Origin of the sequence: Streptomyces sp. GDS52, from assembly GCF_052246875.1 — a bacterium.
GTDB lineage: Bacteria > Actinomycetota > Actinomycetes > Streptomycetales > Streptomycetaceae > Streptomyces > Streptomyces cathayae.
Map to the genome: position 1 here is coordinate 4,955,373 of NZ_CM125966.1, position 112,677 is coordinate 5,068,049.

A 112,677-nucleotide genomic window follows, 5' to 3' on the forward strand; every position below is an offset into this window, starting at 1 on the left:
GAGCCTCAACCCCTACTTCGTCGGCGGCTGTGTCCTGGCCGCCCTGCTGGTCCTGCTGTGGATCACCACCCGCTTCAACCGCGACCGCTGAACCCCCCGGCATGAGCCACCGGACCGGCCCCGGGCCGTCCGGGGCCGGCCGGAGGACACACCTGGCCGTCCGGGGCCGGCCGGAGGACACACCTGGCCGTCGGGGCCGCCATGTTGGGCCGGTAGGGTCTGCACGCATGGAAGAGCAGGACATGCCTGTCGGTCCGGCGATGGACGCGGGCGGGGAGTCGACCGAGGCGACCACCGAGGTCACGACCGGGTCCGGGGCCGAAGGCACGGCCGCGCGACCGGCGAGCGGCGCCGAGCACCGTCCGGCGCCGCGCCGGGGCGGCGGCACGGGCGGTGGCAGAGTGCAGCCGGGCAAGCGCCGGCTCGGTGTCATGGGTGGCACCTTCGACCCGATCCACCACGGGCACCTGGTGGCGGCCAGCGAGGTCGCCGCGCGGTTCCACCTCGACGAGGTGGTCTTCGTCCCCACCGGGCAGCCGTGGCAGAAGAGCCACCGGGTGGTCTCCGCGGCGGAGGACCGCTATCTGATGACGGTCGTCGCGACCGTCGAGAACCCGCAGTTCTCGGTGAGCCGTATCGACATCGACCGCGGCGGGCCCACCTACACCGTGGACACCCTGCGCGACCTGCGCGCGCTCAATCCCGACACGGATCTGTTCTTCATCACCGGCGCCGACGCCCTCGCCCAGATCCTCACCTGGCGGGACAGCGAGGAACTGTTCTCCCTGGCACACTTCATCGGCGTCACCAGGCCCGGCCACCATCTGACCGACGCGGGTCTGCCCGAGGGGGGCGTGTCCCTCGTCGAGGTCCCCGCTCTGGCCATTTCCTCGACGGACTGCCGGGTGAGAGTCGGCAAGGGGGATCCCGTCTGGTACCTGGTGCCGGACGGGGTCGTGCGCTACATCGCCAAGCGCGAGCTGTACCGCGGCGAGTGAGCCGAGAGGGGCACCGGTGAACGACCGATACGAGGCGGGACACGGCGACGGCGGGGACGACCCGTACGGGCTCGTCGGCTACGACGAGTACGGACAGCCCGTCTACCGCCAGGACCAGGCCCAGCAGGCCCCGCGGCAGCCGTACGACCCGTACGGGCAGCAGGGGAACCAGGACCAGAACCAGTACCAGCAGCACCAGGGCCAGTACGGGGACGGCCAGGGGCAGCAGGGCTACGGCTACGACCCGTACGCCACGGGCGGCCCGCAGCAGCCCCAGCCGCCGTACGACCCCTACGGGGCCCAGGACACCCCCGCCCCCGGCACTCCCGGCACCTACGACGCGTACGACCCCTACGGCACCCCGCAGAGCGGCGGGACGGCACCGTCGTACGACCCCTACGGGGACTCCTCCGGGCAGACCGCGTACGGCGGCACCGGCCGACAGCCCCGGACCGCCGAGCAGACCGCGTACATCCCGCACCAGCCCGGCCCTGCCGACGACGAGACCGGTCGGACCGACGGCCGCACCGACGGCCAGACCGGCCCCGCCGACCTCCCCGCCGACTCCGAGGCACCCGAACAGGACTACCGCACCGAGCAGTTCGCCTTCGTCGAGGAACCGGACGGTGACTCCGAGGACGTCATCGACTGGCTGAAGTTCACCGAGAACCGCACCGAGCGCCGCGAGGAGGCCAAGCGCCGCGCACGCAGCCGGATCGTCGCCCTCGTCGTGGTCCTCGCGCTGGTCGCGACCGGCGGCGTCGGCTACCTCTGGTACGCCGGGAAACTGCCCGGCACCGGCTCCGACGCCGACACCGGCACCACGACGGCCGCGGGCGCCCAGAAACGGGACGTCCTCGTCGTCCACCTGCACGACACCAAGGGCGGCGACACCGCCACCGCGCTGCTCGTCGACAACACCACCACCCAGCAGGGCACCACCGTCCTGCTGCCCAACTCCCTGGCCCTCGCCGCCGAGGACGGCACCACCACCACGCTCGCCAAGTCGGTCGAGGACGACGGCTCCGGCGGGACCCGGACCGCGCTCGACACGGTCCTCGGCACCGACATCGAGGGCACCTGGCGGCTGGACACGCCCTATCTGCAGAACCTCGTCGACCTGGTCGGCAACATCGACATCGACACCGACGCCGACGTGCCGGACCCGGGCGCCAAGAAGAAGGGCGAGGCGCCCCTCGTCAAGAAGGGGAAGAGCCAGACCCTCTCCGGCAAGATGGCCGTCGCCTACGCCACCCACCGCGGCTCCGGCGAGGCGCAGGACGCCCAGTTGGCGCGGTTCGGGCAGGTCATGCAGGGGGTGCTGCGGAAGATGACCTCCGACGCGGACGCCGCGACGACCACCGTCCAGACCCTGGGGCAGATCATCGAGCCGCCCCTGACCGACAAGGACCTCGGCTCCTTCCTCGCCCGGCTGGCCGACCTCGCCAAGGGCGGCGACCACGAAACCGCGCTGCTGCCCGTGCAGGAGGACGGCACGCTCACCGCCGAGACGAGCGACAGCGTGGTCAAGGAGGTGCTCGGCGGCACGGTGAAGAGCCCCGACAAGGACGCCGCGGTCAGCGTCTCGGTGCGCGACGCCACCGGTGTGGAGGACAACGCCGAGAAGGCACGCGTGGTGCTCCTCAACGGCGGCTTCACCTTCCTGAAGGCCGGCACGGCCACCGCGGAGGCGACCTCCGAGGTCGTCTACGCCGACGCCGCCGACAAGGAGAACGCCGGGGAGGTCGCCAAGACCCTGGGACTGCCCGCCTCCTCCGTCAGCAAGGGCGAGGTCTCCGGGAACGCCAGGGTCTCGGTGCTCCTCGGCCAGGACTACGAGCCCGGCAGCTGACCGGGTGGGGCCGCCGCCGGCGGCCCCACCGGCCGGGCGTGCCCCGAAACGCGTGGGGCGTGCCCGGCGGTCCGTGAGACCCTTGGAGGCAACCGACCTCCGAGCGAAAGCCTTGTAGTGACCGCAACCGACCGTTCCATCGAGCTCGTCACCGCCGCCGCCCAGGCGGCCGCCGACAAGCTCGCGCACGACATCGTCGCCTACGACGTCAGTGACGTGCTGTCCATCACCGACGCCTTCCTGCTGGCCTCCGCGCCCAACGACCGCCAGGTCAAGTCGATCGTCGACGAGATCGAGGAGCGGCTCAGCAAGGAGCTCGGCGCCAAGCCGGTCCGCCGCGAGGGCGACCGCGAGGCCCGCTGGGTCCTGCTCGACTACGTCGACATCGTCGTCCACGTCCAGCACAGCGAGGAGCGGGTCTTCTACGCCCTGGAGAGGCTGTGGAAGGACTGCCCCGAGCTGGAGCTGCCCGCGGACGCCGTGGCGACCCGCGGCAAGGCCAAGGAGCACGCCCGGCAGATGGAGGCCGCGGAGGCCGCCGCACAGGCCGCGGAGCCGGGTGGTGAGTGGAGGTGAGTGCCTCCGGTGAGGTGTCCGGGTCCGGCCGCCGGGGCCGCCGCATCATCCTGTGGCGCCACGGCCAGACCTCCTGGAACGTGGAGCGCCGCTTCCAGGGCAGCACCGACGTGGAGCTCACCGAGACCGGTGTCGCCCAGGCCCGCCGGGCCGCGCGCCTCCTCGCGAGCCTCGCACCGGACGCGATCATCGCCTCCGACCTGAAGCGGGCCGCGCGCACCGCCGCGGAACTCACCGCGCTCACCGGTCTGGAGCCGGTGTACGACGAGGCCCTGCGGGAGACCTACGCGGGCGTCTGGCAGGGCCTGACGCACGACGAGATCATCGCCAGGTACGGCGACGAGTACACCGCCTGGAAGCGCGGCGAGCCGGTGCGCAGGGGCGGCGGCGAACTGGAGACCGAGGTCGCCGACCGCGCCGCTCCGGTGGTGCTCCGGCACACCGAGAAGCTCCCGGACGACGGCACGCTCGTGGTGGTCAGCCACGGCGGCACGATCCGCACCACCATCGGCCGGCTGCTCGGGCTGGACCCGCGCAACTGGGAGGGCCTCGGCGGGCTCACCAACTGCTGCTGGTCGGTCCTCGGCGAGGGAGCCCGCGGCTGGCGGCTGCTGGAGCACAACGCCGGCACCCTGCCGGAGCCGGTGCTCGGCGACGACGACTGACGGACGACCGACCGGACGACGGACGGCCGACGACTGACGGACGGCCGACGGACGATCGGCCGGGCGCCGGATTTCGCTTTCCGGCAGGTCGCAGGCTAAAGTTCTTCTTGTTCGCCCGCCGAGCGGGAAGAACACCCGGGGCTATAGCTCAGTTGGTAGAGCGCCTGCATGGCATGCAGGAGGTCAGGAGTTCAATTCTCCTTAGCTCCACAGATGGGGTGCCGGATCGAGAGATCCAGTACTTCACCCGACGAAGATCCCGTCCTCCGTACGAGGGCGGGTTTTTTCGTTGTTCCTGGTTGAGCGGTCCGGGGCCGACGGGCGTATACATCCATGAGGCGCCGATCCGTGTCTTGAACGGTACCCGGGCGTCGCTGACCGCACCGGCCCCGCCGTGGCAGAATCAAACGGCCGGAAGGGGGCGCGGCCCGACGGGAGGGAGTTGTGATGCCTGCGAGCATCCTCGGGGAGGTCGACCACCTCCTCGGCGGGGTGTCGACACGACGGACCTCGACCCGTCACCGCTGCCCGTCCCGCGGCTCCGCGCACGTCGCCCGGATCCTTGACGGCCTCGGCGTCCTCGGAAGCCTGGACGCCCTCGGTGACAACGGCGGTGTCTCCTACGTGTGTACGGCCTGCGGCCACAGCTGGAGCTGAGTGATGGGTGCGCACAGGCGAAGGTGTGACTGGTGCGGCAGCGGGACGCCGATCGTCCGGGACATGGAACCGGTCAATCCCGACTACCAGTACTGGTGCGAGGAGTGCGCGCGGGCGCTGATCATAAAGGGCGACCCGATCGAGACGTACCGCGAACTCGAGGGCGAACCGATCTACGGCCGGCTCCTGGAGGAGCACTGCACGCTCAAACGCTTCTATTCGTTCGTGACCGCGTGACAATGCGGACGGAACCGGGCGCAACGGAACCGATTTGGTGTTGGGCCCCGATGACCGTGTAAAGTTGGCGTCGCCGCCGGGGAAACCGGGCGGGAGCAGGACCTGGGGCTATAGCTCAGTTGGTAGAGCGCCTGCATGGCATGCAGGAGGTCAGGAGTTCAATTCTCCTTAGCTCCACAGCAGTAGAGGGCGGACCATCCGAAGGGATGGTCCGCCCTCTGTGCGTTGTGGGGCCGGTGGTCCGTGGGGGCGGTGTGCGGCGGCTCGGGGACGGGGACCGTGCGGGACAACCCCGAGGGGTGCCCCGCACGGATCTGTGTCAGCGGCCCAGTGCGCGCCGGCCGCGCCCCTGGGAGAGGACCGGCAGGTTGCGGGAGGGCGCCTTGGACGACGCCCCCTCCTCGATGCGCAGGGCCAGTGCCGGGCAGCGGCGCACCGCGCGCAGCGCCTTGTCCTCGGCGCGGCGCGGCACCTGGGCCTGCGCGACCGTCGGGAAGCCGTCCGCGCCGAGCTTGAAGACCTCCGGGAGGAGGTCCGCGCACAGTCCGTGGCCCCGGCACAGCGTCCAGTCGACGAAGATCTTCTGGCGGCTGGGTCCGTTCTCCTCGCCGCCGCCGCCCGGGATGCCCGTAGGGGTCTGCCCGCCCTCGAAGAGCGGCAGGACGCCCTCCACGGGCCGTCCGCAGCCATTGCCCATGAGATGGGCGGCGAGGTCGTCGGGGAACGCCTTGATGGTCGACTCCAGGAACATCGCGGAGCCGTCCGGATGCGAACACGCGCCGCGCCGCTTCACGTTCTTGGCGACCTGCTTGACCGCCTCCAGGGCGGCCGGTCCGCCGCCGTTGAGGATGTCCTCCAGGCCGCGCGCGGCGGCCGGCAGGCCCAGGTAGCACGGGCCGCACTGGTTGGCGCTCTCCTCGGCCAGCCACTTCGCCACCATCAGTGACTCGCCCAGCGGGCAGGTGTTCTGACTGATCGGCAGGATCGCCCCCGCGCCGAGGGCGCCGCCCACCGCGTCCAGGGAGTTGCGGGAGACGATCGCCTCGTTGACGGTCGCCGCGTCGATCCACTTGCCGTGGTAGCCGCCGGTCAGCACACCCTGCGGCACCGGTGGCGCACCGGCGAGCTGCAGGACGTAGCGCAGCGGTACGCCCGTCGGGACCTCGACCACCATGGGGCGGGTGACCGCCCCGGACACCGTGAGCATGACGGTGCCGGGCTCGTCGTACAGGCCGGTGTTGCCGTAGCGCTCCGGGCCGATGCGGGCGGCGATGGCGAGCTGGGCGAACGTCTCGGCGTTGGACAGCAGGGTGGGCGCGCCGCCGACGCCGTTCTTCGAGGCGCTGGTCTTGCGGCCCGGAGGGATCGCCGGACCGCCGTCGATGGAGCGGATCAGCGAGGCCGCGGCGCCCGTGACCATCCGCACCGGGTTGCGCTGCACGCGGGCGCGCAGCGCGGACCGGCGCCCGTTGTTGAGGCCGCGTTCGGCCAGCGCGGCCTCCATGGAGCGCTGGGTGGACTCCCGGGTGACCCCCACCACGAGCGTGCGGGCACCCATGGCCTCGGCGCACAGCAGCGCGCCGTCCAGGATGAGGTGCGGGGCACGGTTGATCAGCACCGTGTCCTTGCGGCAGGCCGGTTCGTCCTCGCTGCCGTTGACGACGACGACCGGCCGGACGCCGCGCTTGATCGCCGTTTCGGCGACCGAGCGCAGCTTCTTGTGGAAGGGGAAGCCCGCGCCGCCGCGGCCCCTGAGGTTGATGCGTTCAGCCAGCTGGGCGAGCTGTTCGCCGCCCAGGGGTTCGAGCGGCCCGTGCACCTTGAGGTGCATGGGGAGATCGAGCCGGTCGACAAGGTCGAAGCCCGACGTGAGCTGGGGAAGTCCGACGACGCGGACTTCGGGTACGTCGGGCAGAGCCTCGTTCACTTGAAGCCTCCGGAAGGCGTGTTCCAAGGTTCGCCCGATCCCGGTGCGTCGAAGTCGTACGACGCACCGGGAGATGGATCAGTGGCGGGACCGCTGTTGTACGTGTCACTCGGGTTGTACGTGCCGTAGAGGGGGTTCGACTCACCGGTGTCGCGCACATCACTCGCGCCGTAGCCCGGTGCGGTCGAATTGTCGTAGATCGGGATGCCGTATCCGGTGTCCTGGAGCGGGTCGTAGGCCGACGGCGGGGCCTCGCCGACCGGTGGCGGGGAGGGGACGGGCCAGGTGCCCGAGGTGCTGGAGGGGCCGTCCACGCGCGGGACGGCCTGCGTGGGCTGCATGTCCAGGGGCAGCTCCATGCGGGCGGTCTGGTCGGCGTAGAGGGGCTGCTGCGGCTGGGCCGGGGCGGACGGGGGCGAGACCGCGCGGTAGGCGGCCGCGAAACCGTTCGCGGGCTCCGGGGCCGGGGTGACGCGTTCGGCGGTCTCGTAGCGCGGCCGGGCCGGCTCGGGGCGCTCGGAACGGGACCGGGAGGCCCGTCTGCCGCCGTCCTGGTAGCCGGGGAGCCCGGAGGACGACGCCTCGGCCGACCGGGAGCGGCTCTCCTCCAGGGAGCTGCGGCCCGACTGGTCGGTGATGCCGAGCAGGCCGGTGACCCCGTCGGCGACCTTGCGCTTGACCGAGGCCGGGGAGACGCGCAGCACCAGGACGGCCATGACGCCGAGCACGGACAGGCCGTACAGGATCAGGAAGATCGGCTTGGCCGCTCGACCCGCGTAGAGCCCGTGCACCAGCGCGGCGCACCAGGCCGGGTAGGCCAGCATGTGCATGGCGCGCCAGCGTGCCGCGACGGGGGCGGGTGAGGCGAAGCGGTTGCGCAGGACGCCGGTGATGGCCACGAAGATCATCAGCATGCCGGCCAGCGTGCCCAGGCCGATCAGGAAGCTCCGGCCGGCGACCGCCTCGTCGTCCGTGAGGGCCAGCCCGAAGGGCAGGACCGCGGCGATCCAGGTGGTGTGGTCCAGGACCAGCTTGATGACTATGTGCACCAGCAGGAAGACGACCGACCCGACCGCCGTGGTGCGGTGCACGGCCTGCGACAGGATGCGCTCGCGCGGGCCGAGCAGTACCCGGTCCTGGGCGACGAGTCCCCAGATCACCGAGCAGCTCAGGCAGACGAGGGACAGGACGCCCGCGCCGAAGTTGAGGAACTCGAGGAACCAGTCGTCCGCCGTGCTGTCGTCCGGCCTCACGCCCTACCTCCCCACATCACGACGGAAAGCACGACGGCGAGCGGGTACGACCGACCGGCAGCCGACCGGCCCTGAATGGGCGGTGGGCTGCTGTCTGGACGAAGGTTCATGGGGGAACTCCGAACGTTCGGGAGAAGCGGTCCCGGGCCGCACTCTAAACCTCCTGCGTACCGGGGAGTACAGGTTTGAGTTATTGCGCTGTTATCAAAGGACGATCAGGCCGGAAGGATGCCCCATAGGGGGCGGTACGCGAAGTAATCTTTGACCGAAATTCAGGAATGTCGGTGGGGTGGAGGGCCTCGCTGCGGGTCCGTCACCGGTCCTCGGCGGCCCCGTGGGCCCGAAAGGCGCGTCGCGGCGCGCCGCGGGCCTGCGGTACCCTGACGCCATGCGTGCCGTACGCCTTCTGCTTAGCGAGCCGCGCTGATCAGTCCCGACCACGGTCGTACCAGGTGGTCGGAATCGGCGCGGCGTCCCCTCCTGTGCGAGGGGATTTTTCATTTCCGGAGGCCTGAGGGCCCGGAAGCCCAAGGGCCTGAAGGCCTGAAATGCCGCAGCCGAAGGCGCAGACGATCGATGGAGCTTTGAGGATCATGAGCGAGACGAACCCCGCGGCCACCGCCCCTGTGTCGGCGGAGGCCGCGCCGCACCGCTACACGGCCGCTCTGGCGGCCGAGATCGAGGCACGCTGGCAGGACTTCTGGGACGCCGAGGGCACCTACGACGCGCCCAACCCGAGCGGTGACCTGGCGGACGACCCGGAGCTGGTCGCCCGGCCCAAGAAGTTCATCATGGACATGTTCCCCTACCCCTCCGGTGCGGGACTGCACGTCGGCCACCCCCTGGGCTACATCGCCACCGACGTCTCCGCCCGGTTCCAGCGCATGACCGGCCACAACGTCCTGCACACCCTGGGCTTCGACGCCTTCGGGCTGCCCGCCGAGCAGTACGCCGTGCAGACCGGCACGCACCCGCGGGTGTCCACCGAGGCCAACATCGAGAACATGAAGGCCCAGCTGCGCCGGCTGGGCCTGGGCCACGACCGGCGCCGGTCGTTCGCCACGATCGACCCGGAGTACTACAAGTGGACCCAGTGGATCTTCCTGCAGATCTTCAACTCCTGGTACGACGACAAGGCCGACCGGGCCCGCCCGATCACCGAGCTGATCGCCGAGTTCGAGTCCGGTGAGCGCCCCGTACCGGGCCACGCGCGCGCGTGGAGCGAACTGAGCGAGGCCGAGCGCGCCGACGTCCTGGGCGGGTTCCGGCTGGCCTACGCCTCCGACGCGCCGGTCAACTGGTGCCCCGGCCTGGGCACCGTACTGGCCAACGAGGAGGTCACCGCCGAGGGCCGCTCCGAGCGCGGCAACTTCCCGGTCTTCAAGGCGAAGCTGCGCCAGTGGAACATGCGCATCACCGCCTACGCCGAGCGGCTGCTGGCGGACCTGGACGCCCTGGACTGGCCCGAGGCCATCAAACTGCAGCAGCGTAACTGGATCGGCCGCTCCGAGGGCGCCCGCGTCGACTTCCCCATCGACGGCGAGAACATCACCGTCTTCACCACCCGACCCGACACCCTGTTCGGCGCCACCTACATGGTGCTGGCCCCCGAGCACCCGCTGGTCGAGAAGTTCACCCCGGCCACCTGGCCCGAGGGCACCCACGACGTCTGGACCGGCGGCCACGCCACCCCGGCCGAGGCCGTCGCCGCCTACCGCGCGCAGGCCGCCTCCAAGTCCGACGTGGAGCGGCAGGCCGAGGCCAAGGACAAGACCGGCGTCTTCACCGGCTCCTACGCGACCAACCCGGTCAACGGCGAGCAGGTGCCCGTCTTCATCGCCGACTACGTCCTGATGGGCTACGGCACCGGCGCGATCATGGCCGTCCCCGCCGGTGACCAGCGCGACTTCGAGTTCGCGCGCGCCTTCGAACTGCCGATCCACTGCATCGTCGAGCCGACGGACGGTCGCGGCACGGACACCGCCACCTGGGAGGACGCCTTCGCGTCGTACGACGCGAAGATCATCAACTCGTCCAACGACGAGGTGAGCCTGGACGGTCTGGGCGTCGTCGAGGCCAAGGCGCGCATCACCGAGTGGCTGGAGCGCCGGGGCATCGGCGAGGGCACCGTCAACTTCCGGCTGCGCGACTGGCTGTTCAGCCGCCAGCGCTACTGGGGCGAGCCCTTCCCGATCGTCTACGACGAGGACGGCACCGCCCACGCGCTGCCCGAGTCGATGCTGCCGCTGGAACTGCCCGAGGTCGAGGACTACTCCCCGCGCACCTTCGACCCCGACGACGCCGACAGCCGGCCCGAGACGCCGCTGTCGCGCAACGAGGACTGGGTCCACGTCACCCTGGACCTGGGCGACGGCCGCGGTCCGCGCCGGTACCGGCGCGAGACCAACACCATGCCCAACTGGGCCGGTTCCTGCTGGTACGAGCTGCGCTACCTGGACCCGCACAACAGCGAGAAGCTGGTCGACCCGGAGATCGAGCAGTACTGGATGGGCCCGCGCGAGGGCATGCCGCACGGCGGTGTCGACCTGTACGTCGGCGGTGCCGAGCACGCCGTCCTGCACCTGCTGTACGCGCGTTTCTGGTCCAAGGTGCTGCACGACCTGGGCCACGTCTCGTCGGCGGAGCCGTTCCACAAGCTGTACAACCAGGGCATGATCCAGGCCTACGTCTACCGCGACAGCCGCGGCATCGCGGTACCGGCCGCCGAGGTGGAGGAGCACGAGGGCGCCTACTACTACCAGGGCGAGAAGGTCTCCCGGCTGCTGGGCAAGATGGGCAAGTCCCTGAAGAACGCGGTCACTCCGGACGAGATCTGCGCCGAGTACGGGGCCGACACCCTGCGCCTGTACGAGATGGCGATGGGCCCGCTGGACGTGTCGCGGCCGTGGGACACCCGTGCGGTGGTCGGTCAGTTCCGGCTGCTGCAGCGGCTGTGGCGCAACATCGTCGACGAGAACACCGGCGAGGTCACCGTCGTCGACACCGAGCCCGGTGAGGAGAGCCTGCGCGCCCTGCACAAGGCGATCGACGGGGTGCGCCAGGACCTGGAGGGCATGCGCTTCAACACCGCCATCGCCAAGGTCACCGAGCTGAACAACCACCTGACCAAGCAGGGGGGTGCGGTGCCGCGTCCGGTCGCCGAGTCCCTGGTGCTGCTGGTGGCGCCGCTGGCCCCGCACATCGCGGAGGAGCTGTGGCGCGCGCTGGGCCACACCGACTCGGTCGTCCACCGGGACTTCCCGGTCGCCGACCCGGCGTACGTGGTCGACGAGGCCGTCACCTGCGTGGTCCAGGTCAAGGGCAAGGTCAAGGCCCGCCTGGAGGTGTCGCCGTCGATCTCCGAGGAGGAGCTGGAGAAGGTGGCGCTGGCCGACGAGAGGGTCGTCGCGGCGCTGGGCGGGGCCGGGATCCGCAAGGTGATCGTGCGGGCACCGAAGCTGGTGAACATCGTTCCGGCGTGACGCTGTGACGCGGTGACGCTGTGACGCCTTAGAGTTGCGGGCCGGCCCGCTACGGGTCGGCCGGGCTGCTACCGACCGGTCGGGCTGCGGGGTTGCAAAACGGTGGGCTCGGGGTACTCCCCTACGGGCAGGTTCGGGGTTCTTCCGGAACTCCGGACCTGCCCGTTGCGTTTACCTTTGAAGAGCGGCGCGGTGTGTGCGGCGGCAGGCCCAAGGGCCCGGAGGAGGAGTCTCGTGGAAGCAGTGATCGCAGTGTTGGCCCTGCTCTTCGTGCTCTTCGTCGTGCTCGGCGCGTATGCCACCGTGAAGGCCGTCGGAGCCGCCAAGCGCAGTGCGGACCGGCACATCACCCAGGCCCGCCGCACGGTCGAGGACCACACCCTGAAGGTCAAGTCCTTCGCCCAGTCCGGCCCGGCCGGCGAGATCGCCCAACTCCGGCTCACCCTGCGTACGTCCATGCGGGCCACCCAGGACGCGCTGGAGGCCGGCGCCACCGAGGACCAGTCCCTCAAGGAGTCCCTCACCCTCTTCGAGCGGCTCAGCGCGCACGGGCACGAACTGGAGGGCGAACTCAGGCGCCTGGAGTCCGAGCCGGACCGCGGCAGCCTCGGCAGGCGGCTGCCCGAACTGCGCGAGCGTACCCACCGCATCACGCGGTCGGCGGACTCCCTGCGCTGGGCGGCCCGCGACCGCGCCCGCCACTTCGCGGACGACGACCTCGACTCCCTGAGCAGCCAGATCGACATGGAGACCGGAGCCCTGCGGCACTGGACGACCACCGAGCAGCAGTCCGCCCCGGCGTCCGCCTCCGCCGCGTCCCCGCCCCGGCCCGCGGCAACGGCCGAGGACGCCCCGGCAGCCGGACCGGCCCGCCCCGCCATCACCCCGCCCGGACCGCGCCTCACCTACCCCTGGCAGAAGAAGCCCCGTCCGGAGAGCACCACTTGATCCGGTCGTTCCGGTCGCCGTGATCCGGACACGGTCCCGCCCGGCACGCCGGTCCGGGCTGCCGAGGAGGCCGTACGCCAGGTAACCTCCAGCCCATGTCCCGCCATGTCGCCATCATCACCGATTCAACGGCCTACCTTCCGGCCCGGACGATGGAGCGGCACGGCATCACCGCGGTTCCCCTGACCGTGGTCCTGGGGGACCGCGCGCTGGAAGAGGGCACCGAGATCTCCACCCGCTCCCTCGCCGAGGCGCTGCAGAAACGGCGTCCGGTGACGACGTCCCGGCCCGGCCCCGAGGTCTTCGCCGAGACCTACCGCAAGGCCGCCGAGTCCGGCGCCACCGGCATCGTCTCCCTCCACCTCTCCGCCGAACTCTCCGGCACCTACGACGCGGCGGTCGTCGCGGCGCGTGAGGCGCCGGTGCCGGTGCGGGTGGTGGACACCGGCATGATCACCATGGCGCTCGGATTCTGCGCCCTCGCCGCCGCACGGACCGCGGAGGCGGGCGGCACCGCGGACGACGCGGTCACGGCCGCGGAGAAGCGGGCGGCGGGCACCTCCGCGTACTTCTACGTCGACACCCTGGACTATCTGCGCCGCGGCGGACGCATCGGGGCCGCGCAGGCCCTGCTGGGCTCGGCGCTCGCCGTGAAGCCGCTGCTCCAGCTGGCGGGCGGCCGTATCGAACCCCTGGAGAAGGTGCGCACGGCGTCGAGGGCCATCGCCCGCCTGGAGGAGATCGCGGCCGAGCGGGCGGGCGCCGCCGAGGTCGACGTCGCCGTCCACCACCTCGCCGCACCGGACCGCGCGTCGGCCCTCGCGGACCGGCTGCGCACGCGGCTGCCCGGCCTGGCCGACCTGCACGTCAGCGAGGTCGGCGCGGTGATCGGCGCGCACACGGGACCCGGCCTGCTGGGGGTCGTGGTCTCGACCCGGTGAGGGGCTGCTGCCGGGGCGGCGTGTCAGGGTGACGGAGTTGTCCACAACCGGCCGGTAGTCCACCGGAATCAAGCAAGATCATCGCGGATGCGGCGATCTGCCCGATCATTCCCGGCATGGCACTTCGATCACGTTCACACACGGCGACCGCGACCAGCGGGCCGGGCCGTGCACCCGCCTCCGACGGCCGCGCCCGCCACCGCAGGCCGTCCGCCGCCGGGACGGGATCCCGCTCCGGCGCCGGACGGGTGCGGCACGAGCACCGGCACCGGGACCGTGACGCCTCGGCGGAAGAGCTTCGGCGCCGGGCGGAGGCGCTGTTCGGGGAGCGGGGCGGGGGCGTCCAGGACATCAGGGGCGCCAGGGTCGTGCCGCGCTGGGCCGTGAGAGGCGCGGGCCCGGACCCGGCGGACGTGCGGACGCGGGAGGCGTTCCCGCACTCGGCGGCTTCCAGCAGGGTGGACCCGGACCTGGTGGCGGATCCGGACCCGTCGGCTGCGGGGGAGTGGCGGCCGGCCGGCCGGACGGTGCTCGCCCTGCGGGAGCGGCTGCCGCTGTGGGTGCGGACGCGGTGCGGGCTGGAACGGCGGAGCGTGATCGCGCTGTCGGTGCTGCTCATGGTGGTGGTGGGGTTCGCCGTACAGCACTTCTGGGGCGGACGGACCCAGCCGGTGCGGGCACCGGAGGTGGTGGGGGCGGCCGTGCCCCACGACGAGAACCGGCCGACCGCCCCGGCCGGAGCCGGCGAACCCGCCGGCACGGATCCTGCGGGGACGGCGGTCCCCGAGATCGTGGTCGACGTCGGCGGCAAGGTGCGTGACCCGGGCGTCCACCGCCTCCCGGCCGGCTCACGGGTCGCGGACGCGTTGCGGGCGGCGGGCGGAGTACGCCCCGGGACCAAGACCGACGGCCTCAACCGGGCCCGCTTCCTCGTGGACGGCGAGCAGGTGATCGTCGGCGGCCCGGCACCGGCGGCAGGGCCGGGGCCCGTGCCGGGCGGTCCGGCCGGAACGGCGGGAGCCGGACCCACGGCACCGGTGTCCCTCAACACCGCCACGTCGGAGCAGCTCGAGACCCTCCCCGGCGTCGGCCCCGTGCTGGCCCGGCACATCATCGAGCACCGCACCCGGAACGGCGGTTTCCGCTCGGTGGACGAACTACGGGAAGTAAACGGCATCGGCGACCGCCGCTTCGCGGACCTGCGGAACCTCGTGCGGCCATGAGCAGCCGGAGGACGAGGCCCGCCCTCACGGAACCCGCCCTCACAGAACCCGCCCTCACGGAACCCGCCACCCGGCTGCCCGTGCACGCCTCCTCCGGGAAGCGGCTCGGCGCCTCCCACCCGCGCCAGGAGGGACCGGCCGACCTGCGGCTCGTACCGCCCGCGCTGGCGGCCTGGATCACGGCGGCGGTGATGCTGCACGCCCCGCCCGACCGGGTGCTGGGCACCGTGATCGCGTCCCTGGCACTGGCCACCGTCCTCCTCGCCCTGCGAAACCGCAGAGCGGGACCGGGACCTGCGGGACGGGGACGTAGGGGACAGGGACGTACGGGGCAGGGACACGTACGCGTCTCCGGAGTCGCGGTACTGCTCTGCGTCGCCGCTGCCGCCTGCTCGGCGGGGCTGCACGGCGCGGATCTGCGGCGGGGCCCGGTACCGGAGCTGGCGCGGGAGTACGCCGCCGTGACGGCCGAGGTCGAGATCACCTCCGACCCCCGCCTGACCCGGCCCAGGACCGGCACCGGCCGACCGGCCCCGACGACGGTGCTCATCGAGGCCGACGTGCGGCGGGTGGAGCGGGCAGGGCAGGCCGGGGTCGGATCGGCGGTGGCGACCCGGGCCCCGGTGCTGATGATGGTCGACGCGCGTCCGGCCGGGGACGGTACGCCGGAGGGACGCGCACGCCCTGCCGGGAAACGTTCACCGTGGCTCGGACTGCTGCCGTCCACCCGGCTGCGGATCGAGGCCCGGCTCGCGCCCGCGACGGCGGGCGGTGACCGGTTCGCGGCCGTGCTGCGGGTCAAGGGCCGGGACGGACCGGAGACGGTGGGGGAGCCGACGGGGCCACAACGGCTGGCGGGGCGGCTGCGGGCCGGACTGAGGACGGCGACCGACGGGCTGTCGACGGACGCGCGGGCCCTGCTGCCGGGGCTGGTCGTCGGCGACACCGCACGCGTCACCCCGGAACTCGAAGAGGCGTTCAGAGAGACCGACCTCACCCACACGCTGGCCGTCTCCGGTGCCAACTTCACCATCCTCCTCGCCCTGCTCCTCGGCCCGCCGGGCCTGGCGCAGTATGCCGAGCGCCGTGGTCTGGCCGCGCGCCTCGGCATCCCGCTGCGGACGACCGCGCTGCTCGGCGGGGTGATCTCGCTCGGGTTCGTCGTCGTGTGCCGGCCGGATCCGAGTGTGCTGCGGGCCGCGGCCTGCGGGTCCGTCGCCCTGCTCGCGCTCGCCACCGGCCGCCGCAGATCGCTGATCCCGGCGCTGGCGACGGCCGTCCTGCTGCTGGTGCTCTACGACCCGTGGCTGGCCCGCACCTACGGCTTCCTGCTCTCCGTGCTGGCCACCGGCGCCCTGCTCACGCTCGCCCCGCGCTGGAGCACCGGACTGCGACGGCGCGGAGTGCCGCCACGGCTCGCGGAGGCGCTGGCCGCCGCGGGTGCCGCGCAGGCGGTGTGCGCGCCGGTGGTCGTCGTCCTGTCGGCGCGGGTGAGCCTGGTGGCGGTGCCGTGCAACCTCCTCGCCGAGTTCGCGCTCGCACCGGCCACCGTGCTGGGCTTCCTGGCGCTGGCCACCGCCCTGCCGGCGATACCGCTGGCGAAGGCGCTCGCCTGGTGCGCGAGCTGGCCCGCGGAGTGGATCGCGCAGATCGCCCGGACCGGGGCCGCGCTGCCCGGCGCCGGAATCGACTGGCCGGGCGGCTGGGCCGGGGCGGCACTGCTCGGGGCGCTCACCCCGGTCGTGCTGCTGGCCGGCCGGAGGCTGCTGGGGCACCCCTGGTGGTGCGCGGTCTGCGCGCTGCTCCTGGTGCTCCTGGTGGTGCGGCCGCCGCCGCTGACCCGGGTGGTCACGGGCTGGCCGCCGCCGGGCTGGCGGCTGGTGATGTGCGACGTGGGCCAGGGCGACGCGATGGTGCTGGCGGCGGGCGAGGACACCGGGGTGGTCGTGGACGCCGGCCCGGACCCGGCCCTGGTGGACCGCTGCCTGCGCTCCCTCGGCATCACCCGCGTCCCGCTGGTCGTGCTGACCCACTTCCACGCCGACCATGTGGCGGGCCTGCCCGGTGTGCTGCGCGGCCGCTTGGTGGGCGAGATCGCGATCACGGGACTGGAGGAACCTGCCGACCAGGCCCGCTTCGTACGCCGTCTCGCGGCCGACCGGCACCTGCCGATGACGCGTGCCGTCGCCGGGGAGCGGCGGCGCACGGGGGACCTGTCCTGGGAGGTGGTGTGGCCCCCACTGAGCCCCCGGCAGCCCGCAGCGCCCACGGCCCCGCAGTCCTGGACCCCGCAGCCGGAGGGCCCGAACGACGCCAGCGTGGCCATGCTCGTCCGGACAGGGGGCCTGCGCCTGCTCCTGCTCGGCGACCTGGAACCCCCGGCCCAGCGGGCCCTGGCCAGATCACCCGCCGCGGGGCGCCTGGCCGACGTCGACATCCTGAAGGTCGCCCACCACGGCTCGTCCTTCCAGGATCCCGGCCTCCTGCGCCGGGTGGCACCCCGGCTGGCGCTGATCTCCGCGGGCCGCGACAACACGTACGGCCACCCGGCTCCCACCACGCTCGACGCCCTCCGCAACGCCGGTACCGCGGTCCTGCGGACAGACCGCGACGGCGCGATCGCGGTGCTCGGCGACGAGGACGGGAGGGGAGAGCTACGAGTGGCGCGACGCTGAGGGCATGAGGGGAGCCGCGCACGACGACACGGACGAGGAAGCGACCCGAGCCCGGACGCGGGCACACAAGCGGGCACCGACGCCGGTCCGGACGCGACGGCGGTCGACGCCGGACTCTCCGATGTACGCCGTGATGCCGGCCGGGCTGCCGCTGCCCTGAGCGGTGGAGAGGGGGCAGCCTCTTCCAGAGCGCGGCGCGCGGCAGTAAAAGCCTTCATGGGCCGTTCATGTCGGTGTGCTCAGCGATGGCCATCGCGACCCTGGCGAAACAGCGCCGGGGTGAACGCATCTGTCACCGCTCGGGCTGCTTCTGCCACCGGCCCCGGACCGACGACGGCAACGGCAACGGTGATGCCTCGCTGATGTGGCTCACACCAGAAGGGCCTGTGAACGGACCAATCGGGCATGTCCTCGAACAGACCCTCGATGCGATGGCCGATGCCGAGGAAATCCTCGTAGCGGGCGACGCCGGCCTGGCCCAGAACCGGGCCGGGACCGGCCTTGTACTTGCCGCGGTCCTCAACCACCAGGCGCTTGGGCCTTCGCCTGGGCCGGAGCGGCGAAGCCAGGCTGTCCGAGCCGGCCCACCGCCGCCGCGCGGCCGAACTCGCTCACCGCATCGCCGCAGAGGACGGCGCCGCTGCGATGCTCGCCCCCATCGGCTCAGGGGGTGCCGGGCGAGCCCGAGGGATGCTCCGTCGTCGTGCTGCTGTGCCAGGCTGTCCGAGACGCTCTGCCGCGTCCAGCGCTGCCGAAACTCACGAATGATTCGAACGCCGCCGCCCCCGGCCGCTTTCCGAAGTCGTGAGTAAACGCTGCCGAAGTCGTGAACGTGGTCGACTCGCCGAGCTCCTTCGCCGCCTCATCGGCAGCTCCAGTCGCGATCGCCGCTCTCAGAAGCGTCAGGCGCCGTACTCGGTCGGCCTTGCGGCCTTGCCCGCATCCGTATCCCGCGCGCACACCCTGGTGGATGAGGCATCACCGCGATAAACGATGACGACTGCTGAGAGGACGACGGCCAGACCGAGAGCGGTCTGCGGACCGAACGGTTCACCGAACATGAAGGCTCCCCAGCCCGCTGTGACCGGGGCCATGAGGAACATGAGCGTGTTGACCTTGGTGACTCCGGAGCGCCTCAGGATGAGCCAGTACAGCCCGTACCCGCCGAAGGTCGACAAGGCCACGAGCCAGGTGATCGCGACCCAGAACGAGGGCTCAGCAGGTGGTTTCGCGACTCCGGCGCTCACGGCAAGTGCCGTGAAGACGACTGCACTGGTGGCGCAGTGGACGGTCATCGACACCGAGGGTGCGACCCGCGCGCGGGAGCGGCTTTCGAGGAACGTGGCCGCCACCAGCGAGAACATGCCGAGGAAGGGGACGAGATAGGCCCACCGGGCCACACCGGTGCCGGCCGCGGCATCGGCCATGGTGACAAGGGCGACGCCGCTCACCCCCAGGCACAGGCCGAGCCACTGCTTGCGCGTGACGTACTGACGCAGCAACGGTCCGGCGAGTACTCCGGCGACGAGGGGCTGGACGCCGTCGATCAGGGCTGTGGTGCCGCTGGAGACCCCGAGTTGAATCGCGTAGTAGACGGTGAGCAGGTAGCCGCTCTGCGACAGCGCGCCGATCATGGACTGCCGGGCCACATCCCGCACCGTGAGGCCCCGCCACGACGTTCCGGAGGTGGTGGCGATGACGATCAGGACGACGGCCAGCGGCAGGAACCGCCACATCAGGATCGTGACCGCGGACGCACTGCCCGCGCCGAGCTTGGCCCCGATGAACCCGGAACTCCAGCAGAGCACGAAGGCGATCGAGAGCAGGAAGTTCATGTCTCGCCCTCCAGTAAACAGATCGGTATACCCGCCAAGTCACTATACAGATCGGTATGGTGTGGAGGTATGGGTATTGCCGAGAGACCGCGACGGATCACGATGACGCCTGCCGCACGGCGCGTCCTGGAGGCCGCCGCGAGGCTGTTCTACGAGCGCGGCGTCCATGCCGTCGGGGTGGACCTGATCGCCGCCGAGGCCGGGGTGACGAAGAAGACCCTCTACGACCGGTTCGGTTCCAAGGAGCAGGTCGTCGTGGAGTACCTCGCGGATCGTGATGAACGCTGGCGGGGCTTCCTCGCCCGGTATCTCGACGCGGCACAGCCGGGGTCTGCGGCGCGCGTCCTGGCCGTCTTCGACGCCTCACGCGCGTGGGCGAAGAAGAACAGTTCCAAGGGATGCGGCATGGTCAACGCTCACGCCGAGATCAGCGACCCGTCCCACCCGGCCTACCCGATCATCATCGAACAGAAGCAGTGGATGCTCGCCCTGTTCACCGACCTCGTCGGGGACATGGATCAGGTCGGGGCCGACCGTCTGAGCCGGACGCTCATGCTGCTTCACGAAGGAGCGCTCGTCGCCCACGGCCTGAACGTCTTCGCGGACCCCATCAGCCATGCCCGTGAACAGGCGCAAGCTCTTCTTGTCGCCGTGGGGGACTCCGCGGTGAAGCGGTGAGGCGACGCCTGAAGGATCGCTTCCGAGAGCCGGAACGGCGCGATGTTCCGCCCTTCGGCGAGGACTGACGGCCGGGGCCCGGCGCTCGGCGCGGGCGACCGACCCGGGCGCCGGACCGTGACGGACCGGGACGGGTCGGTCGTGGTGCTCGGTGGTGGGGAGGGGAGTTGCGGGTGCGCGAGACTGAGGGCATGAGGGAAGCAGCGCGCGACGACACACACGTGGACACGGACAAGGAAGCGAACGCGGACACGCGAGCGGGCGCCGACACCGGTCCGGACGCGACGGCGGTTGATGCCTATCTGCGGCGACTGGGCGTCGAACGGCCGGCCCGGCCCACCGCCGACGCGCTGCGCGAACTGCACTTGCGCCATCTGCGGGCCGTGCCCTTCGAGAACCTCTCGGTCCACCTCGGCGAGGAGATCGTGCTCGACGGGAAACGGCTGCTGGACAAGGTGGTCAGCGGCCGACGGGGCGGCTTCTGCTACGAACTCAACGGAGCCTTCGGCACTTTGCTCACCGCCCTCGGGTACGAGGTCGTCCTGCTCGCCGCGCGGGTGTACGGCGACGGAGGACGGCTCGGCATCCCGTACGACCATCTCGCCCTGCGGGTACGGACCCCGGACGGAGACGACCTGCTCGCCGATGTCGGGTTCGGGGCGCACTTCCTGTTGCCGCCGGTGTTCGGGGAGCGGGAGGAGCAGAAGGACCCCGGGGGCACGTTCCGGATCGCCGAGGTGGTGCCCGACGCGGCCGGGGTGCGCGGTGGCCGTGACGTCCAGGACATCGCCCCGGTCGCGGACCTGGACGTGCTGCGGGACGGGAAGCGGGTGTACCGGCTGGAGCAGCGCCCGAGGGTGCTCGGCGACTTCGTGGGCGGGGCGTGGTGGCACAGCACCTCGCCGCAGTCGCATTTCACGCGGTCACTCGTCTGCTCACGGGCCACCGAGGACGGAGGGAGGATCACGCTCAGCAGCCGCAAGGTCACAGCGACAGCGGGGGACGGTACGCGTGAGGAGCGGGAGTTGGGGACGGACGAGGAGGTGCTCGCGTTCTACCGGGACCGGTTCGGAATCCGCCTCGCCCAGGTGCCGGCTGTGAGAAATCCCCACCAGGCCAGCTGATCGGGGCCAGTGGGGTTTTTAATGGCTGCCGTGAGCGATGTGAGACATGTGCTGGTGCTGCCCGACCGGGATGCCGCGGAGGAGGTGGCGGAGGCGCTCGGGGAGCGCTTCGGTGTCGACGAGGAGCCGCGGCTCGTCCGGGACGCGCTGGCCGGTGAGGACGACGCCGAGGACGCCCAGTGGCTCGTCGTCCTGCGCGACGAGGGGCAGCGGCTGGACCCCGGAGCACTGGACGAGTTCGCGGCGGAGTGGGAGGGCTGGCGGGAGGAGCCCTGACCCTGCGGCACCGCGGCACCGCGGCGCCGGGAACCGTCGCTGTCGGTGGTGCGTGGGATGCTTGTCGCGATGGCCAGGAAGACAGCTCAAGACGACCCTCTCGTCCCGGTGACGCTCGCCGTGGGCCAGGAGGACCTCCTGCTCGACCGTGCCGTGCGGGAGGTGGTGGATGCCGCGAAGGCCGCCGACGCCGACACGGACGTACGGGACCTCACCCCGGACCAGCTCCAGCCCGGCACCCTCGCCGAGCTGACCAGTCCGTCGCTCTTCGCCGAACGCAAGGTCGTGGTCGTACGCAACGCGCAGGACCTGTCGGCCGACACCGTCAAGGACGTGAAGGCGTATCTCGGGGCGCCCGCCGAGGAGATCACCCTGATCCTGCTGCACGCGGGCGGCGCCAAGGGCAAGGGGCTGCTCGACGCGGCGCGCAAGGCGGGCGCGCGGGAGGTGGCCTGTCCGAAGATGACGAAGCCGGCCGACCGGCTGGCCTTCGTGCGGGGCGAGTTCCGGGCCGTCGGGAGATCGGCCACACCGGAGGCGTGCCAGGTGCTGGTCGACGCCCTCGGCAGTGATCTGCGGGAGCTGGCCTCGGCGGTGTCCCAGCTGGCGGCGGACATCGAGGGGACGATCGACGAGGCGGTCGTCGGCCGGTACTACACCGGGCGGGCCGAGGCGTCGAGCTTCACGGTCGCCGACCGCGCGGTGGAGGGACGGGCGACGGAGGCGCTGGAGGCGCTGCGCTGGTCGCTGGCGACGGGGGTGGCGCCGGTGCTGATCACCAGCGCGCTGGCCCAGGGCGTACGGGGCATCGGGAAGCTGCTGTCGGCGCGCGGCGGCAGACCGGCCGATCTGGCGCGGGAGTTGGGCATGCCGCCGTGGAAGATCGACCGGGTGCGGCAGCAGATGCGGGGCTGGACCCCGGACGGCGTGTCCGTGGCGCTGCGGGCCGTGGCCGAGGCGGACGCCGGGGTCAAGGGCGCCGGGGACGACCCGGAGTACGCCCTGGAGAAGGCGGTCGTCACCATCGCGCGCGCGGCGCGGTCGCGGGGACGGGCGTAGGGCCGCTGCCCACCGGGTGTCCTGCCGGGTGTGTCCCCGGGCGCCCTGCCGGCGTCGGCCCCACCGGCCGCCCGGCCCCCACAGACCGAGGACCCCGCCCGTCACCCGGGGGAAGGGTGGACGGACGGGGTCCTCGGTCGAAGCACGGAGCTCGTACCCGCGTGGCGAACGCAGGCCGCGTACGAGCTCGGGGTGCCGGTCGGGGGCGGAGAGAGAGGGCCCGCCCGGGTCCTTCCGGCGATCAGATCAAAGAGTGGTTCAGCCCTTGACGGACGCGACCTTCAGCGCCAGCGCCGACTTCTTGTTGGCGGCCTGGTTCTTGTGGATGACGCCCTTGGAGACGGCCTTGTCGAGCTGACGCGCGGCGACGCGCTGGTACTCGGCGGCCTTCTCGGCGTCACCCGCGGCGACGGCCTCGCGAGCCTTGCGGATCGCGGTCTTCAGAGAGGACTTGACGGCCTTGTTGCGCAGCCGGGCCTTCTCGTTGGTCTTGTTCCGCTTGATCTGGGACTTGATGTTCGCCACGAATGAGCCTCTACAGGTTCTGGCACGGGGCCGCAGGGGTCCCGCGCCGGTGATTGCTTTCCGACGGTGCCCCGTGCCGGGAGGGCAAGAGACACAGCTCCCCACACTACCAGCGGCCCGATCGGCGGCCCAAACCCGTCCCGCGGCCCACCCGGGGGACGCCGTCCGGAGGAGCTCACCCCGCACCCGTGGGACGATGGAAGCTACGTATCGATCCGACCCGAGACCGCAGACACTGCGGACGCCTCAAGAATCAGGACCCTGCGTGCCCGCGACCCCCAGCCACGTGCCCGAGCCGAGCCGTACCGACCCGGCTCTGATCCGCAACTTCTGCATCATCGCGCACATCGACCACGGCAAGTCCACGCTCGCCGACCGGATGCTCCAGCTGACCGGTGTGGTCGAGCAGCGGCAGATGCGTGCCCAGTACCTCGACCGCATGGACATCGAGCGTGAGCGCGGCATCACGATCAAGTCCCAGGCGGTGAGGTTGCCGTGGGCGCCCACTCACGACAAGGGCAGCACGCACATCCTCAACATGATCGACACGCCGGGGCACGTCGACTTCACCTACGAGGTGTCGCGGTCGCTCGCCGCCTGCGAGGGCACGATCCTGCTGGTGGACGCCGCTCAGGGCATCGAGGCGCAGACCCTCGCCAACCTGTACCTGGCGATGGAGAACGACCTCACGATCATCCCGGTGCTCAACAAGATCGACCTGCCGGCCGCGCAGCCCGAGAAGTTCGCCGAGGAGCTCGCCAACCTGGTCGGCTGCGAGCCCGACGACGTGCTGAAGGTGTCCGCCAAGACCGGGCTCGGCGTCGAGGCGCTGCTCGACCGGGCGGTCGCCGACATCCCCGCCCCGGTCGGCGTCAAGGACGCCCCGGCCCGCGCGATGATCTTCGACTCGGTGTACGACTCGTACCGCGGTGTGGTGACGTACGTCCGGGTCATCGACGGCCAGCTCAACAAGCGTGAGCGCATCCGGATGATGTCCACGGGCGCGACGCACGAGCTGCTGGAGATCGGTACGAACTCGCCGGAGATGCTGTCCTCCGACGGCCTGGGCGTCGGCGAGGTGGGCTACCTCATCACCGGCGTGAAGGACGTCCGCCAGTCCAAGGTCGGTGACACCATCACCAGCCAGCACAAGGGGGCCGAGGAGGCGCTGGGCGGCTACAAGGAGCCCAAGCCCATGGTCTTCTCCGGCCTGTACCCGATGGACGGCTCCGACTACCCCCTGCTGCGCGACGCGCTGGACAAGCTCCAGCTCAACGACGCGGCCCTGGTCTACGAGCCGGAGACGTCCGCGGCCCTCGGGTTCGGCTTCCGCGTGGGCTTCCTGGGCCTGCTGCACCTCGACGTGATCCGTGAGCGCCTCGAGCGCGAGTTCGGGCTCGACCTGATCGCCACCGCGCCCAACGTGGTGTACCGCGTGAACATGGAGGACGGCGCCGAGCACATCGTCACCAACCCGAGCGAGTTCCCCGAGGGGAAGATCGACAAGGTCTTCGAGCCGGTGGTACGGGCCACGATCCTCGCGCCCACCGAGTTCATCGGCGCGATCATGGAGCTGTGCCAGACCCGGCGCGGCACCCTGCTCGGCATGGACTACCTCTCCGAGGACCGGGTCGAGATCCGCTACACGCTGCCGCTCGCGGAGATCGTCTTCGACTTCTTCGACCAGCTGAAGTCCAAGACCCGCGGCTACGCCTCGCTGGACTACGAGCCCACGGGCGAGCAGTCCTCCAGCCTGGTCAAGGTCGACATCCTGCTGCACGGCGACAAGGTGGACGCCTTCTCGGTGATCACCCACAAGGACCAGGCGTACGCGTACGGCGTGCGGCTCGTCGCCAAGCTGCGGGAGCTGATCCCGCGGCAGGGCTTCGAGGTGCCCGTCCAGGCCGCCATCGGCTCCCGGGTGATCGCCCGCGAGACCGTCCGCGCCATCCGCAAGGACGTCCTCGCCAAGTGCTACGGCGGTGACATCTCGCGCAAGCGCAAGCTGCTGGAGAAGCAGAAGGAGGGCAAGAAGCGGATGAAGATGGTGGGTTCCGTGGAGGTCCCGCAGGAGGCCTTCATCGCCGTCCTCTCCAGCGACGAGAGCGCGGGGTCGGGCAAGGGCAAGAAGTAACAAGGAGTAACAAGAAACAACCGGAGTCACCGAGGGTGCCAAGACACCCCGCGAGCCGGACGGAGAGGGGCCCGACGCGCGCAGGCGCGTCGGGCCCCCGCGCATCGGTCGTCACAGTGGATCAAAACAGTGGATCAAAGGGGCCTCTGTGCGAAGTGACAGGCCGTGGCCCCTTACGAAGCCGCCGGTCGGGCTCTACTCTGTCCCTGCCCGACGGTTACTCATGAGTTAAACAAGGTCATGCGAGCGTAACCAGTCGATCACCAGCCGACACCGAGCCGACACCCGAAACGATCACCAGCCGCACACCTGTCACATCTGAGCCAGCCGCACCGTTGCGGGCCCCGGAGGACGTCTTGAGCGACACACTGACTTTGATCGAGAACCGGCCGCCGAGCGTGGCGACCCTCTTCCTGGAGCGTGTCGCCGCCACACCGGACGCCGAGGCGTACCGCTATCCCGTCCCGTCCGCCACCGGCGAGGGCCCCGACGGCTGGAAGTCGCTGACCTGGGCCGAGGCCGCCCAGCGGGTCGACGCCATCGCGGCCGGTCTGATCGAGCTGGGCGTGCAGCCGGAGGAGCGGGTCGCGCTCGCGTCCGCCACCCGGGTCGAGTGGATCCTCGCCGACCTCGGCATCATGTGCGCGGGCGCCGCCACCAGCACGGTCTACCCGCAGACGAACCTCGACGAGTCCGCGTACATCCTGTCGGACTCCGGCAGCCGGGTGCTGATCGCGGAGAACGCCGAGCAGGTGGCCAAGGCGGTCGCGAAGCGCGCCGAGCTGCCGCAGCTCGGCCAGGTCGTGGTCATCGACGCGACCGGCGTCGAGACCGACGACTGGGTGATCAGCCTGGCCGAGCTGGAGCGCCGTGGCGCGGCCCGGCTGGAGAAGGACGCCGGGCTGGTCAAGGAGCGGGTCGCCGCGATCACCAAGGACCAGCTGGCCACCCTCATCTACACCTCCGGCACCACCGGCCGCCCCAAGGGCGTGCGCCTGCCGCACGACAACTGGTCGTACATGGCGAAGGCGATCGCCGCCACCGGCCTGCTCGACGGCGACGACGTGCAGTACCTGTGGCTGCCGCTCGCGCACGTCTTCGGCAAGGTGCTCACCTCCGGCCACATCGAGGTCGGCCACGTCACCGCGGTCGACGGCCGGGTCGACAAGATCATCGAGAATCTGCCGGTGGTGCGGCCGACCTACATGGCGGCCGTGCCCCGCATCTTCGAGAAGGTCTACAACGGGGTCGCCGCCAAGGCACGGGCGGGCGGTGGCGCCAAGTACAAGATCTTCCAGTGGGCCGCCGAGGTCGCCCGCGAGTATGCCAAGGCCACGCAGGACAACTTCCGCCGCACCGGCACCGCCGGCGCCCCCTTCGGCCTCACCGCGAAGCACAGCATCGCCGACAAGCTGGTCTACGCCAAGATCCGCGAGGCATTCGGCGGCAACCTGCGCGCCTGCATCTCCGGTTCGGCGGCCCTGGCCCCGGACATCGGCTACTTCTTCGCCGGCGCCGGCATCCACATCCTGGAGGGCTACGGCCTCACCGAGTCCTCCGCGGCCTCCTTCGTCAACCCGGGCGAGGCCTACCGCACCGGCACCGTCGGCAAGCCGCTGCCCGGCACCGAGGTCCGCATCGCCGACGACGGCGAGATCCTGCTGCGCGGCCCCGGCATCATGGAGGGCTACCACGGGCTCCCCGAGAAGACCGCCGAGGTGCTGGAGTCCGACGGCTGGTTCCACACCGGCGACATCGGCGAGCTGTCGCCCGACGGCTATCTGCGCATCACCGACCGCAAGAAGGACCTCATCAAGACGTCCGGCGGCAAGTACATCGCGCCCGCCGAGGTCGAGGGACAGTTCAAGGCGGTGTGCCCGTACGTCTCCAACATCCTGGTGCACGGCGCCGACCGGAACTACTGCACCGCCCTCATCGCCCTCGACGAGATCGCGATCACGGCCTGGGCGGCCGAGAACGGCCTGGGCGGCAAGCCGTACGCGGACATCGTCGCCGCGCCCGCCACGGTCGAGATGGTCGACGGCTACGTCAAGCAGCTCAACGAGGGCCTGCAGCGCTGGCAGACCATCAAGAAGTTCCGCCTCCTGCCGCGTGACCTCGACATCGAGCACGGAGAGATCACCCCGAGCCTGAAGCTGAAGCGCCCGGTGGTGGAGCGCGAGTACAAGCACCTCATCGACGAGATGTACACGGGCGCCCGGGAGGCGTGACCCGTACGGGGCGACCCGTGGGGCGTGAGCCGCAGCGTATGGCCGTGGGGCGGGGCCTGGACCTGACCGGTCCGGTGCTCCCGCCCCACGGCCGTCCGCCCGCATGTCCGGACTGTTCCGGCCGGCCATCGAGGTGGAGCATGTCGGCTGTCTCCTCTTCCTCGAGCTGGACCACGAGCGCTCGCAGCGGCCGGGCCGGTTCGCCCGGAAGTCCGTTGTCTCCGAAGACACTTGGCCGAAGCTGACGGACCTCAGCGGAGACGCCTCGTACGGCGGAATCACCACTCTCATGCGGAAGCTCGGCGCTCAGGCACCCACCCGTTCCGACCGGCGGATCGCCGACCTGCTCGACTCCGAGGCCACGCACTTCCGCGAGGTCGCGGAGGCTTTGCCGTAGGCAAGAGACGGATGGGGGGGGCTGCTGCGCGCGCAGCCCCCCCACCACCCTGCGCGCTCAGTCCGCCGCTGCGAAGGCCACGAACGCCGCCCAGCCGTCCGCGCGCACGGAGAGGTGCGGCCGGTGAATGTCCTTGGAGTCGCGAACATGGATGCTTTCTGCGGCGAGGGCCATTTCCACGCACTCGCCCCCCTCATTGCCGCTGTAGCTGCTCTTGCGCCAGACGAGCTGTCGGGAGCTTTCAGCACTCATCTTCCGTCTGCATCCTCTCGATCAGGGCCAGAGACTCTCGCGGAGTGAGTGCCTGGGCCCTGATGCTGCCGTAGCGTGCGGCCAGAATACGGACCTCGTCCATGTCCGTGGCCAGACGTGCGACGGCCTGTACTTCCGTGTATCCCACCTGGGGCTTTCCCTTTGGTGACAGCAAGGTGAACGAACCGCCCATACCGGCATGCTCGGACCGGTCCGTGGGCATCACCTGCAACTCGACTGTGCGAAGCCGCCCAAGTTCGAGCAGCCGGGTCAACTGCTCCTTGTGGACCTCGGGCCCCCCGATCGGTCGACGAAGCACCACTTCTTCGATCACGGCAGTCACCATGGGCGGAGGCCAGTCGGTCAGGATGCGCTGGCGGTCCATCCTTGAGGTCACCCGCTGTTCGATGGTCTCCTCCGTCAGCAGAGGCTTCCGCATCTCGTACAGCGCGCGAGTTCGCTGCTCGGTCTGGAACAGCCCTGGTACGTCATGGTTGTTGTAGAAGTTGACCTCGACCGCTTCCCCTTCCAGCCGCGCATAGTCCCGGAACCACGCCGGGTGCCGGACCCGTGCGCGTGCCTTCGCCCGCGCCACGTCCTCCTTCGTCGCTTTCAGCAGCCCTTCGGCACCGAGAAGGTCGTCCGCCGCGTCGAGGAACTCGGGCTGAGGCGTTCTGCGGCCCCGCTCCAGGGACGAGACCAGGTCCTCGCCGTATCCCAGCCGGTCGCCCAACTCCTTCTGGGTCAGGCCGGCGCGTTCCCGGAGCAACTTGACCTGTCTGCCCACAGCCCGGTTCAGATCGATGAGGCCGTCCGCGTCCTCCGGGGGCTCGGGGCGGTTTTCGGTGTTGTTCTGACGGGGTTCCGATGTCATCACGTATCCCCCAACCCGCCTGCCTGCCGCCCGGTTACCGGGACTCTTGCAGAAAGCCCTGGCGTTCACGCCGGGGATGAATGCATCTCAGGACTGCTCTGACGTGCACTTCAGAGCGGACGTTTTTGCTGCTCGATGTACTGGTGGACGATCGCCAACGGTGCTCCGCCGCACGATGCGGAGAAATATGAGGGCGACCACAGGTGCCCATGCATGATGGCGCGGTTGATCCGGCCGGTGAACTCCTGCCGTATCCGGCGAGCGGAGACGCCCTTGAGGCTGTTGACCAGCTTCGAGACGGCGACCTTGGGTGGGTAGTGCACCAGGAGATGGACGTGATCGCGTTCGCCGTTGAACTCCTTCAGCTCCGCTTCGAAGTCCTCACAGACCTTGCGCATGATCTCTTCGCAGCGCGTCAGCATCTCGTCGTCGAACACCCCGTGCCGGTACTTCGTCACAAAGACCAAGTGCACATGCATCGCCGAAACGACGTGTCTGCCACGTCTGTAGTCGTTTGCCTGATCCATGAGACCAATCGTAGTAGGGTCTTGGGTGTGCAGCTCCGCTACAACTACCGGGCCTACCCCAATGCCTCCCAGCGCCGCGCGCTGGCGAGTGCGTTCGGGTGCGCCCGCGTGGTGTGGAACGACTGCCTGCGCGACCGGAAACAAGCGCACGCTGCCGGGCTGCCGTATGTGACGTCGGCCGAGCTGTCCCGGCTTCGCATCACCCAGGCCAAGCGCACCGAGGAACGCGCCTGGCTCGCCGACGTCTCAGCGGTCGTCCTGCAGCAGTCTCTGCGGGACCTGGATGCCGCCTACAGGAACTTCTTCGGCAGCCTCAAGGGCAAGCGGCAGGGCCGGAAGGTCGGCCCTCCCCGCTACAAGTCGAAGAAGGACACCCGGCAGTCGATCCGCCTCAACACCAACGCCTTCTCCCTTCAGGACGACGGCACGGTGTATGTGGCCAAGGTCGGCCATCTCAAGGTCAAGTGGTCCCGCCGGCTTCCGGCCGCACCCACGTCCCTGACCATCACCAAAGACAGCTCCGGCCGGTACTTCCTCAGCTTCGTCGTGGACACCGAGCCGGACATCCTCCCCGAGCTGGAGGCGGAGTCCGGTCTCGACCTCGGCCTGTCCGCCTTCGCGGTCCTGTCCGACGGGACGAAGATCGACAGCCCGCGTTTCCTGCGCCGGGCCGAGAAGAAGCTCAGGCGTCTTCAGCGGGAGCTGTCCCGCAAGCAGAAGGGTTCGAAGAACCGGGCCAAGGCCCGCATCAAGGTCGCACGCCGGCACGCGCGTGTGGCGGACCGGCGCCGGGACTGGCACCACCAGGCATCCACACAGATCATTCGCGACAACCAAGCGGTGTACGTGGAAGACCTCGCGGTGTCCGGTCTCGCACGCACCCGGCTCGCCAAGTCCGTGCACGACGCGGGATGGTCCGCGTTCGTCGGCATGCTGGAATACAAGGCTGCCAAGCACGGGCGTACCTTCGCCAGGGTGGACCGGGCCTTCCCCTCCTCGCAGGTCTGCTCGGCCTGCGGATTCCGGGACGGCCCCAAGCCCCTGCACGTCCGGCAGTGGACGTGCGGCGAGTGCGGCACCGTGCACGACCGCGACCACAACGCAGCCCGCAACGTCCTGGTCGAAGGACGCAGGATCGTCGCCGCCGGACGGGCGGAGACGCTAAACGCCCGTGGAGCGCCGGTCAGACGGGCACACGTGCCCGCACAGCGCGGTGAAGCAGGAAGCCCCCGGAAGGGTCGGACGACCCAGGCCGGAATCCCTGGACTTCAGGCCAGGGAGCACGTCAATCCCGTCAGTACGGACACGCAACCGACAGCGGCGGTACAGGCGCGTGCCGTACCGATGGTTCCTCTGGTCAGCGCACGACCATCCGGACACGCTCTGTCACGTGAAGTATGAAATCCGTGACCGAGGGCCTTTGCCCCGTCGAGTCTCCACGCCCGTGCCTTTCCACCAGCAGTTCAGCTCGACCCGGCGTGGAGCACGGCTTGCCCGCCTTCTCGCGACTCAACAGATGGCGGACCGGGGGTGGGGCAGGGACGGCGAGTACCTGGAGGCCGCCGAACTGGTGGTGGGTGAACTCGCCGCGAACGCGGTGACCCACGGTCGTGTGCCCGGGCGGGACTTCCTGCTCACCATGACGCTCGTCCGGCCCCCGGAGGGCGGCTCCGGCATCCTCCGGATCGAGGTCGCGGACAGCAGGGGAGAGCGGCTGCCTGCCCCGGTGGCGATGCCCTGTCCGGACGGCGAGCACGGACGTGGGCTGCTCCTGGTGAGCGCGCTCGCGGCCCGGTGGGGTGTCGCGCCCCGGTTCCCCTCGGGAAAGACCGTGTGGGCCGAATTGCCGAGTCCGCCGGGATGAGACGGCACGTGAGTGTCACCGCCTCCGTCCGAGTCCACGCGCCCAGGCCTGGCGGCTACGACAGATGATCGTCCTCCGACGTCTCCGCGGCCGCGATCCGCCACGCTGCCGGGCCGCAGGTGGCCGCCTTGCCGAAAAGCGTGAGCAGTCGGCGGGCAAGTGTCACGCGAGAGCTCAAATGAGCGCTATGCGGACAGAAATGGCCGAAGTGCTCACGCTTTTGGGAAGAGGTGTCCCGCCCGGGGCAGGCGTCCACCCCGGCAGCGGCTGCTCCCGCGACCGGGCCGAAGTCGGCGGGTGCCCTTCTGGGACCGGCGGGCCCGGGAGGTCACATCGTGCGCTGCCGAGGCAGTTCGGCTCGCCGTACCGGGCCGGAGGCCAGGGCGATGACCACGCCCAGGCCGGCGAAGGTGCCGCAGCCGACGAACACCGGTGCGGTGCCCCAAGCCCCGACGGCGGCACCGACCAGCGGGTAGCCGAGGGGGGCGAGACCGACCAGGGTGAGCATGACGACGGAGGTGACCCGGCCGAGGTAAGCAGGGTCCGCGGCAGTCTGTATGAGGGTGCTGTCCAGGCTGCCGAAGACGCCCGCGCTCAGTCCGATGACCACCGCCAGCACCACGGCGGTCCAAAGGGAAGGAACCAAGGCGATGGTGGCCGCTCCCGTGCAGGCCACGAGCAGGGTCCCGGCCAGCATCAGGCCGGCGCGGGGCAGCCAGCCGACGACGGCGAGCAACGCGGCGCCGGCCGCCGCTCCCGCGCCGAAACCGCCGCCGATCCAGCCGTAGCCGGAAGGGCCCCAGCCACGCTCGGCGTTGAGGAGCACCATGCCGACGTTGAGAGTGCCGATCAGGCCCAGCTCGCAGACGGCGCCGGTGATGACGAGCGGGCCGATGAGGCGGTGGCGCCGGATGTAGCGCAGGCCGGCGAGAAGGTCCTGCCACGCCGTGCCGGGTTCCGGCTGTTCCTCGCCGGGCTCCGCGAGGGGCCGTATCCGTATCGTCAGCAGGAGCGGCAGGGACAGCGCGAAGAGGATGCCTGCGACGGTGAAGGCGGCCGCCGCGCCCCCGAGTCCCATGGCCAGGCCGCCGATGGGCGGGCCCGCGATCTGACTGAGGCGCATGGACAGAGAGCGCATGCCGGCGACCCGGGCGAGCTGGTCGGCGCTGGTGATCCGCGGCGGGAGGGCCCCGATCGCGGGCACGAACAGCGCGTCCACGGCACCGAAGACGAGTGCCACCGCGACCAGGAGCCACAGGGCCGGTGCGGTCAGCGCGATCGCGGCGGCCACCGAGAGGATGAGGAGACAGCGCAGTGCGTCACTGCCGAGAAGGACGCGGCGCGGGTCGAAACGGTCGGCCAGCACACCTCCGCCCAGCATGAGTAACGCCCGTGGCAGTGCCGCGGCGGCCATGACGAGGCCGACCTCGGTGGGGCCGGCGGCCTTCTGGGCGGACCAGCCGAGGGCGACGAAGTACACGCTGTCGCCGACGAGGGAAACGGTGTACGCGGTGAGCCAACGCAGTACGTTGCCGTCGAGGTGGGCCGGTGGGGTGGCGCGTTCGGGTGGGGCTGTCCCTGCTGTGGTCATGGCAGGCTCCAGGAGTCGGGAACGGCGGGGTCAGGGCCGGAACGGGAAGCCGTAGAGGTGCACGGACACGTGCTCGCGGCCCTCTGTGTCGCCGGCCTCCTGGGCGGCCTTGCCGCGCTCCCGCCAGCGGCGGGTCAGTGCCTGGAGTTCGTCGCTCATCTCGGCGAGCTCGGCGGGGGTCAGGTCGAGCATCCATTCGGAGCTGAACGCGGCGTCCGTCCACGCCTTGCCCCAGGCGGCCGTCTGGTCCAGATACGCGCGGTACTGGGCGGTGCGGGTGTCGAGGATGCCGCGGGTCACCGCGCCCACGGCGGCGGACCCTTCGGGCGTGTCCGCGAAGTCCGAGTTGCGGAAGCCCCAGCCCTCCTCGGACGCCACCTGCCACCACCGCTCACGGCCGTCGGTGCTCCGGCCACTCGCCTCGGTCACGAAGCCGTGCTCGGCGAGCTTGCGCAGGTGGTAACTGACCAGCGACGGCGCCTGGTCGACCTGCTCGGCGAGCTGGGACGCGGTCGCGGTGCCCGCGACGTACAGCAGCCGGTAGAGCTGCATGCGCAGGGGGCTGGTGAACGCCTTCAGCCGGGACAGGTCGGTGATCTGCTCGGGTTCGCGCTTCGGTGACATGCCCTCACCGTAGGTATGAAATTTAATTTGCGCAATATATATTTCTGACCTGCGGCGGCGGGAAGCCCGGCTCCGCATGGGGGCTCGCCGGGGCATGCAACTGCCCCTCCCCGGTGGCGACTTCATGGTCGACCGGCGAACGGCCGGGCCCCCGTTTCCTGCGGATCGGGCAGGCCGCACCCCTGGGGTGATGGGTTTCGCTGAGGCCGGTGGCCGCCCATGGTGTGCTCGGACTGCACTGTCGGCGTGGCCGGTTGGGAGAGATCTGCGATGGAGGTCGTGGCCGACCGTGTCAACGGCCGCCGGGAAGGCGGCTCAACGAGGGCCTGCAGTGCTGCAGGCCCTCAAAGAGTTCCGCATCCTGCCCGCGGCCCGGGAGGGCCGCTTCCCGGCGGTCTGGCAGCGGGACCGGATGACGTGGGTCATCCAACCGCGTTGACAGACTCCATCCGTGACCAAGGTGCCTCGTGCCGTCCAGGTGACGTCGGGGTGGCCTTCACAGGTCTCCTGAGGGTCCGGCTCGTTGGGCTTGCCAGAGGGATCGCAGTGCGGCGGCTGCTCGTTGCACTGCCTCGCGGGGCTCGGGACGCGGTGCGAGGGTCCTTGGGCCGGCCAGGTCCCGACCGCTGAGTGACCGGGCGGGGACGGTGGTCCAGTCGGCTCGGTCCACCACGGCGACGTGTCCGCTCTCGTGCGCCGCTTCGTCCCGCCAGTCGTCCGGTGGTGCCATGAGGACACGCAGCGACCGTTCGTCGAGCCACTCCAGTCCCAGAACCTGACGACCGAACCCGTTCTCGATGAGAGAAGCGACCGCGCCTGTTTTCAGGTGCAGAAGCAGCAGCTCCCCCTCGAAGAAGTAGCCACCGTCGTACTTGCCGGTGCCGATCGCGAGCAGCGGACGCCGGGGGTGGAAGGCCAGCGCGTGGACGGGGAAGCATGAGCGAGTGAGCGCGCGGCGGACGAAGGAACGGCTGTGGTAGACCGCGACCGGCGTAGCTTTGCCGTGTGCATCCGTGCCTGCCACGGCCAGAAGGCCGCGCTGTTCGTCGTGGACAACCAGGGACGGGTCTCCGACTCCGAGGAAGGCCCAGCCGTCGGGAGGATGTTCGTTGGAGGCTGCCATGCCGTGATCTTCTCAACTGCCCGGCTCCACGCGGTAGCTGCCTGGAGCGGGATCATGAGGAGGTGACGAAGCAGATCAAGAGGGCAGCTCCGGTGGAGCGAACTGCCAGTGAACCGGAAATCTCCGCCTACCAGCGGGCACTGCGAGACCGCTTGCTCGCCGCCTCTGTCGTTCCCGCGCCCGCGCCCTGGCGGCCAGTCTTCGAGTACGCATACGGAGCCCCTGTCGGTGGACTGCTCGGCATCGGCTTCGCGTCGCATCCCGGCAGCGGCCATGACCTGGTCATGGTCGTCTCGCACGACGGTCACGGTCTCTTCGACGCCGTCACCGGCGAGAAGGTCACCTGGGACCGCGACCCCGGCCCCGAGGGCAGCACCCCCGACGCGGCTGTCGACCTGACTTGCCCCGGACTGGGACCGATCGCCGGCAGCCGCGTACACATCGCAGGGCTCTTCGGCGGGGGGTGCCCCTATGGGTTTCGTCAAGGGAATTGGGCTGCGTTTCGGTGAGTGGCGAGGCAGTATGGCGTGATGCCTGACCTGCTGTGGGGTGACGTCAAGAGCTTCTTTGCTCCCGAGTTGATGGGGTCGCTGCCGGACGTCCTCGTCCCGGATACTTCGGTGGAGGACTGGCAGGCGGTGCTTGATCTCGTTCGGTCGCAGGGGTGGTCGTGCGAGTACTCCGAGGACGGTGCTGTGGTCCGGCTGCCGAGAGCTGCGGAGATGCTGGCCCGCGGCGAGGGTGCCGACGTGTTGCTGAGGGTCTGGCCGGTTCCCGGATTCCTGGTGATCTTTCGTCCGTATGAGGCTGACTCGATCGACTTCGACGTTGATCTGCGGGAGTTGCAGGGTCAGCACGGCGTGGATGTGCTGTGCCGTCTGCTGCGGGCAATCGGGCGTCGGCTCGGCCAGCCGGTGTTGCTGAGCCCGGAGTCTGATCCGCTTCACCCGGTTCTCGGCTTCGGCGTCGAGGCCGACCGTGTGGTGCTGCTGGGTGGCCCGCAGGTCATGTGACCGCCGCTGGCTGCGGCTCGTAGAAGGTGCCGTCGCGGAGCATGGCGAATGGGTCCCCGAGCGCGATGTGTGCCTGCGGCCGCTCGCCCACCGCTCGCTGCAGCTCGGGCTCACCGGTGAGGCGGCACACCGCTACGCGGACGAGTGGACGGTCTCCGTCACCGGTACCACCGATCTCGCGCGCGAGATCCACGGGCAGGCGCGGGACGGTGACCTGGAGGCCGCCCGGCGGCTTCTTCCCCGCGAGCTCCCCTGTCCCGTTCCCGAGGGGCTCCTGGATCACCTGCGCCCATGAGGGTCGGGACGTGCGGGCGTCAACTCGGCAGGTGCCGGCGCCGCTCACACTTTTCGGTGTTGCGCGGAACTGATCGGTTTTCGGCCGGTTGTCGGCTGTGGGCTTAGCACTGTTCTTGCTCCAGAGGGTCCACTTCGGTAACTCGTTGCTTATGGGCGGGGTCGGTCTGTCACCCTGGCGGCATTGATCGAGGTGTATTCGTACGAACTGCCCGGGGAGCTGCCCATGAGGGCCATTCCGACGCAACGGGAGACCCCGCGTGCCGTCTCGGAGGCGCCCGCGCGGGCGTGCGCGCGGGCGGACGCGGCGCTGTCCGGCGGCTCCCTCGCGCCGGGCACCGCGCGGGCCCTGGTGCGGTCGGCGCTCGCCGACTGGACGGAGCGCGCCCTGCCCGGTGCCGAGCACCTCACCACCCGCGCCGGCGACGACGCCACGCTGATCGCCAGCGAACTGGTCACCAACGCCGTCGTGCACGCCGGCACCGAGGTACGGCTGACCTGCCGCCTCGAGGAGGAGAGCGGTGCCCTCGTCGTCGAGGTCACCGACCGCCACCCCTCCCGCGCCCCGCACGGCGGCGAACCGGAGGCACCGCCCTACGAGAGCCCCGAGCACGGGCGCGGCCTGCGCCTGGTCGCCGCGCTCTCCGAGGCCTGGGGGATCACCTACCGCCCCGGCACCAAAACCGTCTGGGCCCGGATCCCCGTGGGAGGGGGCTTCGCGGCGGACGGCGCGGACGGCGCGGACGGCGCGGAGGAGAGCGCGGAGAACACGGAGGGTGCGCAGAGCGCGGAGGGCATGGGCGTCCCGTTCGACGCGTACGTGTGGGAGGCGGAGCCGGAGCCCGGCGGTGAGGGGTGGCGCGTGCCCCGGCCGTACCGGCGGGACGGGGCCTGGCTGGGGCGCGGGGCGCTGTCCTTCCTCGCCGAGGCGTCCGATCTGCTCGCCGGGCAGCTGGACGAGGACCTGGTCGCCGCGCTCACCGGGCAGCTGATCGTGCCGCGGCTGGCGGACTGGTGCGCGGTGTGGCTCGAGGACGAGGCCACCGGCCACGGCGGCTGGAGCGACGGGGCACGGGCCGACGGACCCCGCCTCGCCCGTGTCTGGCACGCCGACGAGAGCCGCGTGGAGGAACTGAGCCGGGTACTGGAGCAGGAGCCACCGCCTCCCTCCGATCCACTGAGCACCGGACCGGTCGGCTATCCCTGGCCGGAGAAGGCGCTCCACCTGACCGGGGGCCACGACGAGGGCACCGGCACCGCCCTCGCCTACCGGCTCGTCGCCGGTGGCCGGCCGCTGGGGACGCTGGTGATCGGGCGGGCCGGGATCGGGCGGTTCCCGGACGAGGTCACCGGACTGGTGGAGGACCTCGGGCGGCGCGTGGCGCTCGCCATCGGCGCCGCCCGGCAGTACGCCCGCCAGGCCACCATCAGCGCCGTGCTCCAGCGCGGACTGCTGCCCGGCGCCGTCGCCGAGATCCCCGGCGTGCGCTCCGCCCTCGTCTACGAGCCCCACGACAAGGGCGGACCGAGCGGCGACTTCTACGACCTGTTCCCGGCCGGGCCGGGCCGCTGGTGCTTCGCCATCGGCGACGTCCAGGGCAAGGGCCCCGAGGCGGCCGTCGTCATCGGTCTGGCCCGCCCCTGGCTGCGGCTGCTCGCCCGCGAGGGCTACCACGTCGCCGACGTCCTGGACCGCCTCAACCAACTGCTCCTCGACGACGCCACGGAAGCCGCCGACGCCGCCGCCCGCGCGCTCGTCGCCGCCGGCGCCCGCCCGACCGCCCCCGGGGACGGCCCCCAGACCCGCTTCCTCTCCCTGCTCTACGGCGAACTCACCCTCGTCGAGGGCGGCGCCCGTGTCACCCTCGCCTCCGCCGGACACCCCCTGCCGCTGCTGCTCGCCCCCGACGGGACGGTCCGTACCGTGGCCCGGTCGCAGACCCTGCTCGGGGTCGTCGAGGACGCCACCTACACCAGCGACTCCTTCGAGCTGCGCTCCGGCGACACCCTGCTCTGCGTCACCGACGGCGTCACCGAGCGGCGCCGCGGCTCCCGCCAGTTCGACGACGGCGACGGACTCGCCACCGCACTGGCCGACTGCGCGGGACTGGACGCCGACCGGATAGCGGAACGTATCAGCAGGCTGGTCCACGAGTTCGGGGAGCGGCCACCGGCGGACGATCTCGCCCTGCTGGTGCTCCAGGCGGACTGACCGGCCCACGGGCCGGATGCGGGACAATGGAGCACATGCCTTCCGCACTCCCCGACGGCGAGCCCGTCCCCGCCGACGGCGCGCTGCCCGCGTCCGCGCTCGCCGGGGCCGCAGCACGCCCCCTCGGGTTCTACCTGCACGTTCCGTACTGCGCGACCCGCTGCGGCTACTGCGACTTCAACACCTACACCGCCACCGAACTGCGCGGCAGCGGCGGAGTGCTCGCCTCCCGCGACAACTACGCCGAGACCCTGATCGACGAGGTCCGCCTGGCCCGCAAGGTGCTCGGCGACGACCCGCGCGAGGTCCGCACGGTGTTCGTCGGCGGCGGCACCCCCACCCTGCTGGCCGCCGACGACCTCGTACGGATGCTGGGCGCGATCCGCGACGAGTTCGGGCTGGCGGCGGACGCCGAGGTCACCACCGAGGCGAACCCGGAGTCGGTCGACCCGGCCTACCTGGCGACCCTGCGCGCGGGCGGCTTCAACCGGATCTCCTTCGGCATGCAGAGCGCCCGGCAGCACGTGCTGAAGGTCCTCGACCGCACGCACACCCCCGGCCGCCCGGAGGCGTGTGTCGCCGAGGCGCGGGCGGCGGGCTTCGAGCACGTCAACCTCGACCTGATCTACGGCACCCCCGGCGAGTCCGACGACGACTGGCGGGCCTCGCTGGACGCGGCCCTCGGCGCCGGACCCGACCACGTCTCCGCGTACGCGCTCATCGTCGAGGAGGGCACGCAGCTCGCCCGCCGCATCCGGCGCGGTGAGGTGCCGATGACCGACGACGACGTGCACGCGGACCGGTACCTGATCGCCGAGGAGGCGCTGTCGGCGGCCGGCTTCGACTGGTACGAGGTGTCGAACTGGGCCACCTCCGAGGCGGGGCGCTGCCTGCACAACGAGCTGTACTGGCGCGGCGCGGACTGGTGGGGCGCGGGGCCCGGGGCGCACTCGCACGTGGGCGGGGTGCGCTGGTGGAACGTGAAGCACCCCGGCGCGTACGCGGCAGCCCTGGCCGAGGGCCGCTCACCGGGGGCCGGGCGCGAGGTCCTCTCCGAGGAGGATCGGCGGGTGGAGCGGATCCTGCTGGAGCTTCGGCTGGAGGAAGGGGTTCCGCTCGCCCTTCTCCGTGCGGAGGGGCTGGTGGCGGCGCGCCGTGCTCTGACGGACGGGCTGCTGCGGCAGGAGGCGTACGACGGGGGGCGTGCGGCCCTCACCCTGCGGGGGCGGTTGCTGGCGGACGCGGTGGTCCGGGACCTGGTGGACTGAGGGGTGCCGGGAAGGGTTTTTCGCCCCCGCCGCCCCTTCCCTCCCCCAAGCTCTCGGCTTTGCTCGAGCAGGGGGGACCCCCATCGTCCCCTGGGGGCTGCGCCCCCAGACCCCCCTTCGGCCTGAACGGCCTCGTCCTCAAGCGCCGGACGGGCTGAAAATCAGCCCCGTCGGGGCGAAACCAGCCGGGGCGGTCAGGACGGCATCGTCACGAAATCGATCAGTTCCTCGACCCTGCCCAACAACGCCGGCTCCAGGTCCTTGTACGAGTGCACCGCGCCGAGGACGCGCTGCCAGGCTTCCCCCGTGTTGGCCACGCGCCAGCCCAGGGCCCGGCAGACGCCCGTCTTCCAGTCCTGGCCGTGCGGCACCCGGGGCCAGGACCGGATGCCCAGGGAGGACGGTTTCACCGCCTCCCAGACGTCGATGTACGGGTGGCCCACCACCAGGGCGTGCTCGCTGGTGACCGACTCCGCGATGCGCCACTCCTTCGAGCCCGGCACCAGGTGGTCCACCAGGACGCCCAGCCGTGCGTCCGGGCCCGGCGCGAACGCGTCGACGATCGCCGGCAGGTCGTCGACGCCCTCCAGGTACTCCACGACCACGCCCTCGACGCGCAGATCGTCGCCCCACACCTTCTCGACCAGTTCGGCGTCGTGGCGGCCCTCGACGTAGATGCGCCCGGCGCGCGCCACCCGCGCGCGGGCGCCCCGGACGGCCACCGAACCGGATGCCGTCCGGGTCGGACGCGCCGGGCCCGCGGCGGGCCGCACCAGCGTCACCGCGCGGCCCTCCAGCAGGAAGCCGCGCGGCTCCAGGGGGAAGACCCGGTGCTTGCCGAAGCGGTCCTCCAGGGTCACCGTGCCCGCCTCGCAGCGGATCACCGCGCCGCAGAATCCGCTGCCGGGCTCCTCCACCACCAGACCGGGCTCGGCCGGGACCTCGGGGACGGGCCGGGACTTCTTCCACCCGGGGGTCAGGTCAGGAGAGTACGGGCGCATTCTGATGACGATAGGAGAACCGGCTCCCCGTTCGGCCGAAGGGTCAGTCCGACACGCCGAAACGAGCCGCGAGGGCGTCGCGTTGGGCCCGTACGAACGCCGCGTCCACCACCGCTCCGTGACCGGGGACGTACACCGCGTCCTCGCCGCCCAGGGCCAGCAGCCGGTCCAGGGCGGCTGGCCACCGCGACGGGACGGCGTCGGGGCCCGCCTGCGGATCACCGGACTCCTCCACCAGGTCGCCGCAGAAGACCACCTCCGGCTCGCCGGGCACCAGCACCACCAGATCGTGGGCGGTGTGCCCGGGGCCCACGTTGGCGAGGAGCGCCTGCCGTCCGCCGCCCAGGTCGAGCGTCCACTCGCCGGACACCAGGTGCCGGGGACGGACCAGCGTCAGCGCGTCCACGGCCTCCTCCGCCGCCCGCGCGTCCAGCCCCTCGCGCTCCGCGTCCGCGCGCAGTTCCTCGCCTCCCCGCGCCAGCGCCGTGTCCAGGCCCACCGCGCCGAACACCTCCGCGCCCGCGAACACCGCCGCCCCCAGCACATGGTCGAAATGGGGGTGGGTGAGCGCGAGATGCGTCACACGCCCACCGGCGAGCGCCTGCGCCCGTGCCCGCAACCGGGCGCCCTCGCCCAGACTCGAACCGGCGTCCACGAGCAGTGCCGCGCCCGCGCCGACGACGAGCCCCGCCGTGCAGTCCCACACCGGCAGCCGGCACCGGCCCACTCCCGGCGCCAGCCGCTCCCACCCCGACTCTTCCCAAGTCACCGTCATACCGCGACGCTAATAGCCCACGGCTGTCCCGGCGCGACGGCCCGGTACCGGCCTTGCCCGGGGTGTACCCCCCGGCCGTACACTGGGCGGGGAAGTCTGGCACTCGCGTGCGAAGAGTGCCAGGACAGGGAGAAAACGGACCGGGCGGAAGGCTTCTGGAGGTGTGCGCCGTGCTCAGTGAACGCAGGCTCCAGGTGTTGCGCGCCATCGTTCAGGACTACGTCGGAACCGAGGAGCCCGTCGGCTCCAAGGCCCTCACCGAGCGGCACAACCTGGGCGTCTCCCCGGCCACCGTGCGCAACGACATGGCGGCCCTGGAGGACGAGGGGTTCATCGCCCAGCCGCACACCAGCGCCGGGCGCATCCCCACCGACAAGGGCTACCGGCTCTTCGTGGACAAGCTCGCCGGCGTCAAGCCGATGACCGCGCCCGAGCGGCGCGCCATCCAGAACTTCCTCGAGGGCGCCGTCGACCTGCACGACGTGGTGGCCCGCACGGTGCGGCTGCTCGCGCAGCTGACCCGGCAGGTCGCCGTCGTGCAGTACCCGTCGCTGACCCGCTCGACCGTGCGGCACGTGGAGCTGCTCCCGATGGCGCCCGCGCGCGCCATGCTGGTGCTGATCACGGACACCGGGCGGGTCGAGCAGCGCATGATCGACTGCCCGGCGCCGATCGGCGAGGCGACCCTGGGGGATCTGCGGGCGCGGCTCAACAGCCGTGTCGCGGGCCGACGTTTCACCGATGTACCGTCTCTGGTCGAGGATCTCCCCGAGGCTTTCGACCCCGAGGAGCGCGGTACGGTCTCGACCGTGCTCTCCACCCTCCTGGAGACGCTCGTCGAGGACAACGAGGAGCGGCTGATGATCGGCGGTACCGCCAATCTGACCCGCTTCGGACATGACTTTCCCCTTGTGATCCGGCCCGTACTGGAGGCGCTGGAGGAGCAGGTCGTGCTTCTCAAGCTGCTGGGCGAGGCGAAGGAACCGGGCGTGACCGTGCGTATCGGTCATGAGAACGCCCACGAGGGACTCAACTCCACCTCAGTGGTGTCGGTGGGCTACGGTTCGGGCGGCGAGGCTGTTGCCAAGCTCGGCGTGGTCGGTCCGACCCGCATGGATTACCCAGGAACGATGGGAGCGGTACGCGCAGTGGCACGGTACGTCGGACAGATCCTGGCGGAGTCGTAGTGGCCACGGACTACTACGCCGTACTCGGCGTACGCCGCGACGCTTCGCAGGAGGAGATCAAGAAGGCCTTCCGGCGGCTCGCCCGCGAGCTGCATCCGGACGTCAACCCGGATCCGAAGACCCAGGAGCGGTTCAAGGAGATCAACGCCGCCTACGAGGTGCTGTCGGACCCGCAGAAGAAGCAGGTCTACGACCTCGGCGGCGATCCGCTCCAGCAGGCCGGGGCCGGCGGCGCGGGCGGCTTCGGCGCGGGTGGCTTCGGGAACTTCTCCGACATCATGGACGCGTTCTTCGGCACGGCGTCGCAGCGCGGTCCGCGCTCGCGCACCCGCCGCGGCCAGGACGCCATGATCCGGATCGAGGTCGAGCTGGACGAGGCCGCGTTCGGCACGACCAAGGACATCCAGGTCGACACGGCGATCGTGTGCACCACGTGCAGCGGTGAGGGCGCCGCGCCGGGGACCAGCGCGCAGACCTGTGACATGTGCCGCGGCCGCGGTGAGGTCTCGCAGGTCACCCGGTCCTTCCTGGGCCAGGTCATGACCTCGCGCCCCTGCCCGCAGTGCCAGGGCTTCGGCACCGTCGTCCCGAACCCGTGCCCGGAGTGCGCCGGCGACGGACGCGTCCGCTCCCGCCGCACCCTGACCGTGAAGATCCCGGCCGGTGTCGACAACGGCACCCGGATCCAGCTGGCCGGCGAGGGCGAGGTCGGCCCCGGCGGCGGTCCCGCCGGCGACCTGTACGTGGAGATCCACGAGCTGCCGCACAGCACCTTCCAGCGGCGCGGCGACGACCTGCACTGCACGGTCACCCTCCCGATGACGGCGGCCGCTCTCGGCACCAAGGTGCCGCTGGAGACGCTGGACGGCATGGAGGAGGTCGACATCCGGCCCGGCACCCAGTCCGGCCAGTCGATCCCGCTGCACGGCCGGGGCGTCACGCATCTGCGCGGCGGCGGCCGGGGCGACCTCATCGTGCACGTCGAGGTGCAGACCCCGAGCAAGCTCGACCCCGAACAGGAACGCCTGCTGCGCGAACTCGCCAAGCTCCGTGGCGAGGAGCGCCCGCTGGGCCAGTTCCAGCCCGGGCAGCAGGGGCTGTTCTCCCGGTTGAAGGACGCTTTCAACGGGCGCTGACGGACGACACCGACGGGTGGCGCGCGGGGGCCGGAAACGGCTCCCGCGGAGCTCCGGAAGGTGGTCCGCAGGTGCCCCGGGAGCTGCCCCGAAGGTGCCCTGGACACGGCCTGTGCCAAGGGCGAGGGCCGGTTGAGCCCCGATTCGGAGATGTCCGAAGGACGTGGCAACATGCCGTCATGTCCTTGGCGCTCACCGATCTCCTTCCGCACCCCGTCGTGCAGGCACCCATGGCGGGCGGTGTCTCCGTGCCGCAGCTCGCCGCGGCCGTCTCCGAGGCGGGCGGGCTCGGCTTCCTGGCCGCCGGGTACAAGACCGCGGACGGGATGTACCAGGAGATCAAGCAGCTGCGCGGACTGACCGGCCACCCGTTCGGCGTCAACGTCTTCATGCCCCAGCCCGAGACCCCCGACCCGGCCGCCGTGGGCGTCTACGCCCACCAGCTGGCCGGTGAGGCCTCCTGGTACGAGACCGAGCTCGGCGACCCCGACAGCGGCCGCGACGACGGCTACGACGCCAAACTCGCCGTCCTGCTCGACAACCCGGTGCCGGTGGTGTCGTTCCACTTCGGTGTGCCGACCCGCGAGGTCCTGGACTCCCTGCGCCGCGTCGGCACGTTCACCCTGGCCACCGCGACCACCGCCGAGGAGGCGCGGGCCGTGGAGCGGGCGGGCGCCGACGCGGTGATCGCGCAGGGCGTCGAGGCCGGCGGCCACCAGGGCACCCACCGGGACCTCCCGGAGAACGACGGCTCCGGCGTCGGACTGCTGTCCCTGGTCGCCGAGGTGCGGGAGACGGTGGGCATCCCGATCGTCGCCGCCGGCGGCATCATGCGCGGCAGCCAGATCGCCGCGGTGCTCGCGGCCGGCGCCTGGGCGGCCCAGCTCGGCACCGCCTTCGTCGCCACCCACGAGTCCGGCGCGCACGCCCTGCACAAGCAGGCGCTGACCAGCCCCCTGTACGTGCGCACCGAACTGACCCGCGCCTTCTCCGGACGCCCGGCCCGCGGCCTGGTCAACCGGTTCCTGCGTGAACACGGCCCGTACGCGCCCGCCGCCTACCCGGACGTCCACCACCTCGCCGCGCCGCTGCGCAGGGCCGCCGCCAAGGCGGGGGACGCACAGGGTATGGCCCTGTGGGCGGGACAGGGCCACCGGATGGCCCGGGAACTGCCCGCCGGGCAGCTGGTGGAGGTGCTGGTCGCCGAACTCGCCGCCACCCGCGCGGCGTTGTCGGCGGGAGGTGCCGGATGACCGCGCCGGTCTTCGTGGTGGAGGACTTCGGCACGGACGGCTCCGGGCACCATGTGCTCGACGGCCCCGAGGGGCGGCACGCCGTCTCCGTGAAGCGGCTGCGGGCCGGGGAGAGCGTCGTCCTCACCGACGGCGCGGGCCGCAGGGCCGAGGGCGAGGTGACCGGCACCGAGGGCAAGGACCGGCTGATCGTGCGCCTCGGGGACGTCGTCGAGGAGCCCGTGGAGTGGCCCCGGCTCACCGTCGTCCAGGCGCTGCCCAAGGGCGACCGGGGCGAGCTGGCCGTGGAGACGATGACCGAGGTCGGCGTCGACGCGATCGTGCCGTGGTCCGCGGCGCGCTGCGTCACGCAGTGGAAGGGCGAGCGCGGTCTGAAGTCCCTCGCCAAGTGGCGGGCGACGGCCCGGGAGGCCGGCAAGCAGTCCCGTCGGGCGCGCTTCCCCGAGGTCGCGGACGCGGCGACGAGCAAGCAGGTTGTCTCACTTCTCGCCGAAGCCGACTTCGCCGCCGTGCTCCACGAGAGCGGCACCGAGCCCCTGGCGACCGCCGGACTCCCCGCCACCGGCAGCATCGTGCTGGTCGTCGGCCCCGAAGGCGGGGTCTCGCCGGAGGAGCTGGCGCTCTTCGCGCAGGCCGGCGCCACGCCCTACCGACTGGGCCGCAGCGTCCTGCGCACCTCCACCGCGGGCACCGCCGCCGCGGCCGTCCTCCTGGCCCGCACGGGCCGCTGGTCCTGACCCCCCGGACGGCCGTTCGCCGTCAGCCGCGCGGCCGGCCGTCAGCGGTCCGCCGCGCGGGCGGCGGCGACCGCCGGGAACAGGTCCCAGCCGTCCGGCTCCGCGGCCCCGGTGAGCAGCCCGCGCCGGACCGCCTCGTCGACGAAGGCCCGTACGACACCGGGCTCGTGCAGGTCGAGCGCCGCGTGCCCGCCGAGGGCCACAGCCCCGGAGTGCAGGAAACCGTCGGGGACGAAACGGCCCTCGCCGCCCCGGAACACCAGGTGGGTCATGGTCGTCGTCCCCTCCCGGGTCAGTGCGAGCACCTCATGGCAGGGCTCGCCGGTGTGGTGCCGATGACGCACCGACCACAGGGAGACGGCCGTTCCGCCCGGGGCGGTGTCGTCCACGACGAGCCGTCTGGCCGGCGTTCGCTGCGCATCACTCCACGGTAGTGAGGAGTGGCCGTATGCGCCCTACCGTCACGCGTGGGGCGGTGGCAGGCTGCCGGGCATGGGGGCATCGAGGTGGGTCCGGGACGGGACACGGTGGCGGCGGGCGGCGTCGGCCGTCGGGTTGGTCGTGGTCGCCGTGGGCGGGGCCGTGGCGTGCGAGCCGGGTGCGATCGGCACGGCGTCGGTGGCGTACACGACCGACGAGACGGTCACCAGAGAGCTCAACCGGCAGAAGGCCGGGGTGCGGTGGCTCAGCTGCACCGCCTCCTACGGGAACCAGGACGGCGCGTCGTCGCGGCCCGCGAGCGAGGACACCGTGGCCACCGTGGACTGCGACGGGGAGACCGAGGACGGCAAGGAGATCACCGTCACCGGGAAGATCACCCATGCCGTCGACGGCGCCTGTGTGCGCGGGGACATCACCGCGAAAGTGGACGGCAAGCAGTGGTTCCGGGTCGACGGCCTGGGCGACTGCGACGCCACCAGCCCGCCCGCGGTGGGCGAGCCCACGCACCGGGGCCCTCCCCCAAGTTCTCGGCTCCACTCGAACAGGGGGGACCCCCACCCCACCGTCACCGTGACGGTCACCACGACCGTGTGGTGCGAGCAGTACCCGTCCTGTCGCCCCGTCGAGGGCAAGTGATCCAAACCCCTGTCCAGGCCGACCGCGCGTGCATAGGGTGATCGAGTGACACAGTCTGCATCGGTCGCCCCCGCCGCGTATCTCCGGTTCCCGCATCCGCACGGCGAGTTGGTCGCCTTCACCGCCGAGGACGACGTGTGGCTCGCCCCGCTCGACGGCGGCCGGGCCTGGCGGGTGAGTGCCGACAACGTGCCGGTGACGCTCCCCCGTATCTCGCCCGACGGCACCACCGTCGCCTGGACCTCCACCCGGGACGGCGCCCCCGAGGTGCACACCGCGCCCGTCGAGGGCGGCCCCGGCCGGCGTCTGACGTACTGGGGGAGCGGGAAGACCCAGGTGCGCGGCTGGACCCCAGACGGGAAGGTCCTCGCGCTCAGCACCCAGGGCCAGGCCAGTCTGCGCCGCACCTGGGCCCGCGCGATCCCCCTCGACGGCGGACCCGCCACCACCCTGCCGTACGGCCCCGTCGGCGACGTCGCCCACGGGCCGCGCACGGTCCTGCTGTCCGCGACGATGGGCCGCGAGGCCGCCTGGTGGAAGCGGTACCGGGGCGGCACGGCGGGCAAGCTGTGGATCGAGCAGGCCACCGGAGACGGGGACGACGGTGCCGACAACCCGGCCGACGGCTCAGGGGAGTTCGTCCGGCTGCACGGTGACCTCGACGGGAACATCGAGTACCCGCTGTGGGTGGGGATGGGGGTCCCCCCTGTTCGAGCGGAGCCGAGAACTTGGGGGAGGCTTGGGTTCCTCTCCGACCACGAGGGCACCGGTGCCCTGTACTCCTCCCTCGCCGACGGGTCCGACCTGCGCCGGCACACCCCCCTCGGGGGTTTCTACGCCCGGCACGCCGCCACCGACGGCACCCGCGTCGTGTACTCCTGCGCCGGTGAACTGTGGATCCTCGACGACCTGGACGGGGCCGAGCCGCGCCGGCTCGACATCCGGCTGGGCGGGCAGCGCGTCGACCTCCAGCCGTTCCCGGTGAACGCCGCCCGCTGGTTCGGCTCCGCCTCCCCCGACCACACCGCGCGCGGCAGCGCCGTCTGCGTGCGCGGCACCGTCCACTGGGTCACCCACCGCGCCGGCCCCGCCCGCGCGCTCGCCGCCACCCCCGGTGTACGGGCCCGCCGCCCGCACACCTTCCGCGCGGACGGCGAGGAATGGGTGGTGTGGGTGACGGACGCCGAGGGCGAGGACGCCCTGGAGTTCGCCCCCGCCACCGGCCTCGCCCCCGGAGCGAGGCCGCGCCGGATCGCCGCCGGACAGCTCGGCCGCGTCCTGGGCCTGGCCATGGCACCCGACGGCAGCCGCGCCGCGGTCGCCTCGCACGACGGCCGTCTCCTGCTCGTCGAGCGGGAGAGCGGCGAGGTCCGCGAGGTCGACCGCAGCGAGCACGGCGACGTCTCCGGGCTGACCTTCTCGCCCGACTCCGCCTGGCTCGCCTGGTCCCACCCCGGCCCCCGCCCGCTCAGCCAGCTGCGGCTCGCCGACCTCACCGACCTGTCGGTCACCGAGGCGACCCCGCTGCGCTTCCAGGACTACGCGCCCGCGTTCACCCTCGACGGCAAGCACCTCGCCTTCCTGTCGACCCGCTCCTTCGACCCCGTCTACGACGAGCACGTCTTCGACCTCGCCTTCGTCGAGGGCGACCGCCCGCACCTGATCACCCTCGCCGCGACGACGCCGTCCCCGTTCGGCCCGCAGCGGCACGGCCGTCCCTTCGAGACGCCGGACCGGGACGAGACCCCCGACAGCGAGGGCACCCCCACCACCCGGATCGACCTCGAGGGGCTGGCCGACCGGATCGTGCCGTTCCCGGTGGAGGCCGCCCGCTACTCCAACCTGCGCGCCGCCAAGGACGGGGTGCTGTGGCTGCGGCACCCGGTGCGCGGTGTGCTCGGCGCCTCCAGGGCCACCCCCGACGACCCCGACCCCAAGACCGAGCTGGAGCGCTACGACCTCGTCCAGCAGCGCCTCGAGCATCTGGCCGCGGACGCCGACCACTTCGAGGTCAGCGGCGACGGCAAGCGGGTGCTGCTGTGGACCGACGGGCGGCTGAAGGTCGTCCCCAGCGACCGGCGCGCGCCGAACGACGACGACAGCGACGGCAACATCACCGTCGACCTCGACCGGGTGCGCCAGTTCGTCGACCCGGCCGCCGAGTGGCGGCAGATGTTCGACGAGGCCGGCCGCATCATGCGGGACAACTACTGGCGGCCGGACATGAACGGCGTCGACTGGGACGGCGTCCTCGACCGCTACCGGCCCGTCCTCGACCGGCTCGCCACCCACGACGACCTGGTCGACCTCCTCTGGGAGGTGCAGGGCGAACTCGGCACCTCGCACGCCTACGTCACCCCGGGCGGCGGCCACGGCGGCGGTGCCCGGCAGGGCCTGCTCGGCGCGGACATCTCCCGCCACGAGGACGGCAGTTGGCGCGTCGACCGGATCCTGCCCGCGGAGACCTCCGATCCGCAGGGCCGCTCCCCGCTGGCCGCGCCCGGCGTCGCGATCCGCACCGGTGACGCGATCGTCGCCGTGGCCGGACAGCCGGTCGACCCGGTGGCCGGACCGGCGCCGCTGCTGGTCGGCACCGCGGGCAGACCGGTCGAGCTGACCGTCTCCCCGGCCGGCGGCGGGGAGCCGCGGCACGCGGTCGTCGTCCCCGTCGCCGACGAGGAGCCGCTGCGCTACCACGCCTGGGTCGCCGACCGGCGGGCCCACGTCCACGAACGGTCCGGTGGCCGGCTCGGCTACCTCCACGTGCCCGACATGCAGGCCCCCGGCTGGGCCCAGATCCACCGAGACCTGCGGGTCGAGGTGACCCGCGAGGGCCTGATCGTGGACGTCCGGGAGAACCGCGGCGGACACACCTCCCAGCTCGTCGTCGAGAAGCTGGCCCGGCGGATCGTCGGCTGGGGCGTGCCGCGCGGCATGAGTCCGGACAGCTACCCGCAGGACGCGCCGCGCGGCCCCGTGGTCGCCGTCGCCAACGAGTTCTCCGGCTCCGACGGCGACATCGTCAACGCGGCGATCAAGGCGCTCGGTATCGGCCCGGTCGTCGGCACCCGCACCTGGGGCGGCGTCATCGGCATCGACAGCCGCTACCGGCTCGTCGACGGCACCCTGGTCACCCAGCCCAAGTACGCCTTCTGGCTGGAGGGGTACGGCTGGGGCGTGGAGAACCACGGAGTGGACCCGGACGTCGAGGTGGTGCAGCGCCCGCAGGACCACGCGGCGGGGCGGGACGTGCAGCTGGACGAGGCGGTCCGGCTGGCGCTGGCGGCCCTGGCGGAGAACCCCGCGAAGCAGCCGCCGTCCCTTTCCTGACGGCCGGGACGGATACGATGCCCGGGTAGGCGACCCCCCGGGCATCACCCGGGCAGTGACCGGGCAGCAACCGGGCGAGGAGGCACACCCATGGCAGGGGAACCGCAGGACGACTGCCTGTTCTGCAAGATCGTCGCCGGGCAGGTCCCGTCGACGATCGTCCGCGAGACGGAGACGACCGTCGCGTTCCGCGACATAAACCCGCAGGCGCCGACGCACGTCCTGGTCATCCCGAAGGCGCACCACAAGGACGCGGCGGCCCTGGCCGTGGCCGCTCCCGAGGTCGCGGCGGACGTCCTGCGCGAGGCCCAGGCCGTCGCGGACCAGGAGCAGTTGGAGAGCCACCGCGTCGTCTTCAACACCGGCAGCGGCGCCGGACAGACCGTCTGGCACGCGCACGCCCACGTCCTGGGCGGCCGCGGTCTCGAGTGGCCCCCCGGATAGGCGACTCCTTGTCCGTACGCGAACTGGTGGTCCTCGGCACCGCCAGCCAGGTCCCCACCCGCCACCGCAACCACAACGGCTATCTGCTGCGCTGGGACGGTGAGGGCATCCTGTTCGACCCCGGCGAGGGCACCCAGCGCCAGATGCTGCGCGCCGGGGTCGCCGCGCACGACCTGAACCGGATCTGCGTCACCCACTTCCACGGCGACCACTCGCTCGGCCTCGCCGGAGTGATCCAGCGCATCAACCTCGACCGGGTGCCGCACCCGGTCACCGCCCACTACCCGGGCTCCGGGCAGCGCTTCTTCGACCGGCTGCGCTACGCCACCGCCTACCGCGAGACGGTCGGCATCACCGAGGCGCCGGTCGGCGCCGACGGCCCGCTCGCCCGCACCGCCGGGTACACCCTGGAGGCGCGGAAACTGTCGCACCCCGTGGAGTCGTACGGCTACCGGCTGGTCGAACCCGACGGGCGGCGGATGCTGCCCGACCGGCTCGCCGCGCACGGCATCAAGGGCCCGGACGTCGGCCGCCTCCAGCGCGAGGGCACGCTCGACGGGGTCCCGCTGGAGGAGGTGAGCGAGGTGCGGCGCGGCCAGCGGTTCGCGTTCGTCATGGACACCCGGCTCTGCCCGGGGGTGTACGCGCTGGCCGAGGGCTGCGACCTGCTCGTCATCGAGTCCACGTTCCTCGACGAGGACGAGGAACTCGCCGTCGAGCACGGCCATCTGACGGCGGGCCAGGCGGCCCGGGTGGCGCGGGACGCGGGCGTGCGGCACCTGGTGCTCACCCACTTCAGCCAGCGCTACGGCGACCCGGAGGAGTTCGAACGGCAGGCACGGGCCGCCGGGTACGAGGGGGAGCTGACCGTGGCGCGCGATCTGCTGCGGGTGCCGCTTCCGAAGCGTCGCTGAGATCGCCGTACGATATTTCGATGCCCGTACCCAAAGCCGAACTGCACCTTCACATCGAAGGCACCCTCGAGCCCGAGCTCGCCTTCGCCCTCGCCGCGCGCAACGGCGTCGCACTGCCCTACGCCGACACCGACGCCCTGCGCGAGGCGTACCGGTTCGAGGACCTCCAGTCGTTCCTGAACCTGTACTACGAGCTCATGGCGGTGTTGCGCACCGAGCGGGACTTCGAGGACCTCGCCGACGCCTACCTGGCCCGCGCCGCCGCCCAGGGCGTGCGGCACGCGGAGATCTTCTTCGACCCGCAGGCCCATGTGTCCCGGGGCGTCGCTATGGACACGGTGGTCGACGGGCTGTGGCGGGCCCTGGAACGCGGGGAGCGGACGCACGGCGTCTCGACCCGGCTGATCATGTGCTTCCTGCGGGACGAGTCCGCCGAGTCGGCCCTGGCGACCCTGGACGCCGCCAAGCCCCACCTGGACCGGATCACCGGGGTCGGCCTCGACTCGGCCGAGGTCGGACACCCGCCGGCGAAGTTCCGCGAGGTGTACGAGGCGGCCGCCGCGCTCGGACTGCGGCGGGTGGCGCACGCCGGTGAGGAGGGGCCACCGGAGTACATCACCGAGGCGCTGGACGTCCTCGGCGTCGAACGGATCGACCACGGGCTGCGCTGCACGGAGGACCCGGCGCTGGTGGAGCGGCTGGTGCGGGACCGCGTTCCGCTGACCCTGTGCCCGCTGTCCAACGTCCGGCTGCGCACCGTGGACACCCTCGCCGACCACCCGCTGCCCGCGATGCTCGACGCCGGCCTGATGTGCACGGTGAACTCCGACGACCCGGCCTACTTCGGCGGCTACGTCGGGGACACCTTCGACGCGGTGCGCGACACCCTCGGCCTCGGCCCGGAGCGGCTGCGCGAACTGGCCCGCAACTCCTTCCTCGCCGCGTTCCTGGACGACGACGAGGAGCGCCGGGCGCGCTACCTCGCCGAGGTGGAGGCCTACGTCTTCCCGTAGTTCTCGCAGTCCTGGCAGCTCCCGCGGTTCCTGTCCTTCCCATTGACGGGGTCTGTTCGCCTCTCTCACCTCTGTTCCCATGTGTGGATGACGTTCGTACGGTGGGACGGCGCGGGTGGGCCTCGGTGCGGCGACGGGGGCGGCGCCTTGGCCCGTCGGCCCCGCCCGCCACCGGCCTGGACCTCGTAGGAGCTGCCCCGTGACCGTGCCGACCGCCCGCGACCTGACCGTCACCGAGGTACGGCTCACGCCGATCCTGGTCGCCGACCCGCCGCTGTTGAACACCCAGGGGGTGCACCAGCCGTACACGCCCCGGCTGATCGTCGAGATCGTCACGGCGGACGGGACCACCGGCGTGGGGGAGACCTACGGCGACACCAAGTACCTGGAACTCGCCCACCCCTTCGCCGAGCAGCTGAAGGGACGCCAGGTCACGGATGTGAACAGCCTCTTCGTGCTCCTGGACGAGGTCTCCGTGGCGGCCTCCCGGGTGGAGGACGCCGTCGACGTCGGCGGGCTGCGCGGTGTGCAGACCGCCGACAAGCTGCGGCTGTCCATCGCCTCCGCCTTCGAGGTCGCCTGCCTCGACGCCCTCGGCAAGGCGCTCGGACTGCCCGTGCACGCACTGCTCGGCGGCAAGGTCCGCGACGCCGTGGAGTACAGCGCGTACCTCTTCTACCGGTACGCCGAGCACCCCGAGGGCGTCGCCGCCGAGAAGGACGACTGGGGCGCCGCCCTGGACCCGGCCGGCGTCGTCGCGCAGGCCCGTGCCTTCGAGGAGCGGTACGGCTTCACCTCGTTCAAGCTCAAGGGCGGCGTCTTCCCGCCCGAGGAGGAGACCGCCGCCGTCCGCGCCCTCGCCGAGGCCTTCCCCGGCCACCCGCTGCGGCTCGACCCCAACGGGGCCTGGTCCGTCGAGACCTCGGTCCGGGTGGCCGAGGAGGTCGGCGGGCTCCTGGAGTACCTGGAGGACCCGACGCTCGGCACCACCGCCATGGCCGAGGTCGCCGCCCGCACCGGAGTGCCGCTCGCCACCAACATGTGTGTGACGACCTTCCCCGAGATCAAGGAGGCGTTCACCACGGACGCCGTCCAGGTCGTCCTCTCCGACCACCACTACTGGGGCGGGCTGCGCAACACGCTGCACCTCGCCGCCGTCTGCCGCACCTTCGGCGTGGGCGTCTCCATGCACTCCAACACCCACCTCGGCATCAGCCTCGCCGCGATGACCCACGTCGCGGCCACCGTGCCGGACCTGCACCACGCCTGCGACTCCCACTACCTGTGGCAGTCCGAGGACGTGCTCACCGAACGCCTCACCTTCGAGGACGGCACCGTGCGGGTGTCCGACGCCCCCGGCCTCGGCGTCACCCTCGACCACGACCGGCTCGCCGCCCTGCACCGGCGGTGGCTGGCGGACGACGGCGCGCTCCGCGACCGCGACGACGCGGCGGCCATGCGGATCACCGACCCCGCCTGGGTCACCCCGCCGGTGCCCCGCTGGTGAACCGGTGAGACGAAGAACCCCCGGATGTGACGGCCGTGACGGACGGCGGGCTGTCCGTGAGGTGGTGCACACTGGCCGGAACCGCACCAGGCCAGGGAGCGCATCGTGAAGGCGTCCACCACGTCGTCCGAAGAGGGAGCCGACGACAGTGCCCCCCGGGGCGTCATCAGCCACAGCGGCACCCCGGCGGGGGCGCACGGCGTGCCCCACGTCGACCCGCTCGCCGCGCTGCGCACACCCGGCGACCCGCCCTGGGACGTCTACCTCACCGGCACCGTCTTCCTCGACATCATCTTCACCGGGCTCGACTCCGCCCCGGTGCGCGGGACCGAGTCCTGGGCGCGCGGGATGGGGTCGAGCCCCGGCGGCGTCGCCAACATGGCCACCGCCCTCGCCCGCCTCGGCCTGCGCACCTCCCTCGCGGCGGCCTTCGGCGACGACCACTACGGGGAGTACTGCTGGGACGCCCTGGAGCGGGGCGAGGCCATCGACCTCTCCGCGTCGCGCACCGTGCCCGGCTGGCACTCCCCGGTCACCGTCTCCATGGCCTACGAGGGGGAGCGCACCATGGTCACCCACGGCCACGAACCGCCCCCGGAGGAGCCCTCCCACCGGCCGGCCTCCAGCAGCGGCAAGCTGCCCCCGCCCGGCGCGCACCTGTCGCCCCGCCCGCCCCGCGCGCGGGGCGCGGTCGCCTCCCTCGCCCCGGGACGCAGCGAGCGCTGGATCGCCCACGCCGCGCGGCAGGGGACCAGGATCTTCGGCGACGTCGGCTGGGACGACACCGGCCGGTGGGACCTCGCCGCACTGCCCGACCTGCGGCACTGCGAGGCGTTCCTGCCGAACGCCGAGGAAGCCATGCGCTACACCGGCACCGACTGCCCCCGCGCCGCCGCGCACGCCCTCACCGAGCACGTGCCGGTCGCGGTGGTCACCCTCGGCTCGGAGGGGGCGTACGCCGTGGACCGGCGCACCGGGGAGAGCGCCGAGGTGCCCGCCATCGCCGTCGAGGCCCTCGACCCGACCGGCGCGGGGGACGTCTTCGTGGCGGGCTTCGTCACCGGCAGCCTGGCCGGCTGGCCGCTCGCCGACCGCCTCGGCTTCGCCGGCCTGACCGCGGCCCTCTCCGTCCAGGAGTTCGGCGGCTCCCTGTCGGCGCCCGGCTGGTCGGAGATCGCGGCCTGGTGGCGCGAGGTCCAGTCCGTCGAGGGCCAGGACCCGGCCGCCCTGAGCCGGTACGCGTTCCTCGCGGACCTGATCCCCGACGGGCTGGTCCGCCCCTGGCCCCTGCGCAGAGCGGTCCCCACCATCGGCTTCGGCCGGTCCGCCTGACCCCCGCCCACCGGCCGTCACCCGGTCCCCGCCCGTCCGCGACCACCCCGCCGGTAAAAGGCCTACGGGGTTGTCACCGCCGCGTCGTACCCTGGGAGGCGCGAGGCCGCCCTCAGCTGCGCGGCCCTGACGAGGAGGAATCGCAGGCCTTCAGCGCCGGCCCATGACTCAGACACCCACAGCTCAGACCCCCGCGCAGGAGCAGGCGAGAGTCCAGTTCACCGTCCCGGCCAAACACCCCATGGTGACCGTGCTGGGTTCCGGAGACTCCCTGCTGCGCGTGATCGAGAAGGCCTTCCCGGGGGCCGACATCCATGTCCGGGGCAATGAGATCAGCGCGGTCGGCGATGCCGCCGAAGTCGCCCTCGTCTCGCGCGTTTTCGACGAGATGATGCTGGTGCTGCGCACCGGGCAGCCGATGACGGAGGACGCGGTGGAACGCTCGATCGCCATGCTGAAGGCGAGCGAGAACGGGGAGAGCGACGGCCAGGAGACCCCGGCCCAGGTGCTCACACAGAACATCCTGTCCTCGCGCGGCCGCACGATCCGCCCCAAGACGCTCAACCAGAAGCGCTATGTGGACGCGATCGACAAGCACACCGTCGTCTTCGGCATCGGTCCCGCCGGTACCGGCAAGACCTATCTCGCCATGGCCAAGGCGGTGCAGGCCCTGCAGTCCAAGCAGGTCAACCGCATCATCCTGACCCGCCCCGCGGTCGAGGCCGGAGAGCGCCTGGGCTTCCTGCCCGGCACCCTCTACGAGAAGATCGACCCGTACCTGCGCCCGCTCTACGACGCCCTGCACGACATGCTCGACCCCGACTCCATCCCGCGCCTGATGGCGGCGGGCACCATCGAGGTCGCCCCGCTGGCGTACATGCGCGGCCGGACGCTCAACGACGCCTTCATCATCCTGGACGAGGCGCAGAACACCAGCCCCGAGCAGATGAAGATGTTCCTCACCCGGCTCGGATTCGACTCGAAGATCGTCATCACGGGTGACGTCACCCAGGTCGACCTGCCGAGCGGCACCAAGTCCGGTCTGCGGCAGGTGCAGGACATCCTGGAGGGCCTCGAGGACGTCCACTTCTCCCGGCTGTCGTCGCAGGACGTCGTACGCCACCGGCTGGTGGGCCGTATCGTCGACGCGTACGAGCAGTACGACAGCGAGCACGGCACCCAGAACGGCACGCACCAGAGCGGCGGCCGGGACAAGGCCGGGCACAAGGGGAAGTAGACCGAACAGCAGATGTCGATCGACGTCAACAACGAGTCCGGAACCGAGGTCGACGAGCAGGCGATCCTCGACATCGCCCGCTACGCGCTCGCCCGGATGCGCATCCACCCGCTCTCCGAGCTCTCGGTGATCGTCGTGGACTCCGGGGCGATGGAACAGCTCCACATCCAGTGGATGGACCTGCCCGGCCCGACGGACGTGATGTCGTTCCCGATGGACGAGCTGCGGCCGCCGTCCAAGGACGGCGACGAGCCACCGCAGGGCCTGCTCGGCGACATCGTGCTGTGTCCCGAGGTCGCCGCCCGGCAGGGCGCCGAGGCGCCGACGCGGCACACCATGGACGAGGAGCTGCACCTGCTCACCGTCCACGGTGTGCTGCACCTGCTGGGCTACGACCACGAGGAGCCCGACGAGAAGGCCGAGATGTTCGGCCTGCAGGCCGCCATCGTGGACGGCTGGCGCGCGGAGAAGGGCATGACCGGCCCGTCCCCCGCCCCGACCGTGTCATGAGTCCCGGACTCCTCCTCGGCGCGATCGCCCTGATCGTCGTCGCCTGGCTGTTCGCCTGCGCGGAGACGGGCATCGCGCGCGTCTCCGGCTTCCGCGCCGAGGAGGCCGTGCGCTCCGGCCGCCGGGGCAGCGCCGGGCTCGCGAAGCTCGCCGCCGACCCCACCCGCTACCTCAACGTGGCGCTGCTGGTCCGCGTCGGCTGCGAGATGGCCGCCGCCGCGCTGGTCACCTACGCCTGCCTGAGGCAGTTCGACGGCACCGCCGAGGCGCTGCTGATCGCCATCGCGGTCATGGTCCTCGTCTCGTACGTGGCCGTCGGGGTCTCCCCGCGCACCATCGGCCGCCAGCACCCGATGAACACGGCCACGGCGGCGGCGTACGTGCTGCTGCCGCTGGCCAGGATCATGGGACCGATCCCGTCCCTGCTGATCCTCATCGGCAACGCGCTCACCCCCGGCCAGGGCTTCCGGCGCGGTCCCTTCGCCTCCGAGGCGGAACTGCGCGCGCTGGTCGACCTCGCGGAGCAGGAGTCGCTGATCGAGGACGAGGAGCGCCGCATGGTGCACTCGGTCTTCGAGCTGGGGGACACCCTGGTCCGTGAGGTCATGGTCCCGCGGACGGACCTGGTGATGGTCGAGCGCTACAAGACCATCCGCCAGACCCTCACCCTCGCCCTGCGCTCCGGTTTCTCCCGGATGCCGGTGACCGGCGAGAGCGAGGACGACATCGTCGGCATCGTGTACCTGAAGGACCTGGCCCGCAAGACGCACATCAGCCGGGACGCGGAGAGCGAGCTGGTGTCCACGGCGATGCGGCCCGCGTTCTTCGTGCCCGACACCAAGAACGCCGGCGATCTGCTGCGCGAGATGCAGAAGGACCGCAACCACGTCGCCGTCGTCATCGACGAGTACGGCGGCACCGCGGGCATCGTCACCATCGAGGACATCCTCGAGGAGATCGTCGGCGAGATCACCGACGAGTACGACCGGGAGATCGCGCCGGTGGAGGAGCTGGGCGAGGACCGCTACCGGGTCACCGCCCGTCTCGACATCACCGACCTCGGCGAGCTGTACGGCCTGGAGGAGTACGACGACGAGGACGTGGAGACCGTCGGCGGACTGCTCGCCAAGCTGCTCGGCCGGGTGCCGATCGCGGGCGCGTCCGCCGTGGCCGGCCTGCCCGACGAGCGCCGGCTGCGGCTGACGGCGGAGGCGGCGGCAGGCCGCCGCAACAAGATCGTCACCGTGCTGGTGGAGCCGGTGGCGCCGGGAGACCCGGGGGAGCCGGTGGACCCGTCCCGGGTCGATGAGGAGCCGACGCGATGACCCCGGAGGACCTGCGTGGCCTCTGTCTTTCCTTCGACGCCGCCGTGGAGGACTTCCCGTTCAACCCGGAGACCTCGGTCTTCAAGGTGCTGGGCAAGGTCTTCGCGCTGACCGCCCTGGACGCGCGGCCCCTGACGGTCAGCCTCAAGTGCGACCCGGAGGACGCGGTCCGGCTCCGCGCCGAGCACCCCGGCCTGATCGTCCCCGGGTGGCACCTCGACAAGCGCCACTGGAACACGGTGACCGTCGACGGCGAGCTCCCCGACGGGCTGGTCCGGGAGCAGGTCGAGGACTCCTACGACCTGGTCGTCGCCGGCCTGCCGCGCGCGGAGCGGCTCCGCCTCGACCGCCCCTGAGCAGGGCTCCGTATGCTCGGGTCCATGACAGACAGCAGCGCGCTCGACCCCGAGGACCACAAGATCATCACCCTGGCCCGTTCCGCGCGGGCCCGCAACGGTGTGCCCGAGGGGGCCGCCGTGCGGGACGAGAACGGGCGGACCTATGTCGCGGGGACCGTGGCCCTGGACTCCCTGCGGCTGACCGCCCTGCAGACGGCGGTGGCGATGGCGGTGGCGTCCGGGGCGAAGTCGCTGGAGGCGGCGGCCGTGGTGACGACGGAGGAGTCGGTGCCGGCCGCGGACCTCGCGGCGGTACGGGACCTCGGCGGCCCCGGAACCCCGGTGCTGCTGGCCGGCCCGGACGGCACGGTCCGGGAGACACTCGCCGCGGGATGATCTCCGTGGGGCCACCCTGGGGTCATCCCTGAGGTCATCCCCAAGGGCCACCCCAGGGGGGTGATTCAACGGGGGGTGTTACCGGCGGTAAATAGGCCGGATTTCCACCTTGCCGCCGCCTCGTCCCCCGCGCATCAATGGAACCGTTGTCTCCGACGGGCTCTCGGACCCGGCCCGTCGGATCCCTTCGTCTCGTGCAGCGTCACCGCTCCCACCTGCCCGAGCACTTCCCCCCACGGAAAGGGAACCGGACTCCATGAGAGGTACACGAACCGGCACCGGCGCGTTTCTGGCCGCCGCCGTGGCGGCCTGCGGGCTCGCCTTCGCCCCCTCCGCCGCCGCCGTCGCCCCCGGGGCGGCCACGGTCAACGCCGACTGCGGAAGCTGGGGCGGTGGCGACGCCACCCTCACGGCCACCCAGAGCGGCACGTCCGCCACCGTCACCATCAACACCTCCGCGGTCACCGCACCCCTCGCGATCGGCAAGGACTCGCTCGTCTCGCAGCTCACCCTGGTCAAGGCCGGCGGCGGCACCACCGTCTTCAAGGGCACCAAGAACCCGGCCATGGCGACCGGGGCCGCCCTCGAGGTCGGCCCGCTCTCCGGGACCGTCGCGTCCGGCGACAGCCTGGAGGCGTTCGGCGGCACGCTGAAGGTGACCGCGTTCGGCTTCATCACCATCACGTGCACGGCCACCGGACCGCAGTCACCGGGCCCGTTCGTCTTCGACTGACCCCCCGGCCGTCACTCCCCGGTTCCCCCTCCCCACTCCCCAGTCCCACCGGTCCGGGCGCCCCACCGGGTGTCCGGACCGGTGGGGTGTGCGGGCCGGTGCGGGCGGGTGGTACGGCGGGGCCTCGGGGATCAGGGACAATGGGCGGCATGAGTGTTCGTACCCAGTCATCCGAGCAGCCCGCCGAAGCTGTCCACCGGGCCGGCTTCGCCTGCTTCGTGGGCCGCCCCAACGCGGGCAAGTCCACCCTCACGAACGCTCTGGTCGGGCAGAAGGTGGCGATCACCTCCAACCGGCCGCAGACGACCCGGCACACCGTGCGCGGCATCGTCCACCGCCCCGAGGCGCAGCTGATCCTCGTCGACACCCCCGGCCTGCACAAGCCGCGCACACTGCTCGGCGAGCGGCTGAACGACGTGGTCCGCACCACCTGGGCCGAGGTCGACGCGATCGGCTTCTGCATCCCCGCGGACCAGAAGCTCGGCCCCGGCGACCGCTTCATCGCCAAGGAACTGGCCGGGATCAGGAAGACCCCGAAGGTCGCCATCGTCACCAAGACCGACCTGGTGGACAGCAAGACCCTGGCCGAGCAGCTCATCGCCGTCGACCTGCTGGGCAAGGAGCTCGGGATCACCTGGGCGGAGATCGTCCCGGTGTCGGCGACCACGGACCAGCAGGTCGACCTGCTGGCCGACCTCCTCGTCCCGCTGATGCCCGAGGGCCCCGCCCTCTACCCCGAGGGCGACCTGACGGACGAACCCGAGATGGTCATGGTGGCGGAGCTGATCCGCGAGGCCGCCCTGGAGGGCGTCCGCGACGAGCTGCCCCACTCCATCGCCGTGGTCGTGGAGGAGATGCTGCCCCGCGAGGACCGTCCCGCCGACAAGCCCCTCCTCGACATCCATGCCTACCTCTACATCGAGCGCACCAGCCAGAAGGGCATCGTCATCGGCCCCAAGGGCAAGCGGCTCAAGGACGTCGGCATCAAGTCCCGCCAGCAGATCGAGGCCCTCCTCGGCACCCCTGTCTTCCTCGACCTGCACGTCAAGGTGGCGAAGGACTGGCAGCGGGATCCGAAGCAGCTGCGACGACTGGGGTTCTGACGCGGGTGGGTGCTTCGGTGAGTGCCTGAGGGACGTCGGCGGCCGCACGCCGACGCGGCCTCGACCCGCACGTCAAGGTCGCGAAGGACCGGCAGCGAGGTCACCGGCGCTGCTCGCGCAGCATCTCCCGGAACCAGCCGTAGGACGCCTTCGGAGTGCGCTCGAGGGTCTCGAAGTCCACGTGGACCAGGCCGAAGCGGCGGGTGTAGCCCTCCGCCCACTCGAAGTTGTCCAGCAGGGACCACACGAAGTAGCCGCGCACGTCCACGCCCGCCTCCACCGCCCGGTGCAGGGCGCGGACATGGCCGTCGAGGTAGACGATGCGGGCCTGGTCGTCGACGCCCTCGTAGGAGCAGCCGTTCTCGGTGATGAGGACCGGGGGGAGCCGGTCGCCGTAGCGGGCCCGGAAGGCGGTGAGGAGCTCGGTCAGGGCCCCGGGGACCACCGGCCAGCCGAAGTCCGTCACCGGGTACCCCTCGATCTCCCGTACCGAGAAGGGGAGCTCGGCCGGCATGCGGACACCGCCGAACTCGGTCCCGGTGCCCTGCGGGGCGCCCACCCGGGTCGGCGCGTAGTAGTTGACGCCGTACCAGTCGACCGGCTCCCCGATGACCCCCAGGTCCGCCTCGACGTCGCCCGGCATCAGTTCGCCGAGGCCGTCCGGGTAGCGGCCGAGCAGCACGGGGTCGGCGAACAGGCGGTTCAGGAGCATGTCGTAGAAGTCCGCCGCCGCCACGTCCGCCGGGTCCGGGCCGGCCCGCCAGACCGGGCCGTGGGAGTTGGCGATGCCGATGTCGCCGGCACCGGCCGCGCGCAGGGCACGCACCGCCAGCCCGTGTGCGAGGAGTTGGTGATGGGCCACCGGCAGCGCGTCGAGGAGCAGCTTCCGGCCAGGGGCGTGGACGCCCAGCGCATGGCCCAACAGGGTGTGCTCGGCGGGCTCGTTGAGGGTGATCCAGCGCGCCACCCGGTCGCCGAGCCGGTCGGCGACCTCGGACACGTACTGGGCGAAACGCTCCGCGGTGCTCCGCTCCAGCCAGTCCAGGCCGGCCGGCAGGTCCCAGTGGAACAGCGTCGGCACCGGTCGCACCCCCGCCGCGCACAGGTCGTCGACCAGCCGGTCGTAGAAGTCCAGGCCGCCCTTCGCCCGCACTCGCGGCCAGGAGACCGAGAAGCGGTACGCGTCCACCCCCAGTCCGGCCAGCAGCGCCACGTCCTCGCCGTGGCGGTGGACGTGGTCACAGGCCACCGCGGCCGTCGAACCGTCCCGCACCCGCCCCGGCTCGGCGCTGAACTCGTCCCACACGGACGGTTCGCGTTCGTCCACCGCGCCCTCGATCTGGTGCGCCGAGGTCGACACGCCCCACAGGAAGCCGTCCGGGAAGCGGGGGACCGGTTTCGTCGTCGCCATGGCACGGATCATCCGCACCGACCGCCACCCACGTCAACGCCCCTGCGGACAACGGTGGTTACGCGCCCTCCTGGAGCACTCTGCTGATCAGCGTGCGCTGTTCCTCGGTCAGCCGGGGGTCCGCGCAGTACACGGTCCTCCCGTCCACGGTGATCCGATAACTGAAGCCGTCCGGCACCCCGGCCGGCGGTGTGCCCCGGCCCGTGGCCACGGCCCCCTCGGCCAGGGCGTGCCACTCGGGCGCGTCGGCCCGTCCCGAGGTGTCCACCTCGGCCTGCCGCTCGATACCGGCGAATCCGCCGGTGCGTGTCACCTGGATGCGCATGGGTCCGTGTCTAGTACGGAACTACAGCGTCCGCACCCCCACCCGCTCCCAGGCCTTCGACACCGCCCGCAGTTCCTCGCCCTCCCCGAACCGGGCCCGCGCCGCCTCCACCGTCAGCGTCGCGAAGTCCGTGAACTGCGCGTCCTGCGACAGCTCGCCACCGGTCAGCACGTCGTACCAGACCTGCCCCGCCCGCTCCCAGGAGTGCCCGCCGAGGGTGGTGGCGGCGAGGTAGAAGGCGTGGTTGGGGATGCCGGAGTTGATGTGGACGCCGCCGTTGTCGCGGCCGGTGCGGACGTAGTCGTCCATCGTCGAGGGCTGCGGATCCCTGCCGAGGACGTCGTCGTCGTACGCGGTGCCCGGCTCCTTCATGGAGCGCAGCGCCTTGCCGGTGACCCGCGGGGCGAGCAGCCCCGCGCCGATCAGCCAGTCGGCCTCGCCGGCGGTCTGGCCGAGCGTGTACTGCTTGATCAGGGCGCCGAAGACGTCCGAGACCGACTCGTTGAGCGCGCCGGACTGGCCGAAGTAGTCCAGGTTGGCGGTGTACTGGGTGACGCCGTGCGCGAGTTCGTGGCCGATGACGTCGACGGGGAGGGTGAAGTCGAGGAAGATCTCCCCGTCCCCGTCGCCGAAGACCATCTGGTCGCCGTTCCAGAAGGCGTTGTTGTAGTCCCGGTCGTAGTGCACGGTCGCGACCAGCGGCAGCCCGGCGCCGTCGATCGAGTCGCGGGAGAACGCCCTGAGGAAGAGTTCGAAGGTGGCGCCGAGGCCCGCGTAGGCGCGGTTGACGGTGGCGTCCTTGCCCGGCTCCTCGCCCTCCCGGCGGGCCACCGCCCCCGGCAGCTTCGTGCCGTGCCGGGCGTCGTGGACGGTGCGGTGCGGCGTGCCGGACTCGGCCGCGGGGAGCGGGGCGGCGGGGGCGGCGCCGACGACCGTGGTCAGACGGCGCTGGGTGCGCTCGTAGGCGTCGCGCTGGAGGGTGCGGCGGGCGGGTCCGGAGAGTGCGGGGTCCTCGGCCTGCGCGAGCCGGTCGAGGACGTGCGGCGGGACGATGGTGCAGAAGACGGGCTCGAAGCCCCCGTTGGTGGTCATGTCCGGCACTCTTGCACTGTGTGATGCCATTGTCACCATCCGTGACCATGATGGATGAAAAGTGTGGTCGATCCCCGTGGTCGGGCGCTCTGAAGTGGTATACGGCACTTTTTGTCCCGTTTCTCCCTCTGGTCCCGCATACTGATACGGACGCTCGCACGGGCCTGTGTCTCGGTTAAGCTGCGCAGCATCATGCGTTTCGGGCTGCTTCTCCTTAGCTGCCGCGGTGAGGGTCTGCAGTAGGCCGACCCCCTCCCCGCGGAGTTCGGCGCTGCGCCGTCGGCCGTCCCTTCCGGTTTCGTCCCGGAGCACCGCGGACCCTCGAGGAGCCCACGCACCATGGCCAACCGCCAGCAGCCCAGTTCCATGCCGATCCACAAGTACGGCCGCTACGAGCAGGTCGACATCCCCGACCGGACGTGGCCGGACAACCGGATCACCACTGCCCCCCGCTGGCTCTCCACCGACCTGCGCGACGGCAACCAGGCCCTGATCGACCCCATGTCGCCCGCCCGCAAGCGCGCGATGTTCGACCTGCTGGTCACGATGGGCTACAAGGAGATCGAGGTCGGCTTCCCGGCCTCCGGCCAGACCGACTTCGACTTCGTGCGCTCCATCATCGAGGACCCGGACGCCATCCCCGAGGACGTCACGATCTCCGTACTGACCCAGGCCCGTGAGGACCTGATCGAGCGGACGGTCGAGTCCCTGAAGGGCGCCAAGCGCGCCACAGTGCACCTGTACAACGCCACCGCGCCGGTCTTCCGCCGGGTCGTCTTCCGCGGCTCCAGGGACGACATCAAGCAGATCGCCGTCGACGGCACCCGCCTGGTCGTGGAGTACGCGGAGAAACTGCTGGGCCCCGAAACGCACTTCGGCTACCAGTACAGCCCCGAGATCTTCACCGACACCGAGCTGGACTTCGCGCTGGAGGTCTGCGAGGCGGTGATGGACGTCTACCAGCCCGGGCCCGGCCGCGAGATCATCCTCAACCTGCCGGCCACCGTCGAGCGCTCCACTCCCTCCACCCACGCCGACCGCTTCGAGTGGATGGGCCGCCACCTGTCCCGCCGCGAGTACGTCTGCCTCTCCGTCCACCCGCACAACGACCGCGGCACGGCCGTGGCCGCCGCCGAGCTGTCGCTGATGGCCGGCGCCGACCGTGTCGAGGGCTGCCTGTTCGGGCAGGGCGAGCGCACCGGCAACGTCGACCTGGTCACCCTGGGCATGAACCTGTTCTCCCAGGGCGTCGACCCGCAGATCGACTTCTCCGGCATCGACGAGATCCGTCGCACCTGGGAGTACTGCAACCAGATGGAGGTCCACCCGCGCCACCCCTACGTGGGCGACCTGGTCTACACGTCCTTCTCCGGCTCCCACCAGGACGCCATCAAGAAGGGCTTCGACGCCATGGAGGCCGACGCGAAGGCCCAGGGCGTCACCGTCGACGACCTCGAGTGGGCGGTGCCGTACCTGCCCATCGACCCCAAGGACGTCGGCCGCTCCTACGAGGCCGTCATCCGCGTGAACTCGCAGTCCGGCAAGGGCGGTATCGCCTACGTCCTGAAGAACGACCACAAGCTGGACCTGCCGCGCCGCATGCAGATCGAGTTCTCGAAGATCATCCAGGCCAAGACGGACGCCGAGGGCGGCGAGGTCACCCCGGCCGACATCTGGTCGGTCTTCCAGGACGAGTACCTGCCCAACCCGGACAACGCCTGGGGCCGCATCCAGGTCAGGAACGGCCAGTCCACCACCGACCGGGACGGCGTCGACACGCTCACCGTCGAGGCCACCGTCGACGGTGAGCCCACCGTGCTGACCGGCAGCGGCAACGGCCCGATCTCCGCCTTCTTCGAGGCCCTGCAGTCCGTCGGCGTCGACGTACGGCTGCTCGACTACCAGGAGCACACGATGAGCGAGGGCGCCTCCGCGCAGGCCGCCTCCTACATCGAGTGCGCCATCGGCGACAAGGTTCTGTGGGGGATCGGAATCGACGCGAACACCACGCGCGCCTCGCTGAAGGCGGTCGTCTCGGCCGTCAACCGGGCGGCCCGCTGAACAGCCGCTCCGAGAGGTCCGAGGGTCCCGCCCGCCGTTTCCGGCGGGCGGGACCCCGTCGGTTACCGGCCAATCCCCGCGCAGGTCACGGCAGGGTCTCGTCCGAGATGCTGACGAAGACTCTTCGATGTGGCTAACATCACGCAAGCGCGGCGACGAGGCCGGGGCGATGTGGAGGTGCGACGTGCTGCCAGGACGGGGACCCGACGACCGTGCCGCTGCCACCAGACTCTCGCGCCTGCTGGGCACCCGGACCGCGTGGCGGGCCGTCGGCGACGGGGAGTTCTTCTGCCCCGGCTGCGGCGGCGACCGCAACTACCGGCGGCTGACCGGACAGCGCCGCTTCACCCTCCTCGGCGTGCCCGTGGTGCCGCGCGGCACGGCCGGCCCGGTCGTCGAGTGCGCGGCCTGCCTGTGCCACTTCGGCACCGACGTCCTGGACCACCCCACCACCACCCGCTTCTCCGCGATGCTCCGCGACGCCGTGCACACCGTCGCCCTCGCGGTGCTGACCGCGGGCACCTGCTCGCGGGCGTCCCTGGAGACCGCCGTGGCCGCCGTCCGCACGGCCGGCTTCGACGACTGCACCGAGCACCGGCTGGCCGCGCTCGTCGAGGCGCTGGCCGCCGACACCGGCCGCTTCACCGGCGAGCCCTGCACGGCGGGCCTCGCCATAGAGCTCCACGAGGCCCTCGACCCGCTGGCCCCGCACCTCGCCGCCCCGGGCCGCGAGTCGATCCTCCTGGGCGGTGCCCGCATCGCCCTCGCCGACGGCCCCTACACCCCCGCCGAGCGCGACACCCTGGCCACCGTGGGCGCCGCCCTCACCATCTGCTCGGACGACGTGACCCGCCTGCTGACAGCGGCCCGGACACCGTCGTAGGCGACACGAGAGGGTTCCGGGGAGGGGAGCGGGATCCTCTTCCGGCGAAACGCGAAGCCGTTCCGGTGGCCGGTGCAACGACGATTTCCATGGGGCATGCAGTGACGGACCGTGTGGTGGTCATCGGCGCGGGTGTCATCGGACTGACGACGGCCGTGTGCCTGGCGGAGGGCGGCGTCGACGTCCAGGTCGTCAGCGAGCGGAAACCGGGCGAGAGCACCTCGGCCGCGGCCGGGGCCATGTGGGATCCCTACCTGGTGCGCCCCGCAGCCCTGGTGGACCGCTGGAGCCGGGCCACCCTGTCGGCGCTGACCGAGCTGAGCGCCGACCCCGACAGCGGAATCCGGCTGGTGGAAGGCACCCAGGAGTCCCGGACCCCGTGCGAGCCGCCCGGTTGGACACCGCTGGTCGACGCTCGGATGTGCACCCCCGACGAGCTCAGGCCGGGATTCGTCACCGGCTGGCGGTACCGGGCCCCCGTCGTCGACATGCCACGCTATCTCTCCCACCTCGCGCGGCGCCTCACAGCCGCGGGCGGGACGTTCCGCCACCACCGTTACGACACGCTCGACGAGGCCGTGCGGGAACCGGCCAGGGTCGTGGTCAACTGCGCGGGTGCCGGAGCCCGTTCCCTCGTACCGGATCCGTCCGTCGAACCGGTGCGCGGTCAACTGGTCGTGGTCGAGAACCCCGGCGTCCAGGAGTTCTTCTGCGACGACACCCCCGGCGCCGGGCCCCTCACCTACGTCTATCCCCACGCGGACACCGTCGTACTGGGGGGCACGGCGGAACCGGGCCGCTGGGACACGGAGCCGGACGGCGACGCGGCGCGGCTGATCGTCCGGCGCTGCTCACGCGTCGACCCCCGGCTGGCGGACGCCCGAGTGCTCGAGTGCAGGGTGGGGTTGAGGCCGACCCGGCCCGAGATCAGGTTCGCGGAGGAACTCCGCGAAGACACCGTGGTGCTGCACAGTTACGGCCACGGCGGCGGCGGGCTCACCCTGTCCTGGGGGTGCGGCCGTGAGACCGCGCAGAAGGCCCGGCTGGCGCTGGGGCTCACGCCCTGATCTGCCACTGCCCGCGGTGCTGGGCGATACCGGCCTCGGAGCCGTGGCGGGCGAGGTACAGCCACGTACGCAGCATGAGCGTCACGATCACGAGGAGGGCCCACGGCCAGCTGACGGTGCCGGTGGTCACCGCGGCCACCCCGAGGAGCGGAAAGGCGGCGGTCAGCGCCATGAGGGTGACACCGAGTCCGGTGTGCCGGAAGCGATGGGCGATGGAGAACTCGGACCACTCGTAACCGCCGATGGCGACGCTGAGCGTGAACGCCAGGACCAACGTGACCCACCGGTTGTCGCCGACCCCGGCGTAGATGACGGGGAGGGTGATCAGGAACGGCAGCACACCGCCGTACTCGGAGAGGACGTTGCCCCATTTCATGATCCGGCCGAAGGAGTTGGCGCGGATTCTGGCCAGCTCGCCCGAGGCACTCGCGTAGACGATCAGGGACAGCATGGTGCTGAAGGTCGAGCCGATGAGGATCAGCCGTACATCGTCGGGGAAACGGTCAGAGGTGAAGGAGATGCCCAGGAGAAAAGTGATCGCGGCCAGCAGGGCGCCGGAGAAGGAGATCCCCGCCGCGGCCTCTCCCGACTGAAGGGTCGCGGGGTCGTCCTGCTCGAACCGGGTGATCTCGAAGGCGGGGCCCTCGGCCAGGGCGACCACACCTGTCACCGCGTGGTCGGCGGGCTCCAGGGACTCCAGCAGCTGGTCCGTCAGGGAGACCGGCACCAGGTGACGGGCGTCGGGGTCGACGTAGTCGATCCGCACCTTGTGCTGGAACAGGAGGCGGACGCCGTCGTCCTGACCCGTCCTCAGTGTCCGGGCCCCTATGAACCCGCACGCCAGGAGGAAACGGGCCGAACGCAGTTCCTCCGTGCCGACGACGGCCGAAATCGTGGGACGTTCGCCCGGTGATTCCGGAAGTCCGTCCAGGACCTCCCTCAGCAGGCGGGAGCCGATTCCCGTCCGCCGCACATCGGGGCGGACGGCGACGACGTGCAACCGTATGTGGTCCGAGGAGGGTGTCTCCACGGCAACGCACCCCACCGGGACCCCGTCGGCCTCGGCCACCCGTACCCGCCCGTGGGCCAGGACGTGGTGCAGGACCTGGCGGGTGGGTGCGGCCGCCGACGTGGGCTCCGACTCCGTCCAGCCGGTCAGCAGGCAATGCAGTTCCGGTAACTCGGACGAGAGTGCCGCCCTCGTGGACAGCGTCGCCATGTTTCTCCCCCCGGCCCGCCTGGTGCCTCGAACGCCTTCGAGGCGTCAGAGGCATGGTCACGGCACGCACGTGTCGCGCGCAAGCCTTCCACCGGAGTCTGACCCGGCGCACTCCCCGTTACTCCTCGGGGAGTAGCCCGTCCTCCGCGCCACCCTCCGCAGTACCGGCCGGCTCGCTCTCGCGCCGGATGTGCCGGTCCTCTCGCGCCGGGAGTCTGGAGAGCGTTCCGGGCAGACCGAGTGGAGGGAGTTCGTCGCATGGGGGAGACGAGGACATGGGCACGACGGGGGCGCGCCGTGCCCTGGGGGGTGGTCGGGCTGTGGCTGGCCGCGCTCGTGCTGGTCGGGCCGCTGGCCGGGAAGTTCGGCGGCGTGCAGCAGAACCGGGCCGTCGACTATCTGCCCGACAGCGCGGACTCCACCCAGGTCGCCCGCATCCAGGACGAGTTGCCCGGCGGGGAGTCGACCGACCTGGTGATCGTCTACTACCGGGAGGGCGGGCTGACCGCGGCCGACCGGCGGACCGCCGCCGAGCAGATCGCCGAGGTGGCGGACGTCCACGAACTGTCGGGCGAGCCGCGGGGCGTTCCCTCCGAGGACGGCAGCACCCTCATGTACCCGGTCTCCAGCACCGGGCCCGGCCAGGACGAAGAAGCCCGCGCGGCCTTCGTCGACGAGGTGCGCGAGATCGCCGACGGAGGTGACGGCGGCGGTGGCGGGCTGAGTCCGCTCACGGCGAAGACTCATGTCAGCCGGATCATGGGCAAGCTGGCGGCCCGCGACCGGGCCCAACTGGTCATCGTGGCGTACGAGTCGGGCCTGGTGGCACCGGGCACACCATGACCGGCGCCACCGTCGCTCAGAGGGCGTGGGCCAGCCAGCGCTGGATCGTGTTGTTGATGTTGCCGGGCAGGGCGCTGAGCCGGTCGATGGCCTCGCGGTCCTCGGGCCGCGGCGGGATGCCGGCCGCCGTCAGAGCCGCGTGCAGCTCCAGCCGGCGCCGGTCCTGCGGGTCGATGGCGACGTCCAGCCGCTCGCCGGAGCGTGGTGGCGTCAGCTGGTAGTCACCGAAGCCGCTCCCGTCGAGGGCGTAAGGGTCGACGAAGGCACGGTGGTCGGTGCCGAACTCGTAAGCGGAGGCGGTCACGTGGGTCTCCAAAGGATGTCGGTCTACCTCACAGGAGACCGTCTCGGAGCCCACCTCGGTGGTACCCCCGCCGAAATGTCACGCCAACAGAGCCATAGCCAGTTCATCCTCACGTCGGACCAACAGCCCGGTGGGAGAAGGGAGATGAGGTGACGCTCCGTGGCGCGTACGACAGCGGTCGTATTCGCACGACTCGACGGGCCTACCCGCAAACGCATGAATCGAACCCCTCGTGCACAACTGCGCCACATCCTCGCAGGTTGTACCCGCGCGCCTCGTGAGCGACATCGGGAAGGGCGCGGACCATCCAAAGAAACCGTTGCAAAGAAAGTGTTGCAACGGGTTCTTTGGAGCGCTACCGTCGGTGTCATGGACGGTTCCCGGGATCCACAGGACACGCAGCTCCACAATCTCGACGCCCGCTCGCTGCGCGGGCTCGCGCATCCCCTGCGGATGCGGCTGCTGAACGCGCTACGGCGCAGAGGGCCGGCCACCGCGTCGCAACTGGCCGAGAAACTGGGGGAGTCCAGCGGCGCGACCAGCTATCACCTGCGTCAGCTCGCAGCGCACGGCTTCGTCGAGGACGCGCCGGAGCGCGGCAAGGGGCGGGAGCGGTGGTGGCAGGCGGTCCACCGGGGCGTGCTGTTCGACGGAACGCTGCTCGAGGACCGTGACCCCGAGGTGCGCGGCGCCGCCGACCTGTTCCTGCACGAGGTCGCGAACACCCACACCCAGGAACTCGCCACCTGGCTCGGTACCCGCCACGACTGGTCCGAGGAGTGGAGGCGCTCCTCGGACATGAGTGACTGGACGCTGAGCCTCACCCCCGAACGCGCCCGCGAACTCAGGGACCAGATGTACGAGCTCGTGGAGCGCTACCGGACTCTGGCCCCCGACGAGGACACCCCGGACGTCGAGCAGGTGCGTATCCACACGCACCTCATCCCCACCCGCACGGACTGAGAGGCCGCCCGATGCACTCCGAGACCCATTTCGCGCTGCACCGTCTCCGCGACACCGAACTCCGCACGCATGCCGAGGAGTACCGTCTCGCCGCCTCCGCCGGACGTCCCCGGGCCCTCCGGGCCCGCCTCGGCTGGACCCTCGTGGAGTTGGGCCTGCGGCTCGCCGCCGCCCCCAGGACGGCGGCCACCGTGCCCTAGTGGTCCAGCGGCCCAGCGGAACCCGCGGCTCGGACAGCGAAATCCTGCTGGAGTGCCGGAGACCGACCGGGTCAGCCCCGCTCGCTGTCGGTCCGGTGGGGCGGAGGGGACTTTCACAGCGCCGACAACGCCAACCCCGCATCGTGCACGGATGCTTCGGAGGCTCCCGTGAGCAGCCTCACACGGGGCGTGCGGAGTGGGCCTTCCCGGTAGGATCATGTGAGTTCTGCCGGCCTGTCCGTCACTCGGATTCACGCCGAACACCGCATTGTGCGAACGACTGCGTGGAATTGACTGGCCGGGGGCGGACCAACAGTGACGAAATTAACGGCTGTCCGTCCTTGGCGCTGCCACCTTCTTGTCTGGCTGATTCCGTTCCTCTGGACCGTCACGTTCGGTCTGTGGGGGCTGTCGCGGCAGCGCAGTGTCTGGCGGGACGAGGCCGCGACCTGGCAGGTCGCCCTCCGGTCCACTGGCGAGATCGTGCGCATGCTGGAGCATGTCGACGTCGTGCACGGTCTCTACTACCTGGTCATGCATGGGCTGTTCGAGTGCTTCGGTCCGTCGACCACGGTGTTACGTCTGCCCTCCGTGCTGGCCGTCGCGGTGGGAGCGGCATGTGTGGCGGCGCTCGGGCGGCGGCTGGGCGGGAGTCCGGTGGGCCTGGGCGGAGGCATGGTGTTCGGGCTGCTCCCCTCCGTGCAGTTCTACCTCCAGGAGGGCCGTCCGTACGCCCTGGTGGCGGCCGGGGCAGGGCTCTCGACACTGCTGCTCGTGGCGATGCTGCAGGCACGACGGGACCGGTGGGCGTGCTGGGCTGTCTACGGCTGCACGATCCTCGTGTGCGGCCTGCTGAACTGGCTCTCGTTGCTGATTCTGCCCGCGCACCTGGCGACTCTGATGTGGGCACGTGTCGCGCGCGGGACGTGGGCCCACTGGGCCGTGTCATCCACGGTCGCAACGGCGGGCGCCGCACCGCTGATTCTTTTCAGTCGGGCCCAGTCCGATCAGGTGTCCTGGATACCGCCGCTGACCTGGCACATGTTGATCGGGCCGGCGATCCTGCTGTCGATCGCCGGCCTCGGGACCCTTGTGGACCGGCCCCGAGCGGGACGGCTTTCGGCGGCGACCGTCGGGCTGCCACTGCTTGCGGTTCCGCAGCTCGGTCTCATCGGGATCTCCCTGTTCAAGCCACTGTTCGTGGACCGGTACGTCCTGTTCAGCCTGCTGGGCCTGGCCCTGATGACCGGTGTCGTCCTCGGCGCGCTCGTGCGGGCGGTGTCACGGCGCTCGTGGAGCGCGTCGCGGTGGGTCCTTCCCGTCGTGATCGCCGTCGTGTCGGCCGCTCTGCTGCCACAGGCGTTGGCGAAGCGTTCGCCGCAGAGCCGCGTGGACGACGTCCTGGCAGCGGCGGCGCAGGTGGAGCGGCTGAAGGAGCCCGAGGACGCCGTGCTCTTCGTCCCGGCAGCGCGGCGGGACACCAGGATGGTCTCCCCGCATGCGTTCACAGGTCTTCAGGACATCGCACTGGAGGAGACCCCGGAGCGTTCCAGAACGCTGAAGGGCGTGGAGCTGTGCCCTGCGCGAATCCGGACGGAGATACTCGCCCGGCAGCGCGTCGTTCTCGTCACCGACGCGGCGGAGGTGTCGAAGCCGATCATTTCGGTCCGGGACAAGACGAAGATCTCCACGCTGCGGAAGTACTTCACGACGGTGGCCGACGAGCAGGTCCGCGGCCGGAGAGTGACGGTGTACGAGAGGCTCACGCACGGCCACCCGTCGTGACCTCTGCCCACACCGTCTTTTTCCGGGCCTCTGAGGACACGGGGTGACGTCCCGACGGTCGGCGAGGCGGTCCTGGACAAGGTCGCCGCGACCAGGGTGTGAGTGGGTGGTGCGGTGGCAGTGAGTACGCGTCAGCGGGAACGCGGTGCAGACGTTCTGGTCGTGGGTGTGGAGTGGAGCTCGCGGTGGTATCGGTCCCCGGCGGCGCCTATGAACTCCGACCAGGCCGCCGCCCCGACCACCAGCACGGGCCCGTCGGCCACCTTGCTGTCCCGGACGGGGACGACGCCGGGGAAGCCGTCGGCGACTTCGACGCAGCTGCCGCCCTCGCCGTTGCTGTGGCTGCTCTTGCGCCAGCGTGCCTTGCTCAGGTCGTACTCGCGCATCGTCTGAAGTCCTCCGCCGCCGACTCGACCAGGGCCAGGGACGCCTCCGGCGACAACGCGGCGACCCTGAGCAGATCGTATGCGCGCTGCGCCCGCTTCACCACGGCCGGGTCATCGACCAATGTTCCCGAAAACGATGTCTCTGTATAGGCGATGGGCGGCGCGTCGTCGAAGTCCATGAGCGCAAGCATCCCGCCCATGGAAGGGTGGGCTCCTTCCGAGTACGGCAGCACCGCCACCACCGCGTGACGCTCACGCATCAGCAGCGCGATGTGCTCCAACTGTTCAGCCATGGCTGCTCGGCTGCCTACGGGCATGCGCAGCGTGTTCTCGTGCAGAACGACCCAATACTCGGGGCGTGTTGCGTCCCTGAGGATGCTGGCCCGCTCCAAGCGAGCGGTAACCTTTTCCGCAACGTACTCATCGGTGACAAACGGGTTGGCTGCCACGGTTACCGATTGGGCGTATGCCGCCGTCTGGAGGAGGCCCGGCACCAGTGTGGGCGCGAACTCGCAGACCTTTGTCGCCAGCCTCTCCAGCTCCACTACTTCTGCGAAGTAGTCCGCATACCGGCGATCGTTGATCAGCTTCCTGCACAGTCGCTCGAAAATACCGTCGGTTTGCAGTGTGTCGTCGATTCGTTGGGCCACGTCCAGTTGGGGTTTTCGGATGGCCTGTTCGAATTGGCCGATGTAGCCGCCGGAGACGAAGACCCGCGCCCCCAGCTCCACCTGCGTGAACCCCGCTTCCTCCCGGCGCCGCTTCAGTTCCGTGCCGAAGAACTCCCATGCCGCCTGGCGTGAACCGTTGGCCATTGCTGACTCCTTTCCCAAGCTCTTTGCGCAGCCCGTTACTTGTAGGCCGCACCCCTCTTCCGAGTGTAGGTTCCGGCGGGCACCTTAAGGAGCGGAAGCGTGAATGCCGAAAAGAAGGGGATCAGGGTGAAGGCACAGCACTCGGCGCTCTGCGTCGAAGAAGCGGAGGAAGTGGTGAAAGAATTGCGGGCGTTACTCGCGAAGGCCGGAATTACCCTGCCGTCACTGGGGCTGGACCCGGTGAGTCTTGCGCGGGAGGCGCCCTGTCCGCTCGTCGACCTGGGGCGGTGCTCCGTGGACACCGCACGGCGGATCGCGGCCGTGATGGCCGCGGCGGCCCGATGAAACCGCCGGTCGGCGTGTACGTCGTGGACACCCGGACCGAGCGGATCGGCATCGTGATGGGGCACGAGGGGCCCTACGTCCAGCTGAGACCGTACGGCGGCGGCCGGGAGTGGGACGCCGAGCCGGTCGCCCTGCGCCGGGCGACCCCCGCGGAGCGGCTGCGCGCGGCGACCGCGTACGCCAACGCGCGCAGCCGGGGAGAGCGGCCGTGAGCCGGGTGACACGGATGTGGACGGTGCGGGTGATGGGGTGTCCCGGGCGTGCGCGAGAATGGGGGCATGAGTCTGTTCCGCGACGACGGCATCGTGCTGCGCACCCAGAAGCTGGGTGAAGCGGACCGGATCATCACGCTGCTCACGCGCGGTCACGGACGGGTACGCGCCGTGGCGAGGGGGGTGCGCCGGACGAAGTCCAAGTTCGGCGCCCGCCTCGAACCGTTCTCTCACGTGGACGTGCAGTTCTTCGCCAAGGGCAGCGAGCTGATCGGGCGCGGGCTCCCGCTGTGCACCCAGAGCGAGACCATCGCGCCGTACGGCAGCGGGATCGTCACCGACTACGCCCGCTACACCGCCGGAACGGCCATGCTCGAGACCGCCGAGCGGTTCACCGACAACGAGGGCGAGCCGGCCGTGCAGCAGTACCTGCTGCTCGTGGGCGCCCTCAGGACCCTCGCCCGCGGCGAGCACGCACCGCATCTCGTCCTCGACGCGTTCCTGCTGCGCTCCCTCGCCGTCAACGGGTACGCCCCGACCTTCGGGGACTGCGCGCGGTGCGGGATGCCCGGGCCGAACCGGTTCTTCTCGGTCGCCTCCGGCGGTTCCGTCTGCGTCGACTGCCGGGTGCCCGGCAGCGTCGTACCCTCGCCGGAGGCCCTGGAACTGCTCGGCGCGCTGCTGACGGGGGACTGGGAGACCGCGGACGCGTGCGAGGAGCGGCACGTCCGGGAGGGGAGCGGGCTGGTCTCCGCCTACCTGCACTGGCACCTCGAGCGCGGGCTGCGCTCACTGCGGTACGTCGAGAAGTAACCAGCACCCACAGAGCAGCACCAGCCAGAGGGAGACGAGGAAGCACATGGCCGTACGCGGGTTCCTGGGACGTCAGCGCCGGGAGTACAAGACGCCGGAACCGCACCCCTCCGGCGCGCGGCCCCCGAGGTTCCCCGGCGAGCTGGTCCCCAAGCACGTGGCGATCGTCATGGACGGCAACGGCCGCTGGGCCAAGGAACGGGGCCTGCCGCGCACCGAGGGGCACAAGGTCGGCGCCGAGCGGGTGCTGGACGTGCTCCAGGGCGGGATAGAGATGGGCGTGGGCGCCATCTCGTTGTACGCCTTCTCCACCGAGAACTGGAAGCGCTCGCCGGACGAGGTGCGCTTCCTGATGAACTTCAACCGGGACTTCATCCGCAAGTCCCGCGACGAGCTCGACGCCCTCGGGATCCGGGTGCGCTGGGTGGGCCGGATGCCCAAGCTGTGGAAGTCGGTGGCCAAGGAGCTCCAGATCGCCCAGGAGCAGACCAAGGACAACGACCGGCTCACGCTCTACTTCTGCATGAACTACGGCGGCCGCGCCGAGATCGCGGACGCGGCGCAGGCCATGGCCGAGGACGTGAAGGCCGGACGCCTCGACCCGGGAAAGATCACCGAGAAGACCCTGCAGAGCTACCTGTACTACCCGGACATGCCGGACGTGGACCTGTTCCTGCGGCCGAGCGGTGAGCAGCGTACGTCCAACTACCTGCTGTGGCAGAGCGCCTACGCGGAGATGGTCTTCCAGGACGTCCTGTGGCCGGACTTCGACCGCCGGGACCTGTGGCGGGCGTGCCTGGAGTTCGCCTCCCGCGACCGGCGCTTCGGCGGGGCGATCCCGAACGAGGAGCTGCTGGCCATGGAGGGCCGGCAGCCGGAGGAAAGCCAGCAGTAACGGGGACGGGCGCAGGACACGGCGAAGGGCGCGGAGACGATCTCCGCGCCCTTCGCCGTGTCCTGCGCCCGCGACCTCAGTCGTCGCGGCCGGCCGCCGCGCACTCCGCGCAGGTGCCGAAGATCTCCACCGTGTGGGCCACGTTGACGAAGCCGTGTTCGGCGGCGACGGCCTCCGCCCAGGTCTCCACGACCGGGCCCTCGACCTCGACCGCCTTGCCGCAGGTGCGGCAGACCAGGTGGTGGTGGTGCTCGCCGGTGGAACAGCGGCGGTAGACGGACTCCCCTTCGGCGGTCCGCAACACGTCGACCTCGCCGGCCTCGGCGAGGGACTGCAAGGTGCGGTACACCGTGGTGAGCCCCACCGAGTCGCCCTTGTGCTTGAGCATGTCGTGCAGTTCCTGCGCACTGCGGAACTCGTCGACATCCTGGAGCGCAGCCGCCACAGCGGCCCGCTGCCTGGTGGCGCGGCCCTTCACGGGCGGTCCAGCGGTGGTCACCGGTTTCCTCCTCACGTCCGAGTCTGCCGCGGCCATTGTGCCAGTCCGGGGAAGATCGGGGCCGGGAGCAGTCAGGCGCCGGCCCGGCCGGTGGGGGTCCGGCCTGCCGGGACCGCGCATTCCGCGGGCTCCGGGGCGGGCTGTGCGGCGGCCAGGACGCGGGCGCGGCGGCGGGCCAGCGGGGTGGCCAGCGCGGTCAGCACGAGGAACGCGGCGATCGTCAGCAGCACGATCGTCGCGCCGGGCGGCACGTCCTGGTAGTACGAGGTGACCGTGCCGCCGATGGACACGGCCACGCCGATGGCGACGGCGATGGCGAAGGTGGCGGCGAAGCTGCGGCTGAGCGCCTGGGCGGCGGCGACCGGCACCACCATCAGCGCGCTCACCAGCAGCAGGCCGACCACGCGCATCGCGACGGTGACGGTGAGCGCCGCCGTGACGGCGGTGAGCAGGTTCAGGAACCGCACCGGAAGGCCCGTGACCCGCGCGAACTCCTCGTCCTGGCTGACCGCGAACAGTTGGCGGCGCAGACCGAGGGTGACCAGCACCACGAAGGCGGCCAGCAGGCAGATGGCCGTGACGTCGGACTCGGAGACCGTCGACAGGGAGCCGAAGAGGTACGAGGTGAGGTTCGCGTTGGAGCCGGTCGGGGCGAGGTTGATGAACATGACACCGCCCGCCATGCCTCCGTAGAAGAGCATGGCGAGGGCGATGTCGCCGCGGGTCCTGCCGTACCAGCGGATCAGTTCCATGAGGACGGCGCCGAGGACGGAGACCAGGGCGGCCATCCACACCGGTGACCAGGAGAGCAGGAAGCCGAGGCCGACACCGGTCATCGCGACGTGTCCGATGCCGTCGCCCATGAGGGCCTGGCGGCGCTGTACGAGGTAGATGCCGACCGCGGGGGCGGTGATGCCGACCAGGACGGCCGCCAGCAGCGCCCGCTGCATGAAGGCGTAGTTCAGGATTTCCATCGGACCTCTTTCGAGGGAACCACCGGCTTCGGAGGGTGGGGGAATCGAATCCCTGATGTACGTTTCCGGTGTCCCGCAAGGGATCGGTTCGGGCTGGACCGCAACCCTCGGGTTGGAAGCACCCTTCCTCCGGGAGGGGGAGCGGAGTCACGGATCAGCTCAGCAGTCCCGTGCGGATCGGTTCGACGCCCGCGGGTGCGTGCGGGTGTACGTGGTCGTGGCCGGGCAGGGCGTGCTGGCCGACCGCCTTCGGGGGCGGGCCGTCGTGCACGACGCAGCCGTCGCGCAGCACGACCGCCCGGTCGATCAGGGGTTCCAGCGGGCCCAGCTCGTGCAGGACGAGCAGGACGGTGGTGCCCTTGGCGACCTGCTCGCGCAGCGTCCTGGCGAGCACTTCCTGGCTGCCCAGGTCGACGCCCGCCATCGGTTCGTCCAGGATCAGCAGCTCGGGCTCGGCGGCGAGCGCGCGGGCGATCAGGACCCGCTGGTGCTGGCCGCCGGAGAGGGCGTCCACCGAGTCCTTCGCCCGGTCGGCCATGCCGACCAGGTCCAGGGCGCGGTGCACGGCCTCGCGGTCGGCCTTGCGGAACACGCCGAAGCGGGTGCGGGAGAGCCGGCCGGAGGAGACGACCTCGGTCAGCGTGGCGGGCACACCGCTCGCGGCCGTGGTGCGCTGCGGTACGTATCCCACGCGCGCCCAGTCGCGGAACCGGCGCCGCGGGGTGCCGAACAGCTCGACCTCGCCGGCGACGACCGGCACCTGGCCGATGACGCTGCGCACGGCCGTCGACTTGCCGGAGCCGTTGGCGCCGAGCAGGGCGACCACCTCGCCGCGGTGCACGGTGAGGTCGATGCCGCGCAGCACGGGGCGCGAGCCGAGCTCGGCGTGGACACCGCGCAGGGATATGACGGGCTCGGTGCTCATGCTGCCGTCCTCATGCCGGTGTCCTCCCGGTGGTCGAAGTGGGTCACTCGGTGCCCAGCGCCGTCTGCAGGGCCTGCAGGTTGGATTCCATGACCTGGAAGTAGTCGTCGCCGCGGGACTTGTCGGTGATGCCCTCGAGCGGGTCGAGGACGTCGGTCCTGAGTCCGGCGTCGCGGGCGACGGTCTTCGCCGCCCGGTCGCTGGTCAGCGTCTCGTAGAAGACGGTGGTCACCCCGTCGGCCTTGGCGGTCTCGGTGAGCTGCTTCACGCGCGCCGCGCTGGGCTCGGCCTCGGGGGAGAGGCCGTTGATGGCCTCCTCGGTCAGGCCGTAGCGCGCGGCGAGGTGGCCGAAGGCGGCGTGGGTGGTGACGAAGACGTCGGTCTTCCGGTGTTCGAGGCCGGCCTCGAACTCGGCGTCGAGGTCGTTCAGCTTGCCGACCAGGGCCTCGGTGTTCTTCTTGTAGGCGGCGGCGTGGCCGGGGTCGGCCTTCTGGAAGGCCTTGCCGACGCCCTCGGCGACCTCGGCGTACTTGACCGGGTCGAGCCAGACGTGGGGGTCCTGGCCGTCGTGGCTGTGGTCGTGCCCGTGGTCGTCGTGACCGGGCTCGTCGTGCCCGTGCTCGTCGTCGTGGCCGCCGGACCCGGCGTCGTGGTCGAGGGAGGTCAGCGTGGCCGCGTCGATCTTCGTCCGCACGTCGGACTGGCCGATGGCCTCGTCGACGGTGGGCTGCAGGCCCTTGAGGTAGAGCGCCGCGTCGGCCTCCTCGAGCTGCGCGGTCTGCTTGGCGCTGATCTCCAGGTCGTGCGGCTCCTGGCCCGGCTGGGTCAGACTGGTGACGTTCACATGGTCGCCGCCGATCTGCTCGGCGAGGAACGCCACGGGGTAGAACGAGGCGACGACCTCGAACCGGTCGGTGTCGCCCCCGGCCGCGCTGCTGCCGGGGGAGCAGGCGGACAGGGTGCCGAGGGCGGCTGCGGTGACCGCGGTCGCCGCAGCCGCGGGTATGAGGCGTCGTCGTACGTTCATGACTCCCATTTTCAACAAACATGGAAACCGTTGTCAACAAGCTGGGCGAGAGGCCCGTGGCAGGCCCTAATTGGTCCAGGGGCAGGGCCCGCCGGTAGCCTGAGGGCTTCGCTGGAAGCATCCTCGCTTCGTCGCCCGTCGTCGTAATGAAGAGAGCACTGTGGCCGCCGACAAGATCGACACCATCGTCAGCCTGAGCAAGCGCCGAGGCTTCGTATTCCCCTGCAGTGAGATCTACGGCGGCCAGCGTGCCGCCTGGGACTACGGGCCGCTGGGTGTCGAGCTCAAGGAGAACCTCAAGCGCCAGTGGTGGCGCTACATGGTGACTTCGCGTGAGGACGTGGTCGGCATCGACTCGTCGGTGATCCTGGCCCCCGAGGTGTGGGTGGCCTCCGGTCACGTCGCCACCTTCTCGGACCCGCTCACCGAGTGCACCGCCTGTCACAAGCGGTTCCGCGCGGACCACCTGGAAGAGGCGTACGAGGAGAAGAAGGGCCGCGCCCCGGAGAACGGCCTCGCCGACATCAACTGCCCCAACTGCGGCAACAAGGGCCAGTTCACCGAGCCCAAGCAGTTCTCGGGTCTGCTCTCCACCCACCTCGGCCCGACCCAGGACTCCGGCTCCGTCGCCTACCTGCGCCCCGAGACCGCCCAGGGCATCTTCACCAACTTCGCCCAGGTGCAGACCACTTCGCGCCGCAAGCCGCCGTTCGGCATCGCCCAGATCGGCAAGTCCTTCCGCAACGAGATCACGCCCGGCAACTTCATCTTCCGCACCCGCGAGTTCGAGCAGATGGAGATGGAGTTCTTCGTCAAGCCGGGCGAGGACGAGCAGTGGCAGGAATACTGGATGGAGCAGCGCTGGAACTGGTACACCGGCCTCGGCATGCGCGAGGAGAACATGCGGTGGTACGAGCACCCGCAGGAGAAGCTCTCCCACTACTCCAAGCGCACCGCCGACATCGAGTACCGCTTCCAGTTCGGCGGCAGCGAGTGGGGTGAGCTCGAGGGCGTCGCCAACCGCACCGACTACGACCTCGGCGCCCACTCCAAGGCCTCCGGCCAGGACCTCTCCTACTTCGACCAGGAGGCCGGCGAGCGCTGGACGCCGTACGTCATCGAGCCGGCGGCCGGTCTCGGCCGGGCGATGCTCGCCTTCCTGATCGACGCCTACGTCGAGGACGAGGCGCCCAACGCCAAGGGCAAGCTGGAGAAGCGCACGGTGCTGCGCCTCGACCCGCGCCTGGCCCCGGTGAAGGTCGCGGTGCTCCCGCTCTCCCGCAACCCGGAGCTCTCGCCGAAGGCCAAGGGCCTCGCCCAGGCGCTGCGGCAGAACTGGAACATCGAGTTCGACGACGCCGGTGCCATCGGCCGCCGCTACCGCCGCCAGGACGAGATCGGTACGCCGTTCTGCGTCACGGTCGACTTCGACACCCTGGACGACAACGCGGTGACGGTGCGCGAGCGCGACACCATGAAGCAGGAGCGGGTCTCCCTCGACCAGATCGAGGGCTACCTGGCGAGCCGCCTGATCGGCTGCTGACGTCGTAGCAGCTCGACTCCGTAGAACCCGCCCCGGGCAGCGCCTCCCGCGCCGCCCGGGGCGGTTCACGTTCTCGTGGGGTCCACCGTCGCCTGGTGGGCCTGGGCCAGGTGTTCCTCCGCCTTCAGCCAGGGGAGGAACTGGGCGCGTCTGCGCCAGTCGCACGTCTCGCAGTTGATCGTGCGCTGCACCCCGGTGCGCCGTATCCGTACGACGTGTTCCCGGCCGTGCTGGTCCCAACGGCTGACCTTGCTGGTGTCGATCTGTGGCATGACGCAGAGTGTGCAGCAAGAGCAACATCAACAGGGATCGAGGGCGGGTGAATGCGGTGAAGGGCCGGCCGGGTGCGGCTACGCCTCCACGCCGGCCGCCTCGCGGATCTCCGCCGACTCCAGCCGCTCGGCCGTCCGCAGCGCGGTGGCGCGGGCCCAGCGCCCGGAGGTCACCGCACCCACCACCAGCACCGCGAGCCCGCACGCGGTGAGGATCCACCAGCCGGGCCGCGCCGCCGGCACGAAGCTCTCCGCGTACGACGAGGAGCCCACCCCCGCCGCCAGCACCGCGCCCACCACCGCGACCCCGAGCGCCTGGCCCAGCTGCCGGCTGGTGGAGGCCACCGCCGCGGCCACCCCGGCCTGGGCGCGGGGCATGCCGGAGACGGCGGTGTTGGTGATGGGGGCGTTGACGAAGCCGAAGCCGACGCCGAACAGGACGTACCCGGTGAACAGCGTGACGTCGGACGTCTCGGCCTCGAAGAGGGCGAAGAGCAGGCCGCTCACCGTCAGCGCGCCGCCCGCGACCAGCAGCGGCACCCTGGGGCCCCGGCTGCCGACCAGACGGCCGGAGAGCGGGGCGCACAGGAAGGTCGGGACGGCCATGGGAAGCATCCACAGACCGGCGTCCAGGGCGCTCAGGCCCCGTACGTTCTGCAGGTAGAGCGTGGAGAGGAACAGGAACCCGCCGAGCGCGGCGAACGCGCTCACCGCGATCACGGTGGCCCCGCTGAACGGTGCCGAACGGAAGAAGCGCAGGTCGATCAGGGGTTCGTGGCGGCGGGACTCGTAGATCAGCAGGGCGGTCAGGGCCGCCAGCGCGAGGAGGGCGAAGGGGGCGGTGGCGGAGAGCGCCACGTGCGGTGCCTCGATGATGGCGTACGTCAGGGAGCCGAACAGGACGATGACCAGCAGCTGGCCGACCGGGTCGGCGCGGCGGGCCTCGGGGGCGCGGGACTCCGGGACGAAGCGCAGGGTGAGGACGAGGGCGGCGAGACCGACCGGCAGGTTGATCCAGAAGATGGAGCGCCAGCCGACGGAGTCCACCAGCAGCCCCCCGATCAGGGGGCCCGCCGCCATCGAGAGGCCGACGACCGCGCCCCAGGCGCCGATCGCGCGGGCGCGTTCACGGGGGTCGGTGAAGGTGTTGGTGATGATCGACATGGCGACCGGGTTGAGCATCGAACCGCCCACCGCCTGCACCATGCGGAAGACGACCAGCGCCTCCAGGCTCGGGGCGAGCGAGCACAGTACCGAGCCGAGGGTGAAGACGACCAGCCCCGCCATGAAGACCCGCTTGCGGCCGATCCGGTCGGCCGTGGAGCCCGCCAGCATCAGCAGCGAGGCGAGCACGAGGGTGTACGCGTCGATGGTCCACTGGAGGCCCGCGGTGCTCGCGTGCAGGTCCCGCTGGAGGGACGGCAGGGCGACGTTCAGCACCGTGTTGTCCAGGCTCACGATGAGCAGGCTCATGCAGCAGATCGCGAGCACGAGGAGGCGTCGGCGCGGGCTGAGCTCGGGCATGGGGTCCATCGTACGCGCGGTTCAATAGTGCGGTTAACTAATGGTCGCTGCACATGTGTCGTCCCGGGCGGCTCTCCGGATGCGGGACAATGGGGGAATGCCCACGCCCACGCCCACCCCGGCTCAGTCCCCGTCGAACCGGCCGGACCACTCGGACCACTCGGACCTGACGGTCGGCCCCTACGCGGTCCGGCCGCCCGTCGTGCTGGCTCCCATGGCCGGGATCACCAACGCGCCCTTCCGCACCCTGTGCCGGGAGTTCAGCGGGGGCAAGGGGCTGTTCGTCAGCGAGATGATCACCACCCGGGCGCTGGTCGAACGCAACGAGAAGACCATGCAGCTGATCAGGTTCGACGCGAGCGAGACGCCGCGTTCGATCCAGCTGTACGGCGTCGACCCGGCGACCGTCGGCAAGGCCGTCCGCATGATCGCGGAAGAGGACCTCGCCGACCACATCGACCTCAACTTCGGCTGCCCGGTGCCGAAGGTGACCCGCAAGGGCGGCGGCTCGGCCCTGCCCTACAAGCGGAACCTGCTGCGCTCCATCCTGCGGGAGGCGGTGAGCGGCGCCGGGGACCTGCCGGTCACGATGAAGATGCGCAAGGGCATCGACGACGACCACCTGACCTATCTGGACGCCGGCCGCATCGCCGTCGAGGAGGGCGTGAGCGCCGTCGCCCTGCACGGCCGCACCGCCGCCCAGCACTACGGCGGCACCGCCGACTGGGAGGCCATCGCCCGGCTGAAGGAGCACGTGCCGGAGATCCCCGTGCTCGGCAACGGCGACATCTGGTCCGCCGACGACGCGCTGCGCATGGTGCGCGAGACGGGCTGCGACGGGGTCGTGGTGGGGCGCGGCTGCCTGGGCCGGCCGTGGCTCTTCGCCGACCTGGTCGCGGCCTTCGAGGGCCGGGACGACTTCCGCAGGCCCACGCTGCGCGTGGTCGCCGACGTCATGGTCCGGCACGCGACCCTGCTCGGGGAGTGGATCGGGGACGAGTCGCGCGGGGTGATCGACTTCCGCAAGCACGTCGCCTGGTACCTGAAGGGCTTCGCGGTCGGCTCGGAGATGCGCAAGCGGCTCGCGATCACCTCGTCCCTCGAGGCGCTGCGGGCCGGGCTGGACGAGCTGGACCTGGACCAGCCCTGGCCGGCCGGCGCGGACGGTCCCCGCGGCCGTACGTCCGGCAACAACCGGGTGGCGCTGCCGGACGGCTGGCTGAAGGACCCGTACGACTGCGCGGACCTCGGCGCGGACGCCGAACTCGACACGTCCGGCGGCTGACCGGCGCCGCCCGCGGGCGGCTTCGGAAGCCGTACGGCTCTGCTCCCCGGGGGAACAGAGCCGTACGGGTGTGTCCGAACCGCTCAGGCCGTCGGCTGCGCCGGGGCCGCGTCGTCCTCGGGACGCTCGGGGTGGCGGCGCAGGTGGATGATGGCGCCCACCAGACCGCCCCAGACGATCACGATGGCCACGATCAGCATGATGATCGCACTCGTCGACATCAGTTCTTCCCCCCTTCCAGTACCTCGGAGCCGGAGCCCGCCTCCAGGCCTGCCTCGGCTTCGGCATCGGCTTCGGCGTCGACTTCGGCGTCGGCGGAGCGCCAGGGCACCAGACTGAGGATCACGCCGACGAGCAGTGCCGCCGCGGCGACGCCCCAGCCCGCCCAGAGCAGGAACTCCGTCGGGTAGCCCGCGTAGTTCTCGGCGAACTCCGCCCGCAGGCTGTCGACCATCATCCAGCCGAGCACCAGCGGGGTGACGATGCCGAGGCAGATCAGCCACCAGCGGCCGACCCGCATCGTGGAGATGTCGTTGGCGTGCTTCTGGAGGGCGGGCAGCCGCCGCAGCAGCCAGCCCACGACGACGAGCACGACCAGCGCGGCGAGCGTGATGCCGTACTGGTTGATGAAGTGGTCCGCCGCGTCCAGCAGGTAGATGCCGCTGTCGGTCGGGAAGACGAGGATCGACACCAGGGCGATGGCCCCGCCGACGCCCAGGACCGCCGGGACCCGGCGGATACCGGTGCGGTCCTGCACGGCGGCGATGACGACCTGCACGATGCTGATCAGCGAGGTGAGACCGGCCAGCACCAGCGAGGCGAAGAACAGCACGCCGAACAGTGCGCCCATCGGCATCTGGGAGATGACCGTCGGGAACGCCACGAACGCCAGGCCGATGCCGGAGCTCGCGACCTCGTTGACCCCGACGCCCTGGGCCGCGGCCATGAAGCCGAGGGTGGCGAACACCCCGATGCCCGCGAGGATCTCGAAGGCGCTGTTGGCGAAGCCGGCGACCATCGCGGAGCCGGTGATGTCCGAGCGCTTCCGCAGGTACGAGGCGTACGTGATCATGATGCCGAAGCCGATGGACAGCGAGAAGAAGATCTGTCCGTACGCGGCGACCCACACGCTGCCGTCGCCGAGCGCCGACCAGTCCGGCCGGAACAGCCCGTCCAGTCCCTTGCCGGCGCCGTCGAGTGTGAGCGCACGGCCGACCAGGACGACGAAGAAGAGCACCAGCAGCGGGATGAAGAACTTGTTGGCCTTCTCGATCCCGTTGCGGATGCCGAGCGCCAGGATGACCAGGACGACCACCCAGACCGCGATGAGCGGCCAGAGGACACCGTCGACGTAGGAGGACACGGGGCCGGGGGTCTCGGCGGCCTGGAGGAACTCGCCGAAGAAGAAGGCGTTGGCGTCGCTGCCCCACTGCTCGCCGAAGGAGTAGCCGATGTAGCGCACCGCCCAGGCGAGGATCACGGCGTAGTAGGCGGCGACCACGAAACAGATCGCGACCTGCCACCAGCCGATCACCTCCGCGGGCCTGGACAGCTTGCGGAAGGCCGCCGGGGGCGACTTCCGGTATCTGTGGCCGATCGAGTACTCGAGGATGAGCAACGGGATACCGGCGGTCAGCAGCGCGACGAGATACGGCAGGAGGAAGGCCCCGCCGCCGTTCTCGTAGGCAACGGCGGGGAAGCGCCAGATGTTGCCGAGGCCGATCGCCGATCCGATCGCGGCGAACAGGAAGCCTGTGCGACTTCCCCACTGCTCACGGGAAGGACTGGACATGATCACGGTTCCTTGGTCATTTTTTTGCGTAGCGCGGCACGCTAGCAACAGGAACGCCTGGTGAACAGAGGTATCCGGATAACGGTCACGTGCGCCGCCGCCGGGCCCGGTACGGGGTATCGTCCGAGGTCACGCGGGGGTTGCGCGGCCGATCACGATTCAGCGTCCGGTCGGGTGCGGGACGGAACCGTAGGCCTTCAGGAAACGGTCACGGAACGCGTCCATCTTCCACACGGGCGCGTCCTCGGCCGGCCTGAGGCCCTCCGTCCAGTTCCAGTCGGCGATCCTCTCCAGCACCTTCGGGTCCTTGGCGACGATCGTCACCGGCACGTCCCGGCTCGCCCGCAGGCCGCTGACCCGGGCGACGGGCTGGTGGTCGCCGAGGAAGACGAGGACGGTGTCGTCGGTGCCGTAGCGCTCCAGCCACTGGGTGAGGGCGGTCACCGAGTACGTGACCGACCTGCCGTACTCCTGACGGGACTTGGTGGTGTCCGTCATCAGACTGCCGGGGTCCTTCCCCGCCTGCTGGATGGCCTCGAAGACGGAGCCGTCGCCGAGTTCGTCCCAGCCGACCATCTCGGGCAGGGGCGCCCAGGGCTGGTGACTGGAGGTCAGGATGATCTCCGCCATCAGGTTCCTGCCCCGGTCGCGCTCCTTGCCGTGCTCCAGGTGCTGGAAGGCTTCGAGGGTGTACTGGTCCGGCATCGTCGACCAGCTGAACTTCGGTCCCTGGTAACCCAGTTGGAAGGCGTTGTAGACCTTGTCGAGGCCGAACCACTGCGCCTCGGGCCAGCCCTTCTGGACGCCCGGCATGACGCCGACGGTGTCCCACGCCCCGGACTTCTGGAACGCCTTGGTGAGGGTGAGGCGGTCGTTCGAGGTGGCGGTGCGGTAGCGCTGCTGGTTGTCGATCCACAGGCCGGACAGTGCCGTCGAGTGGCCGAGCCAGCTGCTGCCGCCGAACGTCGCCGAGGTCAGCCAGCCGCTCCGGGCCCGGTACCCCGCCTCCGCGAGGGTCTCGGTGCCGGTGTCGAGGGTGCGGGTGACGCCGGGGGCGATCACCGGGTCCTCCAGGGCGGTGCGGCCGTAGCTCTCGATGAACGTGATGAGCACGTCCTTGCCGCGCAGGTCGGGCAGGAGCCGGTCGGGGGGTGTGGCCGCGAAGGTGTCGGACCGCGCCACCTTCTCGAACTGCGCCTCGTCGTGCAGTGTGTTCACCACGCGCCGGGCCTGCACCTTCACCGCCGTCGAGGCCCGGTCGGAGGCGACCGGCGTACCGAGGACCTGCACACCCAGGGCGGTGCAGGTGATCCACACGGTGCCCGCGACGAGGGTGCCCCGGGTGGCCCGCGCGCGGTGCCGGGCCAGCAGCTCGCTCAGCCGGACGGCGGCCAGCGCCATCACGACCACCAGGAGCAGGGTGAGGGTGATCGCGCCGAGGGTGGCGGCCGTGGCGGTCGCGGGGCCCATCGAGTCCTCGACATAGGCCAGGGCGTCGTCGAGCAGCCCCCAGTCGAGGACCAGGTTGAAGCCCCGGCCCAGGTACTCCTTGAACCCGATGTCCAGCAGGTTCAGCACGGTCAGCACGGCGAGGCCGACCCCGTACAGCGCGGCCGCGACGATCCGGGGCCGGCGCGGCAGGGCGGGGAGCAGCGCGGCCCCGATGATCGCCTCGGCCGGTATCCGGGTGAACCGGTCGGGGCGCAGGGCGCCGGCGGTGTTGGGCAGCAGAAGGGCGCCGAGCACCAGCGCGGCGGCGAGGAGGTGCAGGGTCAGGCGGGCGGCGCGTACGGCGCGGGGGTGCCGGTCGCGCAGCGCGGCGCAGCGGGTGCGGAAGGCGCTGAGCGGAGGGAAGGCGCCGAGCGGGCGGAAGGCGCGGATGACCGGAGAGGTGGGGCGGGTCTCCTCCCCCTGCTTCTCGCCCCGCTTGCGGTCCCCTCGTTTCTCTTCGGTGGTCCGTGTCGGCCGGTGCAGGCGTGTGAAGACAGGCACCCGGAGGTCCTTCCGTGCAAAACCCGGTGAGGAGGCGGACCCGGCGTGGGGGTCCGGATCCGCCACAGTTCCGTACGGGTGTGCGGGCCGGTTCGTTCAACGGTCCGTCCCGCCGTGCGGACCGGGGGTACGAGAGGCGTCCGCATGGTGAAATTCCGGCGACCGTGACGGCGTGATTCTCGCCACCCTTGATCAGGGGGGCGCTCAGATGAGCGGATCATGGGCGGCTGCATTTCTCAAAGGATGGCACCCAGTGCCATCTCCTGATCGTTCATCGAGCGAAAACAAACGTGCCGAACATCGCTCAGATGAGCGCGTAGAGCGTGCAATCCGGAATCCTTGCGTTCAAGAAGTGAACACATGGAGCGGCGATTTCTTGCCGAACCTTGACTTGCCTTTGACTTTTGATCCAGTGGCGGCAGAGGGGTCCCAGCCGCATGGTGGACGTGTGGACGTACCCATACGCCTTTGATCTGGGTATGTTCCTGCTCGTCAGGGCAGCCACCGCGTCCTCGAGGAGTCGAGACCCGTGTCGGAAAACAAAGATCTCCATGGAACCCAGCAGGGCGGGAGTGTTGAGGGCGTGAAGTTCGTCTACGACTTCACCGAGGGCAACAAGGACCTCAAGGACCTTCTCGGCGGGAAAGGCGCGAACCTCGCCGAGATGACCAATCTGGGCCTCCCCGTCCCTCCCGGCTTCACCATCACCACGGAAGCCTGCAAGGTCTACCTGGACAGCGGTGAGGAACCGGCGGCACTGCGTGACGAGGTGAGTGCGCACCTCGACGCACTCGAAGCGGCGATGGGCAAGAAGCTCGGCCAGGCCGAGGACCCCCTCCTGGTGTCGGTCCGCTCCGGGGCGAAGTTCTCCATGCCCGGCATGATGGACACCGTCCTGAACATCGGCCTCTCCGACAAGTCCGTCCAGGGCCTGGCCAAGCAGGCCGGCGACGACCGTTTCGCCTGGGACTCCTACCGGCGTCTCATCCAGATGTTCGGCAAGACCGTCCTCGGCGTCGACGGCGACCTCTTCGAGGACGCGCTGGAGGCGGCGAAGACGGCCAAGAAGGTCACGGTCGACACCGAGCTGGAGGCCGCCGACCTCAAGAAGCTGGTCACCAGGTTCAAGAAGATCGTCAAGACCGAGGCCGGCCGGGACTTCCCGCAGGATCCGCGTGAGCAGATGGACCTCGCCATCCACGCGGTCTTCGACTCCTGGAACACCGACCGGGCCAAGCTCTACCGCCGTCAGGAGCGCATCCCGCACGACCTGGGCACGGCCGTCAACGTCTGCTCCATGGTCTTCGGCAACCTCGGCCCGGACTCCGGCACCGGCGTCGCCTTCACCCGCGACCCCGCCTCCGGCCACCAGGGCGTCTACGGCGACTACCTGCAGAACGCGCAGGGCGAGGACGTGGTCGCGGGCATCCGCAACACCGTGCCGCTCGCCGATCTGGAGCAGATCGACAAGAAGTCGTACGACCAGCTGATGCAGATCATGGAGACGCTGGAGAACCACTACAAGGACCTCTGCGACATCGAGTTCACCATCGAGCGCGGCCAGCTGTGGATGCTCCAGACCCGCGTCGGCAAGCGCACCGCGGGCGCGGCCTTCCGCATCGCCACCCAGCTGGTGGACCAGGGCCTGATCGACGAGGCCGAGGCGCTCACCCGCGTCACCGGCGCCCAGCTCGCCCAGCTGATGTTCCCGCGCTTCGACGAGGAGGCGAAGGTCGAGAAGGTCGGGCGCGGCATCGCGGCCTCGCCGGGCGCGGCGGTCGGCAAGGCGGTCTTCGACTCGTACACGGCCGTCAAGTGGTCCCGCTCCGGCGAGAAGGTCATCCTGGTCCGCCGGGAGACCAACCCCGACGACCTGGACGGCATGATCGCCGCCGAGGGCATCCTCACCTCCCGCGGCGGCAAGACCTCGCACGCCGCCGTCGTCGCCCGCGGCATGGGCAAGACCTGTGTGTGCGGCGCGGAGGAGCTGGAGGTCGACACCAAGCGCCGCCGGATGACCGTCCCCGGCGGGCACGTCGTCGAGGAAGGCGACCTGATCTCCATCGACGGCTCCACCGGCAAGGTCTACCTCGGTGAGGTACCCGTTGTACCGTCACCGGTCGTGGAGTACTTCGAGGGCCGGATGCACCCGGGCGCCGACGACGCCGACGAACTGGTCGAGGCGGTCCACCGGATGATGGCCTTCGCCGACCGCAAGCGCCGGCTGCGGGTGCGCGCCAACGCCGACAACGCCGAGGACGCGCTGCGCGCCCGCCGCTTCGGCGCCCAGGGCATCGGCCTGTGCCGCACCGAGCACATGTTCCTCGGCGACCGGCGCGAGCTGGTGGAGCGGCTGATCCTGGCCGACACCCAGGACGAGCGCGAGGAGTGCCTCAAGGCGCTGCTGCCGCACCAGAAGCAGGACTTCGTCGAGCTGTTCGAGGCGATGGACGGCCTCCCGGTCACCATCCGGCTCCTCGACCCGCCGCTGCACGAGTTCCTGCCCGACATCACCGAGCTGTCGGTCCGGGTGGCGCTCGCCGAGTCCCGGCAGGAGCCGCACGAGAACGAACTGCGCCTGCTCCAGGCCGTGCACCGGCTGCACGAGCAGAACCCGATGCTGGGCCTGCGCGGAGTCCGCCTCGGCCTGGTCATCCCCGGCCTGTTCACCATGCAGGTGCGGGCCATCGCCGAAGCGGCGGCCGAGCGCCGGGCGGCCAAGGGCGACCCGCGTGCCGAGATCATGATCCCGCTGGTCGGCACGGTCCAGGAGCTGGAGATCGTCCGCGAGGAGGCCGACCAGGTCATCGCGGAGGTCGAGCAGACCACCGGCACGCAGCTGAAGCTCGCCATCGGCACGATGATCGAGCTGCCGCGCGCCGCCCTGACCGCCGGCCAGATCGCCGAGGCCGCCGAGTTCTTCTCCTTCGGCACCAACGACCTCACCCAGACGGTGTGGGGCTTCAGCCGGGACGACGTGGAGGCCAGCTTCTTCACGGCCTACCTGGAGAAGGGCATCTTCGGGGTCTCTCCGTTCGAGACGATCGACAAGGACGGCGTCGGCTCCCTGGTGAAGCTGGCCGCCGAGGCCGGCCGCGCCACCCGCCCCGGCCTCAAGCTCGGCGTCTGCGGCGAGCACGGCGGCGACCCGGAGTCGGTCCACTTCTTCCACCAGGTCGGCCTGGACTACGTCTCCTGCTCCCCGTTCCGCATCCCCGTCGCCCGCCTGGAGGCCGGCCGCGCCGCGGTCACCTCGAACGGCAGCGACCACCGCTGACCCCTCCGGGGTGAGCCAGCCCCGGAGCCGTTGCCTGTCACCCGACCACCCTCACCGATCGGCAACGGCTCCGGATCACGAAAGGAAACGGCGGCACCCGTGCGGGGGTGCCGCCGTTTCCCGTGCCCTCGGTCCGGCGCGGGTCAGTTCGTGCCGCGGCGCCGGCGCGCCGCGAACAGCACCCCGCCGCCCGCCAGGACGACGGCCGCGCCGCCGGCCGCGAGGTACGGGGTGGCGCTGTTGCCGCCGGTCTCGGCGAGGTCGGTGCCGCCGCCCTTTTCGGTGCTGCCCTTGTCGTCGGAGCCGGAGCCGGAGCCGCCGGCTCCGGCGTCCGAGCCGCTGTCCGTGGCGGTGTCCTTGTCGCCGACGGGGACGAAGCCCGCCGGTGCCTGGTCGCAGCCGACGCCGTCGCCGTCGCGGTCCAGGTGCTTGCCGTAGTGCTCGTCGCCCACCTCGATGTTCTTGTACCCGGCGTCGTACGCCTCGGTGCAGTTCTTGAACGGGTGGCTGCCCTCGTGGGCCGTGGCGGTGGTGAGGGGCAGTGCGGCCAGTGCGAGCGCGGCGACGGTCACGGCGGCGGACTTGCAGGACAGGTTCACGGGGAGACTCCCAGCCATGTGCGGATATCCGGCGGCATGCCCCCGTCCGGGGCGGTCTGCCGGGTGTGAGCTGCCGACGGTAGGGGAGTGACCGGGGGGAGGTGTGGAGGTTCGGTGGACCCGTGATGCGAACGTGACGTGACCGGACGGTAGCTCTCCGCTCATGCGGGCGCGGTCCGTGCACCGCGCCCGCACGAGCGGGGGAGCGGTCAGATGCGGAACGGGCCCTTCACCTCGTAGGTGATGCCGCCGGACGAACTGCCGCTGGTGCCGCGCTGGCTGGAGAAGTACAGGCGGGTGCCGTCCGGGGAGAAGGCCGGGCCGGTGATCTCGGAGCCGGACTGGCCGTTCACCCGGAGGAAGGGGGCCACGACGTCGTCGGGGGTGATGACGCAGATCTCCATGTTGCCGCCGTCCTCGGCCACGAACAGGTCGCCCGAGGAGGAGCCGGTGACGTTGTCGACGCCGGTCAGGGGGGCGGCACCGCCCGGGACCAGGGAGTCGTCGTAGGCGAGTTCGATGGTCTGGGCGGAGGCGTTGTACTGCCAGACGCGGTTGTCGCCCTTGGTGGTGAACCAGCAGGTGTCGTTCGCGTAGTGGCAGCCCTCGCCGCCGTTGAAGCGCTTGGCGCCGGAGACCTGGTTGCGGGTGGCGGTGGCGCCGGACGGGTCGGGGACCCGCGCCCAGCTCACCGGACCGCTGGTGCCGCTGCCCCCCACCAGTACCTCCAGCGTGCCGGAGGACAAATCGCCCCACGTCGTCGGCCGGAAGCGGTAGAAGCAGCTGTCCGAGACGTCCTCGGTCAGGTAGACGGCCCTGCGGACCGGGTCGACGGCCGCCGCCTCGTGCTTGAAGCGGCCCATCGCGTCCCGGCGGACCGCCGCCTTCGTTCCCCACGGGTCGGTCTCGTAGACGTAGCCGCGGTCCACCTCCTCGCAGGACAGCCAGGTGTTCCACGGGGTGCTGCCGCCCGCGCAGTTCTGCCGGGTGCCGGACAGGATGCGGTAGGCGCCCGTGACGGCGCCGGTGGCCGAGAAGCGCACCGCGCCCGCGCCGCCGGACGGGTTGATCTCCGAGTTGGAGACGTAGATCCAGCCACTGCCGTCCGCGTAACAGGCGCCGCCGTCGGGGGCGTTGTGCCAGGTGTACGAGGTGCCCGGGACCTGCTGGCCGGAACGGGCGATCACCCTGCTGGTGAACCCGGCCGGCAGCCGGATCCCGTTGGCGTCCGCCGCGTCGAGCGCACCGTAGGGGCCCGTGCCGGGCTGGGCGGGCGCCGCGTACGCGGCGCTGTGCCAGAGTGCGCCGCCGAGGACCGCGCCGGTGCCGCCCATGGCGCTCGCACGAAGGAAGGTACGACGTTCCACTGCCGCTCCTGAGGTGCCGGGAACCGTCCCGCCACCGGTCGGTGACGGGGTCGTGCGGTCACGGAACCTACGGGGTCGGCATGGACACCTCATGACTGAAGGCGTACCGGCGGGTGACCGTTCCGGGCGCCGCCCCGACCCGCGCGCCCGGCTTTCCGCGGGCTCACGCCGCCTTGGTCTCGTACGTCGTCAGCCGGACCGTGTCGTCGTCCAGGCACCGGCCCGTCTCCAGGTCGAAGCGCTGCTTCAGGAGGGGGGAGGCGACGAAGGGGCGGCCGTGGTGGGTGCCGGTCAGGCCGCGGGAGAGGACCGCCGCGCCGGTGAAGGGGTCACGGTTGTCGACGGCGTACAGGGCGCCGGTGCGGTCGGTGAAGACGGCGGCCTGGCGGCCGTCGGGCAGCAGGGCCGCCACGCCGCGGCCGGGGAGCAGCGTGCTCAGGTCGCAGACCGTGAACCAGTCGTCCGTCAGGCGGAGTCGAACCTTCAGACCGGTGGTCTCCGGTGTCAGGGTCATCGCGCGGCGGTTCCTTCCAGGGGGTCGTCGGCGGGTCGCAGGCCGATGGTCAGCAGCGGCAGGTCGGGCTTCATCTGGTCGCGCTCGGAGACGAAGGCGACCACCGGGTCGGGGGTGCCGGGCGCGTTCACGAAGGACACGAACCGGGCCAGCTTCTCGGGGTCGTCGACGGTCTCGGCCCACTCGTCGCGGTAGTGGGCGACATGGGCGGTCATCAGGGCCTCCAGTTCGTCGCAGATGCCGAGCGAGTCGTGGACGACGACGTCCCGGACGTGGTCCAGGCCTCCGGGGATCCGGTCCAGCCAGACGCTGGTGCGTTCCAGGCGGTCGGCGGTGCGGATGTAGAACATCAGGAACCGGTCGATCAGGCGGACCAGTCCGGCGTCGGAGAGGTCCTGCGCGAGCAGGTCGGCGTGGCGTGGGGTGGCGCCGCCGTTGCCGCCGACGTACAGGTTCCAGCCGTGGGCGGTGGCGATGACGCCGAAGTCCTTCGACCGGGCCTCGGCGCACTCGCGCTGACAGCCGGAGACCGCCGACTTGAGCTTGTGCGGGGAGCGCAGGCCCCGGTAGCGCAGCTCCAGGTCGATCGCCATACGGACGGAGTCCTGGACGCCGTAGCGGCACCAGGTCTGCCCGACACAGGACTTCACCGTGCGCAGCGACTTGCCGTAGGCGTGGCCGGACTCGAAGCCGGCGTTCACCAACCGGGCCCAGATCACCGGAAGCTGCTCGACCCTCGCGCCGAACATGTCGATGCGCTGACCTCCGGTGATCTTCGTGTAGAGGCCGAAGTCGCGGGCGATCTCGCCGATCACGATCAGCTTCTCCGGGGCGATCTCACCGCCGGGGATGCGGGGCACGACCGAATACGATCCGTTCTTCTGCAGGTTGGCGAGGAAGTGGTCGTTGGTGTCCTGGAGGGCGGCCTGTTCGCCGTCCAGGACGTAGGTGCTCGCGCCGATCACCGGGGCGAGGGAGGCGATGATCGAACCGACCGCCGGCTTGCAGACCTCGCAGCCGTCGCCGCCGCGGGCGCCCGCACGGCCGTGCCGGTCCAGCAGGTCCCGGTGGGAGGCGACGCGCAGGGCGCGGACGATCTCGTACAGCTCCTCGCGGGTCTGCGCGAAGCAGCCGCACAGGCCCTGGTCCACCTCGACGCCGTTCGCCGCCAGTTCGGCGTCGACCAGTCGGCCGATCACCTTCACGCAACTGCCGCACGTCGTACCGGCCTTGGTGCACCTCTTCACCTCGGGCACGGTGGTGCACCGGTGCTCGGTGACGGCCTCGCGGACGGTGCCCTTGCGGACGTTGTTGCAGGAGCAGATGATCGCCTCGTCCGGCAGCGCGGACGGGCCGAGCCCGACGGGCCTCCCGGCGCCGGCCGGCAGCACCAGGGACTCCGGTGAGACCGGCGGCACCGAGCCGGTGAAGGCCCTCAGCGTGCCGTACGCGTCCGCGTCGCCGACCAGGATGCCGCCGAGCAAAGTGCCGTCGCGGCCGACGACCAGTTTCCTGTAGAGGCCGGAGCGGGAGTCGGAGTAGACGACGTCCAGGCAGTCGGCGGTGGTGCCGTGCGCGTCGCCGAAGGACGCCACGTCCACGCCGAGCAGCTTCAGCTTGGTGGACAGGTCGGCGCCGGTGAAGGCGGACTCGTCCTCGGCGAGGGTCGCCGCCGCCGTCTCCGCCTGCTCGTAACCCGGCGCGACCAGCCCGTACACCCGGCCGTCGGCGGCCAGCGCGCACTCGCCGATCGCGAAGACACGGGGGTCGGTGACCGAGCGGCACTGCTCGTCGACCGCGACGCCGCCGCGCTCGCCGACGGTGAGGCCGCAGTCCCGGGCCAGCTGGTCACGGGGGCGGACACCCGCGGAGAACACCACCAGGTCGGTGGCGAGTTCGGAGCCGTCGGACAGTTTCATGCCGGTGACCGCGCCGTCCGGGCCGGCCACGATCTCCTGGGTACCGGTGCCGGTGCGGACGGCCAGGCCCATGCCCTCGACGGTGCGCAGCAGCGCCGCGCCACCGCCCTCGTCGACCTGCACCGGCATCAGGCGCGGGGCGAACTCCACGATGTGCGTGGTGAGTCCGAGACCCTTGAGGGCGCCCGCCGCCTCCAGACCGAGCAGACCGCCGCCGACCACCACGCCGGTCGTCGACCTCCTCGCGTACTCCTCGATCGCGAGCAGGTCCTCGATCGTGCGGTAGACGAAGCAGCCCTCGGCGTCCTTGTTCGGCACCGGCGGCACGAACGGGTGGGAGCCGGTGGCCAGCACCAGGACGTCGTAGCCGACGACCAGCCCCGAACGGGCGGTCACCTCGCGGGCCTCGCGGTCGATCGTCTCCGCCGGGTCGCCGACATGCAGCTCGATGCCGTGGGCCGCGATGAACTCCGGTTCCGTCACGGACAGTTCCTCGGGTGTGCACCCCGAGAAGTACGAGGTGAGCCGGACCCGGTCGTACGCCGGACGCGGCTCCTCGCACAGCACGACCACGCGGTGCGTGGCGGTCAGACCGCGCTCGGCGAGCGCCTCGAGGAAACGCTGGCCGACCATGCCGTGGCCGACGAGCACGAGGGTGGGGGGTGTTCCCGGGGTGGCGGTCAACAGGAGCCTCCGTCGTGGGTGAGCAGGTGGAGCAGGGGGCCGTCGGCGGACGGGAGCGGCTCTGTTCCCTCCCAGGCGCGGGCGAGGGCGCCGACGGTGCCGAGTTCGTTGACCAGGACCCCGCCGACCAGGCGGCCCTCGCGGACGACGACCTTGCGGTGGGTGCCCCGGGTGGCGTCGGTGAGCTGGACGACGTCGTCGCCCGGCAGCGCCTCGGCCTCGCCGAACGCGGCCAGGTCGAACGCGGCCGGGTCGAAGGGCCCGAGGCGGCCGGTGAGGGTGAGCCGGGTCAGGGAGCGGGTGCCGGTGTAGCGGGCGCCGGTGTCCCCGGCGAGCAGCGCGGCGAGCGCGTCGGCCTGTTCCAGGGCCGGGGCGGCGAGCCCGTACACCGTGCCGGCGTGCTGGACGCAGTCGCCGACGGCGTGGACGGACGGGTCGGAGGTGCGCAGCTCGTCGTCGACGACGACGCCCTCGCGGACCTCCAGCCCCGCGGACCGGGCGAGCCCGGTGCGCGGGCGCGCCCCGCAGGCCAGCACCACGGCCTCGGCGTCGAGGGCGTACCCGTCGGCCAACCGCACCGAGCGGACCGCACCGTCGGCGCGGCGTACGTCCCGCACCCGGCACTCGGTGCGCACCTCGACGCCGAGGCCGGTCAGATGCCGCTCGACCAGCTCGGACGCGGCCGGGTCGAGCCGGTGTTCCATGAGCCGCTCGGACTGCTGGGCGAGGACGACCCGCGCGCCGCGCACGGCGAGGGCGCGGGCCGCGGAGACCCCGAGCAGCCCGCCGCCGATCACCACCGCCCGCACCCCCGGCCGCAGCGCCTTGTCCAGGCCCAGGCAGTCGTCCATGGTGCGGAAGGCGTGCACCCCCTCGGGCAGCTCGCGGGCCGCGGTGTCTGCGGTGTCTGCGGTGTTCGCGCTGTCAGCGGTCTCAGCGGTCTCAGGGGTCTCAGCGGTCTCAGGGGGGCCCGCGGTGAACAGGCCGCGCAGCGGCGGCAGCACCGGCTGGGAGCCGGTGGCCAGGGCCAGCCGGCCGTATCCGATCACCGAGCCGTCCGCGCAGGTGACGGTGCGCGCCGCGCGGTCGATGCGGGTGACCCGGGCCCGGACCGGCTCCCCGGGTGCCGGCAGGGCGATCACCTCGGGGCCGTAGCGTCCGGCCAGCACCTCGGCGAGCAGCACCCTGTTGTAGGGGCGGTGCTCCTCCTCGCCGATCAGCGTCACCGGCGTGCCGAGCTCGCCGAGCCGCCGGGCGAGACGTACGCCCGCGAGGCCGGTGCCGATCACCACCACACGCTCGTTCGAGGTCATGCCCCCGAGTCTGCGGTGCGGGTGTTACCCGGTGGCATCACCGCTGTTTCCCGCACGGAACGCTGCCCTCAGCAGGGGCGGGGGGCTGCTGTGAGGAGGCTCAACCTCAGGAAAAGCTCATCTCGATGGACGGCACAACTACCCGGTCCATAGGGTCACGGCCATGCCCGACATCTCGCTGACCACCGTCGTCCTCCTCTGCCTCGCGGCGCTCGCCGCCGGCTGGATCGACGCCGTGGTCGGTGGCGGCGGACTGCTGCTCCTGCCGGCCCTGCTGCTGGGCCTGCCCGCCGGCACCCCGGCCGCGCACGCGCTGGGCACCAACAAGGCGGTCGCCATCGTCGGCACCACGGGCGCGGCGATCACCTACGCCCGCAAGGCCCCGGTGGACGTCCGTACCGCCGTACGCATCGGTCTCGCCGCCCTCGCCGGGTCGTCGGGCGGCGCCTTCCTCGCCGCCGGGATGAGCACCGAGGTCCTCAAACCGGTGATCATGGTGGTGCTGCTCGCCGTGGCCGCCTTCGTCATCCTCCGTCCCTCCTTCGGCACCGCGCCCGCACCCGGCCCGGTCACGCGCCGCCGCGTCCTCGCCGCGATCGGCCTCGGCGGCCTGGGCATCGGCTTCTACGACGGTCTCATCGGCCCCGGCACCGGTACGTTCCTCGTCCTGGCGCTCACCGCGCTGCTCCACCTCGACCTGGTCACCGCCTCCGCCACCGCGAAGATCGTCAACTGCTGCACCAACGCCGGCGCGCTGGCGATGTTCGCCTGGCAGGGCGCGGTGCTGTGGCAGCTGGCGGCCCTGATGGCCGTGTTCAACCTCGCGGGCGGCATGCTCGGCGCCCACACGGCCCTGAAGAAGGGCAGCGGCTTCGTCCGCGTCGTCCTGCTGACGGTGGTCTTCGCCCTGGTGGCGAACATGGCGTACGAGCAGTGGCTGGCCTGAGGCCGCGGGGCGGCGGGTCGGCGGGGCGCGGGCCGCGGAACTTCAACGGGGGGCCACGCGCGTCGCGTCCCGGTGGGCGTCAGCGGCCGCGGCCGCCCGTCAGATGGGCGTAGACGACGACGTTGCCCCGGTAGCCGGTGGTGCGTGACCAGCCGCCGCCGCAGGTGATGATCCGCAGTTCGGGCCGCTTCGCCGCGCCGTAGACCCGCTCGTCGGGGAAGTCCCTCGCGTCGTACGCCTCCACGGCGTGCACCGTGAACACGGCGGTGCGGCCGTCCAGCCGGTCCACCTCGACGGTGCTGCCCTTGCGCAGGGCGCCCAGGGAGTAGAAGACGGCGGGGCCGTCGGCGTTGTCGACGTGGCCCGCGACGATCGCGGTGCCCCGCTCGCCGGGTGCGGTGCCGGCCTCGTACCAGCCGGCCAGGTTCTTCCGCTCGGGCGGCGGCGCGTCGAGGCTGCCGGTGCCGGTCAGGGAGAGGCCCGTCAGCGGCGCGTCCACGTCGATCGCGGGGATGCGGATCCTCTCCGGCGGGGAGAACGGCAGCGCGGCGGGGCGGCCGGGGACGAGACCGGCGCGCCCGGAGTGGGCCTGGGCGGCGGAGGGCTGGGGCGGGGCGGGCGTCTCGGCCGCGTCGCGCAGCAGCCACAGCCCGCAGCACAGGGCGAGCACGCTCACGGAGGCTATGGCCGTGCTGCTCGGGCCGCCGGCCCGGCCGAACCTGCTGCGCATCGTGGACTGACCTCTTCGGAGTCGGCCCCGTGCCCCCCTCCGGGCCGCGAGGGGCGTCGGACCCGGAGGGGGAGGGGACATGCGGTACCGGTGGACGGGCGGCGGAGGGTGCCCGTCAGATCCCGTCGCCTCTCGCCCGGCGATGCAGGAGCCAGGTACCGCCCGCGGCGGCGACGGCGAGTGCCGCCACGCCGGCCGCGGTCTGTACGGGGTCGGGGCCCAGGGCACTGCCGACCCCCGTCTTCACACTTCCGTGCGGATGAACCTGCCGGGCCGCGGACGTCAGCCGGACCACCAGGTCGCCGGTCAACCGCTGCCCGCCGGCGGAGCATTTCGCGACGATCTCGTACGTCCCCGGCCGCGCGTCCGGCGGCACCCGGAACTGGCCGATCGAGTCCCGCTCGTGCGCGCTCGGCATCAGGGTGAAACGGCCGGCGCCCACGGTGGTGGCGTCCCCCGCGACCGTGTCGTGGTCCCCGCACGCCGCGGTGTTCACCGTCACCTGCGCGCCGGCCACGACCGAGGACGGGTACACCTCCAGGCTCCCGGACGCCGTGCCGCGGGAGTGCCCCGCCGGGGTGGCGTCCGCCTCCCCGGCGTACCCGGCGGGGGCGGCGAGCAGCCCCACGGCGACCAGGGCGAGCACGGGGACGGCCAGAGCGGCCGCACCGGGCAGGCCGGCCACACCGGGCAGACAGGCCGGCAACCGGGCGATACCTCGCATCGACGCTCCCTCGAGCTCACGCAGGGGCCACGCCCGCGGCACCCCCATGTGCCGCCGTCAGTCGCGTCCCTGCCTGTCCGAGGTAAGTACCACCGGGCGCGGCGCGCTTCCTGAAGGAAAGTCAGAAATGAGGTGAACGGGTGTCGGGCCCGCCCGGCCGGAGCCTGTCCGCCCGCTGTTCCGGCAGGTCAGCGACGTACGGCGGCCCCGTCGAGGGCAAGAAGCCGAAGGACGCCCCGCGCGCCGGTGAACGGGTGACCCGCTCACGGCGTCACCGCCTCCACCCGTACCGCGCAGACCTTGAACTCCGGCATCCGCGAGATCGGGTCCAGGGCGGGGTGGGTGAGGGTGTTGGCGCGGCCCTCGCCGGCCCAGTGGAACGGCATGAACACGGTGTCGGGGCGGATCGCGGCGGTGATCCGCGCCGGTGCCACCGCCCGGCCCCGCCGGGACACCACGGCCAGCGGATCGCCCTCGGCTACGCCGAGCCGCTCCGCGAGGCGGGGGTGCAGTTCCACGAACGGGCCGGGCGCGGCGGCGTTCAGCTCCTCGACGCGCCGGGTCTGCGCGCCGGACTGGTACTGCGCCACGACCCGGCCGGTGGTCAGCAGCACGGGGTACTCGTCGTCGGGCTCCTCGGCGCTCGCACGGTGCGCGACGGGCGTGAACCGGGCCCGCCCGTCCCCGGTGGCGAACCGGTCGAGGAAGAGCCGGGGCGTGCCGGGGTGCCCGGCGCCCCCGGTCCCCGCCGGTGCCGGGCACGGCCAGAACACGCCGTTCTCCTCCGCCAGCCGCCGGTAACTGATCCCGGAGTAGTCCGCCGGCCCGCCCGCGCTCGCCCGGCGCAGCTCCTCGAAGACCTCCTCGGGCTCGGTCGGAAACCCCTTCTCCGGGCCACCCCGTCCGCCACCGAGCCGGGCGGCCAGCCCGTGCAGCACCTCCAGGTCGCTGCGGACACCCTCCGGCGGGGCGAGGGCCCGGCGGCGCAGCAGCACCCGGCCCTCGAGGTTCGTCGTCGTCCCCGTCTCCTCCGCCCACTGCGTCACCGGCAGCACGACATCGGCGAGCGCCGCCGTCTCCGACAGCACGACGTCGCACACCGCCAGGAAGTCCAGCGAGCGGATCCGCTCCTCGACGTGCGCGGCGTGCGGCGCCGACACCACCGGGTTGGAGCCCATCAGCAGCAGCGAGCGGATGCCCGTACCCAGCGCGTCGAGGAGTTCGTACGCGCTGCGCCCCGGCCCGGGGAGGGAATCCGGGTCCACGCCCCACACCCCGGCCACATGCGCCCGCGCCGCCGGATCGGTCAGCTTGCGATAACCGGGCAACTGGTCCGCCTTCTGGCCGTGTTCGCGCCCGCCCTGCCCGTTGCCCTGCCCGGTCAGGCACCCGTACCCGGACAGCGGGCGGCCCGCCCGGCCGGTCGCCAGGCACAGGTTGATCCAGGCGCCCACGGTGTCGGTGCCCTTGGACTGCTGCTCGGGCCCGCGCGCGGTCAGCACCATCGCCGCCTCCGGATCGCAGAACAGCCGTACCGCCTCCCGCAGTTCGGGCACGGACACGCCCGTGATCCGCTCCACGTACTCCGGCCAGTGCGCCATCGCCGCCGCCCGGGTCTCCTCCCAGCCGGTGGTGCGCTCCCGGACGTACGCCTCGTCGGTGCGCCCCTCGGCGACCACCAGATGCAGCAGGCCCAGTGCCAGCGCGAGATCGGTACCGGGGCGGGGCGCCAGATGCAGATCGGCCTGCTCGGCCGTCCTCGTACGGCGCGGGTCGACGACGATCAGCGTGCCGCCGTTCTCCTTCAGCTCGGTGAGGTACCGCAGGGACGGCGGCATGGTCTCCGCCGGGTTCGCCCCGACCAGGATCACGCAGCCGGTCTTCGGAACGTCCTCCAGCGGAAACGGCAGCCCACGGTCCAGCCCGAACGCCCTGACCCCCGCCGCTGCCGCCGACGACATGCAGAACCGCCCGTTGTAGTCGATCTGGGAGGTCCCCAGCACCACCCGCGCGAACTTGCCGAGCGCGTACGCCTTCTCGTTGGTCAGCCCGCCCCCGCCGAACACCGCGACCGCGTCCGCCCCGTACTGCGCACGCGTCCGCCCCAGCCCCTCGGCGACCCGCTCCAGCGCCTCCTCCCAGGAGGCCGGCACCAGCACACCCTCCGCGGACCGCACCGACGGCGAGGTCAGCCGCACGTCCGACGACAGCACGGCCGGCGCCGTACGCCCCTTCCCGCACAGCGCCCCCCGGTTCACCGGAAAGTCCGCCCGCTCCCGCACCTCGACGGTCCCGCCCGCACCGGGCACCAGATTCATCCCGCACTGCAGCGCGCAGTACGGGCAGTGCGCGGGCGTCCCGGAGCTCTCCATACCGCCCAGCCTGCGCGCCCCGCGTTACACCCCGCACCGCCCCCGGTTACACCCCGGGCACGGCTACCTCCCCGGGACCGGGGGAGCGCGGTGAGGCCGGGGGCGCGGAGGCGTCCGCTCAGACACCGACGAGCTGGACACGGCCGCCGCACAGACGAGACATGTCATCGAGGTCGGATGTCAGGAGGGCCACTGGCCCCGGTTGGCACAGAGCCAGCTCCGCGACCGTCGCGTCGATCGCGTACTTGTGACCGTGCAGGCCTGCGGCCTTGAGCAGTTCCGCAGCTCTCTTCGCCGCCGCCTCGGTCACCGCCTCCACCTTGACGCGGGACAGCACCCACCGCAGCCGGGGCAGGTTCACGCGCGCGTGGCTGACCTCCACGATGGTGTTGGCTCCCACGACGATCTCGGAACCCATGGAGTGGAGCACCTGGAGCATCGCGAGGATCTTGCGATCCTCCGCGATCCAGGCGGAGAGACCCTGGGAGTCCAGGACGACGGTCTCGATGTGACCGTTCACGCGGCACTCGCCGGACGTCCGGCGCTTCCCGTCGTGCCGAAGATCCGGGAGTGCGCCTCCGCCAGCTCCTCCTCGGTGAAGGCCCCGTGCTCCTCCTGATGGCGCAGCAGATCAGCGCCGAGCAACTGGTGCCGAAGCTGACGCGCCACCGCTTCAGCGACGTAGCCGGAGACGTTGTCGGTGAGCTTCTTCAGTTCGGCGACCTGCTCGGCCGGGAGCGTCACCGTGATCCGTGTCGTGTCTGCCATGGTGTGAGCATACCGCGATATGCGCACCGTCAGTCCGCGGTTTCCGGGGCGCGGACGTCCGCCAGGGCCTGCCGCACCCCGGGTTCCTCCGGCCCGAGGAAGTGCGGGTCCGGGCGGAACGCCGCGTCCGCCGCCGCCTTGCCCGCGGCCAGGATCTCCCGGACGCCCCCGTAGTACCAGGTGAGGTCGTGGCGGTCGTCGACGCCGACGCCGTACGAGGAGACGCCGGCCGCCCGGCACAGCGTGACCGCGCGCCGGATGTGGAAGCCCTGGCTGATCAGCACGGCCCGGTCCACGCCGAAGATCTTCTTCGCGCGGACGCAGGAGTCCCAGGTGTCGAAGCCCGCGTAGTCGCTGACGATCCGGGTGCCGGGCACGCCGTGCCGGGTCAGATAGGCGCGCATCGCGTCCGGCTCGTCGTACTCCTCACGGCTGTTGTCGCCGGTGACCAGGACCACCTCGATCCGGCCCGTCCGGTACAGCTCGGCCGCCGCGTCCAGCCGGCGGGCGAGATACGGCGAGGGCTCCTCGTCCCACAGGCCCGCACCGAAGACCACGGCGACGTCCGTGCGGGGCACGTCGGCGGTGGTGCGCAGCCGGCCGTCCGCGGCCGTGTGCATCCAGGTCGCCGGGAGCAGCGCCAGGACGCACACCGCCATCCCCGCCTGCACCAGCCGCCGCTGCCCGGTACGGGTGCGCGGCATACGCGGCATACACGGTCGGCGGAACCCGCGGGTCCTCACGCGGCGCAACAGGTCAAGCATCGGACGGACACCCTCCCCGGTCGGTCCTCGGTCCTCGGTCCTCGGTCTCGGAAGACGCATCGGCACGCCCTCCGGTTCAGCCGCGCCCTGTGATCGGCTTCACGGTGGGCGGGAAGGGGGCGCCGCGGCCCGGACGGACTCACGCGGTGCGCGGCCGCGCCGTGAACCACCGGAAAAGCCCCGCTCACGCGCGTGCAACGGAGAGGCAACGTCCCTGGGCGACCATCGGAACATGACGGCGCACCCCACCACCCCCCTCGTCGTCGTGGCTCACGGCAGCCGTGATCCGCGCACGCCGGGCACCGTACGGGCGCTCCTGGACCGCGTCCGCGCGCTGCGGCCCGGCCTGCCCGTGCACCTGGGGCACATCGAGCTGAACGCCCCGCTGCTCCCGGACACCCTCGCCGGGCTGCACGCGCGAGGGGCCGGTTCGGCCGTGCTGGTGCCGCTGCTGCTCAGCCGCGGCCACCACGTCACCCGGGACATCCCCGAGGCGGCCGCGGACACCCCGCTGCACGCGCGCGTGGCCGCCCCGCTGGGCCCGCACCCGCTGCTGGTGGACGCCCTGCACGCCCGCCTGACGGAAGCCGGCTGGCGCGCCCCGGCGGACGAGGCGGCCCGCCGTACGAGCGCGGTCGTGCTGGCCGCCGCCGGCTCCCGCAGCCCCGGCTCGGGGCGCGACACCGCCCGCACCGCCGGCCTGCTCGCCGAACGCCTCGGCGTGCCCGTCGTCCCCGCCTACGCCTCCGCCGCCGCCCCCACCGTCCCCGACGCCCTGCGCGCCCTGGCCGCCCGGGGCCGCCACCGCGTGGCGGTCGCCTCCTGCTTCACGGCCCCCGGCCGCTTCGCCACCGAGTGCGCGGCGGCGTCCCCCTGGATCACCGCGGCCCCCCTCGGCACCCACCCCGCCCTGGTCCGCCTCCTCCTCCACCGCTACGACCAGGCCCGCACGGCCCCCGCCCCGGCCCCGACGCGGTACGGGCGCACCCCGGCCGTCACCGTCTGCCCGTAGTGTCGAGGCATGGCAGGCACCCGCACCCCCGCCCCCACCGGCCCGGCGTCACAGGAGTACGAGAACCACGTCCCGCCCCCCGGCTACGCCCCGCCCTCGGTCGCCCGCTGGGCCGCCGAACCCGACAAGCGCCCCGGGCGCACCGCCTTCCAGCGCGACCGCGCACGCGTGCTGCACTCCGCGGCCCTGCGCCGCCTGGCCGGCAAGACCCAGGTGGTCACCCCCGGAGCGGCCAGCCCGCTCTGGGACGCCAGCCCCCGCACCCGCCTCACCCACTCCCTCGAGTGCGCCCAGGTGGGCCGGGAGCTCGGCGCCGCCCTCGGCTGCGATCCGGACCTCGTGGAGGCCGCCTGCCTCTCCCACGACCTGGGCCACCCGCCCTTCGGCCACAACGGCGAACAGGCGCTGAACGAGTTCGCCGAGGACTGCGGCGGCTTCGAGGGCAACGCCCAGTCGCTCCGCCTCCTCACCCGCATCGAACCCAAACGGTTCACCCCCGAAGGCTCCGTCGGCCTCAACCTCACCCGCGCCGCCCTCGACGCCGCCACCAAGTACCCCTGGCCCCGGGGCGGCCACCCCACCGACCCGGCCTCCCCGAAGTTCGGCGTCTACGAGGACGACCGCCCCGTCTTCGACTGGACCCGCGAGGGCGCCCCCGAAGGCCGCGTCTGCTTCGAGGCCCAGGTCATGGACTGGGCCGACGACGTGGCCTACTCGGTGCACGACGTGGAGGACGGCCTGCACGCCGGCCACATCGACCCCAACCTCCTGCACGCCGAGCCCGAGCGGCAGGCGGTCTTCGCCGTCGCCGCCGGCCGCTACACCGACCCCGGCACCGACCCGGCGGAACTCGCCGAGGCGCTCGACCGGCTCCTCGCCCAGGAGTGGTGGCCGCACGGCTACGACGGCACCGCGGTCGCCCAGGCCCGCCTCAAGGACGCCACCAGCCAGCTCATCGGCCGCTTCTGCCTCGCCGCCGAGGGCGCCACCCGGCAGCGGTTCGGCAGCGGCCGCCTCACCCGCTACGGAGCCGAACTCGTCGTCCCCCGGGAGACCCGCCTGGAGTGCGCCGTCCTCAAGGCGGTCGCCGACCGGTACGTCATGCAGCGCGCCGAGCAGGAACTGCTCCGCGCCGACCAGCGGATCGTCGTCGTCGAACTGGCCGAGGCGCTCACCGCCCGCGCCCCCGACGGCCTGGACCCGCAGTTCCGCACGCTGTTCGCGCAGGCCCCGGACGACCGTGCCCGCAAACGGGTGATCGTCGACCAGATCGCGTCCCTCACCGACGCCTCGGCCCGCTCGCTTCACACCCGTCTGAGGGGGCAGGGTTGAGAAGAGCCCGAAGGAGGCCGTCCGTGGCCTGATCGGGTCACTCCCCCTTCCCGCACCACCCGGTGTGCGGGACGCTCACAGGTGGCGGCACCCCGAAGAGGAGGCATCACGTGGTCGACGCGGATCAGACATTCGTCATCGTCGGAGGCGGACTGGCCGGCGCGAAAGCGGCCGAAACGCTGCGAACGGAGGGCTTCACCGGCCGTGTCCTGCTGATCTGCGACGAACGCGACCACCCGTACGAGCGACCGCCCCTGTCCAAGGGCTACCTCCTCGGCAAGGAGGAACGCGACGGCGTCTTCGTGCACGAGCCCGCCTGGTACGCGCGCCACGACGTCGAGCTGCACCTCGGCCAGACCGTCGACGCCGTCGGCCGCGCCGCGAAGACCGTCCGCTTCGGCGAGGACGGCACCACCGTCCGCTACGACAAACTGCTGCTGGCCAACGGTGCCGAGCCCCGCCGCCTGGACATCCCGGGCACCGGCCTGGCCGGCGTCCACCACCTGCGCCGCCTCGCGCACGCCGAACGCCTCAAGGGCGTCCTGACCTCCCTGGGCCGGGACAACGGCCACCTGGTGATCGCCGGCGCCGGCTGGATCGGCCTGGAGGTCGCGGCGGCGGCCCGCGAGTACGGCGCTGAGGTCACCGTCGTGCACCGGGGGCAGACCCCGCTGCACTCGGTCCTCGGCCCCGAGCTCGGCCAGCTCTTCGCCGACCTGCACCGCGACCACGGCGTCCGCTTCCACTTCGGCGCCACCCTCACCGAGATCACCGGGCAGGACGGCATGGTCCTCGCCGCCCGCACCGACGACGGCGAGGAGCACCCGGCGCACGCCGTCCTCGCGGCGATCGGCGCCGCCCCGCGCACCGGCCTCGCCCAGGCGGCGGGCCTGGAGATCGCCGACCGGGCGGACGGCGGCGGCATCCTGGTCGACGAGCGGCTGCGCACCTCCGACCCGGACATCCACGCGGCCGGTGACGTCGCCTCCTTCCCGCACGCCCTGTTCGGCACCCGGATGCGCGTCGAGCACTGGGCCAACGCCCTCAACGGCGGCCCGGCCGCGGCCCGCGCCATGCTGGGCCGGGAGGTCACGTACGACAGGGTGCCGTACTTCTTCAGCGACCAGTACGACCTGGGGATGGAGTACTCCGGCTGGGCACCGGCGGGCTCCTACGACCAGGTCGTCATCCGGGGCGACTCGGGCAAGCGGGAGTTCATCGCGTTCTGGATCAAGGAGGGCAGGGTGCTGGCCGGGATGAACGTCAACGTGTGGGACGTCACGGACCCGATCCAGCGGCTGATCCGCTCCCGGACCCCGGTGGACACGGACGCCCTGGCCGACCCGCACGTCCCGCTGGAGAGCCTCGCCCCCTGACCGGGGCGGACGCCTCGGATCCGGCTCCCGGCGGACCACCGTAGACTTCCAGCGTGGCTGGACGGATCAACGACGAGGACGTGAAGGCGGTACGGGACGCGGTCCCGATCGACGCCGTGGTGTCCGAGTACCTCCAGCTGCGCGGCGCCGGCGGCGGCAACCTCAAGGGCCTGTGCCCGTTCCACGACGAGAAGTCGCCGTCCTTCCAGGTGAGCCCGAGCAAGGGACTCTTCCACTGCTTCGGCTGCCAGGAGGGCGGCGACACCATCACGTTCGTGATGAAGGTCGACCACCTCTCCTTCTCCGAGGCGGTCGAGCGCCTGGCCGCCCAGGCCGGCATCACCCTGCGCTACGAGGAGGGCGGGTACAACCCGGCCCACCAGCGCGGCGAGCGCATCCGCCTGGTCGAGGCCCACCGGATCGCCGCCGACTGGTACGTGGAGCAGCTCGCGACCTCCCCCGAGGCGGACACCGGCCGCGCCTTCCTCGCCGAGCGGGGCTTCGACCAGGAGGCCGCCCGGCACTTCTCCGTCGGCTACAGCCCCCAGGGCTGGGACCACCTCACCCGCTTCCTGCGCGGCAAGGGCTTCACCGACAAGGAACTGCTGCTCTCCGGCCTGTCCCAGGAGGGCCGCCGCGGCCCCATCGACCGCTTCCGCGGCCGGCTGATGTGGCCCATCCGCGACATCGGCGGCGAGGTCGTCGGCTTCGGCGCCCGCAAGCTGTACGAGACGGACAACGGCCCCAAGTACCTCAACACCCCCGAGACGGCGATCTACAAGAAGTCCCAGGTCCTGTACGGCATCGACCTGGCGAAGAAGGACATCGCCAAGTCGTCCCGCGCGGTCGTCGTCGAGGGCTACACCGACGTCATGGCCTGCCACCTCGCCGGTGTCACCACCGCCATCGCGACCTGCGGCACCGCCTTCGGCAACGACCACATCAAGATCCTGCGCCGACTGCTGATGGACAACGGATCGGCCCGGGTGATCTTCACCTTCGACGGTGACGCGGCCGGCCAGAAGGCGGCCCTGCGCGCCTTCGAGGACGACCAGAAGTTCGCCGCCGAGACCTACATCGCCGTCGCACCCGACGGCATGGACCCCTGCGACCTGCGCCTGGCCAAGGGCGACGAGGCCGTCGCCGATCTCACCGAACCCCGCACCCCGCTCTTCGAGTTCGCGCTCCGCCACATCGTGAGCCGCTACGACCTGGACACCCCGGCCGGCCGCGCCGCCGCCCTCGACGAGGCCGCCCCGGTCGTCGCCCGCATCAAGAACAGCGGCGCCCAGCACGAGGTCGCCGTCCAGCTCGCCGGCATGCTCGGCATCCTGGACACCCAGTTCGTGGTCAAGCGGGTGGCGCAGCTCGCCCGCTGGGCCCGCGACCGCGGCGGCAAGGGCCCCGCCCCCGACGACCGCCGGCAGCGCGGCCGGGACGGCGGGCCGCAGCAGTACGCCTCCGGCCCGCAGCCCGCACTCCCGCGGGGCCCCGCCCTCAACCTGCGCAACCCCGTCTTCGCCACCGAACGGGAACTGCTCAAGCTCGCCCTCCAGCACCCCGCCCTGGTCTCCCCGGCCTTCGACGCCTACGGCGTCGACGAGTTCACCGCCCCGGTCTACGCGGCCGTGCGCCAGGCCGTCCTGGAGGCGGGCGGTGCCGAGTACGGCGCCCAGGACCCGCAGGAGTACCTGATCCGGGTCCGCGACGCCGCCCCCGACGACACCGTCCGCGCCATGGTCACCGAACTCGCCGTCGAGGCGATCATGCTGCACCGGGGCGTCAAGGAGGTCGACGAGAACTACGCGGGCGCCCAGCTGGTCACCGTCCGCCGCCGTGCCGTCGAGCGCCGTGTCCGCGAGGTCGCCGGCCGGCTGACCCGGCTCGCCTCCCAGGGCGACCCCGCCGAACTGGCCTCCGTGCAGAACGAACTGTGGGTCCTCCAGCAGTACGACCAGTCCCTGCGCGAACACGGAGCGGCGGCCCTCTAGTGCGCCGGCAGCGGTTCGTGTCCTGAGCCGCGTTTTCGGTGGTGGCAGCGGCGGGCGCCGGCACGGCGACCGCGAGGTGCCGGCCGCGATCGTGTCCGTGGCGACGTCGGGGTGCATGTGGCAGCAGTTGCCCGTGGCCTCGTTCGGGCTGTCGCACCGGACGGCCCGAACTGATCCAGGCCGCGCTCGTTCTTCGCGGCCTGGAACGCCTCCTCGATCGCCCGGCGCGGTCCAGTTGCCCGGCCGACCGCAGGCACCGGCGGAACTCCGGGGGGTGCCGCCCGCGCCTCGCCGTTCCCGAGATCAGGGAAAGCCGGGTGGGACGCGTGAGGACCGGCACACGTCCGGCGCACCGGACGGTATGTGCTCCAGCACAGGGGGACGCTCGCTTCTCTGTGCTGCGAACGGATCGTGCCCGCCTGTGCTGTGGCTTTGACTGAGGGGCGCGTCGGCCGGTCCCTGCCCGCCGCGCGATCCGTCGGTCAGGAGGACAATGATGTTGCATCCGAACCTTGTGGTAACCGGCCGTGTCGAGGGCAAGTCGGTTTTCGTCGACGAGCAGCCGCTCGAACCCGCGCAGACCCCGGCCCTTCCCGGCCTGGAGGTCTTCCTTGCCTGGGGAACGGCGGACGGCGGAGCGTCCAATGCCGAGACCGAGCCCGAGGCGGTCCTCGCCCCGTACTTTCCCGGGGCCGGCGGCACTCGCCTGCTGCTGGTGACCTGGCCTCCGGCGACCGCCGGCGAACCCACCGACCCGCAGCCCGCAACGCCTTGGGCCGAGGAGATCCTCGCCGGTCTGGTGGCCACCGTTGAGAAGGATCACCCCGGTATGCACACCAGCGCCACCCTGGATTACGGCGTCGTCCTGTCGGGAGAGATGTGGCTGGAACTGGACGACGGAGCGGAGCGTCGCCTCCCCGCGGGGACCTGTGTGGTGCAGCGGGGCACCAGGCACCGCTGGAGCAACCGTGGCACCGAGCCCGCCACGATGGCCTTCGTCCTCATCGGTGCCGCCGAGGACGCGCAGTGACCGGGCCGGCGGGGCTGGAGCTGGACGCGTCAGCCCTGGGAGGTTTCTGCCGTTGGCTCCGGAAGAACCGTGACCTGGACGTGTCGGACTACGGAGAGCTGCACCGCTGGTCGGTGACCGACCTGTCCGGTTTCTGGTCCGCCGTGCAGCAGTACCTCGACGTTCCCTTCCGGACCGCCTACCGGGAGGTACTGGCGGAGGAGCGGATGCCCGGAGCGCGCTGGTTCCCCGGCGTCCGCACCAACTACGCCGACGGACTGCTGACGGACGGCGATCCGCAGGAACCGGCACTGATCACCGTCCGCGAAGACGGCAGCACCGAGGCCCTGACCACCGGCGAGTTCCGCCGCCGGGTGGCGGCCCTCGCCCGCTCCCTGACCTCACTCGGAGTCGGGGTGGGCGACCGTGTCGTCGGCTACCTGCCGAACGTCGGTGAGTCGGCGGTCGCCTTCTACGCGGCCGCCAGCATCGGCGCGGTCTGGGCCTCGGTCGGCTCGGACTACGGACCGGACGCCGCGGCGGCCCGGTTGGGCCAACTGACGCCGAAGGTGCTGATCGCCGTCGACGGATACCGCTACGCCGGTGTCGACCGGGATTGCGGGCCGGCCGTGGCGACGCTGCGGGAGGCGATCGGTCCCGCTCACACGGTCATCGTGCCCCGGCTCGGCTCCACGGTGGCGCCGGACTGCCTCGACTGGCGGGAACTGACGGTGGGCGAGGCCACCCTGGAACCCGTGGCCGTACCGTTCGACCACCCGTTGTGGGTGCTGTTCTCCTCCGGGACCACCGGCATCCCCAAGGGCATCGTGCACAGCCACGGCGGCGTCCAGCTGGAGATGTACAAGACCCTCAGGCTGCAGTGGGACCTCGGTACCGGCAGCCGACTGCTGTGGGCGACCTCGCCGAGCTGGGTCATCTGGACGCTGCTGGTCTCCGCGCCGCTGGTGGGAGCCACCGCGGTGCTGTACGACGGCAGCCCGACATTCCCTGACACCGCAGGACTGTGGCGGGCGGCGTCCGCGCACCGGGTCACGCACTTCGGGACGAGCCCGGGCTTCCTGGCCGCCTGCGAACGTTCGGGAGTCCTCCCCGGCCGGCTGTGCGATCTGTCCGCTCTCCGGCAGATCATCGCGACCGGCTCACCCGTGCCGCCCTCGGCCAACGGGTGGGTGTCCGCGCACGTCGGGGAGCAGGTCCCCCTCGTCGCGATCAGCGGCGGAACCGACGTGGTGGGAGCATTCGTCGGCGGTGCGCCGACCGTCCCGGTGGTCCCCGGTGAGATCTCGGCCCCCTGTCTGGGGGTCAAGGTCGAGGCCTGGGATCCGCAGGGACGGGCCCTGGTGAACGAGGTGGGGGAACTCGTCGTGACCCGCCCGATGCCCAGCATGCCCGTCGCGTTGTGGGGAGACGAGTCCGGGGAGCGCTACCGGCAGGCGTACTTCGACACCTACCCCGGCACGTGGCGGCACGGCGACTGGATCACCGTCACAGACCGGAACTCGGTCGTGATCCACGGCCGATCGGACGCCACACTCAACCGCAATGGCGTCCGTATGGGCAGCGCCGACATCTACGCCGCCGTCGAGGAGCTCCCCGAGGTGCACGAAGCGCTCGTCATCGGAGCGGAACTGCCCGACGGCGGCTACTGGATGCCCCTCTTCGTCGCCCTCCGCGACGGCGTGGAACTCGACGACGGCCTGCGCGACCGCATCCGTCGGGCAATCCGGCGACAGGCTTCGCCACGACACGTACCCGACGAGATCGTGGCGGTGCCGGCCATCCCGCACACGAAGACCGGCAAGAAGCTGGAGGTCCCGCTCAAAC

At 71.5% G+C, this 112,677-nt stretch carries 104 protein-coding genes, 2 tRNA genes and 3 pseudogenes (2 of these 109 running past the window's edge); 68 read left to right on the forward strand and 41 right to left on the reverse strand.

Features of this window, described 5'->3' with window-relative positions; translation table 11 throughout:
* From ACTWJ9_RS22540 to ACTWJ9_RS22580, 9 genes are all read left to right on the forward strand, one after another.
* A protein-coding gene (locus tag ACTWJ9_RS22540; protein WP_279336079.1) for a hypothetical protein crosses the window boundary here: on the forward strand, positions 1 to 91 show its 3' portion. Its footprint begins 74 nt before the window's first position; the window shows 91 of its 165 coding nt (coding positions 75-165); the start codon falls outside the window, past its left edge; its stop codon occupies positions 89 to 91.
* A 136-nt stretch (positions 92 to 227) separates the two neighbouring features.
* Entirely contained in the window at positions 228 to 998 is a 771-nt protein-coding gene (nadD, locus tag ACTWJ9_RS22545; RefSeq protein WP_279336080.1) for a nicotinate-nucleotide adenylyltransferase, read from the forward strand.
* 16 nt (positions 999 to 1,014) lie between these two features.
* Entirely contained in the window at positions 1,015 to 2,850 is a 1,836-nt protein-coding gene (locus ACTWJ9_RS22550; protein WP_388702043.1) for an LCP family protein, read from the forward strand.
* A 117-nt stretch (positions 2,851 to 2,967) separates the two neighbouring features.
* On the forward strand, positions 2,968 to 3,426 hold the full coding sequence (gene rsfS, locus ACTWJ9_RS22555) for a ribosome silencing factor (protein ID WP_443294694.1): 459 nt from the start codon (positions 2,968 to 2,970) through the stop codon (positions 3,424 to 3,426).
* Positions 3,417 to 4,091, forward strand: coding sequence for a histidine phosphatase family protein (locus ACTWJ9_RS22560; protein WP_279336083.1), 675 nt, complete (start codon positions 3,417 to 3,419; stop codon positions 4,089 to 4,091). The genes rsfS and ACTWJ9_RS22560 overlap by 10 nt, the downstream gene beginning before the upstream one ends.
* Positions 4,092 to 4,228: 137 nt before the next feature.
* Positions 4,229 to 4,301, forward strand: a tRNA-Ala gene (locus tag ACTWJ9_RS22565).
* Positions 4,302 to 4,538: 237 nt separating this feature from the next.
* The gene (locus ACTWJ9_RS22570) at positions 4,539 to 4,748 is read left to right on the forward strand and encodes a hypothetical protein (protein ID WP_279336084.1); all 210 of its coding nucleotides are present in this window, start codon (positions 4,539 to 4,541) and stop codon (positions 4,746 to 4,748) included.
* Between the two features lie 3 nt (positions 4,749 to 4,751).
* Positions 4,752 to 4,985 carry a hypothetical protein gene (locus ACTWJ9_RS22575; RefSeq protein WP_015660434.1) on the forward strand — a complete coding sequence of 78 codons (234 nt, stop codon included), beginning with the start codon at positions 4,752 to 4,754 and terminating at the stop codon, positions 4,983 to 4,985.
* A gap of 104 nt (positions 4,986 to 5,089) precedes the next feature.
* Positions 5,090 to 5,162: transfer RNA gene (locus ACTWJ9_RS22580), tRNA-Ala, on the forward strand.
* 142 nt (positions 5,163 to 5,304) lie between these two features.
* On the opposite strand, the gene ACTWJ9_RS22585 is transcribed toward ACTWJ9_RS22580, so the two are convergent.
* Positions 5,305 to 6,912 carry an NADH-quinone oxidoreductase subunit NuoF family protein gene (locus ACTWJ9_RS22585; protein WP_279336085.1) on the reverse strand — a complete coding sequence of 536 codons (1,608 nt, stop codon included), beginning with the start codon at positions 6,910 to 6,912 and terminating at the stop codon, positions 5,305 to 5,307.
* The gene (locus tag ACTWJ9_RS22590; RefSeq protein ID WP_279336086.1) at positions 6,909 to 8,165 is read right to left on the reverse strand and encodes a ferric reductase-like transmembrane domain-containing protein; all 1,257 of its coding nucleotides are present in this window, start codon (positions 8,163 to 8,165) and stop codon (positions 6,909 to 6,911) included. The genes ACTWJ9_RS22585 and ACTWJ9_RS22590 overlap by 4 nt, the downstream gene beginning before the upstream one ends.
* A 593-nt stretch (positions 8,166 to 8,758) precedes the next feature.
* Between ACTWJ9_RS22590 and leuS the strand changes: the two genes are divergently transcribed.
* From leuS to ACTWJ9_RS22615, 5 genes are all read left to right on the forward strand, one after another.
* Positions 8,759 to 11,647 carry a leucine--tRNA ligase gene (gene leuS, locus ACTWJ9_RS22595; RefSeq protein ID WP_279336087.1) on the forward strand — a complete coding sequence of 963 codons (2,889 nt, stop codon included), beginning with the start codon at positions 8,759 to 8,761 and terminating at the stop codon, positions 11,645 to 11,647.
* Between the two features lie 234 nt (positions 11,648 to 11,881).
* Positions 11,882 to 12,595, forward strand: a complete 714-nt coding sequence (locus tag ACTWJ9_RS22600) for a hypothetical protein (RefSeq protein WP_387039925.1) — start codon at positions 11,882 to 11,884, stop codon at positions 12,593 to 12,595.
* Between the two features lie 95 nt (positions 12,596 to 12,690).
* Entirely contained in the window at positions 12,691 to 13,536 is an 846-nt protein-coding gene (locus ACTWJ9_RS22605) for a DegV family protein (protein ID WP_279336089.1), read from the forward strand.
* A gap of 116 nt (positions 13,537 to 13,652) precedes the next feature.
* Entirely contained in the window at positions 13,653 to 14,759 is a 1,107-nt protein-coding gene (locus tag ACTWJ9_RS22610) for a helix-hairpin-helix domain-containing protein (RefSeq protein ID WP_443294695.1), read from the forward strand.
* Positions 14,756 to 17,434 carry a ComEC/Rec2 family competence protein gene (locus ACTWJ9_RS22615; RefSeq protein WP_443294696.1) on the forward strand — a complete coding sequence of 893 codons (2,679 nt, stop codon included), beginning with the start codon at positions 14,756 to 14,758 and terminating at the stop codon, positions 17,432 to 17,434. The genes ACTWJ9_RS22610 and ACTWJ9_RS22615 overlap by 4 nt, the downstream gene beginning before the upstream one ends.
* Positions 17,435 to 17,673: 239 nt before the next feature.
* Here the strand turns inward: ACTWJ9_RS22615 and ACTWJ9_RS22620 are convergent, their stop codons facing one another.
* Positions 17,674 to 17,961 carry a hypothetical protein gene (locus ACTWJ9_RS22620; protein ID WP_279336092.1) on the reverse strand — a complete coding sequence of 96 codons (288 nt, stop codon included), beginning with the start codon at positions 17,959 to 17,961 and terminating at the stop codon, positions 17,674 to 17,676.
* Between the two features lie 375 nt (positions 17,962 to 18,336).
* Positions 18,337 to 19,269 carry a DMT family transporter gene (locus tag ACTWJ9_RS22625; RefSeq protein WP_279336093.1) on the reverse strand — a complete coding sequence of 311 codons (933 nt, stop codon included), beginning with the start codon at positions 19,267 to 19,269 and terminating at the stop codon, positions 18,337 to 18,339.
* 69 nt (positions 19,270 to 19,338) lie between these two features.
* Between ACTWJ9_RS22625 and ACTWJ9_RS22630 the strand changes: the two genes are divergently transcribed.
* The 4 genes from ACTWJ9_RS22630 to holA all read left to right on the forward strand — a co-directional run bounded on the left by ACTWJ9_RS22630 (position 19,339) and on the right by holA (position 22,406).
* Complete coding sequence (locus ACTWJ9_RS22630; RefSeq protein ID WP_443294697.1) at positions 19,339 to 19,947, forward strand: TetR/AcrR family transcriptional regulator; 609 nt, start codon at positions 19,339 to 19,341, stop codon at positions 19,945 to 19,947.
* A 191-nt stretch (positions 19,948 to 20,138) separates the two neighbouring features.
* A complete protein-coding gene (locus ACTWJ9_RS22635) occupies positions 20,139 to 21,071 on the forward strand; it encodes an arylamine N-acetyltransferase family protein (protein ID WP_279336095.1) in 933 nt (310 codons plus the stop codon).
* A 30-nt stretch (positions 21,072 to 21,101) separates the two neighbouring features.
* Positions 21,102 to 21,347 carry a hypothetical protein gene (locus ACTWJ9_RS22640; RefSeq protein ID WP_279336096.1) on the forward strand — a complete coding sequence of 82 codons (246 nt, stop codon included), beginning with the start codon at positions 21,102 to 21,104 and terminating at the stop codon, positions 21,345 to 21,347.
* 69 nt (positions 21,348 to 21,416) lie between these two features.
* On the forward strand, positions 21,417 to 22,406 hold the full coding sequence (gene holA, locus ACTWJ9_RS22645) for a DNA polymerase III subunit delta (RefSeq protein ID WP_279336097.1): 990 nt from the start codon (positions 21,417 to 21,419) through the stop codon (positions 22,404 to 22,406).
* A gap of 258 nt (positions 22,407 to 22,664) precedes the next feature.
* Here the strand turns inward: holA and rpsT are convergent, their stop codons facing one another.
* Positions 22,665 to 22,931, reverse strand: coding sequence for a 30S ribosomal protein S20 (gene rpsT / locus ACTWJ9_RS22650; protein ID WP_279336098.1), 267 nt, complete (start codon positions 22,929 to 22,931; stop codon positions 22,665 to 22,667).
* 265 nt (positions 22,932 to 23,196) lie between these two features.
* Between rpsT and lepA the strand changes: the two genes are divergently transcribed.
* The 3 genes from lepA (at position 23,197) to ACTWJ9_RS22665 (ending at position 27,693) form a co-directional block, all read left to right on the forward strand.
* Positions 23,197 to 25,065 carry a translation elongation factor 4 gene (lepA, locus tag ACTWJ9_RS22655; RefSeq protein WP_388702040.1) on the forward strand — a complete coding sequence of 623 codons (1,869 nt, stop codon included), beginning with the start codon at positions 23,197 to 23,199 and terminating at the stop codon, positions 25,063 to 25,065.
* Positions 25,066 to 25,421: 356 nt separating this feature from the next.
* On the forward strand, positions 25,422 to 27,296 hold the full coding sequence (locus ACTWJ9_RS22660; protein WP_279336100.1) for an AMP-dependent synthetase/ligase: 1,875 nt from the start codon (positions 25,422 to 25,424) through the stop codon (positions 27,294 to 27,296).
* Between the two features lie 103 nt (positions 27,297 to 27,399).
* Positions 27,400 to 27,693 (forward strand): hypothetical protein, encoded by a 294-nt coding sequence (locus ACTWJ9_RS22665; RefSeq protein WP_387042633.1) that lies wholly within the window; start codon positions 27,400 to 27,402, stop codon positions 27,691 to 27,693.
* A gap of 57 nt (positions 27,694 to 27,750) precedes the next feature.
* Here ACTWJ9_RS22665 and ACTWJ9_RS22670 read toward each other — a convergent pair whose 3' ends face one another.
* The 3 genes from ACTWJ9_RS22670 to tnpA all read right to left on the reverse strand — a co-directional run bounded on the left by ACTWJ9_RS22670 (position 27,751) and on the right by tnpA (position 29,346).
* A complete protein-coding gene (locus ACTWJ9_RS22670; protein WP_279336102.1) occupies positions 27,751 to 27,945 on the reverse strand; it encodes a DUF397 domain-containing protein in 195 nt (64 codons plus the stop codon).
* Positions 27,935 to 28,819, reverse strand: a complete 885-nt coding sequence (locus tag ACTWJ9_RS22675) for a helix-turn-helix domain-containing protein (protein ID WP_279338056.1) — start codon at positions 28,817 to 28,819, stop codon at positions 27,935 to 27,937. The genes ACTWJ9_RS22670 and ACTWJ9_RS22675 overlap by 11 nt, the downstream gene beginning before the upstream one ends.
* Positions 28,820 to 28,929: 110 nt before the next feature.
* A complete protein-coding gene (gene tnpA, locus ACTWJ9_RS22680) occupies positions 28,930 to 29,346 on the reverse strand; it encodes an IS200/IS605 family transposase (protein WP_443294698.1) in 417 nt (138 codons plus the stop codon).
* Positions 29,347 to 29,373: 27 nt separating this feature from the next.
* On the opposite strand from tnpA, the gene ACTWJ9_RS22685 reads away from it, so the two are divergent.
* Positions 29,374 to 30,747 (forward strand): RNA-guided endonuclease InsQ/TnpB family protein, encoded by a 1,374-nt coding sequence (locus tag ACTWJ9_RS22685; RefSeq protein WP_443294699.1) that lies wholly within the window; start codon positions 29,374 to 29,376, stop codon positions 30,745 to 30,747.
* A 43-nt stretch (positions 30,748 to 30,790) separates the two neighbouring features.
* Positions 30,791 to 31,210 carry an ATP-binding protein gene (locus tag ACTWJ9_RS22690; RefSeq protein ID WP_387037057.1) on the forward strand — a complete coding sequence of 140 codons (420 nt, stop codon included), beginning with the start codon at positions 30,791 to 30,793 and terminating at the stop codon, positions 31,208 to 31,210.
* Between the two features lie 328 nt (positions 31,211 to 31,538).
* Here ACTWJ9_RS22690 and ACTWJ9_RS22695 read toward each other — a convergent pair whose 3' ends face one another.
* The 3 genes from ACTWJ9_RS22695 to ACTWJ9_RS22705 form a co-directional block, all read right to left on the reverse strand.
* Entirely contained in the window at positions 31,539 to 32,801 is a 1,263-nt protein-coding gene (locus ACTWJ9_RS22695; RefSeq protein ID WP_279336106.1) for an MFS transporter, read from the reverse strand.
* A 30-nt stretch (positions 32,802 to 32,831) separates the two neighbouring features.
* Complete coding sequence (locus ACTWJ9_RS22700) at positions 32,832 to 33,425, reverse strand: helix-turn-helix domain-containing protein (protein ID WP_279336107.1); 594 nt, start codon at positions 33,423 to 33,425, stop codon at positions 32,832 to 32,834.
* A gap of 496 nt (positions 33,426 to 33,921) precedes the next feature.
* Positions 33,922 to 34,548 carry a hypothetical protein gene (locus ACTWJ9_RS22705; RefSeq protein WP_279336108.1) on the reverse strand — a complete coding sequence of 209 codons (627 nt, stop codon included), beginning with the start codon at positions 34,546 to 34,548 and terminating at the stop codon, positions 33,922 to 33,924.
* A gap of 62 nt (positions 34,549 to 34,610) precedes the next feature.
* Here ACTWJ9_RS22705 and ACTWJ9_RS22710 point away from each other — a divergent pair.
* The 5 genes and pseudogenes from ACTWJ9_RS22710 to hemW all read left to right on the forward strand — a co-directional run.
* Positions 34,611 to 35,012: pseudogene (locus ACTWJ9_RS22710) on the forward strand (hypothetical protein); the annotation flags it as partial.
* A gap of 66 nt (positions 35,013 to 35,078) precedes the next feature.
* Positions 35,079 to 35,561 (forward strand): hypothetical protein, encoded by a 483-nt coding sequence (locus tag ACTWJ9_RS22715; RefSeq protein ID WP_443294700.1) that lies wholly within the window; start codon positions 35,079 to 35,081, stop codon positions 35,559 to 35,561.
* The gene (locus tag ACTWJ9_RS22720) at positions 35,542 to 35,856 is read left to right on the forward strand and encodes a DUF4291 family protein (protein WP_387037054.1); all 315 of its coding nucleotides are present in this window, start codon (positions 35,542 to 35,544) and stop codon (positions 35,854 to 35,856) included. The genes ACTWJ9_RS22715 and ACTWJ9_RS22720 overlap by 20 nt, the downstream gene beginning before the upstream one ends.
* A gap of 225 nt (positions 35,857 to 36,081) precedes the next feature.
* Complete coding sequence (locus tag ACTWJ9_RS22725; RefSeq protein WP_443295916.1) at positions 36,082 to 38,067, forward strand: SpoIIE family protein phosphatase; 1,986 nt, start codon at positions 36,082 to 36,084, stop codon at positions 38,065 to 38,067.
* A 35-nt stretch (positions 38,068 to 38,102) separates the two neighbouring features.
* A complete protein-coding gene (gene hemW / locus ACTWJ9_RS22730) occupies positions 38,103 to 39,335 on the forward strand; it encodes a radical SAM family heme chaperone HemW (protein ID WP_279336111.1) in 1,233 nt (410 codons plus the stop codon).
* 194 nt (positions 39,336 to 39,529) lie between these two features.
* On the opposite strand, the gene ACTWJ9_RS22735 is transcribed toward hemW, so the two are convergent.
* Positions 39,530 to 40,336: a DUF3097 domain-containing protein gene (locus tag ACTWJ9_RS22735; protein ID WP_388702036.1), complete on the reverse strand. Its 807-nt coding sequence runs from the start codon at positions 40,334 to 40,336 to the stop codon at positions 39,530 to 39,532.
* A gap of 43 nt (positions 40,337 to 40,379) precedes the next feature.
* Entirely contained in the window at positions 40,380 to 41,111 is a 732-nt protein-coding gene (locus ACTWJ9_RS22740; RefSeq protein ID WP_387037047.1) for an MBL fold metallo-hydrolase, read from the reverse strand.
* Positions 41,112 to 41,281: 170 nt separating this feature from the next.
* Here ACTWJ9_RS22740 and hrcA point away from each other — a divergent pair, with 170 nt between their 5' ends.
* The 4 genes from hrcA to ACTWJ9_RS22760 all read left to right on the forward strand — a co-directional run bounded on the left by hrcA (position 41,282) and on the right by ACTWJ9_RS22760 (position 45,424).
* On the forward strand, positions 41,282 to 42,298 hold the full coding sequence (hrcA, locus tag ACTWJ9_RS22745; RefSeq protein WP_387037045.1) for a heat-inducible transcriptional repressor HrcA: 1,017 nt from the start codon (positions 41,282 to 41,284) through the stop codon (positions 42,296 to 42,298).
* Complete coding sequence (gene dnaJ / locus ACTWJ9_RS22750) at positions 42,298 to 43,434, forward strand: molecular chaperone DnaJ (RefSeq protein WP_279336115.1); 1,137 nt, start codon at positions 42,298 to 42,300, stop codon at positions 43,432 to 43,434. The genes hrcA and dnaJ overlap by 1 nt, the downstream gene beginning before the upstream one ends.
* 179 nt (positions 43,435 to 43,613) lie before the next feature.
* Positions 43,614 to 44,687, forward strand: coding sequence for a nitronate monooxygenase (locus ACTWJ9_RS22755; RefSeq protein WP_279336116.1), 1,074 nt, complete (start codon positions 43,614 to 43,616; stop codon positions 44,685 to 44,687).
* Positions 44,684 to 45,424 (forward strand): 16S rRNA (uracil(1498)-N(3))-methyltransferase, encoded by a 741-nt coding sequence (locus ACTWJ9_RS22760; protein WP_279336117.1) that lies wholly within the window; start codon positions 44,684 to 44,686, stop codon positions 45,422 to 45,424. The genes ACTWJ9_RS22755 and ACTWJ9_RS22760 overlap by 4 nt, the downstream gene beginning before the upstream one ends.
* Positions 45,425 to 45,465: 41 nt before the next feature.
* Here ACTWJ9_RS22760 and ACTWJ9_RS22765 read toward each other — a convergent pair whose 3' ends face one another.
* On the reverse strand, positions 45,466 to 45,813 hold the full coding sequence (locus ACTWJ9_RS22765) for a hypothetical protein (RefSeq protein WP_279336118.1): 348 nt from the start codon (positions 45,811 to 45,813) through the stop codon (positions 45,466 to 45,468).
* 103 nt (positions 45,814 to 45,916) lie between these two features.
* On the opposite strand from ACTWJ9_RS22765, the gene ACTWJ9_RS22770 reads away from it, so the two are divergent.
* From ACTWJ9_RS22770 to era, 14 genes are all read left to right on the forward strand, one after another.
* Positions 45,917 to 46,501 (forward strand): hypothetical protein, encoded by a 585-nt coding sequence (locus tag ACTWJ9_RS22770; protein WP_443294702.1) that lies wholly within the window; start codon positions 45,917 to 45,919, stop codon positions 46,499 to 46,501.
* Between the two features lie 45 nt (positions 46,502 to 46,546).
* The gene (locus ACTWJ9_RS22775) at positions 46,547 to 49,831 is read left to right on the forward strand and encodes a S41 family peptidase (RefSeq protein WP_443294703.1); all 3,285 of its coding nucleotides are present in this window, start codon (positions 46,547 to 46,549) and stop codon (positions 49,829 to 49,831) included.
* A 90-nt stretch (positions 49,832 to 49,921) separates the two neighbouring features.
* Positions 49,922 to 50,275 (forward strand): HIT domain-containing protein, encoded by a 354-nt coding sequence (locus ACTWJ9_RS22780; protein ID WP_109376970.1) that lies wholly within the window; start codon positions 49,922 to 49,924, stop codon positions 50,273 to 50,275.
* Positions 50,276 to 50,283: 8 nt separating this feature from the next.
* Positions 50,284 to 51,189, forward strand: coding sequence for a ribonuclease Z (locus tag ACTWJ9_RS22785; protein ID WP_279336121.1), 906 nt, complete (start codon positions 50,284 to 50,286; stop codon positions 51,187 to 51,189).
* 20 nt (positions 51,190 to 51,209) lie between these two features.
* The gene (locus ACTWJ9_RS22790; protein WP_279336122.1) at positions 51,210 to 52,202 is read left to right on the forward strand and encodes an adenosine deaminase; all 993 of its coding nucleotides are present in this window, start codon (positions 51,210 to 51,212) and stop codon (positions 52,200 to 52,202) included.
* 205 nt (positions 52,203 to 52,407) lie between these two features.
* Positions 52,408 to 53,709, forward strand: a complete 1,302-nt coding sequence (locus ACTWJ9_RS22795; protein ID WP_443295917.1) for a glucarate dehydratase family protein — start codon at positions 52,408 to 52,410, stop codon at positions 53,707 to 53,709.
* A 165-nt stretch (positions 53,710 to 53,874) separates the two neighbouring features.
* Positions 53,875 to 55,041: a carbohydrate kinase family protein gene (locus tag ACTWJ9_RS22800; RefSeq protein ID WP_443295918.1), complete on the forward strand. Its 1,167-nt coding sequence runs from the start codon at positions 53,875 to 53,877 to the stop codon at positions 55,039 to 55,041.
* Between the two features lie 163 nt (positions 55,042 to 55,204).
* Complete coding sequence (locus ACTWJ9_RS22805; protein WP_279336124.1) at positions 55,205 to 56,278, forward strand: PhoH family protein; 1,074 nt, start codon at positions 55,205 to 55,207, stop codon at positions 56,276 to 56,278.
* Positions 56,279 to 56,290: 12 nt separating this feature from the next.
* On the forward strand, positions 56,291 to 56,788 hold the full coding sequence (gene ybeY, locus ACTWJ9_RS22810; RefSeq protein WP_279336125.1) for an rRNA maturation RNase YbeY: 498 nt from the start codon (positions 56,291 to 56,293) through the stop codon (positions 56,786 to 56,788).
* On the forward strand, positions 56,785 to 58,113 hold the full coding sequence (locus tag ACTWJ9_RS22815) for a hemolysin family protein (RefSeq protein ID WP_387037037.1): 1,329 nt from the start codon (positions 56,785 to 56,787) through the stop codon (positions 58,111 to 58,113). Before ybeY ends, ACTWJ9_RS22815 begins: the two co-directional genes overlap by 4 nt.
* On the forward strand, positions 58,110 to 58,469 hold the full coding sequence (locus tag ACTWJ9_RS22820) for an MmcQ/YjbR family DNA-binding protein (RefSeq protein ID WP_387037034.1): 360 nt from the start codon (positions 58,110 to 58,112) through the stop codon (positions 58,467 to 58,469). Before ACTWJ9_RS22815 ends, ACTWJ9_RS22820 begins: the two co-directional genes overlap by 4 nt.
* A gap of 24 nt (positions 58,470 to 58,493) precedes the next feature.
* Complete coding sequence (locus ACTWJ9_RS22825) at positions 58,494 to 58,847, forward strand: cytidine deaminase (protein ID WP_279336128.1); 354 nt, start codon at positions 58,494 to 58,496, stop codon at positions 58,845 to 58,847.
* A gap of 256 nt (positions 58,848 to 59,103) precedes the next feature.
* Entirely contained in the window at positions 59,104 to 59,580 is a 477-nt protein-coding gene (locus tag ACTWJ9_RS22830) for a hypothetical protein (RefSeq protein WP_279336129.1), read from the forward strand.
* Positions 59,581 to 59,729: 149 nt separating this feature from the next.
* Complete coding sequence (gene era, locus ACTWJ9_RS22835) at positions 59,730 to 60,683, forward strand: GTPase Era (RefSeq protein ID WP_279336130.1); 954 nt, start codon at positions 59,730 to 59,732, stop codon at positions 60,681 to 60,683.
* A gap of 100 nt (positions 60,684 to 60,783) precedes the next feature.
* Here era and ACTWJ9_RS22840 read toward each other — a convergent pair whose 3' ends face one another.
* From ACTWJ9_RS22840 to ACTWJ9_RS22850, 3 genes are read right to left on the reverse strand one after another with little or no spacing between them, the layout of a single operon-like run.
* Positions 60,784 to 62,094, reverse strand: a complete 1,311-nt coding sequence (locus ACTWJ9_RS22840) for a GH1 family beta-glucosidase (RefSeq protein WP_443294704.1) — start codon at positions 62,092 to 62,094, stop codon at positions 60,784 to 60,786.
* 58 nt (positions 62,095 to 62,152) lie between these two features.
* Positions 62,153 to 62,419, reverse strand: coding sequence for a protealysin inhibitor emfourin (locus tag ACTWJ9_RS22845; protein WP_279336132.1), 267 nt, complete (start codon positions 62,417 to 62,419; stop codon positions 62,153 to 62,155).
* A 21-nt stretch (positions 62,420 to 62,440) separates the two neighbouring features.
* Complete coding sequence (locus ACTWJ9_RS22850; RefSeq protein ID WP_279336133.1) at positions 62,441 to 63,511, reverse strand: M4 family metallopeptidase; 1,071 nt, start codon at positions 63,509 to 63,511, stop codon at positions 62,441 to 62,443.
* Positions 63,512 to 63,850: 339 nt separating this feature from the next.
* Between ACTWJ9_RS22850 and leuA the strand changes: the two genes are divergently transcribed.
* The 3 genes from leuA (at position 63,851) to ACTWJ9_RS22865 (ending at position 67,522) form a co-directional block, all read left to right on the forward strand.
* A complete protein-coding gene (leuA, locus tag ACTWJ9_RS22855; protein ID WP_279336134.1) occupies positions 63,851 to 65,572 on the forward strand; it encodes a 2-isopropylmalate synthase in 1,722 nt (573 codons plus the stop codon).
* A 184-nt stretch (positions 65,573 to 65,756) separates the two neighbouring features.
* Positions 65,757 to 66,455 (forward strand): TerB family tellurite resistance protein, encoded by a 699-nt coding sequence (locus tag ACTWJ9_RS22860; protein ID WP_279336135.1) that lies wholly within the window; start codon positions 65,757 to 65,759, stop codon positions 66,453 to 66,455.
* Positions 66,456 to 66,544: 89 nt separating this feature from the next.
* Complete coding sequence (locus tag ACTWJ9_RS22865) at positions 66,545 to 67,522, forward strand: FAD-dependent oxidoreductase (protein WP_443294705.1); 978 nt, start codon at positions 66,545 to 66,547, stop codon at positions 67,520 to 67,522.
* Here the strand turns inward: ACTWJ9_RS22865 and ACTWJ9_RS22870 are convergent.
* Positions 67,512 to 68,741 (reverse strand): GNAT family N-acetyltransferase, encoded by a 1,230-nt coding sequence (locus ACTWJ9_RS22870; RefSeq protein ID WP_279336137.1) that lies wholly within the window; start codon positions 68,739 to 68,741, stop codon positions 67,512 to 67,514. The two genes, ACTWJ9_RS22865 and ACTWJ9_RS22870, sit on opposite strands and share 11 nt — an antisense overlap.
* Before the next feature lie 258 nt (positions 68,742 to 68,999).
* On the opposite strand from ACTWJ9_RS22870, the pseudogene ACTWJ9_RS22875 reads away from it, so the two are divergent.
* Positions 69,000 to 69,450, forward strand: a pseudogene (locus ACTWJ9_RS22875) (MMPL family transporter); the annotation flags it as partial.
* A gap of 150 nt (positions 69,451 to 69,600) precedes the next feature.
* Here ACTWJ9_RS22875 and ACTWJ9_RS22880 read toward each other — a convergent pair.
* On the reverse strand, positions 69,601 to 69,888 hold the full coding sequence (locus tag ACTWJ9_RS22880; RefSeq protein WP_279336138.1) for a hypothetical protein: 288 nt from the start codon (positions 69,886 to 69,888) through the stop codon (positions 69,601 to 69,603).
* Positions 69,889 to 70,257: 369 nt separating this feature from the next.
* Here ACTWJ9_RS22880 and ACTWJ9_RS22885 point away from each other — a divergent pair, with 369 nt between their 5' ends.
* From ACTWJ9_RS22885 to ACTWJ9_RS22895, 3 genes are all read left to right on the forward strand, one after another.
* Positions 70,258 to 70,851 carry an ArsR/SmtB family transcription factor gene (locus ACTWJ9_RS22885; protein ID WP_279336139.1) on the forward strand — a complete coding sequence of 198 codons (594 nt, stop codon included), beginning with the start codon at positions 70,258 to 70,260 and terminating at the stop codon, positions 70,849 to 70,851.
* Between the two features lie 11 nt (positions 70,852 to 70,862).
* Positions 70,863 to 71,051, forward strand: coding sequence for a hypothetical protein (locus tag ACTWJ9_RS22890; RefSeq protein WP_443294706.1), 189 nt, complete (start codon positions 70,863 to 70,865; stop codon positions 71,049 to 71,051).
* A 315-nt stretch (positions 71,052 to 71,366) separates the two neighbouring features.
* Positions 71,367 to 72,836: a glycosyltransferase family 39 protein gene (locus ACTWJ9_RS22895; RefSeq protein ID WP_279336141.1), complete on the forward strand. Its 1,470-nt coding sequence runs from the start codon at positions 71,367 to 71,369 to the stop codon at positions 72,834 to 72,836.
* A 131-nt stretch (positions 72,837 to 72,967) separates the two neighbouring features.
* Here ACTWJ9_RS22895 and ACTWJ9_RS22900 read toward each other — a convergent pair whose 3' ends face one another.
* Together ACTWJ9_RS22900 and ACTWJ9_RS22905 are read right to left on the reverse strand one after the other, a co-directional pair.
* Positions 72,968 to 73,222 carry a DUF397 domain-containing protein gene (locus ACTWJ9_RS22900; protein ID WP_387037024.1) on the reverse strand — a complete coding sequence of 85 codons (255 nt, stop codon included), beginning with the start codon at positions 73,220 to 73,222 and terminating at the stop codon, positions 72,968 to 72,970.
* On the reverse strand, positions 73,204 to 74,037 hold the full coding sequence (locus tag ACTWJ9_RS22905; protein ID WP_279336143.1) for a helix-turn-helix domain-containing protein: 834 nt from the start codon (positions 74,035 to 74,037) through the stop codon (positions 73,204 to 73,206). Before ACTWJ9_RS22905 ends, ACTWJ9_RS22900 begins: the two co-directional genes overlap by 19 nt.
* A gap of 126 nt (positions 74,038 to 74,163) precedes the next feature.
* Between ACTWJ9_RS22905 and ACTWJ9_RS22910 the strand changes: the two genes are divergently transcribed.
* The 4 genes from ACTWJ9_RS22910 (at position 74,164) to ACTWJ9_RS22925 (ending at position 76,302) form a co-directional block, all read left to right on the forward strand.
* On the forward strand, positions 74,164 to 74,382 hold the full coding sequence (locus ACTWJ9_RS22910) for a hypothetical protein (RefSeq protein ID WP_279338059.1): 219 nt from the start codon (positions 74,164 to 74,166) through the stop codon (positions 74,380 to 74,382).
* Entirely contained in the window at positions 74,379 to 74,594 is a 216-nt protein-coding gene (locus ACTWJ9_RS22915) for a hypothetical protein (protein ID WP_279336144.1), read from the forward strand. Before ACTWJ9_RS22910 ends, ACTWJ9_RS22915 begins: the two co-directional genes overlap by 4 nt.
* A gap of 66 nt (positions 74,595 to 74,660) precedes the next feature.
* A complete protein-coding gene (gene recO / locus ACTWJ9_RS22920; RefSeq protein WP_279336145.1) occupies positions 74,661 to 75,407 on the forward strand; it encodes a DNA repair protein RecO in 747 nt (248 codons plus the stop codon).
* Positions 75,408 to 75,453: 46 nt separating this feature from the next.
* Positions 75,454 to 76,302, forward strand: a complete 849-nt coding sequence (locus ACTWJ9_RS22925) for an isoprenyl transferase (RefSeq protein ID WP_387037021.1) — start codon at positions 75,454 to 75,456, stop codon at positions 76,300 to 76,302.
* A 76-nt stretch (positions 76,303 to 76,378) separates the two neighbouring features.
* On the opposite strand, the gene ACTWJ9_RS22930 is transcribed toward ACTWJ9_RS22925, so the two are convergent.
* The 4 genes from ACTWJ9_RS22930 to ACTWJ9_RS22945 form a co-directional block, all read right to left on the reverse strand.
* A complete protein-coding gene (locus ACTWJ9_RS22930; protein ID WP_279336147.1) occupies positions 76,379 to 76,801 on the reverse strand; it encodes a Fur family transcriptional regulator in 423 nt (140 codons plus the stop codon).
* A gap of 71 nt (positions 76,802 to 76,872) precedes the next feature.
* Positions 76,873 to 77,775 carry a metal ABC transporter permease gene (locus ACTWJ9_RS22935; protein WP_384213315.1) on the reverse strand — a complete coding sequence of 301 codons (903 nt, stop codon included), beginning with the start codon at positions 77,773 to 77,775 and terminating at the stop codon, positions 76,873 to 76,875.
* A gap of 154 nt (positions 77,776 to 77,929) precedes the next feature.
* Complete coding sequence (locus tag ACTWJ9_RS22940) at positions 77,930 to 78,700, reverse strand: metal ABC transporter ATP-binding protein (RefSeq protein ID WP_279336149.1); 771 nt, start codon at positions 78,698 to 78,700, stop codon at positions 77,930 to 77,932.
* Positions 78,701 to 78,743: 43 nt separating this feature from the next.
* Positions 78,744 to 79,727 carry a metal ABC transporter substrate-binding protein gene (locus ACTWJ9_RS22945; protein WP_443294707.1) on the reverse strand — a complete coding sequence of 328 codons (984 nt, stop codon included), beginning with the start codon at positions 79,725 to 79,727 and terminating at the stop codon, positions 78,744 to 78,746.
* A 160-nt stretch (positions 79,728 to 79,887) separates the two neighbouring features.
* On the opposite strand from ACTWJ9_RS22945, the gene ACTWJ9_RS22950 reads away from it, so the two are divergent.
* Positions 79,888 to 81,270: a glycine--tRNA ligase gene (locus tag ACTWJ9_RS22950; protein WP_279336151.1), complete on the forward strand. Its 1,383-nt coding sequence runs from the start codon at positions 79,888 to 79,890 to the stop codon at positions 81,268 to 81,270.
* A gap of 65 nt (positions 81,271 to 81,335) precedes the next feature.
* On the opposite strand, the gene ACTWJ9_RS22955 is transcribed toward ACTWJ9_RS22950, so the two are convergent.
* Both ACTWJ9_RS22955 and ACTWJ9_RS22960 read right to left on the reverse strand, forming a co-directional pair.
* A complete protein-coding gene (locus tag ACTWJ9_RS22955) occupies positions 81,336 to 81,542 on the reverse strand; it encodes a hypothetical protein (RefSeq protein WP_279336152.1) in 207 nt (68 codons plus the stop codon).
* Between the two features lie 78 nt (positions 81,543 to 81,620).
* Positions 81,621 to 83,066 carry an MFS transporter gene (locus tag ACTWJ9_RS22960; RefSeq protein ID WP_387041520.1) on the reverse strand — a complete coding sequence of 482 codons (1,446 nt, stop codon included), beginning with the start codon at positions 83,064 to 83,066 and terminating at the stop codon, positions 81,621 to 81,623.
* A 79-nt stretch (positions 83,067 to 83,145) separates the two neighbouring features.
* On the opposite strand from ACTWJ9_RS22960, the gene dusB reads away from it, so the two are divergent.
* Positions 83,146 to 84,351 (forward strand): tRNA dihydrouridine synthase DusB, encoded by a 1,206-nt coding sequence (dusB, locus tag ACTWJ9_RS22965; protein ID WP_387041518.1) that lies wholly within the window; start codon positions 83,146 to 83,148, stop codon positions 84,349 to 84,351.
* A gap of 83 nt (positions 84,352 to 84,434) precedes the next feature.
* On the opposite strand, the gene ACTWJ9_RS22970 is transcribed toward dusB, so the two are convergent.
* The 3 genes from ACTWJ9_RS22970 to ACTWJ9_RS22980 all read right to left on the reverse strand — a co-directional run bounded on the left by ACTWJ9_RS22970 (position 84,435) and on the right by ACTWJ9_RS22980 (position 88,135).
* Positions 84,435 to 84,572: a methionine/alanine import family NSS transporter small subunit gene (locus tag ACTWJ9_RS22970; RefSeq protein WP_279336155.1), complete on the reverse strand. Its 138-nt coding sequence runs from the start codon at positions 84,570 to 84,572 to the stop codon at positions 84,435 to 84,437.
* On the reverse strand, positions 84,572 to 86,143 hold the full coding sequence (locus tag ACTWJ9_RS22975) for a sodium-dependent transporter (protein ID WP_387041516.1): 1,572 nt from the start codon (positions 86,141 to 86,143) through the stop codon (positions 84,572 to 84,574). Before ACTWJ9_RS22975 ends, ACTWJ9_RS22970 begins: the two co-directional genes overlap by 1 nt.
* Before the next feature lie 159 nt (positions 86,144 to 86,302).
* Positions 86,303 to 88,135 (reverse strand): CDP-alcohol phosphatidyltransferase, encoded by a 1,833-nt coding sequence (locus ACTWJ9_RS22980; RefSeq protein ID WP_443294709.1) that lies wholly within the window; start codon positions 88,133 to 88,135, stop codon positions 86,303 to 86,305.
* A gap of 529 nt (positions 88,136 to 88,664) precedes the next feature.
* Here ACTWJ9_RS22980 and ppdK point away from each other — a divergent pair.
* A complete protein-coding gene (gene ppdK / locus ACTWJ9_RS22985; protein ID WP_387041510.1) occupies positions 88,665 to 91,412 on the forward strand; it encodes a pyruvate, phosphate dikinase in 2,748 nt (915 codons plus the stop codon).
* A gap of 143 nt (positions 91,413 to 91,555) precedes the next feature.
* Here ppdK and ACTWJ9_RS22990 read toward each other — a convergent pair whose 3' ends face one another.
* From ACTWJ9_RS22990 to ACTWJ9_RS23010, 5 genes are all read right to left on the reverse strand, one after another.
* Positions 91,556 to 92,029: an excalibur calcium-binding domain-containing protein gene (locus tag ACTWJ9_RS22990; RefSeq protein ID WP_443294710.1), complete on the reverse strand. Its 474-nt coding sequence runs from the start codon at positions 92,027 to 92,029 to the stop codon at positions 91,556 to 91,558.
* Between the two features lie 191 nt (positions 92,030 to 92,220).
* Complete coding sequence (locus ACTWJ9_RS22995) at positions 92,221 to 93,378, reverse strand: alkaline phosphatase PhoX (protein ID WP_443294711.1); 1,158 nt, start codon at positions 93,376 to 93,378, stop codon at positions 92,221 to 92,223.
* Between the two features lie 163 nt (positions 93,379 to 93,541).
* A complete protein-coding gene (nirD, locus tag ACTWJ9_RS23000; RefSeq protein WP_279336159.1) occupies positions 93,542 to 93,892 on the reverse strand; it encodes a nitrite reductase small subunit NirD in 351 nt (116 codons plus the stop codon).
* Positions 93,889 to 96,495 carry a nitrite reductase large subunit NirB gene (gene nirB / locus ACTWJ9_RS23005; RefSeq protein WP_443294712.1) on the reverse strand — a complete coding sequence of 869 codons (2,607 nt, stop codon included), beginning with the start codon at positions 96,493 to 96,495 and terminating at the stop codon, positions 93,889 to 93,891. Before nirB ends, nirD begins: the two co-directional genes overlap by 4 nt.
* Complete coding sequence (locus ACTWJ9_RS23010; protein ID WP_443294713.1) at positions 96,492 to 97,808, reverse strand: NAD(P)/FAD-dependent oxidoreductase; 1,317 nt, start codon at positions 97,806 to 97,808, stop codon at positions 96,492 to 96,494. The genes nirB and ACTWJ9_RS23010 overlap by 4 nt, the downstream gene beginning before the upstream one ends.
* Before the next feature lie 163 nt (positions 97,809 to 97,971).
* Between ACTWJ9_RS23010 and ACTWJ9_RS23015 the strand changes: the two genes are divergently transcribed.
* Complete coding sequence (locus ACTWJ9_RS23015; RefSeq protein WP_279336162.1) at positions 97,972 to 98,754, forward strand: sulfite exporter TauE/SafE family protein; 783 nt, start codon at positions 97,972 to 97,974, stop codon at positions 98,752 to 98,754.
* A 79-nt stretch (positions 98,755 to 98,833) separates the two neighbouring features.
* Here ACTWJ9_RS23015 and ACTWJ9_RS23020 read toward each other — a convergent pair whose 3' ends face one another.
* The 6 genes from ACTWJ9_RS23020 to ACTWJ9_RS23045 form a co-directional block, all read right to left on the reverse strand.
* On the reverse strand, positions 98,834 to 99,484 hold the full coding sequence (locus ACTWJ9_RS23020) for a class F sortase (RefSeq protein WP_279336163.1): 651 nt from the start codon (positions 99,482 to 99,484) through the stop codon (positions 98,834 to 98,836).
* 115 nt (positions 99,485 to 99,599) lie between these two features.
* Positions 99,600 to 100,208 carry a hypothetical protein gene (locus tag ACTWJ9_RS23025; RefSeq protein ID WP_388702020.1) on the reverse strand — a complete coding sequence of 203 codons (609 nt, stop codon included), beginning with the start codon at positions 100,206 to 100,208 and terminating at the stop codon, positions 99,600 to 99,602.
* 263 nt (positions 100,209 to 100,471) lie between these two features.
* Entirely contained in the window at positions 100,472 to 102,580 is a 2,109-nt protein-coding gene (locus ACTWJ9_RS23030) for a molybdopterin oxidoreductase family protein (RefSeq protein WP_443294714.1), read from the reverse strand.
* A gap of 118 nt (positions 102,581 to 102,698) precedes the next feature.
* Entirely contained in the window at positions 102,699 to 103,100 is a 402-nt protein-coding gene (locus tag ACTWJ9_RS23035) for a DNA-binding protein (protein ID WP_443294715.1), read from the reverse strand.
* On the reverse strand, positions 103,097 to 103,348 hold the full coding sequence (locus tag ACTWJ9_RS23040) for a hypothetical protein (protein ID WP_279336167.1): 252 nt from the start codon (positions 103,346 to 103,348) through the stop codon (positions 103,097 to 103,099). The genes ACTWJ9_RS23035 and ACTWJ9_RS23040 overlap by 4 nt, the downstream gene beginning before the upstream one ends.
* A 29-nt stretch (positions 103,349 to 103,377) precedes the next feature.
* A complete protein-coding gene (locus ACTWJ9_RS23045; RefSeq protein ID WP_279336168.1) occupies positions 103,378 to 104,112 on the reverse strand; it encodes a SanA/YdcF family protein in 735 nt (244 codons plus the stop codon).
* A 232-nt stretch (positions 104,113 to 104,344) separates the two neighbouring features.
* On the opposite strand from ACTWJ9_RS23045, the gene ACTWJ9_RS23050 reads away from it, so the two are divergent.
* The 7 genes and pseudogenes from ACTWJ9_RS23050 to ACTWJ9_RS23080 form a co-directional block, all read left to right on the forward strand.
* Positions 104,345 to 105,124: a sirohydrochlorin chelatase gene (locus ACTWJ9_RS23050; RefSeq protein WP_388702017.1), complete on the forward strand. Its 780-nt coding sequence runs from the start codon at positions 104,345 to 104,347 to the stop codon at positions 105,122 to 105,124.
* A 9-nt stretch (positions 105,125 to 105,133) separates the two neighbouring features.
* Positions 105,134 to 106,456, forward strand: a complete 1,323-nt coding sequence (locus tag ACTWJ9_RS23055; protein WP_279336170.1) for a deoxyguanosinetriphosphate triphosphohydrolase — start codon at positions 105,134 to 105,136, stop codon at positions 106,454 to 106,456.
* Between the two features lie 110 nt (positions 106,457 to 106,566).
* On the forward strand, positions 106,567 to 107,832 hold the full coding sequence (locus tag ACTWJ9_RS23060; RefSeq protein WP_443294716.1) for an NAD(P)/FAD-dependent oxidoreductase: 1,266 nt from the start codon (positions 106,567 to 106,569) through the stop codon (positions 107,830 to 107,832).
* Positions 107,833 to 107,885: 53 nt separating this feature from the next.
* A complete protein-coding gene (gene dnaG, locus ACTWJ9_RS23065; RefSeq protein ID WP_279336172.1) occupies positions 107,886 to 109,823 on the forward strand; it encodes a DNA primase in 1,938 nt (645 codons plus the stop codon).
* A 43-nt stretch (positions 109,824 to 109,866) separates the two neighbouring features.
* Positions 109,867 to 109,989 (forward strand): annotated as a pseudogene (locus tag ACTWJ9_RS23070) (transposase); the annotation flags it as partial.
* Positions 109,990 to 110,316: 327 nt separating this feature from the next.
* Entirely contained in the window at positions 110,317 to 110,853 is a 537-nt protein-coding gene (locus tag ACTWJ9_RS23075) for a cupin domain-containing protein (RefSeq protein WP_443294717.1), read from the forward strand.
* A protein-coding gene (locus ACTWJ9_RS23080) for an acetoacetate--CoA ligase (protein WP_279336174.1) crosses the window boundary here: on the forward strand, positions 110,850 to 112,677 show its 5' portion. The gene runs 113 nt beyond the window's last position; only the first 1,828 of its 1,941 coding nucleotides appear in the window; its start codon is at positions 110,850 to 110,852; the stop codon falls past the right edge of the window. Before ACTWJ9_RS23075 ends, ACTWJ9_RS23080 begins: the two co-directional genes overlap by 4 nt.

Bases quoted from the DNA above. Each gene is read 5' to 3' on its own strand.
- ACTWJ9_RS22840 (WP_443294704.1), bottom strand. From the start codon at position 62,094: ATGGCGACGACGAAACCGGTCCCCCGCTTCCCGGACGGCTTCCTGTGG.
- ACTWJ9_RS22805 (WP_279336124.1), top strand. From the start codon at position 55,205: ATGACTCAGACACCCACAGCTCAGACCCCCGCGCAGGAGCAGGCGAGA.
- holA (WP_279336097.1), top strand. From the start codon at position 21,417: ATGGCCAGGAAGACAGCTCAAGACGACCCTCTCGTCCCGGTGACGCTC.
- ACTWJ9_RS23030 (WP_443294714.1), bottom strand. From the start codon at position 102,580: ATGGAGAGCTCCGGGACGCCCGCGCACTGCCCGTACTGCGCGCTGCAG.
- ACTWJ9_RS22815 (WP_387037037.1), top strand. From the start codon at position 56,785: ATGAGTCCCGGACTCCTCCTCGGCGCGATCGCCCTGATCGTCGTCGCC.
- ACTWJ9_RS22830 (WP_279336129.1), top strand. From the start codon at position 59,104: ATGAGAGGTACACGAACCGGCACCGGCGCGTTTCTGGCCGCCGCCGTG.
- ACTWJ9_RS22850 (WP_279336133.1), bottom strand. From the start codon at position 63,511: ATGACCACCAACGGGGGCTTCGAGCCCGTCTTCTGCACCATCGTCCCG.
- ACTWJ9_RS22740 (WP_387037047.1), bottom strand. From the start codon at position 41,111: ATGACGGTGACTTGGGAAGAGTCGGGGTGGGAGCGGCTGGCGCCGGGA.
- ACTWJ9_RS22715 (WP_443294700.1), top strand. From the start codon at position 35,079: ATGCCTGACCTGCTGTGGGGTGACGTCAAGAGCTTCTTTGCTCCCGAG.
- ACTWJ9_RS23010 (WP_443294713.1), bottom strand. From the start codon at position 97,808: ATGACCTCGAACGAGCGTGTGGTGGTGATCGGCACCGGCCTCGCGGGC.
- ACTWJ9_RS22820 (WP_387037034.1), top strand. From the start codon at position 58,110: ATGACCCCGGAGGACCTGCGTGGCCTCTGTCTTTCCTTCGACGCCGCC.
- ACTWJ9_RS22970 (WP_279336155.1), bottom strand. From the start codon at position 84,572: ATGTCGACGAGTGCGATCATCATGCTGATCGTGGCCATCGTGATCGTC.
- ACTWJ9_RS22575 (WP_015660434.1), top strand. From the start codon at position 4,752: ATGGGTGCGCACAGGCGAAGGTGTGACTGGTGCGGCAGCGGGACGCCG.
- ACTWJ9_RS22610 (WP_443294695.1), top strand. From the start codon at position 13,653: ATGGCACTTCGATCACGTTCACACACGGCGACCGCGACCAGCGGGCCG.
- ACTWJ9_RS22725 (WP_443295916.1), top strand. From the start codon at position 36,082: ATGAGGGCCATTCCGACGCAACGGGAGACCCCGCGTGCCGTCTCGGAG.
- ACTWJ9_RS22975 (WP_387041516.1), bottom strand. From the start codon at position 86,143: ATGTCCAGTCCTTCCCGTGAGCAGTGGGGAAGTCGCACAGGCTTCCTG.
- ACTWJ9_RS22615 (WP_443294696.1), top strand. From the start codon at position 14,756: ATGAGCAGCCGGAGGACGAGGCCCGCCCTCACGGAACCCGCCCTCACA.
- tnpA (WP_443294698.1), bottom strand. From the start codon at position 29,346: ATGGATCAGGCAAACGACTACAGACGTGGCAGACACGTCGTTTCGGCG.
- hemW (WP_279336111.1), top strand. From the start codon at position 38,103: ATGCCTTCCGCACTCCCCGACGGCGAGCCCGTCCCCGCCGACGGCGCG.
- era (WP_279336130.1), top strand. From the start codon at position 59,730: ATGAGTGTTCGTACCCAGTCATCCGAGCAGCCCGCCGAAGCTGTCCAC.
- ACTWJ9_RS22770 (WP_443294702.1), top strand. From the start codon at position 45,917: ATGGGGGCATCGAGGTGGGTCCGGGACGGGACACGGTGGCGGCGGGCG.
- ACTWJ9_RS22570 (WP_279336084.1), top strand. From the start codon at position 4,539: ATGCCTGCGAGCATCCTCGGGGAGGTCGACCACCTCCTCGGCGGGGTG.
- dusB (WP_387041518.1), top strand. From the start codon at position 83,146: ATGCGGGACAATGGGGGAATGCCCACGCCCACGCCCACCCCGGCTCAG.
- ACTWJ9_RS22990 (WP_443294710.1), bottom strand. From the start codon at position 92,029: ATGGCTGGGAGTCTCCCCGTGAACCTGTCCTGCAAGTCCGCCGCCGTG.
- ACTWJ9_RS22900 (WP_387037024.1), bottom strand. From the start codon at position 73,222: ATGCGCGAGTACGACCTGAGCAAGGCACGCTGGCGCAAGAGCAGCCAC.
- ACTWJ9_RS23055 (WP_279336170.1), top strand. From the start codon at position 105,134: ATGGCAGGCACCCGCACCCCCGCCCCCACCGGCCCGGCGTCACAGGAG.
- ACTWJ9_RS22635 (WP_279336095.1), top strand. From the start codon at position 20,139: ATGAGGGAAGCAGCGCGCGACGACACACACGTGGACACGGACAAGGAA.
- ACTWJ9_RS23050 (WP_388702017.1), top strand. From the start codon at position 104,345: ATGACGGCGCACCCCACCACCCCCCTCGTCGTCGTGGCTCACGGCAGC.
- ACTWJ9_RS22885 (WP_279336139.1), top strand. From the start codon at position 70,258: ATGGACGGTTCCCGGGATCCACAGGACACGCAGCTCCACAATCTCGAC.
- ACTWJ9_RS22605 (WP_279336089.1), top strand. From the start codon at position 12,691: ATGTCCCGCCATGTCGCCATCATCACCGATTCAACGGCCTACCTTCCG.
- ACTWJ9_RS22665 (WP_387042633.1), top strand. From the start codon at position 27,400: ATGTCCGGACTGTTCCGGCCGGCCATCGAGGTGGAGCATGTCGGCTGT.
- ACTWJ9_RS22865 (WP_443294705.1), top strand. From the start codon at position 66,545: ATGGGGCATGCAGTGACGGACCGTGTGGTGGTCATCGGCGCGGGTGTC.
- ACTWJ9_RS23020 (WP_279336163.1), bottom strand. From the start codon at position 99,484: ATGCGCAGCAGGTTCGGCCGGGCCGGCGGCCCGAGCAGCACGGCCATA.
- ACTWJ9_RS22790 (WP_279336122.1), top strand. From the start codon at position 51,210: ATGCCCGTACCCAAAGCCGAACTGCACCTTCACATCGAAGGCACCCTC.
- nadD (WP_279336080.1), top strand. From the start codon at position 228: ATGGAAGAGCAGGACATGCCTGTCGGTCCGGCGATGGACGCGGGCGGG.
- ACTWJ9_RS23075 (WP_443294717.1), top strand. From the start codon at position 110,317: ATGATGTTGCATCCGAACCTTGTGGTAACCGGCCGTGTCGAGGGCAAG.
- ACTWJ9_RS22870 (WP_279336137.1), bottom strand. From the start codon at position 68,741: ATGGCGACGCTGTCCACGAGGGCGGCACTCTCGTCCGAGTTACCGGAA.
- ACTWJ9_RS22940 (WP_279336149.1), bottom strand. From the start codon at position 78,700: ATGAGCACCGAGCCCGTCATATCCCTGCGCGGTGTCCACGCCGAGCTC.
- ACTWJ9_RS22705 (WP_279336108.1), bottom strand. From the start codon at position 34,548: ATGGCAGCCTCCAACGAACATCCTCCCGACGGCTGGGCCTTCCTCGGA.
- ACTWJ9_RS22755 (WP_279336116.1), top strand. From the start codon at position 43,614: ATGTCCTTGGCGCTCACCGATCTCCTTCCGCACCCCGTCGTGCAGGCA.
- ACTWJ9_RS22915 (WP_279336144.1), top strand. From the start codon at position 74,379: ATGAAACCGCCGGTCGGCGTGTACGTCGTGGACACCCGGACCGAGCGG.
- ACTWJ9_RS23045 (WP_279336168.1), bottom strand. From the start codon at position 104,112: ATGCTTGACCTGTTGCGCCGCGTGAGGACCCGCGGGTTCCGCCGACCG.
- leuS (WP_279336087.1), top strand. From the start codon at position 8,759: ATGAGCGAGACGAACCCCGCGGCCACCGCCCCTGTGTCGGCGGAGGCC.
- ACTWJ9_RS22735 (WP_388702036.1), bottom strand. From the start codon at position 40,336: ATGCGCCCGTACTCTCCTGACCTGACCCCCGGGTGGAAGAAGTCCCGG.
- ACTWJ9_RS22890 (WP_443294706.1), top strand. From the start codon at position 70,863: ATGCACTCCGAGACCCATTTCGCGCTGCACCGTCTCCGCGACACCGAA.
- nirD (WP_279336159.1), bottom strand. From the start codon at position 93,892: ATGACCCTGACACCGGAGACCACCGGTCTGAAGGTTCGACTCCGCCTG.
- ACTWJ9_RS22935 (WP_384213315.1), bottom strand. From the start codon at position 77,775: ATGGAAATCCTGAACTACGCCTTCATGCAGCGGGCGCTGCTGGCGGCC.
- ACTWJ9_RS22955 (WP_279336152.1), bottom strand. From the start codon at position 81,542: ATGCCACAGATCGACACCAGCAAGGTCAGCCGTTGGGACCAGCACGGC.
- ACTWJ9_RS22945 (WP_443294707.1), bottom strand. From the start codon at position 79,727: ATGAACGTACGACGACGCCTCATACCCGCGGCTGCGGCGACCGCGGTC.
- ACTWJ9_RS22670 (WP_279336102.1), bottom strand. From the start codon at position 27,945: ATGAGTGCTGAAAGCTCCCGACAGCTCGTCTGGCGCAAGAGCAGCTAC.
- ACTWJ9_RS22695 (WP_279336106.1), bottom strand. From the start codon at position 32,801: ATGACCACAGCAGGGACAGCCCCACCCGAACGCGCCACCCCACCGGCC.
- ACTWJ9_RS22960 (WP_387041520.1), bottom strand. From the start codon at position 83,066: ATGCCCGAGCTCAGCCCGCGCCGACGCCTCCTCGTGCTCGCGATCTGC.
- ACTWJ9_RS22825 (WP_279336128.1), top strand. From the start codon at position 58,494: ATGACAGACAGCAGCGCGCTCGACCCCGAGGACCACAAGATCATCACC.
- recO (WP_279336145.1), top strand. From the start codon at position 74,661: ATGAGTCTGTTCCGCGACGACGGCATCGTGCTGCGCACCCAGAAGCTG.
- ACTWJ9_RS23025 (WP_388702020.1), bottom strand. From the start codon at position 100,208: ATGCGAGGTATCGCCCGGTTGCCGGCCTGTCTGCCCGGTGTGGCCGGC.
- ACTWJ9_RS22675 (WP_279338056.1), bottom strand. From the start codon at position 28,819: ATGACATCGGAACCCCGTCAGAACAACACCGAAAACCGCCCCGAGCCC.
- ACTWJ9_RS22780 (WP_109376970.1), top strand. From the start codon at position 49,922: ATGGCAGGGGAACCGCAGGACGACTGCCTGTTCTGCAAGATCGTCGCC.
- ACTWJ9_RS22700 (WP_279336107.1), bottom strand. From the start codon at position 33,425: ATGTCACCGAAGCGCGAACCCGAGCAGATCACCGACCTGTCCCGGCTG.
- ACTWJ9_RS23015 (WP_279336162.1), top strand. From the start codon at position 97,972: ATGCCCGACATCTCGCTGACCACCGTCGTCCTCCTCTGCCTCGCGGCG.
- leuA (WP_279336134.1), top strand. From the start codon at position 63,851: ATGGCCAACCGCCAGCAGCCCAGTTCCATGCCGATCCACAAGTACGGC.
- ACTWJ9_RS22760 (WP_279336117.1), top strand. From the start codon at position 44,684: ATGACCGCGCCGGTCTTCGTGGTGGAGGACTTCGGCACGGACGGCTCC.
- ACTWJ9_RS22845 (WP_279336132.1), bottom strand. From the start codon at position 62,419: ATGCGCATCCAGGTGACACGCACCGGCGGATTCGCCGGTATCGAGCGG.
- ACTWJ9_RS22630 (WP_443294697.1), top strand. From the start codon at position 19,339: ATGGGTATTGCCGAGAGACCGCGACGGATCACGATGACGCCTGCCGCA.
- ybeY (WP_279336125.1), top strand. From the start codon at position 56,291: ATGTCGATCGACGTCAACAACGAGTCCGGAACCGAGGTCGACGAGCAG.
- ACTWJ9_RS22625 (WP_279336093.1), bottom strand. From the start codon at position 19,269: ATGAACTTCCTGCTCTCGATCGCCTTCGTGCTCTGCTGGAGTTCCGGG.
- ACTWJ9_RS22925 (WP_387037021.1), top strand. From the start codon at position 75,454: ATGGCCGTACGCGGGTTCCTGGGACGTCAGCGCCGGGAGTACAAGACG.
- ACTWJ9_RS22905 (WP_279336143.1), bottom strand. From the start codon at position 74,037: ATGGCCAACGGTTCACGCCAGGCGGCATGGGAGTTCTTCGGCACGGAA.
- ACTWJ9_RS23040 (WP_279336167.1), bottom strand. From the start codon at position 103,348: ATGGCAGACACGACACGGATCACGGTGACGCTCCCGGCCGAGCAGGTC.